This is a genomic window from Xanthomonas hyacinthi, assembly GCF_009769165.1.
Classification (GTDB): Bacteria; Pseudomonadota; Gammaproteobacteria; order Xanthomonadales; family Xanthomonadaceae; genus Xanthomonas_A; species Xanthomonas_A hyacinthi.
This window is the reverse complement of the sequence record NZ_CP043476.1, coordinates 3,288,243-3,398,059: the sequence shown is the minus strand read 5'-3', so window position 1 is coordinate 3,398,059 and position 109,817 is coordinate 3,288,243. Positions and strand designations below refer to the sequence as shown.

The 109,817-nt window shown below is 67.3% G+C and carries 103 protein-coding genes, 11 tRNA genes, 1 other RNA gene, 10 pseudogenes and 1 other annotated feature (2 of these 126 cut by a window edge); of the genes and pseudogenes, 40 read left to right on the top strand and 85 right to left on the bottom strand.

From position 1 onward, the window contains the following. Positions 1-137: the 5' portion of a DUF1003 domain-containing protein gene (locus FZ025_RS15050; protein WP_046978170.1), read on the bottom strand. Its footprint begins 466 nt before the window's first position; 137 of the gene's 603 nt are visible here — the first part of the coding sequence; the start codon lies at positions 135-137; the stop codon falls past the left edge of the window. 31 nt (positions 138-168) lie between these two features. Beyond that, on the bottom strand, positions 169-1,056 hold the full coding sequence (prpB, locus tag FZ025_RS15045; RefSeq protein WP_046978171.1) for a methylisocitrate lyase: 888 nt from the start codon (positions 1,054-1,056) through the stop codon (positions 169-171). Positions 1,057-1,175: 119 nt separating this feature from the next. Here prpB and FZ025_RS15040 point away from each other — a divergent pair, with 119 nt between their 5' ends. The 5 genes from FZ025_RS15040 to FZ025_RS15020 all read left to right on the top strand — a co-directional run bounded on the left by FZ025_RS15040 (position 1,176) and on the right by FZ025_RS15020 (position 8,481). After that, on the top strand, positions 1,176-2,411 hold the full coding sequence (locus FZ025_RS15040; protein WP_046978172.1) for a citrate synthase family protein: 1,236 nt from the start codon (positions 1,176-1,178) through the stop codon (positions 2,409-2,411). A gap of 173 nt (positions 2,412-2,584) precedes the next feature. Next, positions 2,585-3,193: a transcriptional repressor LexA gene (gene lexA / locus FZ025_RS15035; protein ID WP_046978183.1), complete on the top strand. Its 609-nt coding sequence runs from the start codon at positions 2,585-2,587 to the stop codon at positions 3,191-3,193. Further along, positions 3,193-3,828: a translesion DNA synthesis-associated protein ImuA gene (gene imuA, locus FZ025_RS15030; protein ID WP_046978173.1), complete on the top strand. Its 636-nt coding sequence runs from the start codon at positions 3,193-3,195 to the stop codon at positions 3,826-3,828. The genes lexA and imuA overlap by 1 nt, the downstream gene beginning before the upstream one ends. A gap of 10 nt (positions 3,829-3,838) precedes the next feature. Next, positions 3,839-5,290 carry a Y-family DNA polymerase gene (locus tag FZ025_RS15025; protein ID WP_046978174.1) on the top strand — a complete coding sequence of 484 codons (1,452 nt, stop codon included), beginning with the start codon at positions 3,839-3,841 and terminating at the stop codon, positions 5,288-5,290. Next, positions 5,287-8,481, top strand: a complete 3,195-nt coding sequence (locus tag FZ025_RS15020) for an error-prone DNA polymerase (RefSeq protein WP_046978175.1) — start codon at positions 5,287-5,289, stop codon at positions 8,479-8,481. The genes FZ025_RS15025 and FZ025_RS15020 overlap by 4 nt, the downstream gene beginning before the upstream one ends. A 51-nt stretch (positions 8,482-8,532) precedes the next feature. Here the strand turns inward: FZ025_RS15020 and FZ025_RS22445 are convergent, their stop codons facing one another. From FZ025_RS22445 to FZ025_RS15005, 3 genes are all read right to left on the bottom strand, one after another. Next, positions 8,533-9,165: a hypothetical protein gene (locus FZ025_RS22445; RefSeq protein ID WP_244292383.1), complete on the bottom strand. Its 633-nt coding sequence runs from the start codon at positions 9,163-9,165 to the stop codon at positions 8,533-8,535. Between the two features lie 205 nt (positions 9,166-9,370). After that, entirely contained in the window at positions 9,371-9,982 is a 612-nt protein-coding gene (locus FZ025_RS15010) for a hypothetical protein (RefSeq protein ID WP_244292382.1), read from the bottom strand. Positions 9,983-10,082: 100 nt separating this feature from the next. Further along, positions 10,083-10,532: a nuclear transport factor 2 family protein gene (locus FZ025_RS15005; protein ID WP_046978177.1), complete on the bottom strand. Its 450-nt coding sequence runs from the start codon at positions 10,530-10,532 to the stop codon at positions 10,083-10,085. 122 nt (positions 10,533-10,654) lie between these two features. Here FZ025_RS15005 and FZ025_RS15000 point away from each other — a divergent pair, with 122 nt between their 5' ends. After that, entirely contained in the window at positions 10,655-11,377 is a 723-nt protein-coding gene (locus FZ025_RS15000; RefSeq protein ID WP_046978178.1) for an ArsR/SmtB family transcription factor, read from the top strand. Here the strand turns inward: FZ025_RS15000 and FZ025_RS14995 are convergent. Continuing rightward, positions 11,374-12,136, bottom strand: a pseudogene (locus FZ025_RS14995) (DNA-formamidopyrimidine glycosylase family protein). The gene FZ025_RS15000 and the pseudogene FZ025_RS14995 overlap by 4 nt on opposite strands. A 152-nt stretch (positions 12,137-12,288) precedes the next feature. Between FZ025_RS14995 and FZ025_RS14990 the strand changes: the two are divergent. Beyond that, positions 12,289-12,540, top strand: a complete 252-nt coding sequence (locus FZ025_RS14990; RefSeq protein ID WP_003468816.1) for a type II toxin-antitoxin system Phd/YefM family antitoxin — start codon at positions 12,289-12,291, stop codon at positions 12,538-12,540. Next, positions 12,537-12,794, top strand: a complete 258-nt coding sequence (locus tag FZ025_RS14985; protein WP_046978179.1) for a Txe/YoeB family addiction module toxin — start codon at positions 12,537-12,539, stop codon at positions 12,792-12,794. The genes FZ025_RS14990 and FZ025_RS14985 overlap by 4 nt, the downstream gene beginning before the upstream one ends. A 28-nt stretch (positions 12,795-12,822) precedes the next feature. Here the strand turns inward: FZ025_RS14985 and FZ025_RS14980 are convergent, their stop codons facing one another. From FZ025_RS14980 to FZ025_RS14915, 14 genes are all read right to left on the bottom strand, one after another. Continuing rightward, entirely contained in the window at positions 12,823-13,368 is a 546-nt protein-coding gene (locus FZ025_RS14980; RefSeq protein ID WP_046978180.1) for a hypothetical protein, read from the bottom strand. An 85-nt stretch (positions 13,369-13,453) separates the two neighbouring features. After that, positions 13,454-13,528 (bottom strand) — tRNA-Val (locus FZ025_RS14975). Between the two features lie 76 nt (positions 13,529-13,604). Beyond that, positions 13,605-13,958: a PilZ domain-containing protein gene (locus tag FZ025_RS14970; protein ID WP_046978181.1), complete on the bottom strand. Its 354-nt coding sequence runs from the start codon at positions 13,956-13,958 to the stop codon at positions 13,605-13,607. Beyond that, entirely contained in the window at positions 13,955-14,932 is a 978-nt protein-coding gene (locus tag FZ025_RS14965) for a DNA polymerase III subunit delta' (protein ID WP_104558745.1), read from the bottom strand. The genes FZ025_RS14970 and FZ025_RS14965 overlap by 4 nt, the downstream gene beginning before the upstream one ends. Then, positions 14,929-15,597 (bottom strand): dTMP kinase, encoded by a 669-nt coding sequence (gene tmk / locus FZ025_RS14960; RefSeq protein ID WP_046981401.1) that lies wholly within the window; start codon positions 15,595-15,597, stop codon positions 14,929-14,931. Before tmk ends, FZ025_RS14965 begins: the two co-directional genes overlap by 4 nt. Further along, positions 15,594-16,655 (bottom strand): endolytic transglycosylase MltG, encoded by a 1,062-nt coding sequence (gene mltG / locus FZ025_RS14955; RefSeq protein ID WP_046981403.1) that lies wholly within the window; start codon positions 16,653-16,655, stop codon positions 15,594-15,596. Before mltG ends, tmk begins: the two co-directional genes overlap by 4 nt. A 75-nt stretch (positions 16,656-16,730) precedes the next feature. Then, positions 16,731-18,080 carry an aminodeoxychorismate synthase component I gene (locus FZ025_RS14950; protein ID WP_046981400.1) on the bottom strand — a complete coding sequence of 450 codons (1,350 nt, stop codon included), beginning with the start codon at positions 18,078-18,080 and terminating at the stop codon, positions 16,731-16,733. Between the two features lie 226 nt (positions 18,081-18,306). Beyond that, entirely contained in the window at positions 18,307-19,542 is a 1,236-nt protein-coding gene (gene fabF, locus FZ025_RS14945; RefSeq protein WP_046981399.1) for a beta-ketoacyl-ACP synthase II, read from the bottom strand. A gap of 129 nt (positions 19,543-19,671) precedes the next feature. Continuing rightward, positions 19,672-19,911 (bottom strand): acyl carrier protein, encoded by a 240-nt coding sequence (gene acpP / locus FZ025_RS14940; RefSeq protein ID WP_046981398.1) that lies wholly within the window; start codon positions 19,909-19,911, stop codon positions 19,672-19,674. Between the two features lie 153 nt (positions 19,912-20,064). Further along, positions 20,065-20,808 carry a 3-oxoacyl-ACP reductase FabG gene (gene fabG / locus FZ025_RS14935; protein WP_046981397.1) on the bottom strand — a complete coding sequence of 248 codons (744 nt, stop codon included), beginning with the start codon at positions 20,806-20,808 and terminating at the stop codon, positions 20,065-20,067. An 89-nt stretch (positions 20,809-20,897) separates the two neighbouring features. Next, complete coding sequence (gene fabD / locus FZ025_RS14930) at positions 20,898-21,842, bottom strand: ACP S-malonyltransferase (RefSeq protein ID WP_046981396.1); 945 nt, start codon at positions 21,840-21,842, stop codon at positions 20,898-20,900. A 336-nt stretch (positions 21,843-22,178) separates the two neighbouring features. After that, complete coding sequence (locus FZ025_RS14925; protein ID WP_046981395.1) at positions 22,179-23,162, bottom strand: beta-ketoacyl-ACP synthase III; 984 nt, start codon at positions 23,160-23,162, stop codon at positions 22,179-22,181. Between the two features lie 96 nt (positions 23,163-23,258). Further along, on the bottom strand, positions 23,259-23,453 hold the full coding sequence (gene rpmF, locus FZ025_RS14920) for a 50S ribosomal protein L32 (protein ID WP_009608206.1): 195 nt from the start codon (positions 23,451-23,453) through the stop codon (positions 23,259-23,261). A gap of 103 nt (positions 23,454-23,556) precedes the next feature. After that, the gene (locus FZ025_RS14915) at positions 23,557-24,066 is read right to left on the bottom strand and encodes a YceD family protein (protein ID WP_104558744.1); all 510 of its coding nucleotides are present in this window, start codon (positions 24,064-24,066) and stop codon (positions 23,557-23,559) included. 126 nt (positions 24,067-24,192) lie between these two features. Here FZ025_RS14915 and FZ025_RS14910 point away from each other — a divergent pair, with 126 nt between their 5' ends. Next, positions 24,193-24,765, top strand: a complete 573-nt coding sequence (locus FZ025_RS14910; RefSeq protein WP_104558743.1) for a Maf family nucleotide pyrophosphatase — start codon at positions 24,193-24,195, stop codon at positions 24,763-24,765. Between the two features lie 7 nt (positions 24,766-24,772). Here FZ025_RS14910 and FZ025_RS14905 read toward each other — a convergent pair whose 3' ends face one another. The 3 genes from FZ025_RS14905 to FZ025_RS14895 are packed head-to-tail and all read right to left on the bottom strand — an operon-like array spanning position 24,773 to position 29,520. Next, a complete protein-coding gene (locus tag FZ025_RS14905; protein ID WP_104558742.1) occupies positions 24,773-26,629 on the bottom strand; it encodes a glycosyltransferase 87 family protein in 1,857 nt (618 codons plus the stop codon). Beyond that, positions 26,626-27,621 (bottom strand): glycosyltransferase family 2 protein, encoded by a 996-nt coding sequence (locus FZ025_RS14900; RefSeq protein ID WP_104558750.1) that lies wholly within the window; start codon positions 27,619-27,621, stop codon positions 26,626-26,628. The genes FZ025_RS14905 and FZ025_RS14900 overlap by 4 nt, the downstream gene beginning before the upstream one ends. A 51-nt stretch (positions 27,622-27,672) precedes the next feature. After that, positions 27,673-29,520, bottom strand: coding sequence for an ArnT family glycosyltransferase (locus tag FZ025_RS14895; RefSeq protein ID WP_104558741.1), 1,848 nt, complete (start codon positions 29,518-29,520; stop codon positions 27,673-27,675). Positions 29,521-29,557: 37 nt separating this feature from the next. Here FZ025_RS14895 and FZ025_RS14890 point away from each other — a divergent pair, with 37 nt between their 5' ends. Genes FZ025_RS14890 through FZ025_RS14875 form a run of 4 tightly spaced genes read left to right on the top strand, consistent with a single transcriptional unit; the run spans position 29,558 to position 33,939 of the window. Next, entirely contained in the window at positions 29,558-30,511 is a 954-nt protein-coding gene (locus tag FZ025_RS14890) for an AAA family ATPase (RefSeq protein ID WP_104558740.1), read from the top strand. A 5-nt stretch (positions 30,512-30,516) separates the two neighbouring features. Beyond that, positions 30,517-31,473, top strand: coding sequence for a DUF58 domain-containing protein (locus tag FZ025_RS14885; RefSeq protein WP_104558739.1), 957 nt, complete (start codon positions 30,517-30,519; stop codon positions 31,471-31,473). Further along, a complete protein-coding gene (locus FZ025_RS14880) occupies positions 31,466-33,415 on the top strand; it encodes a transglutaminase TgpA family protein (protein ID WP_104558738.1) in 1,950 nt (649 codons plus the stop codon). Before FZ025_RS14885 ends, FZ025_RS14880 begins: the two co-directional genes overlap by 8 nt. Next, complete coding sequence (locus tag FZ025_RS14875; protein WP_104558737.1) at positions 33,412-33,939, top strand: Slp family lipoprotein; 528 nt, start codon at positions 33,412-33,414, stop codon at positions 33,937-33,939. The genes FZ025_RS14880 and FZ025_RS14875 overlap by 4 nt, the downstream gene beginning before the upstream one ends. A gap of 116 nt (positions 33,940-34,055) precedes the next feature. Here FZ025_RS14875 and FZ025_RS14870 read toward each other — a convergent pair whose 3' ends face one another. From FZ025_RS14870 to dnaX, 4 genes are all read right to left on the bottom strand, one after another. Continuing rightward, positions 34,056-34,403 (bottom strand): histidine triad nucleotide-binding protein, encoded by a 348-nt coding sequence (locus FZ025_RS14870; protein ID WP_046981588.1) that lies wholly within the window; start codon positions 34,401-34,403, stop codon positions 34,056-34,058. 72 nt (positions 34,404-34,475) lie between these two features. Then, positions 34,476-35,087 carry a recombination mediator RecR gene (gene recR, locus FZ025_RS14865; protein ID WP_046981589.1) on the bottom strand — a complete coding sequence of 204 codons (612 nt, stop codon included), beginning with the start codon at positions 35,085-35,087 and terminating at the stop codon, positions 34,476-34,478. Positions 35,088-35,184: 97 nt separating this feature from the next. After that, positions 35,185-35,505 carry a YbaB/EbfC family nucleoid-associated protein gene (locus FZ025_RS14860; RefSeq protein WP_003479775.1) on the bottom strand — a complete coding sequence of 107 codons (321 nt, stop codon included), beginning with the start codon at positions 35,503-35,505 and terminating at the stop codon, positions 35,185-35,187. Positions 35,506-35,511: 6 nt separating this feature from the next. Then, positions 35,512-37,386: a DNA polymerase III subunit gamma/tau gene (dnaX, locus tag FZ025_RS14855; RefSeq protein ID WP_104558736.1), complete on the bottom strand. Its 1,875-nt coding sequence runs from the start codon at positions 37,384-37,386 to the stop codon at positions 35,512-35,514. A 239-nt stretch (positions 37,387-37,625) separates the two neighbouring features. Here dnaX and FZ025_RS14850 point away from each other — a divergent pair. Together FZ025_RS14850 and FZ025_RS14845 are read left to right on the top strand one after the other, a co-directional pair. Next, positions 37,626-37,718 (top strand) — tRNA-Ser (locus tag FZ025_RS14850). 86 nt (positions 37,719-37,804) lie between these two features. Next, positions 37,805-39,339 (top strand): annotated as a pseudogene (locus tag FZ025_RS14845) (DUF6538 domain-containing protein). 152 nt (positions 39,340-39,491) lie between these two features. On the opposite strand, the gene FZ025_RS14840 reads toward FZ025_RS14845, so the two are convergent. The 3 genes from FZ025_RS14840 to FZ025_RS14830 form a co-directional block, all read right to left on the bottom strand. Continuing rightward, positions 39,492-39,851 (bottom strand): helix-turn-helix domain-containing protein, encoded by a 360-nt coding sequence (locus FZ025_RS14840; RefSeq protein ID WP_046980208.1) that lies wholly within the window; start codon positions 39,849-39,851, stop codon positions 39,492-39,494. A gap of 1 nt (position 39,852) precedes the next feature. Beyond that, positions 39,853-40,155, bottom strand: coding sequence for a type II toxin-antitoxin system HigB family toxin (locus FZ025_RS14835; RefSeq protein WP_046980209.1), 303 nt, complete (start codon positions 40,153-40,155; stop codon positions 39,853-39,855). A gap of 569 nt (positions 40,156-40,724) precedes the next feature. Continuing rightward, on the bottom strand, positions 40,725-41,405 hold the full coding sequence (locus tag FZ025_RS14830) for a hypothetical protein (RefSeq protein WP_053057298.1): 681 nt from the start codon (positions 41,403-41,405) through the stop codon (positions 40,725-40,727). 187 nt (positions 41,406-41,592) lie between these two features. Between FZ025_RS14830 and FZ025_RS14825 the strand changes: the two genes are divergently transcribed. Then, entirely contained in the window at positions 41,593-42,711 is a 1,119-nt protein-coding gene (locus tag FZ025_RS14825) for an ISL3 family transposase (protein ID WP_104558735.1), read from the top strand. Positions 42,712-42,866: 155 nt separating this feature from the next. Here FZ025_RS14825 and FZ025_RS14820 read toward each other — a convergent pair whose 3' ends face one another. Next, positions 42,867-43,235 carry a hypothetical protein gene (locus FZ025_RS14820; RefSeq protein ID WP_158185577.1) on the bottom strand — a complete coding sequence of 123 codons (369 nt, stop codon included), beginning with the start codon at positions 43,233-43,235 and terminating at the stop codon, positions 42,867-42,869. Positions 43,236-43,375: 140 nt separating this feature from the next. On the opposite strand from FZ025_RS14820, the pseudogene FZ025_RS22440 reads away from it, so the two are divergent. Then, positions 43,376-43,615: pseudogene (locus FZ025_RS22440) on the top strand (nuclear transport factor 2 family protein); the annotation flags it as partial. Beyond that, positions 43,612-43,764, top strand: a complete 153-nt coding sequence (locus FZ025_RS14810) for a hypothetical protein (RefSeq protein ID WP_158185576.1) — start codon at positions 43,612-43,614, stop codon at positions 43,762-43,764. The pseudogene FZ025_RS22440 and the gene FZ025_RS14810, both read left to right, overlap by 4 nt. A gap of 16 nt (positions 43,765-43,780) precedes the next feature. Here FZ025_RS14810 and FZ025_RS14805 read toward each other — a convergent pair whose 3' ends face one another. From FZ025_RS14805 to FZ025_RS14780, 6 genes are read right to left on the bottom strand one after another with little or no spacing between them, the layout of a single operon-like run. Continuing rightward, positions 43,781-44,824 (bottom strand): acyltransferase family protein, encoded by a 1,044-nt coding sequence (locus FZ025_RS14805; RefSeq protein WP_046980210.1) that lies wholly within the window; start codon positions 44,822-44,824, stop codon positions 43,781-43,783. 14 nt (positions 44,825-44,838) lie between these two features. Next, positions 44,839-46,140, bottom strand: a complete 1,302-nt coding sequence (locus tag FZ025_RS14800; RefSeq protein ID WP_046980211.1) for an NAD(P)H-dependent oxidoreductase — start codon at positions 46,138-46,140, stop codon at positions 44,839-44,841. After that, on the bottom strand, positions 46,137-46,721 hold the full coding sequence (rfbC, locus tag FZ025_RS14795; RefSeq protein ID WP_046980212.1) for a dTDP-4-dehydrorhamnose 3,5-epimerase: 585 nt from the start codon (positions 46,719-46,721) through the stop codon (positions 46,137-46,139). Before rfbC ends, FZ025_RS14800 begins: the two co-directional genes overlap by 4 nt. Then, a complete protein-coding gene (locus FZ025_RS14790) occupies positions 46,718-47,764 on the bottom strand; it encodes an NAD-dependent epimerase/dehydratase family protein (protein ID WP_046980213.1) in 1,047 nt (348 codons plus the stop codon). Before FZ025_RS14790 ends, rfbC begins: the two co-directional genes overlap by 4 nt. 1 nt (position 47,765) lies before the next feature. Next, positions 47,766-48,539: a glucose-1-phosphate cytidylyltransferase gene (rfbF, locus tag FZ025_RS14785; protein ID WP_046980223.1), complete on the bottom strand. Its 774-nt coding sequence runs from the start codon at positions 48,537-48,539 to the stop codon at positions 47,766-47,768. Then, entirely contained in the window at positions 48,536-49,768 is a 1,233-nt protein-coding gene (locus FZ025_RS14780) for a CgeB family protein (protein ID WP_244292381.1), read from the bottom strand. Before FZ025_RS14780 ends, rfbF begins: the two co-directional genes overlap by 4 nt. A 207-nt stretch (positions 49,769-49,975) precedes the next feature. On the opposite strand from FZ025_RS14780, the gene FZ025_RS14775 reads away from it, so the two are divergent. Both FZ025_RS14775 and ffs read left to right on the top strand, forming a co-directional pair. Next, positions 49,976-51,076 carry an NAD(P)/FAD-dependent oxidoreductase gene (locus FZ025_RS14775; protein WP_046980214.1) on the top strand — a complete coding sequence of 367 codons (1,101 nt, stop codon included), beginning with the start codon at positions 49,976-49,978 and terminating at the stop codon, positions 51,074-51,076. Positions 51,077-51,475: 399 nt separating this feature from the next. Then, an RNA gene (gene ffs / locus FZ025_RS14770) (signal recognition particle sRNA small type) lies at positions 51,476-51,572 on the top strand. 98 nt (positions 51,573-51,670) lie between these two features. Here ffs and FZ025_RS14765 read toward each other — a convergent pair. From FZ025_RS14765 to FZ025_RS14735, 7 genes are read right to left on the bottom strand one after another with little or no spacing between them, the layout of a single operon-like run. Then, positions 51,671-52,099, bottom strand: a complete 429-nt coding sequence (locus FZ025_RS14765) for a molybdenum cofactor biosynthesis protein MoaE (protein ID WP_046980215.1) — start codon at positions 52,097-52,099, stop codon at positions 51,671-51,673. Between the two features lie 3 nt (positions 52,100-52,102). Beyond that, positions 52,103-52,348, bottom strand: a complete 246-nt coding sequence (locus FZ025_RS14760; RefSeq protein WP_046980216.1) for a MoaD/ThiS family protein — start codon at positions 52,346-52,348, stop codon at positions 52,103-52,105. Then, on the bottom strand, positions 52,345-52,860 hold the full coding sequence (gene moaC / locus FZ025_RS14755) for a cyclic pyranopterin monophosphate synthase MoaC (RefSeq protein ID WP_046980217.1): 516 nt from the start codon (positions 52,858-52,860) through the stop codon (positions 52,345-52,347). The genes FZ025_RS14760 and moaC overlap by 4 nt, the downstream gene beginning before the upstream one ends. Before the next feature lie 31 nt (positions 52,861-52,891). Then, positions 52,892-53,269 carry a nuclear transport factor 2 family protein gene (locus tag FZ025_RS14750; RefSeq protein WP_046980224.1) on the bottom strand — a complete coding sequence of 126 codons (378 nt, stop codon included), beginning with the start codon at positions 53,267-53,269 and terminating at the stop codon, positions 52,892-52,894. Between the two features lie 5 nt (positions 53,270-53,274). After that, complete coding sequence (gene moaA, locus FZ025_RS14745; protein WP_104558733.1) at positions 53,275-54,315, bottom strand: GTP 3',8-cyclase MoaA; 1,041 nt, start codon at positions 54,313-54,315, stop codon at positions 53,275-53,277. After that, positions 54,312-55,067 (bottom strand): MBL fold metallo-hydrolase, encoded by a 756-nt coding sequence (locus FZ025_RS14740; protein WP_104558732.1) that lies wholly within the window; start codon positions 55,065-55,067, stop codon positions 54,312-54,314. Before FZ025_RS14740 ends, moaA begins: the two co-directional genes overlap by 4 nt. Further along, positions 55,067-55,816, bottom strand: a complete 750-nt coding sequence (locus tag FZ025_RS14735; protein WP_104558731.1) for a 3-deoxy-D-manno-octulosonic acid kinase — start codon at positions 55,814-55,816, stop codon at positions 55,067-55,069. Before FZ025_RS14735 ends, FZ025_RS14740 begins: the two co-directional genes overlap by 1 nt. A gap of 20 nt (positions 55,817-55,836) precedes the next feature. On the opposite strand from FZ025_RS14735, the gene FZ025_RS14730 reads away from it, so the two are divergent. Further along, positions 55,837-56,886 carry a glycosyltransferase family 9 protein gene (locus tag FZ025_RS14730; protein WP_104558730.1) on the top strand — a complete coding sequence of 350 codons (1,050 nt, stop codon included), beginning with the start codon at positions 55,837-55,839 and terminating at the stop codon, positions 56,884-56,886. A gap of 197 nt (positions 56,887-57,083) precedes the next feature. Then, the gene (locus FZ025_RS14725; protein WP_046981980.1) at positions 57,084-57,341 is read left to right on the top strand and encodes a DUF2798 domain-containing protein; all 258 of its coding nucleotides are present in this window, start codon (positions 57,084-57,086) and stop codon (positions 57,339-57,341) included. An 82-nt stretch (positions 57,342-57,423) separates the two neighbouring features. Here the strand turns inward: FZ025_RS14725 and FZ025_RS14720 are convergent, their stop codons facing one another. The 4 genes from FZ025_RS14720 to FZ025_RS14705 all read right to left on the bottom strand — a co-directional run bounded on the left by FZ025_RS14720 (position 57,424) and on the right by FZ025_RS14705 (position 60,677). Next, positions 57,424-57,828 (bottom strand): DUF6165 family protein, encoded by a 405-nt coding sequence (locus FZ025_RS14720; protein ID WP_104558729.1) that lies wholly within the window; start codon positions 57,826-57,828, stop codon positions 57,424-57,426. A gap of 459 nt (positions 57,829-58,287) precedes the next feature. Next, a complete protein-coding gene (locus tag FZ025_RS14715) occupies positions 58,288-58,893 on the bottom strand; it encodes an ester cyclase (protein ID WP_208803670.1) in 606 nt (201 codons plus the stop codon). 48 nt (positions 58,894-58,941) lie between these two features. Next, positions 58,942-59,652 carry an SDR family oxidoreductase gene (locus FZ025_RS14710; RefSeq protein ID WP_104558728.1) on the bottom strand — a complete coding sequence of 237 codons (711 nt, stop codon included), beginning with the start codon at positions 59,650-59,652 and terminating at the stop codon, positions 58,942-58,944. 23 nt (positions 59,653-59,675) lie between these two features. Further along, positions 59,676-60,677, bottom strand: a complete 1,002-nt coding sequence (locus FZ025_RS14705; RefSeq protein ID WP_104558727.1) for a polysaccharide deacetylase family protein — start codon at positions 60,675-60,677, stop codon at positions 59,676-59,678. 79 nt (positions 60,678-60,756) lie between these two features. Between FZ025_RS14705 and FZ025_RS14700 the strand changes: the two genes are divergently transcribed. Continuing rightward, positions 60,757-61,662, top strand: a complete 906-nt coding sequence (locus tag FZ025_RS14700) for a LysR family transcriptional regulator (RefSeq protein WP_104558726.1) — start codon at positions 60,757-60,759, stop codon at positions 61,660-61,662. Positions 61,663-61,745: 83 nt separating this feature from the next. On the opposite strand, the gene FZ025_RS14695 is transcribed toward FZ025_RS14700, so the two are convergent. After that, positions 61,746-61,836, bottom strand: a tRNA-Ser gene (locus FZ025_RS14695). 207 nt (positions 61,837-62,043) lie between these two features. On the opposite strand from FZ025_RS14695, the gene FZ025_RS14690 reads away from it, so the two are divergent. Continuing rightward, on the top strand, positions 62,044-62,748 hold the full coding sequence (locus FZ025_RS14690; protein WP_104558725.1) for a PP2C family protein-serine/threonine phosphatase: 705 nt from the start codon (positions 62,044-62,046) through the stop codon (positions 62,746-62,748). A 140-nt stretch (positions 62,749-62,888) separates the two neighbouring features. Here the strand turns inward: FZ025_RS14690 and dnaQ are convergent, their stop codons facing one another. The 3 genes from dnaQ to FZ025_RS14675 are packed head-to-tail and all read right to left on the bottom strand — an operon-like array spanning position 62,889 to position 64,790. Further along, the gene (gene dnaQ, locus FZ025_RS14685; protein WP_104558724.1) at positions 62,889-63,626 is read right to left on the bottom strand and encodes a DNA polymerase III subunit epsilon; all 738 of its coding nucleotides are present in this window, start codon (positions 63,624-63,626) and stop codon (positions 62,889-62,891) included. A gap of 32 nt (positions 63,627-63,658) precedes the next feature. Beyond that, positions 63,659-64,117 carry a ribonuclease HI gene (gene rnhA / locus FZ025_RS14680; protein ID WP_053841401.1) on the bottom strand — a complete coding sequence of 153 codons (459 nt, stop codon included), beginning with the start codon at positions 64,115-64,117 and terminating at the stop codon, positions 63,659-63,661. A gap of 13 nt (positions 64,118-64,130) precedes the next feature. Then, positions 64,131-64,790, bottom strand: a complete 660-nt coding sequence (locus FZ025_RS14675; protein WP_208803668.1) for a methyltransferase domain-containing protein — start codon at positions 64,788-64,790, stop codon at positions 64,131-64,133. Between the two features lie 12 nt (positions 64,791-64,802). Between FZ025_RS14675 and gloB the strand changes: the two genes are divergently transcribed. Then, positions 64,803-65,570: a hydroxyacylglutathione hydrolase gene (gene gloB, locus FZ025_RS14670; protein ID WP_104558723.1), complete on the top strand. Its 768-nt coding sequence runs from the start codon at positions 64,803-64,805 to the stop codon at positions 65,568-65,570. Then, positions 65,567-66,790 (top strand): lytic transglycosylase domain-containing protein, encoded by a 1,224-nt coding sequence (locus FZ025_RS14665; RefSeq protein ID WP_104558722.1) that lies wholly within the window; start codon positions 65,567-65,569, stop codon positions 66,788-66,790. Before gloB ends, FZ025_RS14665 begins: the two co-directional genes overlap by 4 nt. Positions 66,791-67,452: 662 nt before the next feature. Here the strand turns inward: FZ025_RS14665 and FZ025_RS14660 are convergent. Beyond that, a complete protein-coding gene (locus tag FZ025_RS14660; RefSeq protein ID WP_046980509.1) occupies positions 67,453-69,444 on the bottom strand; it encodes a peptidylprolyl isomerase in 1,992 nt (663 codons plus the stop codon). Between the two features lie 607 nt (positions 69,445-70,051). Continuing rightward, positions 70,052-70,711, bottom strand: a complete 660-nt coding sequence (locus FZ025_RS14655; protein WP_046980508.1) for a hypothetical protein — start codon at positions 70,709-70,711, stop codon at positions 70,052-70,054. Between the two features lie 89 nt (positions 70,712-70,800). Between FZ025_RS14655 and FZ025_RS14650 the strand changes: the two are divergent. After that, a pseudogene (locus FZ025_RS14650) lies at positions 70,801-71,881 on the top strand (IS3 family transposase); the annotation flags it as partial. Then, positions 71,079-71,195, top strand: a sequence feature (AL1L pseudoknot). It overlaps the preceding pseudogene by 117 nt. Positions 71,882-71,912: 31 nt before the next feature. Here the strand turns inward: FZ025_RS14650 and FZ025_RS14645 are convergent. Beyond that, positions 71,913-73,467, bottom strand: a pseudogene (locus FZ025_RS14645) (IS3 family transposase). Between the two features lie 68 nt (positions 73,468-73,535). Between FZ025_RS14645 and FZ025_RS14640 the strand changes: the two are divergent. The 3 genes and pseudogenes from FZ025_RS14640 to FZ025_RS14630 form a co-directional block, all read left to right on the top strand. After that, positions 73,536-73,706: pseudogene (locus tag FZ025_RS14640) on the top strand (IS3 family transposase); the annotation flags it as partial. 176 nt (positions 73,707-73,882) lie between these two features. Beyond that, positions 73,883-74,233 (top strand): helix-turn-helix domain-containing protein, encoded by a 351-nt coding sequence (locus tag FZ025_RS14635; protein ID WP_046980991.1) that lies wholly within the window; start codon positions 73,883-73,885, stop codon positions 74,231-74,233. 399 nt (positions 74,234-74,632) lie between these two features. Continuing rightward, a protein-coding gene (locus FZ025_RS14630) for an IS3 family transposase (RefSeq protein WP_208803666.1) occupies positions 74,633-75,780 on the top strand; the annotation gives its coding sequence in 2 pieces (ribosomal slippage) (positions 74,633-74,909 and positions 74,909-75,780; 1,149 coding nt in all). A gap of 260 nt (positions 75,781-76,040) precedes the next feature. Here the strand turns inward: FZ025_RS14630 and FZ025_RS14625 are convergent. The 4 genes from FZ025_RS14625 to FZ025_RS14610 form a co-directional block, all read right to left on the bottom strand. Continuing rightward, positions 76,041-76,352 (bottom strand): hypothetical protein, encoded by a 312-nt coding sequence (locus tag FZ025_RS14625; protein WP_146093647.1) that lies wholly within the window; start codon positions 76,350-76,352, stop codon positions 76,041-76,043. Between the two features lie 112 nt (positions 76,353-76,464). Then, positions 76,465-76,938, bottom strand: coding sequence for a hypothetical protein (locus FZ025_RS14620; protein ID WP_146093648.1), 474 nt, complete (start codon positions 76,936-76,938; stop codon positions 76,465-76,467). A 7-nt stretch (positions 76,939-76,945) separates the two neighbouring features. After that, positions 76,946-77,668 (bottom strand): RHS repeat-associated core domain-containing protein, encoded by a 723-nt coding sequence (locus FZ025_RS14615; RefSeq protein ID WP_104559042.1) that lies wholly within the window; start codon positions 77,666-77,668, stop codon positions 76,946-76,948. Next, a complete protein-coding gene (locus FZ025_RS14610; protein ID WP_158185575.1) occupies positions 77,665-78,609 on the bottom strand; it encodes a transglutaminase family protein in 945 nt (314 codons plus the stop codon). Before FZ025_RS14610 ends, FZ025_RS14615 begins: the two co-directional genes overlap by 4 nt. 936 nt (positions 78,610-79,545) lie before the next feature. Between FZ025_RS14610 and FZ025_RS14605 the strand changes: the two genes are divergently transcribed. Further along, positions 79,546-79,839, top strand: coding sequence for a hypothetical protein (locus FZ025_RS14605; protein ID WP_146093649.1), 294 nt, complete (start codon positions 79,546-79,548; stop codon positions 79,837-79,839). A 32-nt stretch (positions 79,840-79,871) separates the two neighbouring features. Here the strand turns inward: FZ025_RS14605 and mobQ are convergent, their stop codons facing one another. After that, complete coding sequence (gene mobQ, locus FZ025_RS14600) at positions 79,872-81,746, bottom strand: MobQ family relaxase (protein ID WP_158185574.1); 1,875 nt, start codon at positions 81,744-81,746, stop codon at positions 79,872-79,874. A 218-nt stretch (positions 81,747-81,964) separates the two neighbouring features. On the opposite strand from mobQ, the gene FZ025_RS14595 reads away from it, so the two are divergent. After that, on the top strand, positions 81,965-82,321 hold the full coding sequence (locus FZ025_RS14595) for a conjugal transfer protein TraD (RefSeq protein ID WP_046979830.1): 357 nt from the start codon (positions 81,965-81,967) through the stop codon (positions 82,319-82,321). 7 nt (positions 82,322-82,328) lie between these two features. Here the strand turns inward: FZ025_RS14595 and FZ025_RS14590 are convergent, their stop codons facing one another. The 3 genes and pseudogenes from FZ025_RS14590 to FZ025_RS14580 form a co-directional block, all read right to left on the bottom strand. Then, positions 82,329-84,236: an ATP-dependent nuclease gene (locus FZ025_RS14590; protein ID WP_046979829.1), complete on the bottom strand. Its 1,908-nt coding sequence runs from the start codon at positions 84,234-84,236 to the stop codon at positions 82,329-82,331. A gap of 56 nt (positions 84,237-84,292) precedes the next feature. Beyond that, positions 84,293-85,396, bottom strand: a complete 1,104-nt coding sequence (locus tag FZ025_RS14585) for a site-specific integrase (RefSeq protein ID WP_053057274.1) — start codon at positions 85,394-85,396, stop codon at positions 84,293-84,295. Positions 85,397-85,447: 51 nt separating this feature from the next. Then, positions 85,448-85,732: pseudogene (locus tag FZ025_RS14580) on the bottom strand (IS3 family transposase); the annotation flags it as partial. On the opposite strand from FZ025_RS14580, the gene FZ025_RS14575 reads away from it, so the two are divergent. Then, positions 85,685-86,701 carry an IS30 family transposase gene (locus tag FZ025_RS14575; protein ID WP_158185509.1) on the top strand — a complete coding sequence of 339 codons (1,017 nt, stop codon included), beginning with the start codon at positions 85,685-85,687 and terminating at the stop codon, positions 86,699-86,701. The pseudogene FZ025_RS14580 and the gene FZ025_RS14575 sit on opposite strands and share 48 nt — an antisense overlap. Here the strand turns inward: FZ025_RS14575 and FZ025_RS14570 are convergent. Continuing rightward, a pseudogene (locus FZ025_RS14570) lies at positions 86,702-87,406 on the bottom strand (IS3 family transposase); the annotation flags it as partial. On the opposite strand from FZ025_RS14570, the pseudogene FZ025_RS14565 reads away from it, so the two are divergent. Further along, a pseudogene (locus tag FZ025_RS14565) lies at positions 87,396-88,249 on the top strand (IS5 family transposase). The pseudogenes FZ025_RS14570 and FZ025_RS14565 sit on opposite strands and share 11 nt — an antisense overlap. A gap of 10 nt (positions 88,250-88,259) precedes the next feature. On the opposite strand, the pseudogene FZ025_RS14560 reads toward FZ025_RS14565, so the two are convergent. From FZ025_RS14560 to FZ025_RS14495, 14 genes and pseudogenes are all read right to left on the bottom strand, one after another. Beyond that, a pseudogene (locus FZ025_RS14560) lies at positions 88,260-88,505 on the bottom strand (transposase); the annotation flags it as partial. Positions 88,506-88,532: 27 nt separating this feature from the next. Continuing rightward, positions 88,533-88,964: a DUF6538 domain-containing protein gene (locus FZ025_RS14555; protein WP_046980990.1), complete on the bottom strand. Its 432-nt coding sequence runs from the start codon at positions 88,962-88,964 to the stop codon at positions 88,533-88,535. A 125-nt stretch (positions 88,965-89,089) separates the two neighbouring features. Further along, positions 89,090-89,166, bottom strand: a tRNA-Asp gene (locus FZ025_RS14550). A 27-nt stretch (positions 89,167-89,193) separates the two neighbouring features. Further along, a tRNA-Val gene (locus tag FZ025_RS14545) sits at positions 89,194-89,268 on the bottom strand. Positions 89,269-89,279: 11 nt separating this feature from the next. Beyond that, positions 89,280-89,552 carry an HU family DNA-binding protein gene (locus FZ025_RS14540; protein WP_009607753.1) on the bottom strand — a complete coding sequence of 91 codons (273 nt, stop codon included), beginning with the start codon at positions 89,550-89,552 and terminating at the stop codon, positions 89,280-89,282. Between the two features lie 227 nt (positions 89,553-89,779). Continuing rightward, positions 89,780-92,254, bottom strand: a complete 2,475-nt coding sequence (gene lon / locus FZ025_RS14535; protein ID WP_046980989.1) for an endopeptidase La — start codon at positions 92,252-92,254, stop codon at positions 89,780-89,782. A gap of 176 nt (positions 92,255-92,430) precedes the next feature. Continuing rightward, positions 92,431-93,717, bottom strand: a complete 1,287-nt coding sequence (gene clpX / locus FZ025_RS14530) for an ATP-dependent Clp protease ATP-binding subunit ClpX (RefSeq protein WP_003468538.1) — start codon at positions 93,715-93,717, stop codon at positions 92,431-92,433. 128 nt (positions 93,718-93,845) lie between these two features. Beyond that, the gene (gene clpP, locus FZ025_RS14525; protein ID WP_046980988.1) at positions 93,846-94,472 is read right to left on the bottom strand and encodes an ATP-dependent Clp endopeptidase proteolytic subunit ClpP; all 627 of its coding nucleotides are present in this window, start codon (positions 94,470-94,472) and stop codon (positions 93,846-93,848) included. A 140-nt stretch (positions 94,473-94,612) separates the two neighbouring features. After that, entirely contained in the window at positions 94,613-95,908 is a 1,296-nt protein-coding gene (gene tig / locus FZ025_RS14520; RefSeq protein ID WP_046980987.1) for a trigger factor, read from the bottom strand. Between the two features lie 212 nt (positions 95,909-96,120). Continuing rightward, positions 96,121-96,205, bottom strand: a tRNA-Leu gene (locus FZ025_RS14515). Positions 96,206-96,901: 696 nt separating this feature from the next. Next, positions 96,902-96,977 (bottom strand) — tRNA-Lys (locus FZ025_RS14510). A 76-nt stretch (positions 96,978-97,053) separates the two neighbouring features. Then, a tRNA-His gene (locus tag FZ025_RS14505) sits at positions 97,054-97,130 on the bottom strand. 36 nt (positions 97,131-97,166) lie between these two features. Then, positions 97,167-97,243, bottom strand: a tRNA-Arg gene (locus FZ025_RS14500). Between the two features lie 44 nt (positions 97,244-97,287). Beyond that, positions 97,288-97,364 (bottom strand) — tRNA-Pro (locus FZ025_RS14495). A 154-nt stretch (positions 97,365-97,518) separates the two neighbouring features. On the opposite strand from FZ025_RS14495, the gene FZ025_RS14490 reads away from it, so the two are divergent. Next, positions 97,519-98,295, top strand: a complete 777-nt coding sequence (locus FZ025_RS14490; protein WP_341873195.1) for a Bax inhibitor-1/YccA family protein — start codon at positions 97,519-97,521, stop codon at positions 98,293-98,295. A gap of 178 nt (positions 98,296-98,473) precedes the next feature. On the opposite strand, the gene FZ025_RS14485 is transcribed toward FZ025_RS14490, so the two are convergent. From FZ025_RS14485 to sufT, 3 genes are all read right to left on the bottom strand, one after another. Continuing rightward, positions 98,474-100,228 carry a S8 family peptidase gene (locus tag FZ025_RS14485; RefSeq protein ID WP_046978253.1) on the bottom strand — a complete coding sequence of 585 codons (1,755 nt, stop codon included), beginning with the start codon at positions 100,226-100,228 and terminating at the stop codon, positions 98,474-98,476. A gap of 499 nt (positions 100,229-100,727) precedes the next feature. Continuing rightward, positions 100,728-101,795, bottom strand: a complete 1,068-nt coding sequence (locus FZ025_RS14480) for a branched-chain amino acid aminotransferase (RefSeq protein WP_386269851.1) — start codon at positions 101,793-101,795, stop codon at positions 100,728-100,730. 134 nt (positions 101,796-101,929) lie between these two features. Then, a complete protein-coding gene (sufT, locus tag FZ025_RS14475; RefSeq protein ID WP_046978251.1) occupies positions 101,930-102,481 on the bottom strand; it encodes a putative Fe-S cluster assembly protein SufT in 552 nt (183 codons plus the stop codon). Between the two features lie 106 nt (positions 102,482-102,587). Here sufT and FZ025_RS14470 point away from each other — a divergent pair, with 106 nt between their 5' ends. Further along, on the top strand, positions 102,588-103,007 hold the full coding sequence (locus FZ025_RS14470; protein WP_046978250.1) for a hypothetical protein: 420 nt from the start codon (positions 102,588-102,590) through the stop codon (positions 103,005-103,007). A 132-nt stretch (positions 103,008-103,139) separates the two neighbouring features. On the opposite strand, the gene FZ025_RS14465 is transcribed toward FZ025_RS14470, so the two are convergent. Further along, positions 103,140-104,588, bottom strand: coding sequence for an NAD(P)(+) transhydrogenase (Re/Si-specific) subunit beta (locus FZ025_RS14465; protein ID WP_046978249.1), 1,449 nt, complete (start codon positions 104,586-104,588; stop codon positions 103,140-103,142). 125 nt (positions 104,589-104,713) lie between these two features. Beyond that, positions 104,714-105,028 carry an NAD(P) transhydrogenase subunit alpha part 2 gene (locus tag FZ025_RS14460; protein ID WP_046978248.1) on the bottom strand — a complete coding sequence of 105 codons (315 nt, stop codon included), beginning with the start codon at positions 105,026-105,028 and terminating at the stop codon, positions 104,714-104,716. A 355-nt stretch (positions 105,029-105,383) separates the two neighbouring features. Here FZ025_RS14460 and FZ025_RS14455 point away from each other — a divergent pair, with 355 nt between their 5' ends. The 3 genes from FZ025_RS14455 to FZ025_RS14445 are packed head-to-tail and all read left to right on the top strand — an operon-like array spanning position 105,384 to position 106,860. Beyond that, the gene (locus FZ025_RS14455; RefSeq protein WP_104558264.1) at positions 105,384-105,965 is read left to right on the top strand and encodes an RNA polymerase sigma factor; all 582 of its coding nucleotides are present in this window, start codon (positions 105,384-105,386) and stop codon (positions 105,963-105,965) included. Next, the gene (locus FZ025_RS14450) at positions 105,962-106,384 is read left to right on the top strand and encodes a hypothetical protein (RefSeq protein WP_053057405.1); all 423 of its coding nucleotides are present in this window, start codon (positions 105,962-105,964) and stop codon (positions 106,382-106,384) included. Before FZ025_RS14455 ends, FZ025_RS14450 begins: the two co-directional genes overlap by 4 nt. A 5-nt stretch (positions 106,385-106,389) precedes the next feature. Continuing rightward, entirely contained in the window at positions 106,390-106,860 is a 471-nt protein-coding gene (locus FZ025_RS14445; protein WP_104558281.1) for a DUF3106 domain-containing protein, read from the top strand. 473 nt (positions 106,861-107,333) lie between these two features. Here the strand turns inward: FZ025_RS14445 and FZ025_RS14440 are convergent. Continuing rightward, positions 107,334-107,407, bottom strand: a tRNA-Gly gene (locus FZ025_RS14440). A gap of 281 nt (positions 107,408-107,688) precedes the next feature. Next, a complete protein-coding gene (locus FZ025_RS14435) occupies positions 107,689-109,509 on the bottom strand; it encodes an autotransporter domain-containing esterase (protein ID WP_046981655.1) in 1,821 nt (606 codons plus the stop codon). Between the two features lie 155 nt (positions 109,510-109,664). Here FZ025_RS14435 and thiS point away from each other — a divergent pair, with 155 nt between their 5' ends. After that, positions 109,665-109,817: the 5' portion of a sulfur carrier protein ThiS gene (gene thiS / locus FZ025_RS14430; RefSeq protein WP_046981659.1), read on the top strand. 48 nt of this gene lie beyond the right edge of the window; the window shows 153 of its 201 coding nt (coding positions 1-153); it begins with the start codon at positions 109,665-109,667; its stop codon lies off the right edge, out of view.

The following is a 109,817-nucleotide window of genomic DNA, read 5'->3' as shown; positions in this document are numbered from 1 at the left end:
CGCTTGGCGATGAAGCGCTCCACCACCTGGCGCTCGGCGTCCGGCAGTTTCTCCAGTTCGGTCTGCAGCAACTGCCGCGCGGTCTGGCGGCGGTCGATGCGGCCGCGTGGCGGCGTGGTGCCGGCATGGGTGTTCATGGACGTGCTCGGGCAAGGGGACCGGCGTGGATCATGCGCCCTTGCCGGCGAACAGAGCGTCCAGGCGCTGTTCGAAGGCGTGGTAGCCGATGCGTTCGTACAGCTCCTCGCGGGTCTGCATCGTGTCCACCACGTTCTGCTGGTGGCCGTCGCGGCGGATCGCGGTGTACACCGCCTCGGCGGCCTTGTTGGCGGCGCGGAACGCCGACAGCGGGAACAGCTGGATCGCCACCCCGGCCTGGGCCAGCTCGTCGCGGGTGAACAGCGGGGTCTTGCCGAATTCGGTGATGTTGGCCAGCACCGGCACCTTCACCGCATCGACGAAGCGGCGGTAGGTGTCCAGGTCGTAGGCGGCCTCGGCGAAGATGCCGTCGGCGCCGGCCTCCACGCAGGCGATGGCGCGCGCGATCGCCGCATCCACGCCGTCCACCTGGATCGCGTCGGTGCGCGCGATCAGGAAGAAGTCGGCATCGGTCCTGGCATCGGCGGCGGCCTTGACCCGGTCGACCATCTCGCCCTGGCTGACGATCTCCTTGCCAGGCCGGTGGCCGCAGCGCTTGGCGCCGACCTGGTCCTCGATATGGCAGGCGGCCGCGCCGGCCTTGATCAGCGCCTTGATGGTGCGCTCGATGTTGAACGCGCTCGGGCCGAAGCCGGTGTCGATGTCCACCAGCAGCGGCAGGTCGCAAACATCGGTGATGCGGCGCACGTCGATCAGCACGTCGTCCAGGGTGTTGATGCCCAGGTCCGGCAGGCCCAGCGACCCGGCGGCGACGCCGCCGCCGGACAGGTAGACCGCCCGGTAGCCGGCGCGTTGCGCCAGCAGCGCATGGTTGGCGTTGATCGCGCCGATCACCTGCAGCGGCGATTCGGCGGCCAACGCGGCGCGGAAACGGGCGCCAGCGGAAGCCTGCGACATGACGAACTCCTGAGCGAGGGCGGCGGCCTGCACGGCCGTTCCGCGATGGCCGCCAATCTGGCACCATCGCCCCAGCCGATCAATCTTGATTCAATGAATCAACCTATCAGCGGATCCCCATGTCCCCCGAAGCCGACCGCAACCTGATCTCCGCCGCCGAGGCCTGCGCCCTGCTCGGCATCAGCAGCGCCACGCTGTACGCCTACGTGAGCCGCGGCCTGCTCGGTTCGCGCGCCGGCGCCGACCACCGCAGCCGCGCCTATCTGCGCACGGAGGTGGAGCGGCTGGCCCAGCGCAAGCGCGTCGGCCGCGGGGCCGCACGCGGGGCCGCGCAGAGCCTGGACCGCGGCCTGCCGGTGCTGGAGACGCGCATCTCGCTGATCCGGCCCGACGGCCCCTACTACCGCGGGCGCTCGGCGGTGGCCTTGGTGCGCGAGGGTGCCGGCCTGGAGGACATCGCGCGGCTACTGTGGGACTGCCAGGACGAGGATCCGTTCGCCAGCGCGGCGACGGCGCCCTGGTCGCCGCGCGTGGCCCCGCTGGCCGGCGACACTACGCTGCCGCCGCTGGAGCGCGCCATGGCCTGCATCCCGCTGCTGGCCCTGGAGCTGCGCCAGCCGCTCAACGCCGCGCCGACGGTGCGCCGCGAGATCGCCGCCACCTTGCTGCGGCAGAACGCCGCGCTGCTGGTCGGCGCCCAGCCGGACACCCGGCCGGTGCATCGCCTGATCGCCGACCGCTGGCGCCCGGGCGATGCCGACGTCGCCGAGCTGGTGCGCGCCACCCTGGTGCTGTGCGCCGATCACGAACTCAACGTCTCCGCCTTCGCCGCGCGCGTGGTCGCCTCCACCGGCGCGCCGCTGCACGCCACCGTCAGCGCCGGCCTGGCCGCGCTGTCCGGCCCGCGCCATGGCGGCGCCACCGCCCGCGCCCACGCGCTGCTGCGCGACGCCCAGGACGCCGCCGACCCGGCGGCCTTCATCGCCGAACGCTGGCAGCGCGGCGACGACCTGCCCGGCTTCCACCACGCGCTGTACCCGGACGGCGACCCGCGCGCCGCCGAGGTCCTGCGCCTGCTGCGCGAACGCTGCGGCCACCACCCGCAGATGCGGCATGTGGAAACGGTGCTCGCCGCGGCGCAGGACTGCAGCGGCCAGGCGCCCAACATCGACGGCATGCTCGCGGCGATCTGCCTCATCCACGACCTGCCCGCCGCCCACGCCCTGGTCCTGTTCGCCGCCGCCCGGCTGTCCGGCTGGCTGGCGCATGCGCTGGAACAGCAGGCACTGGGCAAGCTGATCCGCCCACGCGCGCGCTATGCCGGGGTGATGCCCGATGGTTCGGCGCCGGGCTGAGCACGGCAGCTTGCGCGGCAGGCGCCGCATCGGAGGCGGCGGCGTCCGAGTCCGCATGCCCTGCGGCGGCAACCCGCAGCGCAGCGCTCCCTTCGCGCGGCGGGGAAAGGGCTGACCGGATTCAGTGAACCGCGCGTCGCCAAATTGTCTGCGACGGTGTACAAATGTACACCATGGAATCCCTCTCGCCACAGCGCGCCGCCATCCTCGCCTACGTCCACGACTGCGCCGAGCAGGCCGGACGGCCGCCGAGCCTGGCCGAGATCGCCGCGCGCTTCGGCTTCGCCTCGCGCAATGCCGCGCGCAAGCACGTGCAGGCGCTGGTCGAGGCCGGGCTGCTCGAGCATGTGCCGCAGCAGGCGCGCAGCCTGCGACCGGTGCAGGCGCAGCGGCGCAGCGGGCTGCTGCGGCTGCCGGTGCTGGGCCGGGTCGCCGCCGGCGCGCCGATCGGCGCCGATATCGGCCTGGACCAGCAACTGCGGCTGGACCGCGCGCTGTTCGCGCTGCGTCCGGACTACCTGCTGCGCGTGCAGGGCGATTCGATGATCGACGACGGCATCCTCGACGGCGATCTGGTCGGGGTACGCCGCGCCGCCGATGCGCGCGACGGGCAGATCGTGGTGGCGCGGCTGGACGGCGAGATCACCATCAAGCGCTACCGGCACGACGGCGCACGCATCCAGCTGCTGCCGCGCAATCCGGCCTACGCGCCGATCGTGGTGCAGGCGGGGCAGGACTTCGCCATCGAAGGGCATTACTGCGGCCTGATCCGGCAAGGCTGATGGCTGCCGTCGTCGCCCTCGATCGCCTGCTCGCCGAACGCCGGGTCTGGCGCGGCCAGCCGACCGCGCTGCCGCCCAGCACGCAGCCCACCGGCCATGCCGCGCTCGACGCCGCGCTGCCGGCGCGAGGCTGGCCGGAAATGGCGCTGACCGAACTGCTGCATGCCGCCGACGGCATCGGCGAACTGCAGCTGCTGTGGCCGACGCTGGCGCGGCTGTCGCAGGGCGGCGGCCGGATCGTGCTGGTCGATCCGCCCTATCTGCCCTACCCCGGCGCCTGGCAACAGGCCGGCGTGGCGCTGCCGCAGTTGCAGATCGTGCGTGCCGGTGCCGACGCGGCCTGGGCCGCCGAACAAGGCCTGCGGTCGGGCAGCTGCGCGGCGGTGCTGTGCTGGCCGGCGCAGGCCAACGACAAGACCCTGCGCCGGCTGCAGGTGGCGGCCGAGACCGGGCGCGCGCTGGGCTTCGCCTATCGGCCGCTGAAGGCCGCGGCCAATCCGTCGCCGGCCGCGCTGCGCATCGCCATCGATGCCGCACCGGCGCAGTTACGCGTGCTCAAGTGCCGCGGCGGCATGCCGCCGGCGCGCGCCATCGCGCTGTCCGCGCTGGCCGCGCCAGCGTCGGCATCGGCTTGAGGGCGCACGCATGCGCTGGGCCTGCATCCTGCTGCCGCAACTGGCGCTCGACACGGTGCTGCGGCGCTGGCCGACGCCGGACGCACCGCTGGTCCTGCTCGCCGGCCCGCCGCAGCGGCGCACGCTGAAGGCGGTCAACGCCGCCGCACGCACACGCGGCCTGCAGCCCGGGCAATCGCTGGCCACCGCGCAGGCGCTGTGCGAGCGCTTCGCCACCGCTCTGCACGATGCCGAGGAAAGCCGCCGCTACCAGCAGTTCCTGGCGGCCTGGGCCTACCGTTTCAGCTCGCTGGTCAGCACCGATTATCCCGGCGCGCTGCTGCTGGAGATCGAGGCCAGCCTGGGCCTGTTCGGGCCATGGCCGCGCTTCGAGGCGCGCCTGCGCGAGGAGCTGACCGCGCTGGGTTTCCGCCACCGCATCGTGGTCGCGCCGCATCCGCTGGCCGCGCGCGTGCTGGCCAATGCGCACGACGGCATCGCCCTGCTCGACAACGCCGCGCTGCACGGCGCGCTGGACCAATTGCCGATCGCCCGCGCCGGGCTGGAACCGGGCCTGGCCGACGCCTTCGCAAGGATGGGCCTGCGTCGACTGCAGCAGTTGTTCGCACTGCCGCGCACTGCACTGGCGCGGCGCTACCCACCCACGCTGCTGCAGCATCTGGATGCCTTGCGCGGGCAGGCGCCGCTGCCGCTGCAGTACTACCTGCCGCCGGACCGTTTCGATGCGCGGCTGGAACTGGGTTACGCAGTGGAATCCAGCCAGGCCCTGCTGTTCCCGCTGCGCCGCCTGACCGCCGATCTGGCCGCGTTCCTGGCCGGGCGCGACGGCGGCGTGCAGCGCTTCCAACTGCACCTGGAACACGAAGGCCTGGCCGACAGCGTGGTACCGGTCGGCCTGCTCGCCGCCGAACGCGAAGCGGCGATGCTGTTCGAACTGGCCCGCGGCCGCCTGCAGCAGGCCAGCGTGCCGGCACCGGTACAGGCGCTGCGCCTGCGCGCCGACGAACTGCCGCCGTTCGTGCCCGCCGCGCGCGAACTGTTCGACGACCGCGCGCAGCAGGCGCTGCCCTGGGAACAGTTGCGCGAACGCCTGCGCGCGCGCCTCGGCGACGACGCGGTGCACGGCCTGCGCGCGCATGCCGACCACCGTCCCGAACAGGCGTGGCGCGCCGAATCCGGCAAGCCCGCGCAGGCAGGCAAGACCAACAAATCGACCGCGCCCCACGTGGCCGCGTCCACCGCGCTGCCGCGCCCCGGCTGGCTGCTGACCCGCCCGATCCCGCTGCGCGAACGCAACCCCGAGCGCCTGGCCGGCCCGGAACGCATCGAAAGCGGCTGGTGGGACGACGGCGACGTGCGCCGCGACTACTACATCGTGCGCACCCGCCAGGGTCAGCGCGCCTGGGTGTTCGCGCCGACCGATGCGCCGGACGCACTGATGCTGCACGGCTGGTTCGCATGAGCCATGCCCCGCCACGCGCGCGGCTGCGCGCCGTACCGCCAGCAGCCGCGCAACCTGCAGCGGCGCACGCCGCCGCGTCCACCTCCGCGCGCACGGCATCGCCCGACTACGCCGAACTGCACTGCCTGTCGAACTTCAGCTTCCAGCGCGGCGCCTCGCATGCGCGCGAACTGCTCGAACGCGCCGCGCGGCACGGCTACCGCGCGCTGGCGATCACCGACGAATGCACCCTGGCCGGCATCGTGCGCGCCTGGCAGGCGGCCAGGGATACCGGTCTGGCACTGATCGTCGGCAGCGAACTGCAGATCGAACACGGCCCCAAACTGGTGCTGCTGGCCGAGAATCTGCACGGCTACCAGCGGCTGTGCCGGCTGATCACCCTGGCCCGCCGTCGCGCCGACAAGGGTACGTACCGCGCCCTGCGCGAGGACTTCGACCACGATCTCGACGGCCTGCTGTGCCTGTGGCTGCCGCGCGACGACGATGGCGGCGACGCAAACGACGGCGCCTGGCTGCAAGCGCGTTTCCTGCAGCGCCTATGGCTGGCAGTGGAACTGCTGCGCGGCCCCGACGACGACGCCTTGCTGCATGCACGCCTGCAACTGGCGCAGCGCCTGCGCCTGCCCGCCGTGGCCTGCGGCGACGTGCACATGCACGCACGCGGCCGCCGCGCACTGCAGGACACGCTGACCGCGATCCGCCAGCGCCTGCCGCTGAGCGAGGCCGGCGCGCACCTGTTCGCCAACGGCGAGCGCCACCTGCGTTCGCGGGCCACCCTGGCCACGCTGTATCCGCATGCTCTACTGGCCGAGTCGGTGCGCATCGCGCAACGCTGCACGTTCGACCTCGGCCAACTTCGCTACCAATACCCGCACGAACTGGTGCCGCCAGGGCAGACCCCCACGCAATGGCTGCGCACGCTCACCGAACGCGGCGTCATCGAGCGTTGGGGCGAAGCCGGCGCACCCGAAAAAGCGCGGCGCCTGATCGAACACGAACTCGGCGTGATCGAACGCCTGCAGTACGAATCCTATTTCCTCACCGTCTACGACCTGGTGCGCTTCGCCAGGTCGCGCCAGATCCTGTGCCAGGGCCGCGGCTCGGCGGCGAACTCGGCGGTCTGCTACGCATTGGGCATCACCGCGATCGACCCGGACCGCATCGGCATGCTGTTCGAGCGCTTCATTTCCGAGAAGCGCAACGAAAAGCCCGACATCGACATCGATTTCGAGCACGACCGCCGCGAGGAAGTGATCCAGTACATCTTCAGCCACTACGGCCGCGAGCGCGCCGCGCTGACCACCGTGGCGATCCAGTACCACGGCCGCAGCGCGGTGCGCGACGTGGCGCGCGCGCTCGGCCTGCCCGGCGACAGCATCGACGCCTTGGCCTCCACGTTGGGCCAGTGGGACGACGAAATCCCGCCGCACGAACGCCTGCGCGAACGCGGCTTCGATCCGAACACTGCGCTGATGCGCCGGCTGTTGGCGCTGAGCGCCGAGCTGATCGGCTTCCCGCGGCACCTGTCGCAGCACCCCGGCGGCTTCGTGATCTGCGAACATCCGCTGCACACGCTGGTGCCGGTGGAGAACGCGGCGATGGCCGAGCGCACCGTGATCCAGTGGGACAAGGACGACCTGGAACTGGTTGGGCTGATGAAGGTCGACGTGCTCGCGCTGGGCATGCTCAGCGCGCTGCGGCGCACGCTGGATCTGCTGCGTGCGCACCGCGGCCAGGACTACAGCCTGGCGACCATTCCCGCCGAAGACCCGGACACCTACGCGATGATCCAGCGCGCCGACACCATCGGCGTGTTCCAGATCGAATCGCGCGCGCAGATGGCGATGCTGCCGCGACTGAAACCCGCCGAGTTCTACGACCTGGTGATCCAGGTGGCGATCGTGCGCCCCGGCCCGATCCAGGGCGGCATGGTGCATCCCTACCTGCGCCGCCGCAGCGGCGAGGAACAACCCGACGACTTGCCGGAGAAATTGAAGGAGGTGTTCGAGCGCACGCTCGGCGTCCCGCTGTTCCAGGAACAGGTGATGCAGCTGGCGATCGTCGCTGCCGACTACGAACCCGGCGAAGCCGACCAGCTGCGCCGCTCGATGGCCGCCTGGAAGCGCCACGGCGGGCTGGAGCCGCACCGCGAAAAACTGACCAAAGGCATGCTGAAAAACGGCTACAGCGCCGAGTTCGCCGCGCGCATCTTCGAGCAGATCAAAGGCTTCGGCAGCTATGGCTTCCCCGAGAGCCACGCCGCCAGCTTCGCCCTGCTCACCTACGCCAGCTGCTGGCTCAAGCGCCACGAACCTGCGGCATTCACCTGCGCGTTGATCAACAGCTGGCCGATGGGCTTCTACAGCCCCGACCAGTTGCTGCAGGACGCGCGCCGCCACGGCCTGCAGGTGCGCCCGGCCGATGTGCGCTACAGCGACTGGGACTGCGGCCTGGAAACCTACAGCGCCGATCCGACGGTGCAGCCGGCGCTCCGCCTGGGCCTGCGCCTGGTCCGCGGCCTGGCCGCAGACGCCGCGCTGCGCCTGCAACAGGCGCGTGCGCAGGCGCCGTTCCGCGACCTCGCCGACCTGTGCCAGCGCGCCGAACTCGACGACAAGGCGCGCGCCAGCCTGGCCGATGCCGGCGCACTGAAACCGCTGGCCGGGCACCGCCACCGCGCACGCTGGGCGATAGCCGGCGTCGAAGCGCAACGGCCCTTGTTCGAAACGCTCGAGGCCACGCCGGAACGCCAGGTGGCGCTGCCGCTGCCCAGCCTCGGCGAAGACATCCGCGCCGACTACGCGACCATCGGCACCACCCTGGGCAAGCACCCGCTGACCCTGCTGCGCCGGCAACTGCGCGCGCGTCGCTATCGCCACTCCGGCGAACTGCGCGCCCTGCCGCATGCCAGCGCGGTCGCCATCGCCGGCCTGGTGACCATGCGCCAGCGCCCGCAGAGCGCCAGCGGCGTCACCTTCCTCACCCTCGAAGACGAACACGGCCTGGTCAACGTCGTGGTCTGGCGGCGCCTGGCCGACCGCCAGCGCCAGGCCCTGATCGAATCCAGACTGCTGGCGGTGCGCGGCCGCCTGGAAACCGCCGACGGCGTGCGCCACCTGATCGCCGGCCATCTCGAAGACCTGACTCCCATGCTGCTGGGGCTGGACATTCGCAGCCGCGATTTCCACTGAGCCGGCGAGCACAACGCTGCATGCCTTGCGCAGCGAACAGATAGGCCGCCCCTATTGCGATGGCGCATCCCCTGCACGGCCGCACGCCTGCATCGCCCGTCGCACCGCATCGGCTTCGCCCAAATGCTCGCGATAGATGGTGGCGGCCAGCTCGCGCCTGGCCTTGCTCGACCCGATCGAACCATAGCTGGCGATATCCGACAGCGGCCCGCCCAACTGGCGATACCTGGCCACCAGCCTGGCCGTGGCGGCCATGCTGTCGCACTCCGCCGGTGCCGCTTGCCCCGGCGTGCACACCATCAGCAAACACGCAACACTCAGCACCGCAAACACGTTGTTCATAGCTGCTCCCAAGCGGAAACGAAGACCGCCATCCGCTCGTTGCGGACAGCGCCGATGGAAGATAGCCACGACAAACGCCGCCGCCAGTCGTGTTGCGACGAAACCCGGCGGCGGCGGATCGAACAATCGGATCGGCGGAGCGAAGTGCGACAGCAACGTCGCCGCGCGCCATGCATGGCGCAAGCACGGATGCTGCGCATGTCGGAGAGTGCGCCCAGTCACCGATGTTCGGGGTGCGGCCGGGTTGGCTGGTCGGCGCAATTCGATGGCAGAAGAGCCGCTGGCGGTACGCGACGGACTGCAAATCGCCGAAGGCATGCGCTCCCGATCGTCGGCATGCATGGCGCAAACACGCCGGCCAGAAGACCTGGCCCTGCCACTGCAAAACGCGACTGCGCGCAACCGGGATTTCAAGCGAGCAAACGCCCGCCTGGGCGTCGTCTTCGATCAAGGCGTGCGACGCGTCGAACACACGGCCGTGGTCGAGTCTTACCGAGCATGGCGCGCACATCGGCGGCCATGCCCTTCGGTCGAACGATGTGGACAGTCAGTCTTTAGGAGCGGCCAGGCGCGCGTACTGGTCGTGGCCGATCCAACCGGTGAACGAACCGTTCTTGGCATTGATGAATTCGACCTGCGCCCAGCCATCCTTGAACGCCAACACACCCACCACATCGTCCTTGACGACATAGGGTCCCTTGGGCGTCTTGGCGCCCGGAGTTTTCTGCAGATACGCCTTGTCGGCGGACACCGTCACCAGGCCGATCCATTTTTTGCTGGCGGTCTGGGTCAGGTCCAGGCCAGTGGCGATTTCCGGTATCAGCACACTGAGGCAACCGGGATGCTGACGGCCCTGCTTCACGGTCAGCGTCACGCCATCGGACGAAGCCGCCACCGTGCCGGGATAGGCATCGTCCGACCACGTGGCGACCGCGACCGGGGCAGCCCCCTCGGCCTTGCCCTGCAGGTAGAACGCACAACGGCGGCTCACGCCCTCGCCCATCTCTTCCGAGTAGAAGCCTTCGACCCGATGCTCGGGCGTCACCGCGAGCATCAGCCCTTCGTACTTGCCCGAATGCAGCGCAGCAGCGCCGGCGAGCGCAGGCGCTACGGGGCAAAGCGAGAACAAACCAACAACCAGAAACCGGGTGATCCTCATCGTGTCTTTTCCTTAAGGTGCTTCGCTACCGCCATCATAGCCGCTGCAGTTGCGCCCCATGGCCACGCCATCCTTTCTTCATGGCCTCGATCGATCCCGGCTACGGCGACCTGCCCAGCGCGGCCAGCAGCGTCTGCACGCCTTTCCAGCCCCAATACACCCGATGGCAGGCAATCAGGCCGCGCGCATCCAGGTCCATGACTTCCACCAGATCGACCTGATCGCCGTCCGGCGTTTCTCGCGGATATTCCCAGATCACCTGGCGATGGGACGCATGACAACGATCGGTGCGATACCAGCGGCCGAGACCGTTTTCGGGCTGTGCGAAAGACGCGGCGAAGAATGCCCTGATCGCCTCGCGTCCCTGCAGCCTGCCATCTTGCCGCTCTGCGGAAACCACGTAGGCCAACGGCGTTTCCAGCATCGCGTCTTGCGCATACAGTGCCATCAGCGCGTCCAGATCCCGTTCGACCACGCTGCGATGCCATTGCTCGAAGATGCGACGGGCATCGCCCTCCGACCCGCTCGACTGCGCTTCGATTTCGCTCATGCAAGACACTCCGCTGTAGTGCATCGCAGTCTAGGAACATCGATGCGCTGTCGATTCGATGCGTATCGAAGCGTTCCGGCAAGGCGCGGTCTATGATGCCGTGCCCGCCAGGAGCGCACACGATGCCGGTCGAACAGCCCAAGCTTGCAGCGACCGCGTTCCTGATCGCCGATCCCGCCCGCGCCGCCATGTTGATGGCGCTGATCGACGGGCGTGCACTGCCTGCCGGGGAACTGGCCTTCGCCGGCGGCGTCACCCCGCAAACGGCGAGTTCGCATCTCGCGAAACTGCTGGATGGCGGACTGGTCGCGGTCGAAGTCCAAGGCCGCCATCGCTACTACCGGCTCGCCGGTTCCCACGTCGCGTTCGCCCTCGAGAACCTGGCGACCCTCGCCGCGCCCACCGCACCGCGATGCCGGAAAGCGGGACGCAAGCAGCAATCGCTGACCTTGGCCAGATGCTGCTACGACCATCTGGCGGGGTGGCTGGGCGTGGCGGTGACCGAAGCGCTGGAGCGGCGCACGCTGATCTCCAGGCAAGGCGACAAGCAATACGTGGTGTCCACCGAAGGAGCTGCCTGGTTCGCGCGGATGGGCCTGGACGTTTCGCGCCTCGCCCCGACCAGGCTCGGCATTGCGCGACAGTGCCTGGATTGGACCGAACGCAAGCACCATCTCGCCGGGCCACTCGGCGTCGAATTGCTTGCACTGCTTTGCGCCAAACACTGGTTGCGCCGCAACGACGGCTCGCGCTCCATCCACATCACGGATATCGGCTGGGCCGGCCTGCAAACCGAACTTGGAATCCGCCGGCTTGCCGGGGACGAACTCGCGCTGGATCCCTAAGACGCTTCAGCGAGTGAAGCCTCCAGCGCATAGCGGCGCTGGCAGTGCTCGCAGAAGAACGCGCGCCGCTGTGCCTTGCCGAGCTGCTTGCGATAGGTCAGCAGATGCCCGTCGCGCGGACAAGTGGTCTTGGTATGCACCTGGTAGTGCTTCTTCAGCACGAAGGCCTTCTTCCAGTGGTAGAAATCGAAGCTGTACTCGCGCGCCTGCGTCACCAGTTCGGCCAGCTTGCGCGGCGGCAACGCCCCGACCTCGCTCTCCGGATGTACGCGGATGCGATGCAAGACCTCGTTCTTGATGATGTTGCCGACCCCGGCGAACACGTCCTGGTCCAGCAACGCATCGGCAGCCAGCGTGCGCGGCCGCAACCGCAACTTGCGCCGCGCCTGCGCCGCGTCCCAGTCCGGGTTCATCACGTCCGCGCGCCAGTCGTAGGCATCGTCCAGCGCGCCCTCGATGAACTTGACCGAACACGCGTAGAAGTTCAGCTCCTCGCCCTTGGCGAACCCCAGGCTCAACCGCGGCGGCGCCTCCTTGCGCATTGATCCGATAGCTGCCGAACAGCAGGAAATGGATGCGCACGCTGAACCCGTCGAACTCGATCAGGAAGTGCTTGCCCCAGCTGCGCAGCGACAAAATCTTGCGGTTGCGGATCCGTTCCAGGTCTTGCTTGCTGTTGCCGGACACCCGCAACACCTTGCGCCCCGCGAACGCGGCCGCCTCTTCTTTCAGGATGACGATCGAAGGACCTTCGGGCATGGCTGCAGTATCTGGAATGGCCGTGAGCCGATCGTGAGCCGAACGATCCACCTATGGACATGCCGCTTATGTCGGCTGTTATGCAGACCAGGAAGCCCAAATTGACACGCCCCAATCCACATGTACAATTATTTGTACAACTGGAGCCCAGCATGGACACCATCACCTATAGCGCTGCACGCGCCGCCCTTGCGGACACCATGGAGCGGGTCGTCAACAACCACGAGCCGGTGATCATCACCCGCAGCCGCGAGCAATCCGTGGTCATGCTGTCGCTGGAGGACTACAAGGCGATGGAGGAAACCGCCTACCTGCTGCGCAGCCCGAAGAGCGCGCAGCGCCTGCTGGAATCCATCGCCCAGCTCGAGGCCGGTCGCGGCAAGGCACGGGACCTGGCCGAGTGACGCTTCAGTTCTCGGACAATGCCTGGGAGGACTACCTCTACTGGCAGCAGACCGACAAGAAGATGCTCAAGCGCGTCAACGACCTGATCAAAGCCATTCAACGCGATCCCTTCCAAGGCGTCGGCAAGCCAGAACCGCTGCGCCATGCCTTGGCCGGCTATTGGTCGCGGCGCATCAACGACGAACATCGCATCGTCTACAAGGTCGAGGCTGGCATCCTGCTGATCGCGCAGGTGCGCTACCACTATGTTTAGCCTTCTGGCGCGCTCGCCGCAGGCCTTACTAAAATTCGTCGTCAAGGGTCAGCAGGAATTCTTCGGACGGAATGGGCTGCCCCTCGTACAAAGCACACAGCTCTTCGTCAACAGCATGATTTAGGCGATATATCTGGTAGTCACACAGATGCGCAAGCGAAATGAAGAAGCCACCGCCAACGTAGTAGCCCTCAATCTTCAGTGACAGACCGTTGGCCGCTGCCGCCAGCGCCCCAGGTGGCATAGCCCCAGGAGGAAGGACCCACATCTTCCTCACTTTGTCATCATTGTGAGCGATAACCTCGTGCCTCGCCTTGATAGCATCGTTGTGGACCTGAGACATCCACGGATGTTCGAACTTCCGCCATTCTTTGGGGAGAGAACCGAAGCTTTTGTTATCCACGAACGGTTTCGCGTAGGCAACAACCGAGGAGGAAAACAGATGGAAGTACAGGGGATGATCGGGGCCTTGGACATATTCCGTCATGGCCACGCAGGCACGACGGCTAGCTGCGAAATCTGAGCGGGCAAGCGCAAGCTTGTAGAGCTTTAGCTTCCGCTGTCTACGCGACATTGGTTTCCTTTCAGCCACACTGCCCCCCCCTGCAGATACGAAAAAACCGGCTCAAGGCCGGTTTTGTCGCAACACGCTGATTGTATGGTGGGCGGTGCAGGGTTCGAACCTGCGACCCTTGCCGTGTGAAGGCAATGCTCTACCGCTGAGCTAACCGCCCGTGTCGCGAGCCGCACATTATAGGGCCGCTGCGGCTGGCGTCAACGGTCCCCGCAGATGCCGTGCCGGCACGGCCGCTACATGGTCTGGGTCGGCTTGTCGGCGTTGAGCGTACCGGCCAGCTGGGTCTCGATCTTGTTACGGATGGTCTCGCCTTCGCTGTTGTCCGGCAGTTGCACGCCGATGCCGGCGCTGCGGTTGCCCTGGGCGCCCATCGGGGTCACCCAGATCACCTTGCCGGCCACCGGCAGGCGCTCGCTGGAATCGGGCAGGGTCAGCAGCAGGAACACTTCGTCGCCCAGGAAATAGCGCTTGGGCGTGGGCACGAAGATGCCGCCGTTCTTCACGAACGGCATGTACGCGTTGTACAGCGCCGCCTTGTCCTTCACCGCCAGCGACAGGATGCCCTGACGTCCGCTCATCGCACTCATCGTTGTCCCCCTCTCCGGACCGGACGATCGCCATCGCGCCAGGCCAACAACAGTTCCGCGATGGCCAGGTCGCCACGGACGGTGGTGCGCAGCAGGTCGCGGGTGCGATTGGCTGCGTCGAACCAGGTGGCCAGCTTGTGCAATCGCGCCGGGTCGGTCAAGCCGGCCTGCGAAGCCTGCGCCAGCGCCAGGTCGGCGGCATGGGCCAGGCGCTGCTCGGCGAAGCCATCGGCGCTCCATCGCTGCGCCGCTTCGAGCGTACCCAGCTTGCCTGCGGCGACCTGCTCCAGGTCGGCGGCCACCTGCCGGCGCAGCTTCAGGCCGTCCTCGCGCAGCCACTGCGCGGCCAGGCCGGGATGGCCGCGCGCGGCGGCCAGCGCTTCGCGCGCGGTCTTTTCCGGGAAATCCTGCGCCAGCAGCCAGGTGATCGCCTCGTCGGCCGGCGGCAGCTTGAACTCCAGGCGCTGGCAGCGGCTGCGGATCGTCGCCGGCAGCCGCGCCGGCTGCGCGCTGATCAGCCACAGGTAGCGGCCGGGCTGCGGCTCCTCCAGGGTCTTGAGCAGGGCGTTGCAGGCGGCGCGGTTGATCGCGTCGGCCGGGTCCACCACCACCACCTGGGCGATGCCGTACTGCGGGGTCAGCGACAGCTTCTGCGAGATCTCGCGCACCTGTTCGATGACGATCTCGGTGCGCAGCTTGTCGCCGGTGCGGTTGGGAATGAACGAGATCAGCTGCAGGTCGGGATGGGTGCCGGCGGCGATCAGCTGCGCGCTGCGCAGGTTCGCGGCCGGTTCGCCCTGGCCAAGCACGTGCGCGGCCAGCTTCAGCGCCACCGCGCGCTTGCCCAGGCCGTCCGGGCCGCAGATCAGCAGGCCATGGCCGAGCCGGCCGGCGTCGAGCGCGGCCACGGTCTGCGCGTAGGCGCGCTGCTGCCAGGGCGCGAAAGGCAGCGTGTCGGTCGAAGCAGGGCTCATGGCGCTTGCTCCTGCTGCAGCCACGCCGCCAGCGCCGCGGCCACGTCGCGCGCCACCGCCTGCGGCGGCTGGCTGGCGTCGATGGTGCGGAAGCGCTGCGGGTCCTGCGCGGCGCGCTGGCGGAAGCCGGCACGCACGCGCTGGAAGAAATCGTCCTGTTCGCTCTCGATCCGGTCCGGCCACAGGTCGCGGCCACTGGTGCGGGCGCGGCCGATGCGCACGTCCAGGTCCAGCAGCAGGGTCAGGCCCGGCTGCAGGCCGACCGCGCGCCGCTCCAGGTCGGCGATCCAGGCGCGGTCCAGGCCGCGGCCCTCGCCCTGGTAGGCGTAGCTGGAGTCGGTGAAGCGGTCGCTGACCACGTAGGCGCCGCGCTGCAGCGCCGGGCGGATCACCTCGCGCACGTGCTGGGCGCGCGCGGCGAACACCAGCAGCAGTTCGGTCTCGGCGGCCAGCGGCTCGGCCGGCTGCAGCGCCGGCGCGTTGTTGAGCAGCAGCTCGCGGATGCGTTCGGCCAGCGGCGTGCCGCCGGGTTCGCGGGTCAGCAGCACCTCGTGGCCCTGCGCTTGCAGCGCATCGCGGAGCGCGTTGATCGCGGTGGTCTTGCCGGCGCCCTCGCCGCCTTCCAGGCTGACGAAGCGGTGGTGGCGCAGCACGGCCTCGCTCATGGCGTCACCGCCGTGCCGCTGCGCGCCTGGCGCAGGCGCTGCAGGTAGCGCGCCACCGCCGCAGCGTGCTCGGCATAGCTGGCGGAAAACGCGTGCGCGCCGCTGCCGTCGCCGACCGCGACGAAATACAGGCTGTCGCCGGGCGCCGGATCGGTCGCCGCGCGCAGCGCGTCGCGGCCGGGCATGGCGATCGGGGTCGGCGGCAGGCCGCTGCGGGTGTAGGTGTTGTACGGCGTATCGGTTTCCAGGTCGCGCTTGCGGATGTTGCCGTCGTAGGCGCTGCCGATGCCGTAGATCACGGCCGGATCGGTCTGCAGCTTCATGCCCTGCTGCAGGCGGCGCACGAACACGCCGGCGATCTGCGGGCGCTCGGCGGCCAGGCCGGTTTCCTTCTCCACGATCGAGGCCAGGGTCAAGGCCTGCTCCGGCGATTGCAGCGGCAGCTTGGCGGCGCGCGCGCCCCAGGCCTCGGCCAGCGCCTTGTCCAGCGCCGCGCGGGCGCGCTGCAGCACGTCCAGGTCGCTGTCGCCGCGCTGGTACAGATAGGTTTCCGGCAGGAAGCGGCCTTCCGGGTGCTGCCCGGGCTGGCCGAGCCTGGCCATCAGTTCGCTGTCGCCGAGTTCGGTGGCGACGTGGCGCAGCGGCGTAGCCGCATTCAGCGCCGAGCGCAGCTGGCGGATGTTCCAGCCCTCGACGATGGTGAAGCGGTAGTGGATCACCTGGCCCTTGCGCATGCGCAGCAGCAGCTCGCGCGGGCTCAGCGCCGGCTGCAGCGCGTATTCGCCGACCTTGAGCTTGCCGGCGGCGTCGAGCTGGCGCGCCAGCAGTTGCCACTGCAGACTGCTGCCTTGTTCGACCCCGGCCGCGCGCAGCTTGCGCAGCACGCCGTTGAACGAATCGCCGTGCGCCACCTCCACGCTGGACTGCGCCGCCTGCAGCGGCTGGTCGGCGAAGGCGCGATAGCCCTGCCACCACCACGCGCCGGCCGCGGCGACCAGCAGCGCAAACACCAGCAATGTCGCCAGCAGGGTCAGACACCCGCGTTTAGCCCAAGCCACGGCCACCTCGAAGCGAATTCAGCGGGGTGCAGGATACCGCGCACCCGGCAGCGGCCGGTATCGCGACGGTGCCGCTCACGGTTCCAGCGCGCGCAACAGGCCGCGCGCCTTGGCCCGGGTCTCGTCGAGTTCGCGCTCGGGCTGCGAGTCGACCACGATGCCGGCGCCGGTGCGGAAATGCGCCTGCGCGCCGTCCACTTCGGCGGTGCGGATCAGGATGTTCAGGTCCATGTCGCCGTCGCGGTTGAGCCAGCCGAACGCGCCGGTGTAGGCGCCGCGCGGGGTCTGCTCCAGCTCGGCGATGATCTGCATGCAGCGCACCTTGGGGCAGCCGGTGATGGTGCCGCCGGGGAAGGTGGCGCGGATCACTTCGCCGGGGCTGACCCCGGCGCGCAACCGCCCGCGCACGTTGCTGACGATGTGGTGCACGTGGGCGTAGCTCTCCACCGTCATCAGTTCGTCGACCTCGACGCTGCCCGGCGCGCAGACCCGGCCCAGGTCGTTGCGCTCCAGGTCGATCAGCATCACGTGCTCGGCGCGCTCCTTCGGGTGCCCGACCAGTTCGCGGATGCGCGCGGCCTCGTCGTCGCCGGGCGTACGCGGGCGGGTGCCGGCGATCGGCCGGGTCTCGACCACGTCGCCGCGCACCGACACCAGCCGTTCCGGCGAGGAACTGACCACGGCGCGGCCATGGCTGGCGAACAGGCCGGCGAACGGCGCCGGATTGGCGCGGCGCAGCTGCGCGTACAGCGCAGCCGGATCCAGCGCGGCGGCGAAACGCGCCGACCAGCGCCGCGACAGGTTGACCTGGAACGCGTCGCCGGCGCGCAGGTAGTCGAGGATGCGGCGCACGCCGTCGACGAAGCGCTGCGGCGGGTCTTCGGCGATCGCCAGCGGCGCGGTCCAGGCCGGCAGCGCGGCGGCAGCGGGCACTGCCTGCAGGTCGGCGAGCAGCGTGTCCAGCAGCGCGGCATGCGCGGTTTCCGCCAGCGCCACGCACTCGCCGCTGGCGTGGTCGCGCAGCAGCGCGGCCGGGCAGCGCAGCGCCAGCGCGACCGGCGCCGGCGCCTGCGCCTGTGGCAACTGCAGCACCGGCTCGACCTGCGCCGCCAGCTCGTAGTCCAGCAGCAGCGCCCAGCCGCCGCGGAACGGCCAGCGCGGCTCATCGCGCGCGCAGCGTTCGGCTTGCCATTGCGCGTCCAGCGCGGCCAGGAAATCGCCCGCGAGCGCAGCGCCGTGCAGGTCGCGGGTCACGCCGTCGCGCTCCAGGCGCAGGCCCTCGCCGCCGGCGATCAGCAGCAGGTCCCAGCGGCCCTGCGCGGTGCCCGACGCGGCCGATTCCAGCAGCAGCGGATAGCGTTGCGGCGCCAGGCGGTGCAGCGCCAGCAGATCGGTGTCGGCTGGCAGGGGAACGGTACGCAGCATCAGGAATCCGGCGGGAGGATGGGAGGTGATGCGACGCCGCATGCGAACGGCGGCGCAACGGCGGAAGCGTCAGCTCCGCCGTGCGGGCACCTTTCCCGCATCAGAAAAAAGCAAACCGAGAAACAACAGATCGCAATTCAAACAAGCGGCTAGGCTCTACGAGTCCCGAGTCCCGAGTCCCGAGTCCCGAGTCCCGACCGGGTCCCCGGTCCCCGGTCCCGCAACCTCAAAGCCGCCTGAACACCAAGGTCCCGTTGGTTCCGCCGAAGCCGAACCCGTTCGACATCGCCACCTCGATCTTTTTCTCGCGCGCCACGTTCGGCACGTAGTCCAGGTCGCAGCCTTCGCCCGGCTGTTCCAGGTTGATCGTCGGCGGGATGATGCCGGTGTGCAGCGCCATCACAGAGAAGATCGCCTCGGCGCCGCCGGCCGCGCCGAGCAGGTGCCCGGTCATCGACTTGGTCGAGCTGACCATGGTCTTGTAGGCATGGTCGCCGAGCGCGCGCTTCATCGCCAGGGTCTCGGCCAGGTCGCCCAGCGGCGTGGAGGTGCCGTGCGCGTTGAGGTAGTCGATCTGCTCGGGATTGAGCCTGGCGTCCTTGATCGCGGCCAGCATGCTGCGCGCGGCGCCTTCGCCGTCCTCGCTCGGGGCGGTCATGTGGAACGCGTCGGAGCTGGCGCCGAAGCCGACCAGCTCGGCATAGATCCGCGCGCCGCGCGCCTTGGCGTGTGCGTATTCCTCCAGCACCAGCACGCCGGCGCCGTCGCCGAGCACGAAGCCATCGCGGCCCTTGTCCCACGGCCGCGAGGCGGCGGCCGGGTCGTCGTTGCGGGTGGACATCGCCTTCATCGCGCAGAAGCCGCCGACCGAGGTCGGCGAGGAGCCGCGCTCGGCGCCGCCGGCCAGCATCACGTCGGCATCGCCGTGCTGGATCATGCGCAGCGCGGTGCCGATCGAATGGTTGGAGGTGGCGCAGGCCGAGACCGCCGAGAAGGTCGGGCCCTTCAGGCCCTTGATCAGGCTCACCTGCCCCGGCAGCATGTTGATGATGGTGCTGGGAACGTAGAACGGCGAGATCTTGCGCGCGCCGCCCTCGTGGAATTTGATGGTCTGCTCCTCGATGCCAAGCAGGCCGCCGATGCCCGAGCCGAGGATCGCGCCGATGCGGTCGGCATTGCGCTCGTCGATGACCAGGCCCGAATCGTCCAGCGCCATGAACGAGGCGCCGACGCCGTAGTGGATGAACGAATCCATCTTCCTGGCGTCCTTGGCGGACACGTACTTGGTCGGATCGAAATCCTTGATCTCGCCGGCGATCCTGGTGGTGAACTGCGACGCATCGATCTGGGTGATCGGGCCGATGCCGGAACGCCCGTTGACGATTCCTTCCCAACTGCTGGCCAGGTCATTGCCCAACGGCGATACCAGGCCCATGCCGGTTACGACGACGCGACGGCTCATTGCGAAATCTCCTCACCGCGATGCGCGCGGCTTTGACGCTGTAAAAACACAGGGCCGCATGCGCGGCCCCATGGGATTGTCACGCGGACCGGGGCCACGCAGGCGCCGATCGCGATCGAGAACGGAGCATCAGCTCTTGACGTGCGCCTTGACGTAGTCGATGGCCTGCTGCACCGAGGTGATCTTCTCGGCTTCTTCGTCCGGAATCTCGCACTCGAACTCTTCTTCCAGCGCCATCACCAGCTCGACGGTGTCCAGCGAGTCGGCACCGAGGTCATCGACGAACGATGCGCTGTTGGTGACTTCTTCTTCCTTGACGCCGAGTTGTTCGACGACGATTTTCTTGACGCGTTCTTCGATGGTGCTCATTGGGATATCGCTCCAGATGGAGTAGTGGTGGTTCGAAACGCCATCGGGCTGCGATGGCCGCGTTGGATAGTGTAGTGGAAACCGCCCGGCGCTTGCATCGCTGCACAAACGCCTGCCGATCAGCCACTTAGGCGCAGTCCTTGCGCCGCAGGCTTACGCCATGTACATCCCGCCGTTCACATGCAGGGTCTCTCCGGTGATGTAGCCGGCGCCGGGGCCGACCAGGAACGCCACCGCGTTGGCGATGTCGGCCGGCTGCCCGAGCTGGCCGAGCGCGATCTGCTCCAGCAGCGCGCTGCGCTGCGCCTCGGGCAGGGCCTTGGTCATGTCGGTGTCGATGAAGCCCGGCGCGACCACGTTGACGGTGATGCCGCGCGAGCCGATTTCCCTGGCCATCGACTTGGAGAAGGCGATGATCCCGGCCTTGGCCGCGGCGTAGTTGGCCTGGCCCGGATTGCCGGTCACCCCGACCACCGAGGCGATGTTGACGATGCGACCCTTGCGCGCCTTCATCATGCCGCGCAGCACCGCCTTGGAGGTGCGGAACACGCTGGTCAGGTTGGTATCGATGATCGCCTGCCAGTCCTCTTCCTTCATCCGCATCAGCAGGTTGTCGCGGGTGATGCCGGCGTTGTTGACCAGGATCGAGACCGCGCCGAATTCCTTGCCGATCGCCTCGATCAGCGCGTCCACCGCGGCGGCGTCGGTGACGTCCAGCGCGCGGCCGTGGCCACCGTTGGCGGCCAGCCGTTCGCCGATCGCCTGCGCGCCGGAGGCGGAGGTCGCGGTGCCGATGACGGTGGCGCCCTGCGCGGCCAGCGTGTCGGCGATGGCCGCGCCAATGCCGCGGCTGGCGCCGGTGACCAGGGCGACGTCGCCCTGCAATGGCTTGCTCATCTGCTGTTCCTTGGGGGACGGACGGCGCGCGAGGCGCCGGGAGGAAAGGAGGCCGCCGCGGGCGTACCCGCCAGCGCGCGGCAGCGGGATCAGGCGGCCCAGGTCTCGAGCGCGGTGGCGAAGTCGGCCGGGGTGGCCAGCGCGCGCCCGTCCAGCGACTTGTCGATGCGCTTGATCAGCCCGGTCAGCACCTTGCCGGGTCCGCATTCGGCCACGCGGGTGGCGCCGCGCGCGGCCAGCGCCTGCACGCAGCCGCTCCAGCGCACCGGCAGGTACAGCTGCTCGACCAGCGCCTGGCGGATCGCATCGACGCCGTCGTGCACCTGCGCATCCACGTTCTGCACCACCGGCAGCTGCGGCGCGTGCCAGGCCAGGCCGCGCATCGCCTCGGCCAGGCGGTTGGCCGCCTCGCGCATCAGCGGCGTGTGCGAGGGCACGCTGACCGCCAGCTTCACCGTCTTGCGCACGCCGCGCTCGGCCAGCAGCGCCAGCGCGCGCTCGACCGCCGCCGCATCGCCGCCGATCACCACCTGGCCGGGCGAGTTGTAGTTGGCCGGGACCACCACCTGGCTGCCGGCGGCCTGCGCGCAGACCTCCTCGACCAGCGCGTCCTCGGCGCCGATCACCGCGGCCATCGCGCCGACCCCGGCCGGGGCCGCGTCCTGCATCAGCTGGCCGCGCAGCCGCACCAGGTGCGCGCCGTCGTGCAGCGACAGCGCGCCGGCCGCGACCAGCGCGCTGTACTCGCCCAGGCTGTGCCCGGCCAGCAGCGCCGGACGCGCGCCGCCCTGGGCCAGCCACAGCCGCCACAGCGCCACGCTCGCCGCCAGCAGCGCCGGCTGGGTGTATTCGGTGCGGTTGAGCATTTCCTCGGGGCCGCCCTGGGTCAGCGCCCACAGGTCGACGCCGGCGCCGTCGGAGGCCTCGACGAAGCTGTCGCGCAGTTGCGGGTGCAGCTCGGACAGTTCGGCCAGCATGCCCAGCGATTGCGAACCCTGGCCGGGGAAAACGAAGGCGAGTGTGGAATCGGTCACGCGGATGCACCTGCAAAAATCGAGCGGCGATGATACGGGCGAAACCGGCCGTGCGTCTGTACCCGGGCGTATTGTGCGGCGCCGGGCGACGGCGGCCACGGCAAGCGCCGCAACCGCTCCAGGCCGCCGCCGCAGGCCACGGCAGCGCTGCGCGCAACCGCGCGGCGACCTCCCTCGCGCAGCCGGTTCGCGCGCGGCGCAACGCCACGGCCATCCCCTCGGTCGCGCCTGCGGGCACGTGCGTAACAACGTTCTGCGATTTGCAGCGGCGCGCGAGGCGTCCGCCCCGCCGCAGGCCATGGCGCGCGTGGCACCATGCCGCGGGAACGCCCGGACTCAGTAGCGCAGCAGCGCCGAGCCCCAGGTGAAACCGCCGCCGAAGGCTTCCAGCAGCAGCAGCTGGCCGCGCTGCACGCGGCCGGACCGCACCGCCACGTCCAGCGCCATCGGCACCGAGGCGGAGGAGGTGTTGCCGTGCATGTCCACCGTCACCACCACCTGCTCCATCGACAGCTCCAGGCGCTTGGCGGTGGCTTCGATGATGCGCAGGTTGGCCTGGTGCGGGATCAGCCAGTCCAGGTCGCGCTTGTTCAGGCCGTTGGCGTCCAGGGTCTCGTCAACCACCGCGTCCAGCGCCTTGACCGCGTACTTGAACACCTCGCTGCCCTTCATCCGGATGCCGCCGGCGGAGGCGTCGCCGGTGCCGTCGGCAAGCCCGGTGGAGATGCCGACCGGATTCCACAGCAGTTCCTTCTTGCTGCCGTCGGCATGCAGATGGGTGCTGAGGATGCCGGTGTCCGCGTCGGTGCGCAGGACCACCGCGCCGGCGCCGTCGCCGAACAGCACGCAGGTGGTGCGCTCGGTCCAGTCGACGATGCGGCTGAGGGTTTCGGTGCCGATCACCAGCACGGTCTTGGCGTCGCCGCAGCGGATGAACTTGTCGGCCACGCTGAGCGCGTAGACGAAGCCCGAGCAGGCGGCGTTGACGTCCAGCGCGGCGCAACCGACCGCACCCAGCCGTGCCTGGATCAGGCAGGCGGTGGACGGGAAGATCAGGTCCGGGGTGGTGGTGCCGACGACGATCATGTCCAGCGCAGCGGCATCGACGCCGGCCGCCTCGATCGCCTTCAACGCGGCTTCGTAGCCCAGGTCGCCGGCGGTCTGGCCCGGCGCGGCGATGTGCCGCTCGCGGATGCCGGTGCGGCTGCGGATCCATTCGTCGCTGGTCTCGACCATGTGCGACAGATCGTCGTTGGTCAACACTTTTTCAGGCAAATAGCTGCCGGTGCCCGCGATCCTGGAATAGATCCGCTTGCTCATGCTGGTTCCTGTTGCCTGTTACGCAGGCCGCCCGCGCGGGCGCGGCCTGTGAAGATGGGTGACTCCGTCCGCCGCGGCGCGATGGACGGGCACGGATCAATCTTCTTCGACCTGCGAGGTCTTGGTCGCGATCACCTTCTTGCCGCGGTAGTAGCCGTCGGCGGTGATGTGGTGGCGCAGGTGGATCTCGCCGCTGGTCGGATCGGTCGACAGTTGCTTGGCGCTGAGGGCGTCGTGCGAACGGCGCTGGCCGCGGCGGGACGGGGTGACACGGGATTTCTGCACAGCCATGGGATTGCTCCAAACTCGGTTCGTTTACATCTGTCGTCATTACGTCGCGCAGGACGCGCGCGTCCGGCAACAAGCTTCAGGCAGCGGGCCGGCGGGCCGACCGCTACTGTTTCTTCAGCGCCGCCAACACCGCGAACGGGTTGGCTTTGCTCACCTCTTCCTCGGTCGCCGGCCAGTCCTGTTCGACCGCCTCGCTTCCGGGCGCCACCGGCACCAGCGGGACCGCCAGCACCAACTCGTCCTCGACCAGATCGGCGGGCCGCAGCAAGCCGTCGTCCGGCACCAGCAAGGCCTCGTACTCCGGCGGCAGCGCGGCCTCTTCGGCCTCGCTGCGGATCAGTCCCAACCGCTGCACGCTCGACACCGGCAGCAGGAAGCGCTGCAGGCTGCGCTGACAGATCAGCGGCAGCGCGGTTTCGAGCGTCAGTTCGACGTAGGACACTTGCAGTACAGCGTCGCGGCCGAATTCCAGCGTGTAGCGGCATTCGCCTTCGGTATCGGCCAGGCTGCCTTGCAGCCGGGACATCGCCGAGAGCGGCAGGCGGTCTTCGAAGACCCTGCGCGCTGCGACCATCCGCCAGGCATCCAACAGTTCGGGCACGTTCGCGGACATAAGCCGCAGAATGTTAAGGACTGCCGGGGGCGCTGTCAAACCGTCCTGTCGTCCCGCTTGCCCGGCCGTGCGCAGCGCCGCAGACTGCCGGCCCCGGCGCCCGCGCCGCCCTGCCCGACCTTGCCGATGCCGCGCCTGATCCTGGCCTCCACCTCCGTCCACCGCCGCGAACTGCTGCAGCGCCTGCGCCTGCCCTTCGACAGCGTGCCCCCGCAGGTCGAGGAAACGCCGCTGCCCGGCGAAGCGCCACCGGCGCTGGCGCAGCGCCTGGCGCGGGCCAAGGCCGCCGCGGTGGCGGCCGGCGCCGCCGATGCCTGGGTGATCGGTTCGGACCAGGTCGCCGAACTCGATGGCCAGCCGCTGGGCAAACCCGGCCATGCCGCCGCCGCGCAGGCGCAACTGGCGGCGATGTCCCGGCGCAGCGTGCGCTTCCATACCGCGGTATGCCTGCTGCGCGGCGAACGCGCGCTGCAGCTGTGCGACCTGACCGAAGTGCGCTTCCGCGTGCTGCAGGCCGAGGAGATCGCCCGCTACGTCGCCGCCGAGCAGCCCTTGGACTGCGCCGGCAGCTTCAAGTGCGAAGGCCTGGGCATCAGCCTGTTCAGCGCGATCCACAGCCAGGACCCGACCGCGCTGGTCGGGCTGCCGCTGATCGGCCTGGCCGGACTGCTGCGCGAAGCCGGCTACGTGCTGCCCTGAGGGCGTGTTAACGCCGGCTCACCCGACACCACTGGTACGGATAGCGTGCCTGCCCGAGCCAGGACTCGTAGACCGCGCAGGTGTCCGGCTGCAGCGCCAGGCCGTAGCGCGCCAGTTGCTGGTCGGCCAGCGCCAGCGCCTCGCGGTCGCCGGCGGCGATGTCGATGGCGCGTTCCGGCAATAGCGTCCACCGGCAGCGGCCATCGCGCTCGGTCACTGCCGCACGCACCGGCCGGTGCGCCAGGCGCCGCATCAACCGGCAGTCCGGCCCGCGGTCCAGGCCCAGGCGTGCGGCCAGCGCATTGAGCCGGCGCAGCCGCTCGACGTTGCGGTCCACCGTCGCCGGCAGCAGCGCATAACCCTGGCCGCGCTCGGCCAGCAGCGCCCGCACGCGTTCGGCATAGGCCGGCGATTCGGGGAAATTGGACGCCACCGACGCATACGCCGCCTGCGCCGGCAGGAACGGGATGCGCCACGACTGCGGCACGTCGCCGACCAGCAGCACCAGGCTGCGCGCCGGCTGCGGCAGCGGCGGCGCCTGCACCCGGAACGCCGTGCGCGCCCAGCGCTCGTGGCCCCAGTCGCCCCAGCCGTGCACGGCGACCAGCGCGCAGGCGATCAGCGTCCAGCGCGCCGCCGGCGCCGCGATCCGCGCCGGCAACAGCCGCCGCAGCCCGACCCACAGCAGCAGCGGCGCCAGCAGTTCCGGCACCACCAGATAGCGCTGGATGCTGAAGGCCGCCTGCCAGGCCAGGAACGCAACCACGAAGAACACCAGCAATGCGCGCCATACCGGCGCGGCCACGTCGCTGGCCGCCGCTGGCCGCCGGCGCCGGCGCAGCGCGGCCAGCAGCAGCGACGCCAAGCCCAGCAGATACAGCAGCGGCCACACAATCTGCCGCAGGGCGACCTCGCTGACCCGGTTCGGCGCGATCGAGAACTGCAGCGGCCAGCTCAGCCATTGCAGCCAGCCTTGCGGCAGCCAGCGCGTATCGCTGAGCGCGACCGGCTGCGCCAGCGGCGCCAGGAAATGGCTGTTGAACTGCGGGAACAGCGGGTTGCCGAAGGTCTTCCACACGCCCAGCAGCCACGGCCCGGCCAGGACCGCGAAGCCGAGCACGGTCAACACGGTCAGCACCGCGGCGCCGCCGACGCGCTGCCGCGCGCGGCCGCCGGCGACCAGCGCCGCCACCCCCAGGGCCAGCGCGAACGGCGCGTTGGTCAGCTTGCAGGCCAGCGCCAGGCCCAGCAACGCACCGGCCAGCGCCCACCACGCCACCGCCACGCCCTGCCCGGCCGCCTGCTGCCGGCGCTGCGCGTGCAACGCGGCCAGCAGCGCGCCCAGCACCGGCAGCGCGCTGCTGTTGTCGGCCATGCTGCTGGCGAATTCGGACAGGAACGCGGCGCTGCACATGCCGGCCAAGGCCAGCCACGGCGCCAGCCGCGCGCGGTCCAGGCGCGCGTCCAGCACTTGCCAGACGATGCCGGCCAGCAGCAGGAACGCCAGCGCGTGCAGCGCGCCCATCGCCAATCCCGCCAGCGGCGCTGGCAGGCCGGTCATCAATGCGTAGTGCAGTACGTCCAGCAACGGATTGAAGTAGCTCTGCAGCTGCGCCGGCGCCAGGTCCATGCCGAGGCGGCCATGCAACGCGGCATAGCCGTTGTATAGGTGGTAGTTGCGCAGATCCCAGTTGGCGTCCTGGCCCAGCAGCAGCGACAGCACGCCGCCGAGCAGCGCGACCGCGATGCCGGCGGCGATCACGTTGCCGCGGTCGTGGAAGGCGAAGCGGCGATCCAGTGCGCGCAGCAGGCGCTGGCGACGGTTCGGGCGCGGCGCTGTCGGCGTGTCGATGGCCGCACTCATGCGTCGTCGCCAGAGGATGCGGCATGCGCCGTCGGCGAGCGCAACGGCAGCGCCGGGATCGCCAGATAGGCCAGGCGCTTGGCCTCGACCCGGCCACGGGTGACCGTGTCCAGGATCAGCCCGCAGGCCAGCAGCAGGAAGCCGAGCAGCACCAGCGCCGAGCACAGGATCGCGGTCGGGAAGCGCGGCACCAGGCCGGTGTGCGCATAGGTGAGCACCAACGGCACCGCCAGCCCCAGCGCCAGCAGCAAGCAGGCGCCGAAGCCCAGCGAGAAGAACAGCAACGGCCGCTCGGCCTTGAACAGGCGCAGGATGGTCAGCAGGATCCGCGTGCCGTCGTGCCAGGTGCGCAGCTTGCTTTGCGAGCCTTGCGGCCGCGCACCGTAGGCCGTGGCCACTTCCGCCACCGGCATGCGCAACTGCAGCGCGTGCACCGCCAGTTCGGTCTCGGTCTCGAAGCCGGCGGCATGCGCGGGAAACGACTTCACATAGCGGCGCGAGAACACCCGGTAGCCGGACAGCATGTCGTCGAAACTGCGTCCGAACAGGAAGCTCACGCAGCGGGTCAGCAGCACGTTGCCGAAACGGTGACCGGCGCGGTAGGCGGCGGCCTCGTCGCTGCGCCGCGCGCCGACCACCATGTCCAGTCCGTCGCGCAGCAGGCGCTCGATCAGCGCCGGCGCCATCGCCGCGTCGTAGGTCGCGTCGCCATCGACCAGCACGTACACGTCGGCATCGACATCGGCGAACAGGCGCCGCACCACGTTGCCCTTGCCCTGCAGCGCCACCTCGCGCACCTGCGCGCCGGCCGCGCGTGCGCGCTCGATGGTGGCGTCGCTGGAGTTGTTGTCGAACACGTGGATGCTCGCCGTCGGCAGCTGCGCGGCGAACGCGGCGACCACCTGGCCGATCGTGGCCGCTTCGTTGTGGCAGGGAACCAGCACCGCGATCCGCGGCATGGCCGCCTCGTGGGCGGAAAAAAGACTCGGCATGGGCGGCGTGCGGTCCTGCGCGGCGGGCGTGGAAAGGCGCGCCATGCTATCTCAGCGGCGGCGCAGTTCGATCGGCTGTTCCCACCAATCCTCGACGCTGCCGTCGCGGCCATGCAGACGCAAGCCGAGCCAATGCGTGCCCGGCGCCAAGCCGCTGGCATCGAGTTCGGCGCGGAAGCCGACGTTGGGATGGCCCGGATCGGTGGAGATCTTCCAGAACGCGGTGACGTCGTAGGCCTCGCCATAGCGCGCCTGCGCGGCGACCTTGCCGTCGAGCAGCACCTCGACCCGGGCGATGCCCACGCCGTCCTTGAATGCCCAGCCGGACACCTCGAAATGGCGCGCCACCTTGTCGCCCACCTCCGGCGCATTGAACCAGGCCATCGCCGGCGTCGTGCATGGCCCAGGCAGGCGCTGCGCCGGCAATGCGAACAGCAGGAAGCGCTGGCTGCCATGATCGCTGGACACCACCTTCGGCGGCGGCAACGGACCGACCAGGTCGCAGACCGCGTGATAGCGCTGCAGCAGCAGCCGGTATTTCATGTCGCTGGGCGACAGCACCAGCAGCCGCGGCCCGTCGCGCCGGCCGTCGCTGAGCAGGCCCCACTGGCGCAGCTGCGCGCTGCGCCCGTGCTTGTCGTTCAACGCATGCGGCAGCACTTGTATCTCCGCATCGCCCAGTTCGAAACCGAGCTCGGCGCCGACCTTGAAATTGTCGGCCAGCAGCTGCGTGCCCGGCGGCATCGCCGCCAGTTCGCGGCGCACCGCCGACGCCAGCGGCTGCCAGCCGGCGAAGTTGCGCGGGTAATACTTGTCGCCGGCGGCATGCTCGCGCACCGACGGCACCGACACCGCCAGGTAATAGCCGAACGCGCCGACCAAGCCGATCCCGGTCAGCAGCCAGGTCGCGCGGCGCAGCGGTTTCGGCCAGCCGTGCAGGATCACCGGCGCGGCGATCAGCAAGGCCAGGTAACCCGGCAGCGGCCAATGGAAACTGATGCGCTCGGCATCGGTGAAGAAGCCGAGCAGGAAGATGCCCAGCGTGGACACGCCACCGAGCAGGCCGAAGTAGCGCCACTGCACGCGCGCGCCGCCGCCGCCGCCGCCGCGGGTGGCCACCAGCGCCACCTTCCACATCGCCACCGCCAGCAGCGGCGTGACCAGCAGGCCCTGGATCAGCACGAAGGCGATGCCGCTGGGCTGGAAGCTCCACGGATGCCGGTCGATCAACTGGAACTTGACCCCGGCCTCGCCGTTGTCGGCGTTCCAGGCCAGCAGCGGCAGCCAGGCGACGATGCCCATCGCCAGCGCCACCCACACCTGCGGATCGCGCAGCATGCGCCGGCCCTGCGGGATCAGCAGCAGCGCGATCGCGCCGACCCCGATCGCCCCGGCGAAACGGTAATGACTCAGCGCGCCCAGGGTCAGGCCCAGCGCCAGTTCCACCGCGCTCATCGCATCGACCTGGCGCAGCAGCCGCGCGCTGGCGTCCATGCACAGGATCGTGGCCAGCGCCATCGGCACGTCCGGCAAGGCCAGAATGCCGAGCGTGCCCGACAGCGGCATCAGCAAGGTCAGGCTGCCGGCACGCCAGCCGGCCACCGCGCCGAACCAGCGCGTGGCGATGCGCGCGATCAGCCACGGCATCAGCGCCGACACCAGCAGGAACGGCGCGCGCAGCGCCAGCAGATGATCGCCGCCGAGCGCCACGCCCAGCCGCGCCAGCCAGGCGGTCAGCCCGGGCAGATCCGAATAGGCGGCGGCCAGGTGCTGGCCTTCCTGCCAATAGAACGCCTCGTCGACGAACAACGGCAGGCGCGCGGCCGCCAGCAGCTTGGCTGCGGTGACCAGCATCCACAGCACCATGAAGGTGGTGCGTGCACGTTGTTCGCCTTGCATTGCCCTTAGACTCCCCTAAACCCGTTGCGAGAATGCGATGCCTACTCCGCCCCGCTTGCCGGAAATGCTAACCGATACGCTGCGCGAGGCGCTCGCGCAGGCCCAGCAACAGGTCAATGCGCTGGTGTTGGGCAAGCCGCAGCAGGTGCGCATGGCCTTTGTCGCGTTGCTGTCCGGCGGGCATCTGCTGATCGAGGATCTGCCCGGACTGGGCAAGACCACGCTGGCGCATGCGCTGGCCGCAAGCCTGGGCCTGAGCTTCCAGCGCGTGCAGTTCACCTCCGACCTGCTGCCGGCCGACGTGCTCGGCGTGTCGGTGTACGACGCGCAATCGCGCCAGTTCCAGTTCCATCCCGGACCGGTATTCGCGCACGTGCTGCTCGCCGACGAGATCAACCGCGCGCCGCCGCGCACGCAGAGCGCGCTGCTGGAAGCGATGGCCGAACAGCAGGTGACGCTGGACGGCACCACGCATCCGCTGCCGGCGCCGTTCTTCGTCATCGCCACGCAGAATCCGGTGGACCTGTCGGGCACCTTCCCGCTGCCCGATTCGCAGCTGGACCGCTTCCTGCTTAGGCTGGCATTGGGCTATCCCAGCGCCGAATCCGAACGCGCGCTGCTCAGCGGCAGCGACCGCCGCGACCTGATCGCGCAGGCGCGGCCGCTGCTCAGCGACACCGACATGGCCACGCTGCGGCACAGCGTGGAACAGATCCACGCCAGCGACGCGCTGGTCGGCTACGTGCAGGCGCTGCTCGCGCGCAGCCGCCAGCATCCCGGCGTGCGCGTGGGCCTGTCGCCGCGCGCCGGCATCGCACTGCTGCGCGCGGCCAAGGCGCACGCGCTGCTGCTCGGCCGCGCGCATGCGCTGCCCGAGGACGTGCAGGCGCTGTTCGTGGCGGTGGCCGAACACCGGCTGGTGGCCGAACAGGAATCGGCCTCCGGACAATCGCTGGCCAAGGCGATCCTGCACAGCGTGGCGGTGGACTGAGGCCGATGCGGGCACGGCTGCGCGAGTGGCGGCAGGGGCTGGCACGGCTGGCGCGGCCGCGCGATCCCGAAACGCTGCCGGTACGGCTGGACCGGCGCCGGATCTACATCCTGCCCACGCCGTTCGGCGGCTTCATCGCGCTGCTGCTCGGCGCGATGCTGCTCGGCGCGCTGAACTACAACAACAACCCCGCGTTGCTGCTGGCGATGCTGCTCGGCGCGGCCGCCATCGCCAGCGCGATCATGGCCCACCTGCAGCTGTCGGGGCTGCACCTGCAGGCGCTGTCGGCCGAGCCGGTGGCGGCCGGCACGCCGCTGCGGCTACGCCTGGCGCTGGCCGCCGACGATACCCGGCCCCGGCGCGGCCTGCGCGTGGCGCATGCCGGCCGCCACACCTACCTGGACCTGTACGGCGACGGCGGCAACGAAGCCGACCTGGAGCTACCCACCGAACGCCGCGGCTGGCTCGACCTGCAGCGCATCCGCATCTCCACCACCCAGCCACTGGGCCTGCTGCGCGCCTGGGCCTGGTTCTGGCCGGACACGCCGCTGCTGGTCTACCCGCAGCCGGAACGCGATGGGCCACCGCTGCCACACGGCGACGGCACCCCGACCCAGACCCGCCTGCACGCGCTCGGCGAAGAGCTGCAGCAGTTGCGCCCGTACCGCGCCGGCGATGCGCCGCGCGCGATCTCCTGGAAGCACTCGGCGCGCCGCGACACGCTGCTGCTGCGCGAATACGAACGCCCGATCGGCGTGGACGTGGTGCTGGACTGGCGCACGCTGCCGACGCTGCCCTACGAGCGCTGCATCGCGCGGCTGGCACGCTGGGTCGACGAGGCCGAGCGCGACGGCCGCCGCTATCGCCTGCTGCTGCCGGGACAGCCGCCGCTGGGCCCGGCCCGCGGCCCGCACCACCGGCATCTGTGCCTGCGCGCGCTGGCGCTGCTGCCGCATGGCTGAGCCGCGCTCGCCCGCGCTGCGCGACAGCAGCCGCCACTGGGCGCTGGGTGCCGGCCTGCTGGCGCTGCTGCCGCTGCTGCTGCAGTTGCCTGGCGCGCTGGCGCTGCTGTTCGCGGCGACCGCACTGCTGATCGGCGCCAGCTCGGCATGGCGACCGCTGCCGGCCGCGCTGCGCCTGCTGCTGGTGGCGGCGATGCTGGCGGCGATCTACTGGCAGGTCGGCATGCGCTTCGGCCGCGACACCGGCTGCGCCATGCTCGCGGCGATGCTGGCGATCAAGCCGTCGGAACTGAAGACGCTGCGCGACGCGCGCAGCCTGCTCGGCTTCGCCCTGTTCGCGCCGTTCGCCGCGTTCCTGCTGGACCAGGGTCCGGCGACGATGCTGCTGGGGCTGGCCGCGGTGATCGCCGCGCTGCTGTGCATGCAGCGCCTGGCCGACCAGGAAGGGCACAGCGCCGACCCTCCGCTGCGCGGCCAGCTGCGCGGCGTCGGCCGGCTGTTGGTGCTGGGCCTGCCGCTGGCGCTGGCCGCGTTCTGGCTGTTTCCGCGGCTGGGCTCGCCGCTGTGGGGCGTGCCGGAACGTGCGCTGGCGCGGCCCGGCCTGGCAGACACGATGAGCCCCGGGCAATGGCTGGACCTGATGGCCGACGACACCCCGGCGCTGCGCGTGCAGTTCTTCGGCCGCGTGCCCGCACCGGCACAGCGCTACTGGCGCGGGCCGGTGCTGTGGGATTTCGACGGCAGCACCTGGCGTGCGCAACGCGGCAACGCATACCTGCCGGCGCCGGCGGTGCAGCCCGGTGCGGTCACGTGGGACTACGAGATCGAGGTCGAGCCGACCGACCGCCGCCAGCTGGTCGCGCTGGACCTGCCGCTGCAGGCGCCGGAGGGCACCCGCATCTCCGCCGACTACGTCCTGCACACCGAGCGCCCCCTGGGCGCGCTGACCCGCTGGCGCCTGCGCTCGGCGCCGCCGCTGCGCTTCGAAACCGCACTGCCGCCCGCACAGCGCCAGCGCGCGCTGGCGCTGCCGCCCGGCTACAACCCGCGCACCCTGGCGCTGGCTCGGCAATGGCGGCAACAGGCCGGCGCCGACGACGCCGCGATCGTGGCGCGCGCGCTGCAATGGATCCGCCGCGACTTCGCCTACACGCTGGAGACCCCACTGCCCGGCCGCGACGGCGTCGACGAATTCCTGTTCCAGCAGAAGGCCGGCTTCTGCCAGCACTTCAGCTCGGCCTTCGTGGTGCTGATGCGCGGCGCGGGGATTCCCGCGCGCGTGGTCACCGGCTATGCCGGCGGCACCCGCAATCCGTTCGGCGACTACTGGGTGGTGCGGCGCATGGACGCCCACGCCTGGGCCGAGGTATGGCTGCCGCAACGCGGCTGGGTGCGCGTGGACCCGACCGCCGCGGTCGCCCCGGAACGCATCTACGACACCCTGGAAGACCGCCTCGGCCGCGACGCCGGCGCACAGGGCGGCGGCGGCGACTGGCAACTGCGCGACGTCGGCGACTGGCTGCGCCGCGGCTGGAACGACCTGGTGCTGTCCTTCGACGCCAACCGCCAGCAGCGGCTGCTGAGCGATCTGGGCATCGCCAAGCTGGAGCCGGCGCAACTGGTCGCCTTGTTCGCCGGCTTCGCCGCGCTGCTGCTGGGCTGGATGGCCTGGTTACTGGCGCGCGGCGAACGCGAGCGCGACCCGCTGCTGCGCGCCTGGCGGCGGCTGGGCCGGCGCTACGCCCGGCTCGGCCTGGGCCGCGAGGCGCACGAACCGGCGCTGCTGTGGGCGTCGCGTGTGCAGCAGGTGATGGAGGCAAACGCGTTGCTTTCGCTCAGCCAGCGTTTCGCCGATTCGCGCTACGCTGGCGCTGATTCGGACAGGGCTTCATTGTTGCGCGACCTGCGCAGGCACCGTCCGCACACCGGAGCATCTCGATGAAGATCCGATTGCTGTTCCCCGTCCTGGCCGTTCTCGCCCTGGGCGCCTGCGCGACCGCGCCCAAGCCGCTGCAAGGCCAGTTCGCCACCGTCACCCCGCGCGACTCGGTCGCCGGCCAGCAGGTCGGCACCTCGGTGCGTTGGGGCGGCAAGATCATCCAGACCAAACCCGGCCAGGGCCAGACCTGCTTCCAGATGCTGTCGCGGCCGTTGAGCGCCAGCGGCCGCCCGGACAGCGACTCGGCCGACGCCAGCGACGGCCGCTTCCTCGCCTGCCGCGCCGGCTTCTACGACCCGGCGGTGTTCGAACCCGGCCGCGAGGTGACCTTCATCGGCCACGTCTCCGGCTACGAGAGCACCCGCATCGGCGAATACGACTACCGCCTGCCGAAGATCGACGCCGACGTGGTCTACCTGTGGCCGGTGGTGCGCCAGGTCGAAGTGGTGCCCGCCTACCCCTACGGTCCGTACGGCCCGTGGGATCCGTGGGGCCCTCGCTGGGGCTGGGGCCGCGGCTGGTGGTAAGCCGGCTGGCAAGCGTTGTGCCATGATGGAGAAGAAAACGCCGCTGAAAAGCGGCGTTTTCCATTTGACCGGTAGCGCCGCGGAAAATCGTCCGCATGCGCCGGCCAGCGGCGGACTCAGGGCGTGCCGAAGCGGCCCAGCGGCGCACCGGCCAGCAGGTGCAGGTGCAGATGGAACACGGTCTGCCCGGCATGCTCGCGGCAGTTCATCACCACCCGGTAGCCGTCCTCGGCCAGGCCCTGTTCGCGCGCATAGGCGGCCGCGGCCAGCACCAGCCTGCCGACCAGCGTCGCCTGGTCCGGCGCCAGGTCGTCGAGGGTGGGAATCTCCACCTGCTTGGGAATGAACAGCACGTGCACCGGCGCCTGCGGCGCGATGTCCTTGAAGCCGAGCACGTCGTCGTCCTCGTAAACGATGCTGGCGGGAATTTCGCGGCGGATGATCTTGCCGAAGATGGTGTCCATGGGCCGGGTCGCAAAGCGGAAAGGGGCAGTCGTTATAGCCCAATTCGGCAGCGTGCAGGCACTGCCGCGCCGCTACTCGCCTGCGCCGCCGCGCGGGACCTCGTTGCGGCTGCCGAACGCATGCGACAGCGTGCCGCGATCCACGTACTCCAGCTCCCCGCCCAGCGGCAGGCCCTGCGCCAGCCGGCTCGGGCGCACCCCGTGGCGGCGCGCCAGCTGCGCCAGATAGTGCGCGGTGGCCTCGCCCTCGACGGTGGAATTGGTGGCGATGATCAACTCGGCGATCTCGCCCTGTGCCAGCCGCGTCCCGAGCCGATCCAGGCCGAGTTCGCGCGGCCCGACCCCGTCCAGCGGCGATAGCCGCCCCTGCAGGATGAAATACAGCCCGCGGTAGCCGGTGGCGTGCTCGATCGCCAGGCGATCGGCCGGCGATTCGACCGCGCACAGTTGCTGGCGGTCGCGGCTGGCGCTGGCGCAGATCGCGCAGAGTTCGGTCTCGCTGAAATCGCGGCATTGCGCGCAGTGGCCGACCTTCTCCACCGCCTCGGCCAGCACGTTCGCCAAGCGCAGCCCACCTTCGCGCTCGCGCTCGAGCACGTGGTAGGCCATCCGCTGCGCGGTCTTCTGGCCTACCCCCGGCAACACGCGAAAGGCGTCGATCAGTTGTTCGAGCAGGGAAGACATGAATTCGGGATTCGGACGTCGGGATTCGGGATTGGGAAGCAGTGGCTTCGCGCTTGCCTTTGCGAATCCCCAATCCCGATTCCCGAATCCCGACCTCTCAGAACGGCAACTTCATCCCCGGCGGAATCGGCATGCCGGCCGTGGCCGCGCCCATCCGCGACTTGGATTCGGCATCGATCTTGTTGGACGCATCGTTGAAGGCGGCGGCGATCAGATCCTCGGCCATCTCCTGGTCGGAGAGGATGCTCGGATCGATCCGCACCTTGCGGCATTCCTTGGCGCCGGTCAGGGTCACGCTGACCATGCCGCCGCCGGCGCTGCCGGTGACTTCCAGCTGGGCCAGTTCTTCCTGGGCGCGCTGCAGGTTTTCCTGCATCTTCTGCGCCTGCTGCATCAATTGGGCGATGTTCCCACGCATGCTTGATTACTCTTGGTAAGGGCGGATGGAATCGGGGACGACCCGCGCGCCTTGCTGCTGGATCAGCGCTTGCACCGCCGGGTCGTGCAGGAACGCGGTTTCGGCCGCGCTCTGGCGCTCGCCGCGTTGCCGGTGCGAGCGCTCGTGCAGGGTCTCGGCATCGACCGCGATGCCGCTTTCGATCACGATCTTCGGCCGGCTGCCCAGCGCGTCGGCCAGCGCCGCGGCCAGTTCGCCGAGCGAGCGCTCGGACTGCAGGTATTCGAAGCCCGGCGACAGCGACAGCCGCAGCACGCCGTCGGCGTGGCTGACGAAGGCCGCGTTGGCGGCGAGCTGCCGCGACGGCCCGGTCAGGCCGCAATCGGCGACCAGTTCCAGCCAGTCCTCGGCCGCATGCAGCACGCGCGGCGCGGCGTGTTCAGGAGGCGTGCGCTCAGCGGCGGCCAGCGGCGGCACCATCGCCATTTCCGGCTCGGGCGAGGGTGCGGATGCTGACGCGGCCGGCGCCGTGTTCGCCAATGGCGGTGGTGCCTGCGCAGGTGCCGGCGCCGCGGTTTCCCACGGCGGGTCGAGCACGGCGGGCGCCGCGACCGGTGCGGGCGCCGGTGTCGGCTTCGCTGCGACCGCAGCCGCTGTCGGCGCTGGTGCCATCATCGGTGCGGCGGGCGCGGGCATCGCGGCGACGGACGGCGCGGCGACGCTGGCCGCAGCGGCGGCAGGGGCCGCGGCCACGGGCGCCGCAGGCGCGCGGCCTTCCGTCGTCGTACCCGACCCGGACGCGGCCGGCAACGGCGCGGCGCCTGCCGGGCGGAACGCCAGCATGCGCAGCACCGCCATCTCGAAGCCGGCGCGCGGACTCGGCGCCAGGTACAGGTCGCGGCGGCCGTTCAAGGCCATCTGGTACCACAGCTGCACGATTTCCGGACGCAGGCGCTCGGCGAACGGCGCCGGGTCCAGGCCGTCGAGGCCGGCCACCACCGCGCCCGGCACCAGCTGCCGCACCTGGATCCGGTGCAGCGCCTCGGCCAGCGCTTCCAGCACCCCGCCCCAGTCCGGCGAGAACTCGGCCAGCGCGGCGACCACCTGCAGCAAGCGCTGCCCGTCGCCATCGGCCAGCGCCTCGAGCATGGCCCCGACCTGGGTGCGATCGACCGTGCCCAGCATCGCCCGCACCACGTCGTCGCGCAGCGCGCCGCCGGCGTAGGCGATGGCCTGGTCGAGCAGCGACAGGCCGTCGCGCAGGCTGCCGTCGGCGGCCTTGGCCAGCTGCACGATCGCCGAGGCATCCACCTCGATCTGCTCGGCGGCCAGGATCCTGGTCATCTGCCCCTGGATCTGCTCCTCGTCCAGGCGCTTGAGGTTGAACTGCAGGCAGCGCGACAGCACCGTCACCGGCAGCTTCTGCGGGTCGGTGGTGGCGAGCAGGAACTTGACGTGCTCCGGCGGCTCTTCCAGCGTCTTCAGCAGCGCATTGAACGCCGCCTTGGACAGCATGTGCACCTCGTCGATCAGGTACACCTTGTACTTGCCGCGCGAGGGCATGTACTGCGCGTTCTCGATCACCTCGCGCACGTCGTCCACGCCGGTATTGGACGCGGCGTCGATCTCCAGCAGGTCGATGTAGCGGCCGGCGTCGATGTCCAGGCACGCCGGGCACTGCCCGCACGGATCGGCGCTGGTGCCCTGCTCGCAGTTCAGCGACTTGGCGAAGATCCGCGCGATGGTGGTCTTGCCGACGCCGCGGGTGCCGGTGAACAGGAACGCATGGTGCACGCGCCCGCTGTCCAGCGCATTGCTGAGCGCGCGGACCACGTGCTCCTGCCCCACCAGCTCGGCAAACCGCTTGGGGCGCCACTTGCGGGCGAGAACGAGATAGGACATCAGGCAACCGTCTTCATCTGAACCGCCATTGTGCCACGCCGCGCCACGTCGATCGTTCAGCGGCAGCGGCGGCCGGCCCGTCGCCACGGGCCGGACGGCGCCGGCCCGGCGCTTTTCCGCAATCGGCAACGGGCCCGTGGCGGCCAGTCCCCGCCGGCGCAGACCGCTCGCCTTGTTAACGGCGCCCGCGACGGCTAGAATCCCGCCCCTGCCGTCGGCTACCTCGCGCCGGCAGGCCCGGAGAGGTGTCCGAGTGGTTGAAGGAGCACGCCTGGAAAGTGTGTAAGCGTCTAAACCGCGCTTCGGGGGTTCGAATCCCCCTCTCTCCGCCAGATTACGCAAACCCCTGAGAAATCAGGGGTTTTTTGTTAGCGTAAAAACTGGCTGCAGCTGCGCAAGGCGGGATACACGACTCCTAATGCGCATTCCTCATCATCTCGTTCGAGCCCCCTCTGGACTCTGGTCGTATCGCCAGCGTGTTCCGGTTGATTTGCAGCCCCTCCTGGGTCGCCAGACCTTCAAGCGCACCCTGCACACTTACGACATGCGATATGCGATATGCGGGAGGCAAGGTTGCGCGCGCTGATTCTGGCCGCCCGCTATGCTCAAGCCTTCACTGTGTTGAGGGAACGACGCATGCAAACCCGGGACGACGACTTGGACGCGCTCCTCGCGCGCCTGACCGGCACCGAACGTCCGCAGGAGCTCACGCTGAACCGGACGCGTTCGGCAGACGGGTCGATCACCGAGCAATGGCAGATCGACACCCCAGAGGACGTCACGCTCTACCAGCAAATCATGGATCTCACTGCGCCCCAGCCCAGCGCGCTGGGGGAGCTGATTCGTCAGCAGGTCCCTCCCCTCCCTACGCCAAGGCGGACGACCAAGCCCGCCATCGAATCGATCACGCTGGGCAAGGCCCGCGACGCCTGGCTGACCAGCCTCAAGGGCAGCACCCTGCCCAAGACCTGGACCATCAAGCGGACCGCTGTCGAATTGCTGACCAGTTTCTTGGGCGAGAAGACCAAGCTGCACACGGTCACCCGCTCGGACCTGGCGCGCTGGTATCAGGACATGCGGGAAAAAGGCGCTTCAACGCCGACGCTCACGAACAAGCAGAGCTACATCGGCGGCAAGGGCGGGCTTTTCGAATGGGCCCAAGCCTCCGGCCACTACCCCCGTGGCGACAACCCCGCTTCCGGGCACGTGAGCTACTCCACCCGCGAGAAGCGGACCCGGCGGAAGTTCGGCTTCAAGGCCTACGACGCCCACCAGGTCCAAGCTCTGTTTGCGCCGGCCGCCTTCGAGGCCCTGCCCCTGGCTGCACGGTGGGCCTCCCTCATTGGTCTGTATACCGGCGCCCGTGCTTCTGAGGTAGGCCAACTGCTGACCTCCGACGTGGTCGAGGACGGCGGCATCCCCTGCATCCAGATTTCGGACGAAGGCGAGCATCAAAAGGTGAAGACCGAAGTTAGCCTTCGGACCGTGCCGGTCCACCCCGACCTGCTCACCCCGGGCTTCCTGGCCTGGGTCGAGCGAGCGCGAGCCGAAGGCCAGGACCGCTTGTTCCCGGCGGCCAAAGCGGACGCCAAGAACGGCCAGGGCAACTGGATCTCCAAGGCCTTTAGCCGACACCTGGCCGAGGTGGGCAAGAACTGGCCCAAGGCCAAGCGCGGCTTCCACTCGTTGCGCAAAACCCTGATCCAAGAGTTGCAGGGCGCGGGCGTGGTTTCGGAGTTGCGGGCTCAGCTCGTCGGCCATGAGCTGGACGATGAGCACCACGTCACTTACAGCCGGGCCTTCACCGCCAAGGAGAAGCTCGATGGCCTGGGGGGCGTGTCACCTGGGCTCTCGGTGCTGGCCTACGGCCTCGGTCTCACCGCACTCCTCCCCTTGCTCAAAGAACCACCCCCGAGCAAGAAACCATCCAAGCCAAGGAAGCAACCCGCATGAGCGCCGCAGGACTCTCGCACGATGCGCTCGTCGCCGTGCTGGTGGATTGCGACAACGTCCTTACCTGTATCGTGGAGGGACGCTTGGCAGATTGTCACTTCGTTCGGCGCCAATAGTCGTAAAGAAAACCCCGCCGAAGCGGGGTTCAAGGATTAGGCGCCAATCAAACTTTCTGCGGGGATGCCAAGGTTCTTGCGAAGGTTACGGATCATCTCAATGGACAAGCCGCGCTTCCCGTTAAGCACCTCATACACACGGTTTGGCTTGCCAATCGATGCGGTAAGATCTTTCGGCTCAAGTCCAGCCTGCTCCATCCTGAACTTGATTGCCTGGATCGGATCCGGCGCGTCTATGGGGAACTGCTTGGCCTCATACGCCTCGATGAGCGTGGCCATCACGTCCAAGTATTCACCTTCCGGGCTATCGGGCGCGGGGTCAGCCTCCACAAGCTTGGAGATCGACTTCAGTGCAGCCTTGTAATCAGTGGGGGTGCGGATGGGGGAGATGTTCATGTCAGTCAACCTCTATGGTTGCGGCGTCTATCTGATTGTATTCGGCATGCGTGCCGATAAACTTCACGTAAACAATGCCGCCTTGGTAAGCCACCGCCACGATCAGACGGTAGTCATTGCCCTTGATGTTGAACACCACTCGGTTATTAGCAACGAAGCTTGCATTTCGATAGGCGTTCTTGATGTCCTGCGGCGACTTCCAAGTGGCCGCCTTCGCCTCGTCATACCACGCCTTCAAGGGTTGTTCGGCCGGCGGGTTCGCCTCCCAGTAGTCCCTGAGTGTGGCAATGGCGATGACTCTCATGTCGCAATCATAGTCCCATTTTGGGACTTGTCAAGCAAGCAGCTTGGGGGATGCGCCTTTCTGGCATCGCCGAATATTGGCACACCTTATTGCTTAGCTAAAATTCATATTTGTGAAACACCGCTCAGTGACCACTCTTGCACATTTTTGAATACGCGCTTTGATACGGGCACCCCCATCCGTCCAAGGCTACTTATGCCCGCAGAAACCCAACTCCACATTGCCAATTGCCTGCTTGCCCACCTGATACAACACCACCCAACCCGAGGCCTCCCCGAGCGCCTGGATGACATCCGGCACTGGTTGGACATGGTCGCCGAGCAGATGCGAGGCGGGCAAAGCGAAGGATCCACAAGCCGGCCACCTACCCTTCGCCCGGCATCCAGGTTCGACGCGCCGTGGTTGATCGCACCCTCCTTCCACCGAACTTCCAGGACGTGCGCCAGTGGCGTGCCGCGCGTGCCAGGAAGGATGCCCCGCTTCCCCCGGGCCCTGGCCGCAGGAAACCAACCCTCCACTGAGATCGCCAACCCTCTCGAAGAAGCCCCGCAATGCGGGGCTTTCTTGCGTCAGGACCTCGGCCGACGGGGCCTGGGTGCCAGCACTGGGCTCGGTGATGGCCGCAGCGCGGGCAACGGAAGCGCATTCGCCTCAGTCGGATCGCCGTAGCGAGCCGAGGCCTGCTTGCTCCACTGCTCGAGCTGTTCGCTGGCTGTGTTGACCTCGGCCTCGCACGCCACTTCTGCTTCCTTCGAGGCCGCCGCCCGCGCACCTCGCAGTTCCACGATGCGCTTGCGCAGGGCGGCCAGGCGCACGGCTCGCCGCCGCGTCCACTCCTCGGGGGCTCCCGCATCCCCGCTGTTCGGGTGGGCAGCATCGAACTGTTCCCACGATTGCTCCGCTAGGTGGAAGAGCCGCTCCGCTCGGCCCACCGCGGCGACCCGCTGCGCGAACCGGGTCAACCGGCGTTTCAACCGCTCCAGGCCCTGGACCAAGCCGGTGAGGTCGCGGCGGAGGCCCGCGCTTTCCCCATGCGCTGCCCAGGTCGTCAGCTGCTGGAGCAGCCGCTTCGTCGCGGCCAGGGCGAGCTCCGAACGGAGGGCAAGGATTTCGGCCAGGTCGCGCGTCGCATCGGCCAAGAGTTGCGCGATGGACGGCGGTGGGGCCTTCTCCGTCTCGCTGCTTTGGCCTTTGCCGAGCACGCTGGACGGCCGGACTCCGCTCAGCCCATAGATTTCCAGCCCCGGCACCGGCGTCAGTGGGGTCTTCGTTGCTAGCGATCGACGCCGACGCTCCCGCTGCGCCTGCGCTTGGCTGTGCCCACCGGGCACGGGTACCGCTCGCCTTCCCGGGCTTCGTGGCGGCAGCCACGCTCAAGGGCGTGTTTGGCGATCCGAAGGCCCGGATCGTGATCTTGCGGCGCCGAAAAAAACGGCGGTGTGCTCGAACTGTGGCCATCGCTGCCGCAGCCGCTACGACCAACGCCTGTGCCGTGCCCGCGACCTGCGTGTGGCTGGCTGGATCCTGCACGTGGAGTTCGAGCGCTGGCGGGTCAAGTGCCCCGGGTGCGGCGGCGTGCACGTAGAGCGGCTGGACTGGCTGGCGAAGAATTCGCGCTACACCGGGCGCTTCGCCCTGCAGGTAGGCAATCTGTGCCGGAGCATGACCAACAAGGCGGTGGCCGAATTGGAGCGCCTGCACGACAGTACGGTCAAGGACTTGTCCAAGCTGTACATGGCCGAGCAGGTGCGCCGGGCCGGGATGCCGGCGCCCCGCGCCATCGGCATCGACGAAATCGCGATCCACAAGGGCCACGACTACCGGGTGGTGGTCAGCGACCTGGAGCGGGGCCGACCGATCTGGTTCGGCGGCAGCGGTCGCACCGAGGCCGACATCGATCAGTTCTTCGCCGAACCCGGGCCGAACAAGAGCGCCCGGATCGAACTGGCGGCGATGGACATGTGGCGCCCGTTCCGGACCTCGGTGAACAAGAACGCGCCCAATGCCGCCATCGTGTTCGACAAGTTCCACATCATGCGTCACCTGTCCGACGCGCTCGACCAGGTTAGGCGAGACGAGTACAAGCGCCTGCAGGGTCAGGACCGCAGCTACATCAAGGGCCAGCGCTACACCCTGCTGTCCAACCGCGAGAACCTCAGCCTGGACGGCCGCCAAGCGCTCAGGAAGCTGCTGGCGGCCAACAAGCGGCTGAACACCGCGTATCTGCTGAAGGAATCGTTCGGCCAGTTGTGGAGCTACCGCACCGAGCGCGGCGCCCGGGCGTTCTTCGAGCGTTGGAAGCAGAGCCTGCGCTGGCAACGACTGGCGCCGTACCAGACGTTCGTGCGGATGATCGAGCGGCACTGGGAGGGCATTGCCTCGTACTGTCATCCAGACCACAAGGTCAGCCTCGGCCTGGTAGAAGGACTGAACAACAAGATCCGGGTCATCCAGCGCAGCGCCTATGGCTACCGCGATGAGGAGTATCTCAAGCTCAAGATCATCGCCAGCTTCCTGCCGCCACTACCCGAAAACGCCCGACTTCACCCACAATGATCCGCGAAGACCTTCAATTGGACGTGAAGATCTTGCAACAGTACCAGAGATTAAATTTGTTCATAACACAGTAGAACTAGGAAAATACAAGTACTCTCAGTCACGCGAACCTTCAGAAAACTCTGTTCGAGCCGAACACGGTTTACCCAAGCGGGTTAGCTACCATCATTTTGGCTACAGAAGCGAATAGCTCCCAGCGGCCTCGCCAGCGTGTTGGAGAGGTTCACGAGAGCCTCGCCCTTGCCGCGCACGAATTGGTTGTCGGCGGCGCGGGCCTTCCGCTCGGCGAGGATAGCGCCTTGTAGCTTCCCTTCACGTCGCGGAACTGTTCGCCCCGCAGGCGTTCGGCCAACGCGACGACGGAGAACGAACGGCGATTCAGCGGCATACGGTCGACGACGGTCGCCACCGCCCGAAGAAATGGCGAGGGCGGCGGCGCTTTCCAGTTCCACCGGAGCTGCGCCGGTAAGCTGCTGCTGGTAGCTCGCGCGCTTCGCTTCGCCCAACGCGACGCGCCCGAGCATCTATGCCGGGGACTGGCGTACGGTCGCCGTCTGCATCCATGCTCGGCGATCGCGACGCGCGCAGGAGTTTCGCGTGCTTGGCCGGCGGGGTGCCGAAGATGCGCGAATAGTCGCGGCTGAACTGGGAAGGGCTGTCGTCGCCGTTCGTCAGCCGCTTGCGCACGCCGGTGCGTCCGCTGTCGGCCGACGGCGATCACGTCATCATCCACTGGGAAGGCGAAGCCGTCGCCGGTGACGGCCGCCCCTACCGCAACCGCTATGTCTGAATCCTCCACATGGCCGGCGGCAAGGCCGTCGAGGTCAACGCGTTCCTCGATCACGCCCCTCATGACGACGTGCTCCGCCGCATTCCGGCGCCCGCGGGCGGAGGCGAACGATGAGCGGCGAACCGAATGCGGCACGCCGGCGGGCGAGGCTTGCCGCAGCGGCTCTGCTCGCGGCCACCGTGGCCGCGCAGGCGATCGAGCCGAGCAGGGACCTGACCTGGCGCAAACGCCGGCGGATCGAGCGCAATGCAGCGGCGCGCTGACCGGTGTCGACCCGCGCTAGCGGCGAACCGCCACGGCCAGCCGTTCCAGCGCATGCCGCGCCAGCGACAGCGCGCGACGCTCGACCAGGTCGTGATAGGCCAGGCCTGCGGCTGCCACTGCGATCAACCCGATGGCGAGGTTGACCAGATACAGCGCCAGCGGCCCAAGCTGCGCGGTGGCACGCGAGCTGAGCGAGAGCAGCGGCATATGGATCAGGTAGATGGCGTAGGACGCGTCGCCGAGCGCTACCAGCCAGCGCGGCACCCGCAGCCGGCCCTGCCACTCCATCTGCACCAGGCCCGCCATCGCGCACGCGGCGGCCAGGCCGAACCACGGCGACTGCTGGCGCTGCAGCCCCAGCGCCGCGAACACGCTCAGCGCCGCCAGCGCGCATAACGCGCACAGCCAGGGCGGGCATCGCCGCGCCTGCGCTGCGGTTGCCGCCGCCATGCCGAACACGAACTCGAGGTTGATCGGGTTCAGCAGCAGCGAGCGGACGGACAGGTCCAGCGGCCGCTCGAACGGCGCGCCGAACAGCGCGTTCGCCGCGACCGCCAGCGCCCACGCCGACCCCAGCAGCAGTGGCCGCCCGAAGCGGTAGAACACCCACGCCAGCAGGTAGAAGGCGAGTTCGAACGCCAGCGTCCACGCCACGCCCAGCGCCGCCTGTCCGCCGATCGGCAGCAGCGACAGCGTCGCCGGCCACGACCAATCGTAGCCGGGCCCATCGTCCGGATGCAGCGTATACAGCGCCGCCAGCCCCAGCCCCACCGGCCAATACGGGACGTAGATGCGGGTCAGGCGGCTTTCGGCATAGCGCCAGCTCCAGCCGGGCCGTGCGGCGCGGTCGGCATTGACGTAGTGGATGATGAAACCGGAAAGGACGAAGAAGAAGTCCACGCCCAGGTAGCCGAACGCGAGCATTTCGGTCAACGCATCGGGCATCGGCCCGATGAAGTGCTCGGTCGGCAGCAGCGAATGGCTCAGCGCGACCGCCAATGCCGCCAGCGCGCGTCCGCCCTGCAGCACTCCCAGGGTCGGACGCGGCGCGTTCGCCATGCTGTCTCAATCCTTCATGCCGCGACCGGCCGACCACGTCCGAACGCGGCGTACTGCTCTTCCCGCAGCGCATCGAGCAAACGTCCCGGTGGCAGGCGCACGTCGGCGTATGCGAGCGCCTCGTCCTTGCCGACGTCGCGCAGCAGGGTGCAGCCTTCGGCCACACCCATCGGCAGCAGCCGCGCCTCGGCGACCACGTCCGCCGTCTCGCATTGCCCATAGCTCATGTAGCCGCCAAGGCCATCGATGACCTCGCCCTGCTTCAGATCGCGCTTGGCGGTGGCCACGACTTCCACCCGCGGGCCGGCCAGGGCCTGCAACACCGGGTCGCGCAGCAACGCCACCCGCGCCACCGACAGCGGCACTTCGAAGTGGCACAGGTGGTAGGGCGTGTAGAAGCTGTACAGCGGCCCTTCGCCGAGCTTGTACAGGTTGAGGTAGTGCCGCTGTTTGGGATCCTCGTGGCTGGCCAGGACGAACACGCCCGGGCCCGGCGCGGCGCCGACCACGTAGTCGACCGCGCCGCCCACCGCCTTCAGTTCCTGTGCATCGAACCGCTCCACCAGCCGGTCCACGTGCTCGCGGTGGTCCAGCCCGCGCATGCCGCGCTGCAGGATCGACATGCCGGTCGCGTTGGCGACGATCGCCTGCTCGAAGCTGATCTTGGTGCCGTCGGCGAAGCTGGTGACCATGTGCGGGTCCTGGCCCCACTTGGCCGCGAACGCCGCCTGCGTGGTCGGCGTGCGATAGGGATCCTGCAGGCCCTTGATGTTGCCGCACAGCAGCGGCGTCAGGCCGATCGAGCGCACGAAGCGGTACAGATTCATCTGCACGCCGGGCTGGTCGCCGTCGCAGCCGCTGAAGATCACCCCGGCGGCGTCGGCCTTGCGCTTGAGCAACGGCCCGACGGTGGCATCGAGTTCGGCGTTCATGCTGACCACGTCGCGTCCGTTCTCGATCGCGCCGAGCGTCAACGCCGCGCCGTATTCCACTGCGCCGGTCGCGTCGACCAGGCAGTCCAGCAGCGCGCATGCGTACAGCAGGGCCGGATCGTCGGTCACCGCCGGCTCGCCCGCGCGGATGCAGCGCTCCAGCGCCGCGGCCGAATCCACCTGGCGCGATTCCAGCCCGGCTTCGCGCAGCGCACGCTGCGCCTTGTCCACGTTGCGGTTGCACACCGCGACCACGCGCATGCCCGGCACGGAATTGGCGATCTGATTGATCAGGCCGCGGGCCATGAAGCCGGCGCCATACAGGCCCACGCGCAGTGGCTGGCGATGCGCGGCGCGTTCCTGCAGCAGGCGGTCGATCTTCATGCCGCCGCCCGGCCCGCGCCGATGCCGCGCAATTGCGCAACGCCATGAAAGGCGGGATCGAAGTCCGGCCAGCCCGCATCCTTGGCCGAGACGGTCTCGGGCGCGATCGGCCACTGGATGCCGATGGCCGGGTCGTCCCAGCGCAGGCCGCGCTCGCAGGCCGGGTCGTAGAAGGCGCTGGACAGATACAGCGCTTCGCTTGCGGCCTTCAAGGTGATGAAGCCGTGGGCGAAACCCTCCGGCACGTAAAGCGCCAGGCCGTTCTCGGGAGTGAGTTCCAGCCCGTACCATTGCCTGTACGTATCCGAGTCCGGGCGCAGGTCCACGATCACGTCCCAGAACGCGCCGCGGATGCAGCGCACCGTCTTGGCCTCGGCCGATGGCGGCAGCTGGTAGTGCAGGCCGCGCAGCGTGCCGGCGTCGGCGCTGCTGGAATTGTTCATCTGCACGAAGCGCTGCTGCAGCCCGGCATCGCGCATCTCCCGCTCGCAGAACAGCCGCGAGAACCAGCCGCGCTCGTCGCCGCGGCGCTCCGGCTCGATCACTGCGGCGCCGCGCAGCGGCGTGGAATGGAAGATCATGCGGCGATCCTCAGTTGGTCGGTGAGCGCGTTCGAGTCCACCAGCGCCTGCAGCACCCGCAGCCTGACCAGGCGCGAACTGCGGAAATCCGGATCGTCGAAGCCCAGCCGGGCGAGCAGTGCGTAGATCTCGGCGATCGCCGCGCCCAGCGACTCGGCCGGCTGATGCGCGGGCGCCAGCCGCTCGTAGAACGAAAAATCGACCCGATACGAGCGCGCATCCAGCGGCGCCTGATCGGCGATGCGCACCTCCACGCCCGGGATGGCCGCGCCGACCGCCTCGGCCAGATCGCGGATGCGCACGTTCCAGCCGGCCGAACCGGCATTCACCGCCAGGTAGCGCCCGCCGCGCTCCGGCTCGCGCGACAGCGCCCACTCGATCGCGCGCGCCATGTCGCGGACATGGATCAACGGGCGCCACGGGGTGCCGTCGGAAAGCACGTCGACCCGCCCATGGACCAGCGCGCTGGCGACGAAATCGTTGAGCACCAGATCCAGGCGCAGCCGCGGCGAGGCGCCGCACGCGGTGGCGAAGCGCAGACAGGTCACCACCATGTCGGTGTGCAGGCCGGCCAGCGCGCGTTCGGTGTCGATCTTGGAGCGCGCGTAGGCGGTCAGCGGCGCCAGCGCGCTGTGCTCGTCGCGCGGCGTGCCGTCGGCGGCGGCGCCGTATACGCTGCAGCTGGAGGCGAACACGAAATGGCGCACACCCGCCTCCGACGCGGCGCGCGCGAGCTGCACGCTGGCGCGGTGGTTGATCGCGTCGGTGACCTGCTCGAAGCGGTTGCCCATCGCATCGTTGGAGATCGCCGCCAGGTGCACCACCGCATCGAATCCACGCAGCTGCTCGGCGGTCAGGTCGCGCACGTCGCCGAACCACTGCTGGTCCAGCAGCACCTCCGGCAACCGCAGCGGCTCGGTCAGGCAATGCGCGAACCAGCCGCGGTCCACGCCGACCAGCTGCGCCTGCGGGTAGCGCCGGCGCAGTTGCGCCACCACGAGCGGGCCCACGTAGCCCATGTTGCCGGTAATCAGGATTCGCATGTCACTCCCATACGCGCCACGGCGCGCGTTCAGTCGCCCAAAGTTCTTCGAGGTAGTTGCGGTCACGCAGCGTGTCCATCGGCTGCCAGAACCCGTCGTGGCGGTACACGCTCAACTGCCCGGCCTCGACCAGCCGCTCCAGCGGCGTGCTTTCCCACGGCGTGGTGTCGTCGTCGATCGTACCGATCACCCGCGGATGCAGCACGAAGAAGCCGCCGTTGATCAATCCGTCGCCGTCCACCGCCTTCTCGCGGAAGCCGGTCACCTGCGCGCCCTCCACGCGCAGCGCGCCGAAGCGCCCGGGCGGCTGCACGGCGGTGACGGTGGCCAGCCGGCCTTCGCGCGCATGCAGGCGGATGCAGGCGCCGATGTCGACGTCGGCCACGCCGTCGCCATAGGTCATGCAGAACGCGTCCTCCCCTTGCAGATGCGCGCGCACCTGGCGCAGGCGCCCGCCGGTCATGCTCTTGGCGCCGGTGTCGATCAGGGTCACCCGCCACGGCTCGGCGCGCATGTTGTGCAGTGCGATCGTGTTGTTGGACAGGTCGCAGGTGACGTCCGATTCCATATAGTGGTAGTTGAGGAAGAAGCGCTTGATCACGTCGCCGCGATAGCCCAGGCAGACGATGAAATCGGTGATGCCATGGTGGGCATAGATCTTCATGATGTGCCACAGGATCGGTTTGCCGCCGATCTCCACCATCGGCTTGGGGCGCACCGAGGTTTCTTCCGAGATACGCGTGCCGAGTCCACCGGCCAGGATCACCGCCTTCATTTGTCCGTTTCCCCGTTCGTTGCCGGCGCAGGCCGGCGGGTGCATTTCAAGCGATCAGTCCCATCGCTTCGGTTTCCGGCTGCAGCGCCTGCTCGGCGATCCGCGCCAGCCCGCCGAGCGTGTCCAGCCGCTCGTGCAAGCGGTCGGTGGAGCGCATGCCCACGGTGTCGAGGATCGTGGCCCAGCGATGCGCCCAGTCGTGTCGGCGCAGGGTCTGGGACATGCCCGTGAGCCTGGCGCGCTCCAGACGCCGGTACTGGGTGGCAAGCTCGCCGACGAACTCGCCGACCCGGTCGCATCCGGCCGGCAGCTCGAACACCGCGTCCTGCCAGTCGAAGCACTCGTCGAATTCCGCGCACTGCTGCCGCGAACCCAGCACCAGCGCGCCCCCCCGCCGCACCTTCGAAGTAACGCGTGGCCAGCGCGCGCTTGCGCACGCCCTTGAAGTGCCCGCTCCTGTCCACGTCGAAGTCGAACGCCAGGAAGAATTCGGTGCGCTTGATCATCGCTGCGGACTGCAGGCGGTGCGCCGGCCAGTCCAGCACCGCGCCGCCCTTGACCGCATCGTGCACGTAGAAGAACTCCGGATGCTGCGCGGCGTGCTGCAGCAACTTGTCATGCACCGACGCCGAGCGCCGGCCGAGGCTGAGCACGTCGATGCAGCGTTCCGGCGGCCGCGGCAGCGGCGTGGCCAGCAGCGTGTCGCACGCACTGGGAAGAAAGCTCACCGGGGTGCGGATCAGTTCGCGCATCGGCTCCACGCAACTGGCGTTGAGCAGGAACACATGGTCGAAGTCGTTCAGCACCTTGAGCTGGCTACGCTGCGAAGCCAGCAGTTCGGGCCAGGTCTCCAGCAGGTAGGCGACGGCGCAGTGCGAACGCCGGCGCCAGTTGTGCAATGCGCTCAGCGTTCCCAGCTCGGCGGGGAACTGGCACATGTAGAAGAACAGGTCGTGGTCGCGCTCGATCGGCGACGGCGCCGCATTCGCCAGCGGGGCGCCGCCGAGGCACGTCCATGCCGCGCTGGACAGGCGATGGAGCAGTTCCTTGTGCAGATAGCGCAGGGTCGGATGCACGCCCCTGCCCGTCGTATGCGCCAGCGCGGCAGGCACGCGGATATCGGTGTCTTCGAGCTGCCGAATCACGTTGAGAAACGCAAACGCCTGACCGTTGAACGCTTCAGGCCAAGCCTCGTAGTTCGAGGCCGTCACCACCGACCGCGTCGTCATCCGCTGTGTCCTCGGCGCACGACCTCCGGACTGCGCCGCACCGGCCGCAGGTGGGTAGAGGTCGCCTCCCCTTGAGTGTGTATAGGCTGGAGTTCCCCTGGGACCTCCAATACCGCGCACTGCGTCTGAAAATATCCCGTCGAATACGTTAACATCACGTGAAAGTGAGACATTCATGCAAGATTTGCAGGCAAGTAGCGGAGCGCGATGAAAATTGACTACACCATCGTGGGCGCAGGCGTCGTGGGCCTGGCCATTGCCCGGCAATTGGCGCTGGCCGGACGGGAGGTGTGCGTGCTGGAAAGCGAGGCGGCGATCGGAACCGGCACCAGCTCGCGCAGCAGCGAAGTCGTCCACGCCGGCATCTATTCCCCGCGCGGTTCTCTGAAGGCCGCGCTATGCGTGCGCGGCAGGATGCTGCTGTACGACTACTGCGCGCGCAACGCCGTCGCCCACCGCAAGTGCGGCAAGTTGATCGTGGCCGACGCCGCCCAGACCGACGCGCTGCGCGCGCTATGGCAACAGGCGCTGAGCAACGGCGTGGACGGCCTGCAATGGCTGCCGCAGGAGCGAGCGCGGCAGATCGAGCCCGAGCTGCGCTGCGCCGCCGCCCTGCATTCGCCGGAGACCGGCATCGTGGACAGCCACGCCCTGATGCAATCGCTGTGGCGCGATGCCGAGGCGGCCGGCGCCATGCTCGCATTGCGCGCCAGCGTCGACGAGGTGCGGGTGCTGAGCAACGGCTTCCAGGTCGACTACCTGCACGCAGGCGAGCGAACCCGCTTCCGCACGCACGCGCTGGTCAACGCCGCCGGGCATGGCGCGGTGCCGCTCGCGCAGCGGATCCGTGGCCTGGACCCCGCGCACGTGCCCGGCGCGTTCCTGGCCAAGGGCAACTACTACGCACTGCGCGGGTCGGTGCCGTTCCAGCGCCTGGTCTATCCGCTGCCCAGCCCGGGCGGACTCGGCGTGCACCTGACCCTGGATCTGGCCGGCAATGCCCGCTTTGGTCCGGACGTCGAGTGGATCCAGGCGCCGGATTACCGCGCCGCGCCTGCCACCCCTGCGCTGTACACGGAAATCAGGCGCTACTGGCCTGCGCTGGCAGACGGCGCACTGAGTCCGGCCTATTGCGGCATCCGGCCCAAGATCGCTGGCCCGGGCCAACGCCCCGCCGATTTCCGCATCGATGGCGCCCGCGTACATGGCCTGGCCGGACTGGTCAACCTGTTCGGCATCGAATCGCCCGGGCTCACGTCCTGCCTGGCGATCGCCGAACACGCGGTTGCGGAACTCGCGCGCGGTTAGCCCCGGTCGACAGCAGGCATGGCGGTTCCTGCCTGCGGCCATGAGCGAACCTGCGAACCTGCGCAAGCGATGCCGTCGCACCTGGCGCAATGGCTGCGAGGAACACCGGCAACCCGTGGGCCATCACTGCGGCAGCAAAGTCGCTGCCATTGCGACGGCATCGCTGCGCCGATGTGCTTGCCGGCACTAGCGGCCCACTGCGGCGACCGTCTACAATGCGCGGACACCAGCAGGCCAGATGCCTGGTGCGTGTAGGAAGCGCCGGCCGATCCGATGGCTGTGCGCGCTCCACCGGATCCTTGCGATTCCCTCGCAGACATCTTCCGCAACCAGCGGCGGATTCGATTCGAAGGGAAGGCCGCGCTGTTCGGCGCGGTGTGTTTCGTCTCTATGGTGGCCCCGTCGGCCCCTCGCGACGCTAGGTCGAAAACTCCGCCAGGGCCGGAAGGCAGCAACGGTATCGATCGACGCGGGCGCCGAGGTCAGCCGGCGGGGTCGCCACCCTACTCTTCAAAGCACGGCCGCATGGGCAGGATCGGCAGCCGTGGCTGCTCGGCGCGCTACGCGCTTGCGATGGTTCGCCCGGCCGCGCTGCTACGCCTGCGGATGCAGCCAGCCGGCGTCGCCTTCGCGATAGCGCTCATGTTTCCAGATCGGCACCCGCGCCTTGACCTGGTCGATCACGTAGCGGCAGGCGCCGAAGGCGGCGTCGCGGTGCGCCGCGACCACGCCGACCCACACCGCCAGCTCGCCGATCGCCAGCTCGCCGATGCGGTGCACGCAGCGCAGGTCGAGGATGTCGAAGCGAACCATCGCCTCGTCGGCGATGCGCCGGCCTTCGGCCTCGGCCAGCGCAGCGTAGGCGTCGTAGCACAGGCCGTCGACCGCGCGGCCGTCGTTGTGGTCGCGCACCCAGCCTTCGAAACTGGCGTAGGCGCCGGCCTGCGCATGCGCCAGCGGCGCGCGCAGCGCGGCGATGTCCAGGGCGCTGTCGGCGAGATGGAAACGGTGGATGAGGGACATCGATCAGCCTCCCGAGACCGGCGGAATGAACACCACTTCGCTGCCTTCGCGCAGCGCGTCGTCCCAATGCGCGAAGGCGCCGTCCACGGCCACGCGCAGGCGCTGCGACGGCCAGCGCAGGCCATGCCGCGCATCGAGTTCGGCGTACAGCGCGCGCAGGTCGGCCGCGGCGGTGCGCACCTGTTCGTGCTCGATGCCCGCCGCCTCGCGCAGGCTGGCGAAATACAGCACGCGCACCTGCACGCTCATGCCGCGCTCCCGACGTCGCGCTTGCCGCCGCGCTTGCGCAGCAGCCGCAGCGGGCCGATCGTCATCGCGTGGGTCAGCGCCTTGCACATGTCGTAGACGGTCAACGCGGCGATGCTGGCGCCGGTCAGCGCCTCCATCTCCACGCCGGTGCGGTGCACGCTGCGCACCGTGCATTCGATGCGCAGCACCTGTGGCGAGGCCCAGTCGATCGCGAAGCGGCAGCCGTCGATCGGCAGCGGATGGCAGAACGGGATCAGCTCGTGGGTGCGCTTGACCGCCATGGTGCCGGCGATCACCGCGGTGTCGACGATGCCGCCCTTGGCGCTGCGCAGCGCGTCGGCGCGCAATTGCGCGGCCACCGCGGCGGGAAAGCGCACCCGCGACTCGGCCACGGCGACGCGCGCAGTGACCGCCTTGGACGACACGTCGACCATCGTCGGCAGGCCCTGCGGATCCAGGTGGGTCAGCGCCTTGGTCGCCGCGCGGGCGGCCTTGGCCGGTGTCTTGTTCATAGGCTGCGCTGCCGCTCCCACGGCACCATGCTCAGGCATTGCCGGACATCGGCGTGCCTTGGTGGAACAGCATGCGCCATTCGCCATCGCGGCAGCGCCACTGCGAACTGCGCAGCGCATGCCGCGGCGGCGCGCCGGCGCCATCGCGGCGCTCGCTGCGATAGCGCAGCTGCGCCAGATCCGGCGCCAGCAGGCATGCCTGCAAATCGAACGCGCGATAGCGGACCGCGCCGGCCGCGGCCGGCAATTCCCGCAGCAGCGCCTGCTTGTCGATGCATCGCCCGGACGCGCCGAATTCGACGAATGCCTCGTCGAGCAGCGCCGACAAGCGCGCGACCGATGCACGCGTCGCCGGCTCCAGCAACTCCAGCTCCAGCGCGAACAAGCGATTGTTCAGCGATTCGTCCATGCCGCTCATCCGCCGATCAGGAACATCTCGACGTGCTTGCCGCGCGCCGCGCGCGCATCGCCGCGCAGTTCGCTGTAGCGATCGCCGCGCTGGCCCCACAGCGCCTGCACGCGCTTGGCCAGCGCATCCTCGCCGCCGGCCAGCGCCGGCTTCAGATCGGTGCCGGCGGCGGCGAACAGGCAGGTGTAGAGCTGGCCGTCGGCCGAGACCCGGGCGCGATGGCAGTCGCCGCAGAACGGCGCGCTGACCGAGCTGACGAAGCCGATCTCGCCGCCGCCGTCGACGAAGGCATGCCGCGCCGCCACTTCGCCGGCGTAATGCGGATCCAGCGCGCGCAGCGGCCAGCGCGCGGCGATGCGCTCGCGCAGTTCGGCCGAGGGCACCACGCGCTCGCGGCGCCAGGCGTTGCAGGTGCCCACATCCATGTACTCGATGAAGCGCAGCACGTGGCCGCTGCCGCGGAAATGCGCCAGCAGCGGCAGCACCTGGTCGTCGTTGATGCCGCGCTGGACCACGCAATTGATCTTCACTGGTCCCAACCCGGCCGCGCTGGCCGCGTCGATCCCCGCCAGCACCTGCGCCACCTCGCCGCGGCCGCCGGACATGCGCCGGAAGCTCGCCGCGTCGATCGCGTCCAGGCTCACCGTGACCCGGCGCAATCCGGCCTCGCGCAAGGCCTGCGCGTGCCGCGCCAGCAGCGAGCCGTTGGTGGTCATGGCCAGGTCGTCGAGGCCGGGGATGCGTGCCAGCCGCCGCACCAGTTCGGGCAGGCCGCGGCGCAGCAGCGGCTCGCCGCCGGTCAGGCGCAGCTTGCTGACGCCGTTGCGCACGAAGCCGCGCACCAGCGTCTCGATCTGCTCGAACGACAGCCGCGAGGCCGCATCGAAGCCGTAATCGTCGGGCACCTTGTCGGCCGGCATGCAGTAGCCGCAGCGGAAATTGCAGGCCTCGATCACCGACAGGCGCAGGTCGCGCAACGGCCGCCCCACCCGATCCAGCGGCGCGATCGGCGCCATCGGCAGCGGCGGGCGCAAGACGGCACTCATGGCGCCGGCACCTGCGGCGCGCGCGGCGCATCCAGTGCCACGCACTCGCCCGGCCGCGCGACGCGGTGGCCGCGCGCGCGCAGGGCCTCGGCATCCTCGGCGCTGGCGTAGTGGTACAGCATCATGCGTTGCAGCAGCTCGGCGGGATATTCCCGTTCCAGGTCGTCCACCCCAGTATGCGACGGATTGCCGTGAAGGCCGCAGTCATGCGCGACCAGCTCGCCGTCGCCGGCATAACGGCTCAGCATTTCCGGGATCGGCCGGGTATCGCCGCTCCACACCAGCGCGCCCTGCAGGCGCAGCCCGTAGGCGGTTTCCGGCCAGTGGTGGCGCACCGGGAACACCTCCAGCCGCACCCCCTCGTGCCAGAACGCATCGCCCACCGCGATCAGCTGGAACGCGTCCCAGAAATTGGCACCGCCCTCAGCCAGCACGTTCGGGTAGTCGGCGATGCGCCGGTGCAGCAGCGGCAGCACCGGCGCCGGCACGTACAGCCGCAGCTTGCCGCGCCGCGCCGAAAAATAGGCGTCCACGAACAGCCGCTCGAGGCCGGCCACGTGGTCCAGGTGCACATGGGTCACGAACAGCGCCTGCGGCATCGCCCGGTAATGCGCCTGGTAGGCGCTCAGGCCCTCGCCGCCGCAATCGATGCTCAACCAGGGCGCGCCATCGCGCTCGATGGTGGCCATCGGCGAACCCAGTTCCACCGCCGACGCGTTGCCGACGCCCTGGAAGCGCAGCGCCCAGGCCATCAGTAGCCCCGGTTCCAGGCCAGGTCGTAGGCGCGGCGCAGGCGCGCGTAGTCCTTGTTGACCTCGTCCACGCTGCGCGCGCCGCGCAGCTTCAGCAGCGAGCGGTGCAGGCGCTTGAGGTTGCGCTCGCGCCAGCGCGTGGCCGGGATGCGCAGCACGCCGCGGTCGAAATCGATCAGCCAGCCGCGGCCGTTGCCGTCGAACAGGATGTTGTGCGCGTTGAGATCGGCGTGATCCAGCCCGGCGCGATGGAAGCGCGCGACCAGCCGTCCGGTCTCCTCCCACGGCGCGCCGCGGCCGGCGGCATGCGCGCGATCGGCCAGCGAACGCACCCCTTCCAGCCGCTCCATCAGGATCGCGGCGCGGTAGCGCAGCCCCTGCCGCAGGTAGCAGGCGGCCAACGGCCGCGGCACCGGCAGCTTGCGCGCGAGCAGCGCGCGCATCAGCCGGAACTCGGCGAAGCTGCGGGTGCGGTCGGCGCCGGACCACAGGTAGCGATCGCGGCTGAGCTTGGCGACCAGGCCGCCGCGCCGGTACTGGCGCAGCACGCAGGCCCCGAACGGGGCATCGACGAACCAGGCGCCGCCGCGGCCGCCCTCGTCCACCGGACGCGCGCGTTCGGCCCAGTACGCCGCGGAGAACAGCGCCGGCTCGGCTTGCCGCAGTCGTTGGCGGTCGAACAGAATGGCGCCATAGCCGCGGCCCTCGCGGTACGGCGTCAGCGCTTCGGTGGCGTCGAATGCAACCATTCAGCGAGTCTAACAACACCATGGCAGCAACGCTCCCTTCGCTGTGCCTGTTGCGCCTGTCGGCGCTGGGGGACGTGACCCATGTGGTGCCGCTGGTGCGCACCCTGCAGCGCGCCTGGCCCGCGGCGGCGGCGCTGCACTGGATCATCGACAAGGCCGGGCACAAGTTGCTCGACGGCCTGCCCGGGGTGGTCTTCCACGACTACGACAAGCGCAGCGGCGTGGCCGGCATGCGCGCGCTGCGCCGCGAACTGCCGCCGCAGGGCTTCGATGCGCTGCTGCAGATGCAGGTGGCGCTGCGCGCCAACGTGCTGTCCGCGTTCGTCCGCGCGCGCCGCCGCATCGGCTACGATCGCAGCCGCTCCAAGGACCTGCACGGCCTGTTCGTCAACGAACGCATCCCCGACCGCCCCGGCATCCACGTGCTCGACGCGATCGGCAGCTTCTGCGAACCGCTGGGCCTGCGCCAGAGCGAGGTGCGCTGGGACCTGCCGATTCCCGACGACGCGCACGCCTGGGCGCAGGCGCAATGGCCCGAGGACGGCCGCCCGGCGCTGCTGATCTCGCCCTGTTCCAGCCACGTACGCCGCAACTGGTACGCCGACCGCTACGCCGCGGTCGCCGACCACGCCGCCGCGCAGGGTTGGCGGGTGGTGCTGTGCGGCGGGCGCAGCGAGCTGGAGCGCAGCACGGCCGACGCCATCGTCGCAGCGATGCGCGCGCCGGTGCTGGACCTGGTCGGCCGCGACACGCTCAAGCAACTGCCGGCGCTGCTGCAGCGCGCCGCGCTGGTGATGACCCCCGACTCGGGCCCGATGCACATCGCCAATGCCGTGGGCAGCAAGGTGCTGGGCTTGCACGCGGCGAGCAATCCGCGCCGCAGCGGCCCGTATTCGGACATCTGCTACTGCGTGGACAAGTACGACGCGGCGGCGCGCAAGTTCCTCGGCAAGCCGGCCGAACAACTGAAATGGGGCAGCAAGATCGAGTTCGACGCGGTGATGGCGCTGATCGGCGTGGACGACGCGATCGCCGCGTTCGAGCGCTACCGCGCCGACCAGGGCATCTAAGCCGGCTGGTGCGCGGACCGATCGCGGCCTTACCATGATCGTGCGTGTCCGCCACCGGCTCGGTCTGCGGACGCCGCCGTAAGCGTTTACGTCAAGCAACGCGCCAACCGCGCCGGATTCGTCCGGGGCCGTTTCCCACCAGCGCCCCGGCGCGTGCGGGTGGCGCCTTTGCTCGACCGGCTTACGGAGTCCGCAGCATGTCTCGTTCCCCTCGGTTTTCCCCACGCAAGCTGCATTCCCGCCATGCCGGCTGGGTGATGCCGCTGTTGTTGTCGATCCTGATGACCTGCGTGGTCTCGATGATCAGTACGCTGCGCACGGTCGGCCTGGCGCCGGGCGTGTACTCGCTCTGGCTGGGCGCCTGGGCGTTGTCGTGGCTGATCGCCTTCCCCACCCTGCTGCTGGCCTTGCCGCTGGTACGCCGGCTGACCGGAATCCTGGTCGCCCGCGCCTGACCCACCCATCCTCTGGCCTGCATGGACCGCGCCGGGAGGCGACGACGCCTCCCGGATGCTTCGTTCAGCCGGATGCTTCCCCTCAGGACGCCGCGCCGCGGTAGTCCTGGTAGGACTTCTCTTCGACGTAGCTGGAGCCCAGCGCCAGGTTGATCTCCTTCTTGATCCGCGCGCGCTCGTCGTTCTCGTAGTACACGCTGCGCGCGAGCTTGATGAACTCCTCGTCGAAGGCCTGCGCCTTCTCCTTGATCCGGATCTCGTCCTCGATCGCCCACAGGCGCTCGTTGACCGCCTTCAGCTCCAGCCGCAGGCGGGCGACGTCGCCGCTGGCGGCCGGATGCGCCATCCAGGTCTTTTCCAGCGCCGACAGCTCCGCACGCACGTTGGCCAGCTTGGCCGCATCGCCGATGCGCTCGGACTTGATCTGCAGGATGGCGATCTTGTCGAGCAGTTCGCCAAAGGACACGGGGACGAGGATTTCGGACATGGGCACACCCAGGCAAGAGTTGAAAGGAAGTGTAGCGAGCAGGCCTTAAAGCCATGTCGGCGCGGCGTGGCCGCGGCCGTCAAATAACAAAAGGCCCCTGACGGGGCCTTCTGCGCAACCGGCATTACTGCTACCGCAAAACTGGCGGGAAGGGGGATTTACCCGGTGCATCCTGCACCTCGCCCTGCGGGCGGCTGCGCCGTGCGCATCGGCATCGTGCCGATGCGTCGAACCCGCGGGGGCTTCTCACCCCCTCCTGCTGCGATCGCGCCTGCGCTCGGCTGAAACGTTGTTGCTGCGACAAAATCTGGCGGGCCACGCCCGACGATGATGGGCACCATGTCTACGCTATAACGCTCCAATGCCGCATTTGGCCGACCGTGACATCATCGCCGTCAGGAATGGACCGCTGCACGCGCAACGCGATGCCCACATTCGAAAACGCTGCCATCGCGCCAGTCACCGGACGACGGTCGCGACGCCCATTTGCGAGAGCAGCGTCAGATTGTCCTCGATGTGCCAGTTGTCCGTAATCCGCCCGTCGGTCACCTTGAGCAGATCGGTTGCGATGAAGTCGATCGCCTGCCCCTGGCCCTTCACTGTGCCGAAGCTGCCGGTGAAATGACCTTTGAACTCCATATGAACCGTAACAAAATCGCCCGTGACGATCATTTTCTTCACCTCGACGCGGAGATCGGGGACCGCTGAGCGGAAGTTCTTCGAGGCGAACGCCGGGCCTTCCGGCCCTTGGGGACGGCCCGGCGGCAGCGCGCGGTCGGTGAAGGTCGACGCGATCGCTGCCTTGAGGGCGGCTTCGTCGCCGGTGTCCCAGAACTGATAGAAGGCTTTCGCTGCCTTCACCGTCGCCTGGTTTTGTGCGCTCGAGACGGTCCCTCCGATGGTGAGATCGTCGATCTTCACCTCTGCGGCATCGACCGGCGCAGAGAGCAGGGTTGCGAGTATGGCGGCCACAATTGGAAATTCAAGCATGACATTTTCTCTTTCCGGGTGGGTGGCGGCGGCGTCCCCGCGAAACATCAGTTCGTCGAGGATGGCGGTCGGCACGTTGGTGAAGCGGTGATGTTTCCCGAGTTCGGGTAAGTACCGCTCGTCTCAGGCGATAGTGGCGCCGCCGTCGACTGTGACCGTGGTGCCGGTGGCGAAGGGATTGGTCGCGACGAACAGGATCGCCTGCGCGATATCCTCGGGCTGGCCGACGCGACGCGCGGGCAGCCGCTCGGCCGTGCGGGCGAACATGGCTTCGCGCTCGGCCTTGTCCATGCAGCCCCAGAGCGGCGTATCGATCAGGCCGGGCGACACCGTGTTGACCCGGACCGGGGCCCGTTCCAGTGCCAGGCCGCGCCCAAGGGCTTCCAGAGCCGCATTGATCGCGCCCTGCAGCACCGAACTCGCACTCGGCCGCCGCGAGAGAAATCCCGAGACGAAGGTGATCGAGCCGCCATCCGCGATTCTGGCAGCCCGCGCGACGCGATAGCCGCCCCAGAACTTGCTTTCCATGGAGGCCCTGGCGTCGTCGAGCGACAGAACACCAACCGGACCACTCCGGGTCGTCGCCGCGGCGATCACCACGTGATCGAACGGCCGCGCCGCGCCGAAGAAGGCTTCGATGGCAGGGTTGTCGAGAATGTCGAGTGCGACGGGCTCGACCGCAGCCCGGGCAGCGAGTGCTTCGAGCTTGGGACCGAGGCGGCCAGCGGCGAAGACCGAAGCACCGGCCGAGGCAAAAGCTTCGGCCGTCGCGGCGCCGATCCCGCCGGCCGCGCCGATGACAAGGACGCGTTTGTCTTTCAGCGAGAGAGTCATGGTCTATTCCTTTTCGTTCGGGATCAGGCGGCTGAGCCGGGCAAGCCGCTGACGGTCGGCGCGCCACGGTCGTAGATGGGAGTGATCGCTCGGTGCTTGGCCGCCCATGTCGCGATCTCGTCCTTGCGGGCGAACCACACGCCGGGCTTCGATCGGGCATAGGCCAGGAAGCGGTCGAGCACGCGCACCCGGTTGGCATGACCGGAGATGCGGTCGTGCAGCGACACGACCATCATCCGCCGCCGGTGCGCGCCTTCCTCATAGAGCTGATCGAATTCATCCTTCAGCGCCTGTTCGTAGGCCGCAGGATTGTAGTTCTCGAACGGGAAGGAGACGATGTCGTTCATATGGAAGGTATAGGGTACGGTGACGAAGTCCCCGCCCTTGAGCCTGACGATGAACGGTTCGTCCATGCTTGGCTCATCGATGTGGTATTTGAAGCCAAGCGACTGCAGGATATCGAGCGTGCGCGGCGAGTTGCGCATCCAATATGCGTTCCATCCGACCGGCTGCTGACCGGTGATCTTCTGGATCTTCTCGACGCTGTCGGCGATGAAGCGCCGCTCGGCGTCCGGGTCGAGAAAATAGCTGTTTTCCCAGGTCCTGCCGTGGGCCGCGGCCTCATGGCCGCGCCGGACGATTTCCCGCGCCAGGTCGGGTGCCTTCTCAACTGCCTGGCCGATCATGAAGCAGGACAGCTTGACCCGATGCTTGTCCATCAGGTCGAGGATCCGCGGCACGCCCTCGTAGACGCCGTACTGGAAGAATGCGTTGGTCGGCAGGTCCGGCAGTCCCTTCTCGATGGGATCGGGGATGACACCGCCCGCACCGGAGATCGGCTGACCGCCGGCCTCGAGCATGAGCGAGAAGCTGACGGCAAGGCGTGCATTGTCGGGCCAGAAGGATCCAGCGGCCATGGTGATTTCCTTTGCATTCGCGGGGACGGCAATGGCGGACGCGGCGATGGCGGCAAGGCCGCTGCCGAGAAACGTTCGACGGGTGATGGAGATGGCTGCATTGGTCATGGGCCAAATATAGACTATCGCACCATAAATGATAATATATCGAATAGACGATTGTTTATCGCTTCTGGGTTGATAGTTGATGCTGGACGACCTCAACGAATTGAAGACGCTTCGCGCGATCCTGGCGGAAGGCAGCCTGTCGGCCGCGGCGCGGCGGCTTGGGGTCACGCTGGCCGTGGTCAGCAAGCGGCTCGCGACACTCGAAAGCCGCGTGGGCGTTCGGCTGATCCAGCGCACCACGCGATCACTGAGCGCGACGGACGAAGGCGCGCGGCTGCTGGCCGATGTCGTGCAGGCTCTCGAAACCCTGGAAGGGGCGGAAGGTCGTTTAGCTGGCGGTCGCAACGAACCGGCCGGAACCTTGCGCATCAGTGCGCCGATCGCCTTCGGCCGGCGCTTCGTGGCCCCGGCCCTTGGACGACTTGCGGCGCGCTACCCTGGCCTTGCCGTCGCGCTGGAACTTGACGACCGGGTGGTCGATCTCGTCGGCGAGGGCCTGGATGTCGCGATCCGCATCGGCGCTCTCGCCGACAGTTCGGCCATGATGCGAAAACTCGCCGACAACCGGCGCATTCTGGTTGCGGCGCCCGCTTATCTCGATCGCGCCGGCCGGCCGGCCACGCCGGGGGATGCGAAGGCGCACGCCTTCCTGCGCTATGGCGCAGCCATCGAACCCTGGCGCCTGCACGGGCCTGGCGGCGCCACCGCACACCTTGCAGCCCACGCGCGGCTGCGCGTCGATGATGGCGATGTCGTACATGGCTGGGCGCGGGACGGCCTTGGCATCATGCTGAAATCGGAAATTGATGTCGCGGAGGACCTTGCAACAGGCCGGCTCGAACGCGTGCTGCTCGATTGGGACGGCGGCGAAGCGCCGATCGTCGCCCTCTATCCAAGCGCCCTCCATTTGCCGCTCAAGACTCGCGTCCTGCTCGACGAACTTGCTACTCACATCGATGCCACGATCCACGCGGATCGGCGCTAATCGATAGCTGGCGAGGGGGCATGGCGTGAAAATGGCGGCGATCCACGCTAAGCCGTTCTGAGACCTGACCACCTCGGCAAAGGTGGCGGGAAGGGGGGGATTCGAACCCCCGAGGCGCTATAAACGCCTGCCTGATTTCGAGTCAGGTACATTCAACCGCTCTGCCACCTTCCCGGGTGGTCCCCGGCGAAGCGGGGGCGTGCATCATACGGTTCCCGCTGCGCGCGGACAAGCGCCGCGTCGCCCGGCAGCACGGCGCCCGCGCCCGTACCGCCATGAACTGCGCCTGCGTTCTGGCATAGGCAACGATTGCCTGATGTCCGCTTGGCCGCGATGATGCCGTTTGAATGACAGGACGCCGGGGCCGGCCACGGGCACGCAATGATCGAATTCGGACACCTCACCCACGTCGGCCTGCGCCGCGAACTCAACGAGGACACCTATTACGGCGACAACGAGCTCGGCCTGTGGCTGGTCGCCGACGGCATGGGCGGCCACGCCTGCGGCGAAGTGGCCAGCGCCCTGGCGCGCGAGGCCATCGTCCGCGAGGTGCGCGGCGGCACGCCGCTGGCGCAGGCGATCCGCATCGCTGACGAAGAGATCATCCGCGCCTCGCGCCGGCGCAACGACAGCTTGCCGATGGGCACCACCGTGGTCGCCGCGCGCGTGCAGGGCAACCGCTTCGAAGTAGCCTGGGTCGGCGACAGCCGCGCCTACCTGTGGCGCGACGGCAAGCTGGCCCAGCTCAGCCAGGACCACAGCTACGTGCAGGAACTGATCGCGCAGGGCGCGCTGACCGCCGAGCAGGCGCGTGCGCACCCGCACCGCAACGTGGTCACCCAGGCGCTGGGCGTCACCGATCCGCTGCACCTCAACGTGGCCACGATGACCGGCGAACTGCGCCCGGGCATGCAACTGCTGCTGTGCAGCGACGGGCTGACCGAGGAAGTGGACGACCCCGGCATCGCCGCCACGCTCGGCCACGACGACTGCAGTGCGCAGGAATGCGTGGATACGCTGGTGGCGGCCGCGCTGGACGGCGGCGGTTCGGACAACATCACCGCGATCCTGGTGCGCTGCCACTGAGCTGGCGCCGGCGCAGACCATGCCGGCGGCGGCAGGCGCAGTGTGCGGCTGGCCTCGAAAAGCTGCGCGCCGTGCTGACCCTGCCGGGACAAATCTAAACGCAGCGCCAGCGAACGACGCTTCCCAGCGCCGCCGCCCGCTCAGCCAGCCACGGCCTCGGCCAGCACCGGCTCGGCCTCGTCCCACAGCGCACGCCCGGCCTTCTTGCGCAGCTTTTCCAGCCGCGCCTGGTGCGCGTCCAGCTCCGACGCGGTCGCCAGCACCCGCGGCCGCGGCAGCAGCGTCGCCATGTCGAACGCGGTGCGCTGGCCGTCGGCGCGGCCGCCGCGCTCGTCGGCCAGGGCGAAGCCGATCTCCTCCTGGCCCGAGGTCAGCGCGATATACACGTCGCTGAGGATCTGCGCATCGAGCAGCGCGCCGTGCAGCTGCCGGTGCGAATTGTCCACGCCCAGCCGCTTGCACAGCGCATCCAGCGAATTGCGCTGGCCGGGGAAGCGCTCGCGCGCCAGCAGCAGCGTATCGATGACCGTGGCGCGGTCGAGGATGCGCCCGAAGGACGCGCCCAGCCGCGACAGTTCGTAGTCGAGGAAGCCCAGGTCGAACGAGGCGTTGTGGATGATCAGTTCGGCGCCGTCGATGAACGCCAGGAACGCGTCCACCACCTCGTGGAACTCCGGCTTGTCGGCGAGGAACTCCAGGGTCAGGCCGGTGACTTCCTGCGCGCCCGGTTCGAAGTCGCAGTCCGGGCGCAGGTAGCGGTGGAAGTTGCGCCCGCTGGGGCGGCGCTCGAGCAGTTCCACCGCGCCGATTTCGACGACGCGGTTGCCCTTCTTCCATTCCAGGCCGGTGGTTTCGGTATCGAGGATGATCTGGCGCATGCGGCTCGCTGCTGGGGAAGTCGTGGGAAGGATCAGGACGCGACCGCGGCGCCGCCGGCGCGCACCCGCAGCGCCTGGTTGCGCGCCAGCACGTCCACCCGCTCGTTGTCCGGATCGCCGCTGTGGCCCTTGACCCAGCGCCAATCGATCGTGTGCCGCTGCGCGGCGGCATGCAGCCGCTCCCACAGGTCGCGATTCTTGACCGGGTCGCCGCCGGCGGTCTTCCACTGCCGCCGCACCCAGCCCGGCATCCATTCGGTGATGCCCTGGCGCACGTATTGCGAATCGGTATGCAGCACGATCTGGCACGGCTCGCTGAGCGTCTCCAGCGCCATGATCGCCGCCATCAGCTCCATGCGGTTGTTGGTGGTGTGCGCCTCGGCGCCGGCGACTTCGCGCTCCAGGCCCTTGTAGCGCAGCAGCGCGGCCCAGCCGCCGGGGCCGGGATTGCCGAGGCAGGCGCCGTCGGTATGGATATCAACAGTCTTCATGTACGTCCAGGAATCAAATGGAGGCGGTCGAACCGCGCCAGCGTACCGGCGCGCGCAACGGAATGGGACCGATGCCGGCGGCGCTGCGTTTTTCCGCCTGCAGCAGGCACACCGCGCGCAGCGGCGCGCCGGAGGTCGCCGAGCCGACGCCGCCGCGGGTCGGCCAGACCGGCCCCAGGTAGCGCAGCGGGTCGGTGCACGGCAGCCCGGCCCGCTCCAGCAGGCCGCGCCAGCTGCCCGGCGGCCGCGCCACCAGGCCCTGCCGGCGCCAGCGCAGCCGGTACGGGCTCACCGCGTTGAGCGCGAACAGCCACAGCCGCCCGCCCGGCAGCAGCACCCGCTCGCATTCTTCCAGCAGCGCCGCGGCGTCGGCGCCGAGCACGTGCTGCAGCACGATCGCATTGACGCTTTCCGAGGGCAGCGGCAGCGGCAGCCGGCACACCAGGTCGCCGGCATAGCCGCGCGCGGTGCGGTGCAGGCGCACGCCGCGCCCGGGCAGCTCGCGCGCCAGCGGCGCGAACGGCACCGGCGCCAGCCACAACCAGGGCTGCGCAGGGCGTCCGAGCAAGGCGTCCAGGATCAACGGCTGCTCGGCCTGGAGCAGCTGTTGCGCCACCGCCGTATCAAACCAGGATGAGACGGCGGCTTGACGGGGGAACGGGGTGGCAGGCATGGTGCCAATTCTATGCGACTGATCGCCCTGCCCGCATTCCAGGATAATTACATCTGGGCGATCGCCGCCGCGGATGGCCACGCCTTGCTGGTCGACCCCGGCCAGGCCGAGCCGGTGTTCGAGGCCGCGGCGCAGGGATTGCAACCGGCAGCAGTGCTGCTGACCCATCATCACGACGACCACATCGGCGGCGTGGCCGCCCTGCGCGCGCGTTGGCCGGACCTGCCGGTGTATGCCCCGGCGGACGAGCCGCGGATCCCGTTCGCCAGCCAGCGCGTCGGCGACGGCGACCGCGTCCAGGTGCTGCAATGGGAGTTTCGGACCCTTGCCGTGCCCGGGCATACCCGCTCGCATGTGGCCTATGTCGGCCACGGCCATCTGTTCAGCGGCGATACGCTGTTCAGCCTGGGCTGTGGACGCATGTTCGAAGGTACGCCCTCCCAGATGTTGGGTTCGCTGCAACGGCTGGCCGCCCTCCCGGGCGCCACGCTGGTGTGTTGCGGACACGAATACACCCTGGCCAATGCGGCATTCGCCGTCACGGTCGATCCCACCAACGCTGCCCTGCGGCAGCGCCATCAGGAAGTCCAGGCCATGCGTCATGCTGCCCGTCCCACCGTTCCCGTCAGCCTCGCCAGCGAAGTGGCGACCAATCCGTTCCTGCGCACCGCCTCGGCGGCGATCCAGCAGGCGGTCGGCGCCCGGCTCGGCCGCGGCGCCCGCGACGAAGTGGAAGTATTCGCCGAATTAAGGCGCTGGAAAGACGATTTCCGCGCATGAGGTCGCTGTTCTTGACGGCGGCGCTGACGCTGGTGCTCGCGTCGGCAGCCCCCTCCGCGAGCGCGGCAGCACCCGTCGGTGTGGCGCTGGAGCAGACCGTCGCCGGCCTGAATGTGTTGCCGATGGACGCCGCGGCGCTGCCGCCGGCGACCACCCGTAACGGCCACACCATCCTCGCCAGCTTCCGCGACGGCCTGGCCGACGCGCAATGCGATGGCGGCGCCACCGATGCGCGCTGGAAGCAGCAGTTCGCGCGTGCACCGGCGCGGCTGGCCAACGAGGACGAGGACGTGCTGCCGCTGTTCGGCTACGTGGTGGACGAATTGCGCGCCGCCGACCTGCCGACCGAATTCGCGCTGATCCCGTTCGTGGAAAGCGGCTACCGCCCCGCCGCACGCAACAGCGGCGGTCCGGCCGGACTGTGGCAGTTCATCGCCGATACCGCCCGCAACCACGACGTGCCGGTCGAAGGCCGCTACGACGGGCGCCTGTCCGCAGTGGATTCCACCCGCGCCGCGGTGCGTTACCTGAAGACCTTGCACGGCATGTTCGGCGGCGACTGGCGCCTGGCGATCATGGCCTACAACGCCGGCGAATACCGCGTGCTGCAGTCGATGCGCCGCGCCGGCATGAACGCGCAGAACGCGCAGCCGGACAAGTTGCCGGGGCTGTCGCCGATCACCTATGCCTACGTCGAGAAGCTGCACGCGCTGGCCTGCGTGCTGGAGCAGGCGCAGACCCGCAACGAATGGATGGCCTCGCTGGACCGCGAGGTGCCGATCCTGCAGGCACGCACCCTGCCCGCCGGCATGGCGCTGGACGACTGGGCGCGGCAGCAGGCGCTGCAGGGCACCCAGGTCGCGCGGCTGAATCCGGCGCTGGGCAGCGCGCGCAACCGCAAACGCGCGCTGCCGGTACTGGCGCCGGTCGGCAACGGCAGCAGCAGCGCTACGGCCGCCGCCGATGCCATGGCGGCGGCGACGCAACCGCAGGTCGAGGCGCCGGCAACGCGCGCCGTCGCCAGCATCGCCGAGGCCACCCCGCCACGCATCCGCTCGCGCAGTCCTTCGGCGCGCCGCACCCACACGGTCCGCGATGGCGACACCGCCTGGACCATCGCCAAGCGCTACGGCATCACCGTGCAGACGCTGCTGACGAAGAACGGCCTGTCCGCGCGCAGCGTGCTGCGCCCGGGCATGGTGCTGAGCTACGAGGACTAGGCGCGGGGGAGCCGGCGACACCGCAAGAGCGGCAACCGGCAGCGCTGCCGACGTCGGCCAACGCAAGATGCCACTTGTGGGACTTCAGTCGCGACGGGCCTTACCGATAAGGCCCGTCGCGACTGAAGTCGCTCCCACAGCATGGCGAACAGCTGAGAAAGCTAGAGAAGAGGTCTCAAGCGCTCCCGCCTTGGCATCGCTGCAGCCCAAGGCATGCGTGGCCGCGTCATTGCATCGCGACTGACATCGCCCAGCGCATGGCGAACAGCCGCGAGAAAAAAGCGCTTAGGCCGCAAGCGCCCCCGCATTGGCGCGTAGCGAACGCCCCAGCAGGTATTGCCCAGCACTTCGCTGCGCCGATGGACGCCGCATTGCCAGGGATCATCCCAACTGACGCTGATGCTGCCGGGCGCAGGCGGGACCGCCCTGCGCGTGCGCTATGCGCGCGCACCGACGACTGCGCGCACCGGCGCCATGCGTAGTACATGCGCACCTTTCTTGCGCCGCCCTTGTAGCCCTGCCGCCGCGACCGCGTCGCCGCACGATCGCGCAGCACACCGCCGCACATCCGAATGCCGCAAGTGCCAGGAGTGCAGAATCCAGAAACGAACAAGCCCGGCAGGGCCGGGCTTGTTCACATCACGCATCTGCGCAAACAGCGATTACAGATCCGCTTCCTGCACGCTGACCTTGTAGCGCTTGCGCATCGCGTCGACGTAGGCCTTCGCCGCGGCGGCGCCTTCGATCTGGCCCAGCTGCTGCTTCAGCGTGGCCTGCTGCTCGGCCGGCACCTTGCTCAGGTCGCCCGGGTTCACCTTGTTGAGCACGAACAGCGCATAGCGCTTGGCCCCGCCCGGCACACCGTTCGCCGACAGCTCGACCTTGCCCACCGACGGCTTGCCCGCGGCCGGCAGCGGCGCGCTGAAGATCGCGCGATTGGCTTCCGGGCTCGGCATCGGCACGGTGCGCGGCAGCCCCGGCATCGGGTTGATCTGCAGCTTCTCCGGGCCGGCCAGCGCCTGCAGCGTCTCGCCCTTGCGCAGCTTCTCCAGCAACGCATCGGCCTTCGCCGCGGCGGCCTTCGCGGTGCGATCGGCATGCACCGCGGCCACCACCTGTTCGCGCACCTTGGCCAGCGGCTGGGTCTGCTCGGGCAGGTGCTGGGTGACGCGGATGAGCACGGTGTGGTTCGGACCCAGGGTGATCGGGTCGCTGACCGTGCCGTCCTGCACCAGCGTGTCGGAGAACGCCGCACGCAGCACCGCCGGCTGCGCGGCGACGCCGCTGGCATCGGCGCGCGAGAACGGCCCCAGCGTCTGCACCGGCAGGCCGACCTCCTTGGCCGCCGCGGTCAGCGCGGTCGGGTTCTTCAGCACCAGGTCCACCAGCCTGCCGCTCAGATCGCTGAAGACCTTCTCGTTGTCGGCCTGCGACTGTTCGCTGGCGAGCTGGTCGCGCACCTGCTCGAAGCGCTTGCCCTGGCCGCCCTTGATTTCGCGCAGCTGGATCACGTGGTAGCCGAACTCGCTCTTCACCGGGCCGACGATGTCGCCGGCCTTCATCGCGAACAGCGCGTCCTCGAACGGCTTGACCATCACGCCCTTCTCGACCCAACCCAGGTCGCCGCCGGCGTTCTTGGAACCCGGGTCCTCGGAATTGGCGCGCGCCAGCGCGGCGAAATCGGCGCCGGGCTGCTTGGCCTCGGCCGCCAGCTTGGCGGCCTTGGCCTCGGCCGCCTTTTGCGACGCGGGATCCTTGCCGGCGCTGATCAGGATGTGCGAGGCCAGGCGCTGGTCGGGCTCGACGAAGCGCGCCTTCTCGTCCTCGTAGCGCTTGCGCAGCGCCGCCTCGTCGGCCGGCTTGGCCGGCGGCAGCTTGGTCGCGTCCAGTTCGACGTATTCGATCGACACCCGCTCCGGCTGCTTGAAGTCGGCCTGATGCGCGTCGTACCACTGCTGCACCTGCGCGTCGCTGACCGGGGTGGTATCGGCCGGCTGTTCCGGCAACAGCGCAAGGTCCACGTCGCGGGTCTCGCCGAGCATCTTCAGCAGGCGCTCGGTTTCCTGCTTGGTCGCGAAGGCCGACTCCATCAGCGCCGACGGGATCAACGACTGCTGCAGGCCGTCGCGCACCAATTGGTCGAACATCGCCGGCGTCCGCGGTGGCGTGCCCGAGGCCAACGCCAGGCGGTAGCGTTCCGGGTCGAACTTGCCGTCGTTCTGGAACGCCGGAATGGTGGCGATGTAGTCGCGCACCGCGGCATCGCCGACCACCACGTGCACCTGCTCGGCGGCCAGCTTCACCACCTGCTCGTCGATCAACTGATCGAGCACCTTGCGCTTGTTGTCCGCGCTCTCGAACTCGCGCGGATCGAAGTCCTCGCCCTGCTGCTCGCGGGCCTGCTGCCGCGCTTCCTCGAAGCGCGCACGGAACTGCTCGGTGCTCACCTCGTGGTGCCGCCACAGGAACGACATCGGCCACCACGACGGCGCCGACGACCACCACGACGGCGGCGCCTGCACCTTGGCGACGTTGTTGGCACCGACGCCACCGAGGTAGCTGCTGTCGATGACGAACAGGAACGGAATCATCAACAGGCCGATGATCGCGGTGGCGATCCAGCCCGAGGTCTTTTCGCGAAGTTTCTGCAGCATTGGTTGGGAACCGAGGCCTGTTGGCGAGCCGCGCAGTTTAACCCGCTTCACGCCCTGCGGCGGAATGGCGTGCCCGCAGGGGCGTCGCCGACGCGGCTGCCGCAGCGAAGCCTGCGGCGTGCACCGCGATCGCGAGCGGGGACTTGCGGAAAAAAGAACCCCCCCGATCGCTCGGGGGGTTTCGCGTACAAAACTGGCGGAGTGGACGGGACACGCATCCATTTGACCAACCAGCTACGCAGACAAGGCTTACGGCGTTTGGCTCACCCGGCGAAATGGACCAAGGGAGTTGACCAAGTGCCAATGGTAGAGGGCAAGTGGCCGGATAAGGAACAGTAGGGGAAAAGCCGTGATGCGGACCGCGCAGGGAGGGAGTTGGGCCTAGCCGTCCCTCTTGCGGACTTGCTGGCCGAGAGTAAAAAAGAGGCAGCGCCCCTAGGACAACGACCTAACATGCCCCGAATCGACCCGCCCAAGCCTCCAGGTTGCCCACTTGCCGATGCCGTGACACGCCAGTTGGACCGGCCCTTGGCTGACCGACGACTAGAAACGCGACACCCGCAACCTAGAGCCGCCAACCAAGGGGAGCGATGGGCGCGGGGCCGCGTCAGGCCCTCCCCGCCCCCGTCGTCGCATTTAGCGGGGTTTGTTCTGGCAGCAGGAAGCGGTTGACCCGGGACGCGCCCCACAAGTAGACCGGGAAGTAAGTGAACAGGGCTCCGAAACCCAGGGAGACCACCGTGACGGCGAAGAATCCCATGGACATGAAGGGGAATGCTTTGTGAATGGCCCCGAGCCCCCACGCGTTGCGGGTGCCCCGCTCGCACCGCAGCGCGACTGCACACCTGCCAACCTTGAGTAGCTCCAGCTGCCTGGGTGTTCCCGGTGACACACCCGGATGCCGCCAGAAGTCCAGCAGCGCATCGGGCACTACCACCGTGCCGACGTGTTCCCCTCCTATGCTGACCCGCCCTGCGATTTCGCAACCCCGGCCCCCGTCTGGAGCGCCCACGCTGGAAACCACTCCGGAGAATCGTCCGCCTTTGGATTTGCCCAGCCAGACCCAAAGTGCACCGCCGAGGACTGGTAACAGAACGTAGGCCATGCCGCTGCCAAACAGGAGCCACAAGAACACACCGATGGCTTGCACCCACCCCGGCGGCTGATTTGTCGCCCCCCAGCCCTGGTAAATGGATTGATTGAACAACCAGCCCACTACAACTACAGAGGCTAACGTAACCGCGAAGCCAACAAGGAAGCGTTTCATGTTCACGCCCCTTCCCAACTGACCAAAGCCCAATCACCGTGAACCGCCCCGGGAATTCCGGAGGCTCCATTTCTTGAGAAGATGGAGCCATGAGCAGAGCAAGCAAGTTCTCCCCGGAAATCCGGGAACGTTCGGTGAAGATGGTCCTGGAGCACCAATGCGAGTACGAATCGCAATGGGCGGCGATGGTGTCGGTGTCGGCCAAGGTGGGCTGCACGGCCGAGACGCTACGGGGTTGGGTGAGGCAGCACGAGCGCGACGTTGGCAAGCGCGAGGGGATGACGACGTCCGAGAAGGAGCGCATCAAGGCACTTGAGCGCGAGGTTCGCGAGCTGCGCCAGGTCAACGAGATCCTGCGCAAGGCGTCGGCGTATTTTGCGCAGGCGGAGCTCGACCGCCCCTTCAAGCGATGAAGCAGTTCATCGATGAGCATCGAGTCGTCCACGGGGTCGAGCCGATCTGCAGGGTGCTGCCGATCTCCCCGTCGACCTACCACGCGCACGCGGCCAGGCTGGCCGATCCCGCGTTGCGCTGCGCGCGCGCGAAGACCGATGAGGCGTTGATGCCGGAAGTCCAGCGCGTGTGGGACGACAACTTCAAGGTCTACGGTGTGCGCAAGGTCTGGCGGCAGATGCGACGCGAGCAGTTCGACGTGGCGCGATGCACCGTACAGCGGCTGATGAAGCGGCAGGGTTTGCGGGGCGTCATTCGAGGCAAGACCGTGCGAACGACGGTGAGCGACCCGAAAGCGCCGTGTCCGCTCGATCATGTGAATCGGCAATTCAAGGCCGATCGGCCGAACGCGCTGTGGGTCAGCGACTTCACCTACGTCTCGACGTGGCAAGGATGGGTTTACGTCGCCTTCGTCATCGACGTCTTCGCCCGTCGCATCGTGGGCTGGAAGGCGTCGTCCTCGATGCAGACGGACTTCGTGCTCGACGCGCTCGAACAGGCGCTCTACGCGAGGAAGCCGGTCGGCCCGGATCGCCTGATTCACCACAGCGACCGAGGCGTTCAGTACGTGTCGATCCGCTACACGGAGCGGCTCGCTGAGGCCGGCCTGGAGCCCTCGGTAGGCAGCGTGGGGGACTCCTATGAGCGCGAAGCCTGCCCTCGGGGCACAACGCGCTGGCCGAGACCATCAACGGCCTCTACAAGGCCGAGGTCATCCCGGTGCATGTCAAGATAGTTGTCGCCTGATTCATGCGGCTTCTTGAGTTTCAGTGGCTGCCGCGACGGCGGCCTCCTTCTCCGGATTCAACGCGACGGCAGTGATGCGCTCCCAGTTCCGGGTTCGACCGCTCCAGCGTGCCGGGTTGGCCTGACGTGCTTGCTGGTACAGCCCATGACGGGCCTGGAGGATGGCCAGGTCCTGTCCGGCGTGCCGCTGCTCGGGGCTGACATAGCCGATGCTGCTGTGGCGATGCTCGACGTTGTACCAACGTACGAAGTTCGCTGCCCATTGGCGCGCGCCGTCGAGGTCGGCAAAGCCGGTGGCCGGGAACTCGGGGCGGTACTTGGCGGTGCGGAACAGCGATTCGACGAAGGCATTGTCGTCGCTCACGCGCGGGCGCGAGTACGACGGCTTGATGCCCAGCCAGTACAGCATCGCCAGCACGGTGGTGGCCTTGAACGAGGCGCCGTTGTCGCCGTGTAAGACCGGGCGGTGTGCGGGATCCTGAAGCACGATGTTCTCGGCCAGCGCCGTGCGCCTGACCAGGTGCGTGGCATGTTCTGCCCCATCGCTGTCGTGCACCTCCCAACCGATGATCTTGCGGCTGTACAGATCCATGATCAGGAACAGGTGGAACCAGCGACCTGCCACCTCGGCCGGCAAGTAGGTCATGTCCCAGCACCAGACCTGGCCCGGCGCCGTGGCGATATGCGTGCTCGGCGCCCGGCTGGGGCGCGGGGCGCGAGCACGGCCGCGGCGGGCGTTCTGGCCGTATTCGCGCAGGATGCGGGCAAAGCTCGATTCGCTGGCGATGTCGCGGCCTTCGTCGGCCAGCATCGGCACGATGCGCGCCGATGGCATGTCGGCAAAACGCGGTTCGTTGGCGACGTTCAGCACTTGAGCACGCTCGTCCTCGGTCAACGCATGCGCTGGGCGCTTTCGTACCGCGTGTGGACGTCGATCGCCAGTGACCAGACTGTCATTGGACCTCCATCGTTGCAGGCTGCGGACATCGATGCCGGCAATGCGACAGGCCTGTCCCAGCCGGGCACCATCACGGGGGGCTTGTTCGATGTCGGCCACCAGGCTTTGACGATCTTCCAGAACGATCATTCGTCCTCGCCTTTGCTGAAGATCGTCTCGAGTTTTTTGACAGCACCAGCAACGCGGCCGTCTCGGCCAGCGCCTTGTCCTTGCGCCGCAACTCGCGCTCAAGCTCCCGGATACGACGCCGGTCCTGTTTGTCCTGTCGAGTATCGGCTCCAATCTCGCCAGGCTCGGCCAAGCTGCGCTGGGCCGCCTCGCGCCACCGCGTCAGCTCTTGCGGGTACACCCCGTTGCTGCGGCACCATGCACCACGCGAAGCCTCGTCCAGGCTGGCCGTCGTCAACACCGCATCGAACCGCGCCGCCGACGTCCACAGCCGCTCACGTTGCGGTTCGGCCAGCGACTGGCTCAGCCAACGCTCCAGCGTCGCTTCGGAGACGCCACTCTCCCGCGACACATCGCTTACCGCCGCGCTCTCCGGCGGCAGCAAACGCGCCACCGCCCTGTTCTTGAACTGTTGTCCGTATCGTGCCACTTCAACCTCTCGTCATCGCCCCTTGGCTTCGGATCCTATCGGGGCGACAACTATTCTGACGTAGGGGGATCCATCGCAGGTCGTCCTGGCGAACGCGCGAGGAGGTCGAGTGGGCCACGCTCACCTGGGTCGACTGGTTCAACAACCGCCGATTGCTGGAGCCGATTGGGAATATCCCGCCGACCGAGGCGGAGGCCAACTACTATTCGCACTCCCCTGAGTCCGTCATGTCGGCGTGACTCAAACCACGGGGCCTCCGGGAAACCCGGGGCGGTTCACAATGCTCCTATCGCCAGACGTAGCTTCATCATCAACCCCCTGTTTCAGAGCGCTGTTGCTCTATCTGCCAATATGGCAGATGATGCTTGCTCAAGGAACAGGCAGACTTCAACGGTTTAATCGCCGTTGATCCTTGATGCCCGCTTCCTTACCTACCGCCACAGTCTTTGGTCGCCGCTTGCGAGCGGCCCGGAAAGCGGCGGGCATCAGCCAAGTAGACTTGGGGACGGCGCTCAACGTGGATGAACCAAGTCAGGCCTCATCCCGCATTTCAAAATATGAGCTTGGTCAGCGCGAGCCCGACCAAGCTACGGTCAAAGCACTTGCTGAAGCCCTCAACGTCCCAGAGGCGTATTTCTATAGCGCCTCTGACTTGCTCGCTGAAGCAATCCTGCTCATTGCACGCCTACCTATCAGCCAGCAAAAACTCGTCGTGGAAAAGCTAAAGACGTTCGTAAGTAGCTTGGGAAACAAGGGCGAGAAATAGAGAACGCATCGCAATCTTGATGCTGCGCTTTCTTTGTTTTTTCAGCGCGTTTGCACACCGTCCTTTAAGAAAAGCCCATCCCGACTACTTCGCGCAGAGGTAAGGGCTTACTTTGTAAGCTAGCTGCTTGTGCGCGTCCTGAGCGATGGCCTGCACGTCCCCAAAGGCATCGTAGGCAATGAAACCTTGCAGCTGGTTGCCGGGCCCTATGCGGTGCTTCCCACAGCCCCCAGGACAGTATCCGAAGTTCTCTTCACGGGCGGCCACGCTCTTACCGTGCGTTGCAAGTGTGGCACCGCCACCCATATGCAACTGGCCAACAACACTTGGCTGTCCTGGTCTAATTCTCGTGGACACCTCGATAGGGGATGATCATCTCCAACGAGGACTTTGAACGACATGACGCCCCGTACCCGTAGCCGTAGAACTTTCGACACCGCCTTCAAGCTACAGGTGGTGCAGATGATCCAAGACCAAGGCCTGAGTGTGGGCCAGGTGTGCCGCGACCTGGACCTGGTCGATAGCGCGGTGCGCCGGTGGTTGTCCCAGTCCGAGGCCGAGCAGGCTGGCCAGCCGGGACAAGGCAGGCCGCTGACCCCCGAGCAGCAACGCATCCGCCAACTGGAGCGTGAGAACCAGCGGCTAGGCGAGGATGTGTCGATCCTAAAAAAAGCATCGGCCTTCTTCGCCCGGGAACTGAAGTGATCCAGCAGATGATCCATCAGTGGCAGGAGAAGGCCGACACCACCCGGTTGTGCCGGCTTGTGGGCGTGAGCCGTTCTGGGGTGTATGCCGCTCGGCGGCGGTCAGCGCCGAGGGCCTGCGCCCTCACGGCGCCCTTGCAATCGGCCTTCCAGGCTAGCGGCGGCAACTACGGCAGCCGCCGGCTGTGCGCCGCCCTGAAGGCCCAGGGCCTGCCCGCCGGTCGCTATCGGGTCCGCCGCCTGATGAAGCAGCAGGGGCTGAAGGCGCGCTGGAAGCGCAAGTTCGTCCATACCACCGACAGCCGGCACGAGATGCCGGTAGCCGACAACCTTCTGGATCGGCGCTTCAACCCGGAAGCCCCCGACCAGGCCTGGGTGGCCGACATCACCTACATCCGCACCGAGCGCGGCTGGCTGTACCTGGCCGCGGTGCTGGACCTGTACTCACGCAAGGTGGTCGGCTGGGCGATGGCCCCGAACATGCCTGCCGAGCTGGTCTGCACCGCCTTGCAGATGGCCATCGCCCTGCGCCAGCCCAAGCCGGGGCTGATCGTGCATACCGACCGTGGAAGCCAATACGCCAGCCAGGCCCACCGCGACCTACTGGCACGCCACGGTCTGCTCGCCAGCATGAGCCGCCGGGGCAACTGCTGGGACAACGCGGTGATGGAGCGGTTCTTCCTGAACCTGAAAATGGAGCGGGTCTGGCAGCGCCGCTACGCCAACCCCGCCGAGGCCGTTGCCGACATCGCCCATTACATCGTCGCCTTCTACAACACCCACCGGCTGCACTCCACCCTCGGCTATCGATCGCCTGCCGACTACGAGAAAGCCACCACCTGAAATCCCCTATCTCCGTGTCCACCAAAACTTGACCACGACAGGCCATTGCTCGCGAGATAGGCAAAGGGCCTTACTTCCGCTTACCTCCAATACAAGCTCAAAGCGCTGCTCTGCGGGGTTGTCATGCATCTGCAAAGCGAAATCAGCAGGCCCTGCCCATTGAATCTTCGTTGCGCATGCGGCTGAACCTGCAATCGCGGTCAGTAGCAAAAGCCTGAGGACCATATTCCGAATCGCGCGCCTTTTTCTAACCGTAAGTATCACTTGGCTGGCGTTGGCCATTCCTTCCCATTAGCACGCATCGATTCGACATAGATGCCGATGCCGCCGTCGCACATGCCAAACGCGAGTTTCCTTTCTTTTTCGGCATACCAAAACATAACACCATCGTCCATAGCCATTTCAGGTTGCTGGAAAGCACGACCAACAACTCTTACTTTCTTTTCTTTCCAGTTCTTAGCATCGATATAAAAGCTATCGGGCAGCGCAAGTTTTGCGCATTTATCCCCAGCCTTGAGAATCGCTGCCCACGCTGGCTCACCTTGGTGCAGCGCTAAACGGCCTTCGACCATGCATGTTTTGCCAGGCTTACAAGAGATGGGCGACGACGTTGGAGCTTCATGAGCACAACCTACCAAGCCAAGCAATGACAAAAAAAATGCTATGAATGCAAACTGCGTCAAACTACTTACTCTTACCAGAGAAATACGCCGGATAGCGCCTCTTCAAATCATCCTCATCCAAGATGATAGCTGTTGACAAGGGACAGGCTCCAAGGTCGATGCGGCCATCTAGGTAGTCATCAATGAACTTACCCTTGACAGAAATCGTCTTCCCGTTGAAAGCATCACGATGGTTGTAAAGCACATCTGGATTCGCAATGGTCAGGCAATACTTCAAGTAATTATTCGGGTCGAAGGTGTCATCTGTATCCCATCGCCGGTCAAACTCCGCTTTGAGCTTATCGGATTCATATAAAGAATGCCCCCCGGGCGCCAAGGTCACAAATCCCTTAACTAGAACCTCATGTCCGTCGTAGTTCTCTGGATGAGCGTTCAATGTGCTTGGACTGACTACGTTTTCCGAAGGGGGTGCAGAATGCGCGCACCCCATTACAGCAAACGTAAATAGAGCAAGGATTGATGCGAAGCTCTTCATATAAATCCTATGGGATATGGAACAACTTCTGTTCGTTGTTCAGATTTCTTTGCATCTGGCTTTCTTGGCCATTATTGAGAGCACCCTGCGGGTAAGAGAACTGAAGCTGACCATTGTTAATCTCATGCCAGCCAACCTGTCCTTGTGAAACCGTCGCCGTGGGGATGCCTGCCTTCAACGACTGCGTATCACCATAACCACCATTGAGTTTTGGAGCATCAACCATCCCATTCGATTTATTGGCTCCGCCATCGATGTGACCATGAATCACACCCATCGCGCCTTTTGGAATAGCAGCTGAGGCGGTGTTGCCGCCAGACTTACTCCCTGTTTGAACGCCAGCGGCCGGCTGAGCTACCGGCTTCCCACTGGCATCAGGGACGAAAAATCCAAGGCTCTCTTTGGAGCCAGACTGGACGGTAAACTGAGGAACCGCAGCGTTGCCAGCAGCCTTCAAGTCCGGGCTAGCCAGTGCGGTGCTCCCATTGGATTTCGCCGCATTGAAGGTATCTGATGTCATCGTGCACGAGTTATTGGCACACGACACCGCTCGCCCATCTGGGTCAGTGAACTTGTAAGGATTGTTATTGCCGTAGTGATAGCGGTTGAAGTCCTGTCCATTGTTTGCATTGGCCTGGACAGGGTCAACCGAAACAAACCTAGCTGAAGCATCGGCCGCGACAACAAAAAGCCCGAAGGTCACCATCAAGTGCAATGCATTCCTGTTCATCGCTGTCTCGCCTTTTCCCGTTGAATGGATTGTAGATAGTTCTGTTCTTTGGCTTCGGACGGCTGCACCCACCCCATTTGCTCGGCTTTGGCGAACCATGCCAGGTTCTCGCGGCTCAATGTCTGAAAGTCCGCCAGCTTGTCTTTGGGAATGTCCGCCGGGCGTGGATACTTGCTGGCATACCGCGCCTGCAACAATAAATAGTTGGCATTGGCTTTTTGAATCATCGCTACTGTGTCCTTGCCGTTCGCAGCCAGCGCCATATCGGCCACCGCTAGCAGTGCTTCGCCGTTCTTCTGCGCCGCAAAGTGCTCCATCAGTGTGCTGGCCATCGCGCCCACTTCTTCACGCGGTGAAAGCGGACGCAGATAGATTTCATTCTGGGTGGCGGATGGGGTAATGCCCGTCTCGCGCTCATAGCTGCTGTCGAACTTGTAACCACCTGCGGTTGCTTCGACGTTGACCCACATATCTTGGTCATCGACGAACTTCACCAGGAGGTGTTCGGGTGCAGTCGCCAGCACGGTATGCAAGCCAAGACGCTGGCCCAAGATAGCCACCAAAATAGGCATCGAGACACAGTTGCCCTTACGCGACGTTAAATAGGTAGATAGCAGCTTGTTTCTGCGATTTCTGCCCATGGGGTCGGACAGGTCGTAAGAGAACGGGCGGTTACCGTTCCATGCGCCGGGCTGGTAGAGCGTGGACAGCAACACATCCATTCGGCCGCGCTTGCTGGCCATCGTCGGCGTGCGTGCTTTTGTTGCCGCCACCAACGCATCGACTTCGCGCAATACCGCGCGGGAGTCAATCGTGGGGTCAATGAGCCGGTCGATGACCAGCTTGGCCTGGGCCAAATCGATGCGCTGCTCTGGAAGAGAAAACTGCGCTTGAAGCTGGGCCAGTGTCTGAGCTTTACCGGCGGCAGCGAAACAAGGCATGCACAGCACAACCAGGCACAAGCCCAGTATTGTGGCAAAGCTCGCCCTGCTTATCCCCATATCCGCCCCGTCCCTGATAAGCGCGACGATAGCGCCAATCTACAAGGCGCGCCAGCAGCGGATTTTTGTGATGAAAATCACGCGCTGGCTAACAAACAAATATGGACTGCCGCCCCGCTCTATGATGATGTTTCGCGCGCGTCCGGTTTCCAACTACGGAAGGGCAAGGGCAAGGGCAACAGCTAGGGTCACAAAACAAAGCTATAGGTTTTCCACAGTAGCCCCCGGCCTTTCCGCTTCCGCTGTCGCTCCGGTTCCCTCCGCGACGACGGAAGCGGAAAGGCTCCCCAACCCCGCGAGCAAGCCGCAGTGGGGGACCTTTGCACCTCCGTCGCCAACCCCAGCCAAAGGCTGGGGGACGTCATCGGGGCGGTGATGCCTTGTTCTACACCGCTACGGCAGGTTCACGCGAACAATCGCGCCGGGTTGGAGGTCCTGCCACCAAGCTCGCGCCTGGCGTCTCTCTCCTGGGCTTTACCCGTGCCCGGCATGTCCTCCGGGAACTGTTCAACTCCTAGCCCTTCGCTTGGCATGCGGGACCGAGACTGCTCATACAAACCAGGCCGGGTTGAGCGCTCCTGGTGAGTCAGCGACGTGTGCACATGCCTGCCGGTTGCATGCCGCGTGCGCGCATGCGTTTAAGACCATCCTCCGCGTCCTGCGTTGGACCCTGGGGGCTCTCACCCCAGGCACGACTATTCGAACGGGTCACCGTGGAAGCCGGCACCAGGTCGATGGTCCAGGGAGCGGGAAAGTGTGAGGGAGTTGCCAAATCCAGGGGCTTTGATAGCCTCTTTTCAGGGGCCGCCGCCTGGGTTCGCAGCTGCTATCTGCTTAACCCGCTCCCGAGGGGTCAAAACTCGGGAGCCGCTTTGAATGAAACTAGAGACCCCCGGCCCGCTGTCAAGTGAGCCGGGGATTTCTTTTTTCTTGAAACGACTAAAAAAGCGCTTTCTATGGGCGCTTTTTCTGTGGATGGTGGCCGCTGCGTTGCTTATTCTTCTTCGCTCCTTTGCGCCGCTCCGCTTGCCGTGCCCGTTCTTTCGCCGCCGCCTTGCGTTTGGCTTTAAGCAAGCTCAATCCATGTGGGTCGAAACCAGCTGCGGCCAAGAGCTTGTTTGCAGCGATAGTTGCCGCGCGACGGGTGGGATTATCCATGCCCGTTTTTAACGCGTGAGCCGCAACGTGCAAGAGGGCGTCGCTTACATCTTGGGCGGACGCAGTGCGTTAGGCGGCGGCACGTGCGTGGGTGGCAACGCTGTCCAAGGTGTCCGTGTAGCCGCTGGCGCTGCTTCTGGCTGCGGCTGTGGGGTTGGCTTGCTGGTAACGTCGGCAACGGCTTGACTGCGCTTCCATGACGCCATGAAGTTCACACGATAGCTGGAAGGGTCCCGGGCCTGCCACGCATCCACCAACGCCTCTTGCCTATGCTGAAAATCATCCCGGGCATTCGCGTGGGCCATATCTGCACCATCACGCCGTGCCCTTGTTTTTGTCATGCGCTCCCTGGCGCGCTGTTCTTTCTCCCGCAGCTCGCGCAGGCGTTGGGGCTCTCTGCGCGTTAGCTTGGAAAGAAGCCGCGCCTTGGGGTCGTTCTCAAACTCTCGCACGGCACCGGCCAGCCGCTGGGAGCGCCTTAGCCTGCTGTCCTTGGCTTCTTGGTGCTTGGCGCTGGCGCGCTGGTGCTGGCGCTCACGAATACGCACCACGCGCCCCGCCGTCACCAGGTCGCGCGCTTGGGCCTTAATCCACAAGTCCCCTTGCCTCTGCGCAAAGGCCAGGGCCGAGCGAATAAGCTGGGCCACATAGTCATCCAAGCCATTTAACCAACGCTCCGATGCACATGCGTGCTTCTCGCTCTCGCGGTCACCATTGCCAGTGACGCGCGTGCGAACACTGCCGCCCACCTTCGGCGGTCGGATGGTGCGCACCTTCGGCGCGCCAGAGCTTGGAGCCTTCGGCCTGGGCGCTGCCGCCACTGGCGGCGCGCTGGGTGCCGTTACTGGATGAGGGGCTTCGGCTCGAAGCTGCTGCACCTGACCACTGGGACTGTGATGTCTCGGTTCATCGCTCCGCAATAGACGACCAACTCCGATTGATTCGGGGGCTCTCCCTCCGCCACCGGAAAGGCCAAGGTTAGGCAGGTCGAGTGAACGCACTGCAAGCAACGGCTTTGAGCCATCGTGGTGTTTTCTGACTCGGACAGCATCGCGGCTAGCTCTGTCGATAGTGGGGGCGCGTGGTCGCTGTCCATGGGGTCTCCTAGGCGGTTGTGGGGGTTGGGGTGTGGTGTCGTGGGAAGGGGTCATCAGGCGGGCTTCTGCCCGTGCTTTGTCCTCAACCTCTTTCCAGGCTTTTTGTCTTTCGACGTTTTCAGCGCGCACGGTGACGTTGTGGGCGGCGCGGGCTTTGCTGCCACCTTCGTGGATGGTGGGCACGCGGTCCAGGACCTGGGCGGCTGCCATGTCGCTGCGCTGGGCGGCGTCGTGGGCCTGCTCGGCAAGGGTGCGGTGGTCGATGCGGACGCCGTGCCCGGCCTTCGTCAGGGCGGCGTTGGCATGGCTGGCCCACTGCTCCCGCCAGGTCTCCAATAGGGCTTTATCGTTCCAGGCGCGTTCTTTGTTGCCGAAGCCGTCACCATCGGGCGAAAGCGTGCGCATGGTCAACAACACATGGGCGTGCGGGTTGTGGCTGTCGAGGTGGTGAAAAGCCACATCGGCAACCATGCCCTGGGCCACGAACTGCGAGCGCACGAACGCGCGGGCCAGCTCTTTCATCTCGTCGCGGGTCAGTTCCACCGGGAGGGAAAACTCTACCTCCCTGCACACCTGGGCGTCCTTGCGCTTCTCCGCTTCTTCCACGCGGTTCCACAGTTCGGAACGGTCGGAACACCACGCAGGCGCGTTAGCAGGTGTAAGGATTTCCGCGCCGTAGATGCCTTGCTTTCGTGTGTAGTCAAAGCGCAAGCCCGTGGTGCGGTCCACCAGGTCAACGCCAGCACGATAGGCAGCCGAACCCGTCGCGCTGCGACCCTGCGAGCGTCCGATTATTTTGGCGTTGAAATGATAGTTGGCCATGCGAACGGGGATTCTTTTTTGCTCTTGCCTTGGTTGTTGCTTCTGCCCCCGGCAGGGCGCACACATTCCGCAGGAATGTATAGGTGCGCACTTGCTGACGCTCGTGAACTGGTTCGGCATCGCTTCGCGCTGCCTCTCTTTCATTGAACCTCACCACCCGCGCTTGTCAAATCCGCAACCTTCAATAGCCTGGAGTAAAGCCCAGAAGAAATCGCCAAATGACTAAACTTGAAGAACGCATCGATAGCACCGCCGCTCGCCTCGCTCAGCTAAAAAATCAGCAACGACTAAAAGACCAAGCACAGGCCGCGCGGGAGAAAAAAGCCAAACGCCGCGCTCAGGCGAAGACGCTTGCTCAGCTTTCAAGGCAAGAAGACGCGCACCGGAAAATCGTCTTGGGTGGCCTAGTTATCGCCAGCGATGCCGATGGCTGGGACCCGGCCGAAATCGTGGGCGCCCTGCTGTTTATGGCCGAGCGAATGTCAGGCCAGCCCGGTTTGCTAGAACAGTGCAGAAGGAAAGGGATGCAGCACCTAGCTGCACGCGAAGCAATGAGGGAGAAGTCTCGCAGCTAACGGATGACTACCATGCACCTGCGACGACCGTCTCACAGACCCTATCCAGCGTCTCACTGCGTCCGCCTGCTTCGTGGGCTCGCTTCAAGCGGTATTGGATATAAGACGAGTTCTTAAGAAGATTCTTCGCCTGTCCACAATCGTTGCGCGACAGCTCCTCGATGCGAGCCAGTGCTTCTCCGCCGAGCGAAGCGGAAAGCTCTGCGGTCACATGGTCAGAGAGCTCGTTGGGCCACTGTATATATCCGTCGCCCCATACCGTCTCCTCGGGAAATGGAACAACCGCAGGAGAACCCAGCGCACGCAATAGTGCGAGGTTGTCCTTCTTGTGAGCCCCCTTCTTGTTGTCCTCGACTTGGCTGTCGCCGTCGAAAATGACAAGCACCGGAATGCCCAAGCCCTTAGCTATGAGTAGTGGACGCAAGAAGCTGGATTTTCCGCTGACAGGTATGAGATGAAGACCTTTGCGTCTGAAATCATCAAGGCGACCAGTTAGGACCAGCCACGTCATGATGTTCGCAACGTCCTCTGTGCCTTCGACCAGGACAAGCTTGCGCGCAAAGAACATTTCGTTGAGCTGGGCGCGCAAACACTCACCCAACTGCGCTTCTACTGCACTTGCACGTAGAGCAACCTCCTGAACGGACGCCGCATAGAGCCCAGCGAACCGGGCGAAGGTAAGTGAGGCAACCTCTGAAGCCTGCGCATCGCTTCGCCTAACCATCCTTACGCTTTCGAAGTTCTCCGCACTTACGAAATAAGGGCTATGGGTTGTCAACAGAATCTGGGCCCCGCCATCGGCAAGCTTCTTGAGCAATGCCGCAAGATGTCGCGCTTGGGGAGGATGCTGGTATAGCTCAGGCTCTTCACATCCCAGAATCAGGGTGGGCTGTGCCTCGTCTTCGTCCACAGCGATTTCTTGCAGGAGAGCAAGCAGATACGCTCTCTGGAATCCATGCCCAAACCGCGCAAAGTCACCCGAGAATCCACTCTCCGCCCCGAAGGCTCGCGCTGACGGTTCTTTCACGCTGACGTTTGCGGTGTCCCACGCGAGTGTAACCGAGGCGTCAGGGTGCGACCAATCGGTCAAACGCTTGGTTATGGCCTGCGCGACCTTATCTAGGGCGCCTTGGCTATCGTTCAATAGTGCCGAGATGCTGTTTCTGGCAACTAGTTCAATCTGCTCGACGTCCCGTCGGAAGTTGAGTTTGGCTCGCACTGTCCGCGCGAGAAGTGCACCCAGCGCGGTGTCTCTCCCTTCTACCTGCTCGTCGGCGGCGTTTTTCACCGCCGGCACGTAAACCCATTGGATGAAAGGACGAAGCTTTGAGCTTCCGCTAAACCCGTAAAACTCATCACCGCTTGGAAGCGGCGTCTGCAACTCGGGCCTACCCGCCTCATAGGTTCTCAAGGCATCTGCACGAGCGTCCGAACTCTTAGCATCCGGTAGCTCGAAGTCCGCCCGAAGCCCTTCGTAGATTATTTGCAGCTCCTTGGCTGACGCGCGATTTCCCTGCGCTTCGAAAAATGGCACGAACTGGGCCATACCCATACGGGAGCCGTGCTGCTTGACTTTCGCCATGCCAGTTGCAGCGTCATAAGTCGCAGTTGCCGTGACGATTAGCTCACCGTTCCGGACGTAATCCGCGAGCTTTTCTCTCGCCTGTTGCGGCAGGTCGCGAAAGGTGAGTTCGATTTCGACGGGCTTGGAGGTGTCCTTCTTGTGGAAGTCCTGCGCAGACAGCTTCTGCACGTCTGTTGCATTCGCCTTCTCCTGGAAAAAGACGTTCAAAGCGCAAAGCACAGTGGATTTTCCTGCGCCGTTCATTCCTACGAAGCAGGAGTAATCGTCAAGCTCGATAGACTGGTCTTCGAAGGCCCGAAAGTTCTTAATCCGAATGCTCTTTATGCGCATGCTGCCCCCGATGCCCTTGCGTCTAGAATCTACGGATTCCCTCGTGCGGATTCGGTCTATTCGACGTCCGACTCAATCTCTTGTTCGAGAATCCTTCTCAATCCAGGCAAGTCTAGACGGAAATCCAGCGCTGGATGACACGCCGCAGCCAAGGCTTTCGGGGTGAACGCTTCGCCGTAACTGTCCGCATGGGCGCCGCGATTGCTCTGTTCGTGCCCGGTGTATTCGTGGCGAACCTCCTCCCTAACTCCGGCCCGCTGCATCGCGATGATGGCCGTGTCTCGGAAAGAGTGCAGGCCCACCCGCGACTCGCCGCGCGCCACGATTTTCAGACGCTCGGCCAGGAGGCGAGAAAAGGCGCGCTGGCCGGCGTTGGCCGGCCCGTTCTGCGCATCAAACGTCAGCGTGGGGAACAGTTTCGTTTTTTTCTGGGCGCGCAATCGTTCAACCATCTCCAGAAAACCAAGCGCTATCAAGTCTGGATGGATGGGCACCACGCGCTCGCTCGCATCGGTCTTTAGCGACTTGTCATCGCCCACCAACGTTAGGCCGAGGAGTGGCACGCCCTCCTCTATCCTCACATCTGCCAGCTCCAGGCGGGCAAGCTCGTTGGACCTGGCGCCCGTGTAGAGCGACATCAGCGCCAGCCACCTAGCCGACGTGCTGCGCATGGACCCCAGCGCTTCGGGGGTGAAAATCGCACTCACCTCCTCCTGGGTGAAGGGGCGCCAGCCGTGGCTCTTGGCGCGCTCCTTCTTGAACTTCTTGGGCACCGTAATGTGCCCGGTCGCTGGGTTGTCGCCTTTCGCGTAGTGGCCGGCGCGCATGGCCCATTTGAAAAACAGGATGAGCCAGGTGAACTTGTTGCCGACGGTCCCTAGCGACAGCTGTTTGGTGACTACCCCGCCCTTAGCCTTGTCGAAGGCTTCCCAACGCTTGGCCAGCAGCGCGCTGCACCACTCGCCGCAGTCGGTGCGCTCTATGTCCCGCAAACGGGTCTTGGGGGTCCGCGTCTCTCCTGGCTCGGGCTGGGAGGTGATGAAATCCCGAAACTCCTCCACCGCGGTCATGCGCGTCCTGCACGCCTTCTTGTCCTTGGCAACCCCGAGGTTGTATTTGACCCATTTCGCAATCGCCTCCTCAAGCGTGAGGCTCGGCAACGGCTTTGGGGTGTCGTGGTCAAGTTTTGGTGGACACGGAGATAGGGGATTTCAGGTGGTGGCTTTCTCGTAGTCGGCAGGCGATCGATAGCCGAGGATGGAGTGCAGCCGGTGGGTGTTGTAGAAGGCGACGATGTAATGGGTGATGTCGGCAACAGCCTCGGCGGGGTTGGCGTAGCGGCGCTGCCAGACCCGCTCCATTTTCAGGTTCAGGAAGAACCGCTCCATCACCGCGTTGGGCAGACTCAACTTCCAAGTGCAACACCTCACAGAGCGTAGGGTGTTGCGATGGGAAGACAGTACAGTCATCTGAGTAGTGAGGAACGCGCGGTGCTTCAGGTCGAACGCGATCGGGGAACGAGTCTTCGTGGGATCGGTCGCCGCCTGGGGCGTAGCGCATCGACGCTGAGCCGCGAGATCCGGCGTCTGGACAGCGGCGTGTACTCGGCGCATGCGGCAGCCCTGGTGTATCGATCGCGGCGATCGCGCAGCGTACGAGCACGCAGGCTGATCGCGGGCGCGGTGCTGTTCGAGTTCGTCCACGACCGTCTTGTGTTCGATCGCTGGTCGCCGCAGCAGATCGCGGCCACACTGCGGGACATGCATCCAGACGACGCCAGCCAGCGGGTCAGTCACGAGACGATCTACGCGGCCATCTACGCGCATCCGCGCGGCGGCCTGAAGCAGGCCCTGGTCGATGCATTGCGCCAGAGCAAGCCCACGCGAGGCCGCAGGCGCACCACAGCAGCGGCGCGCACCTGGGTACCGGAGGAGCTGCGCATCGTGCATCGGCCCGAAGCGGTGGAACAGCGCCTGCTGCCGGGGCATTGGGAGGGCGACCTGATCAAGGGCGCGTTCAACCGGTCCTGCGTGGGCACGCTGGTCGAGCGCAAGACACGCTTCGTGGTGCTGTGCAGGATGGATGGCTGCACCGCGGACGCCGCGCTGGAAGGCTTCACTCGCCAGATGAAGAAGCTGCCGGCCTTCCTGCGCGAGAGCCTGACCTACGACCGCGGAACGGAACTGACCTGTTACGAGGAGCTGATGCGACGGTTGAACATCGACGTGTGGTTCGCCGATCCGTATGCGCCGTGGCAGCGGGGCAGCAACGAGAACACCAATGGCCTGCTGCGCCAGTTCCTGCCCAAGGGCGTGGACTTGTCGCAAGCGAGCCAGGAGTACCTCAATCACGTCGCCAAGCTGATGAATGGGCGTCCTCGCCAGACATTAGGCTGGGCCACGCCGGCAGCGGCCATGGAGAAGGAAATCCTCGCCTTCAAATCACGTGTTGCACTTGATTCTTGAGACCGCCTTGTCCCAGCAATTGCCCCGGCGGCTCATGCTGGCGAGCAGACCGTGGCGTGCCAGTAGGTCGCGGTGGGCCTGGCTGGCGTATTGGCTTCCACGGTCGGTATGCACGATCAGCCCCGGCTTGGGCTGGCGCAGGGCGATGGCCATCTGCAAGGCGGTGCAGACCAGCTCGGCAGGCATGTTCGGGGCCATCGCCCAGCCGACCACCTTGCGTGAGTACAGGTCCAGCACCGCGGCCAGGTACAGCCAGCCGCGCTCGGTGCGGATGTAGGTGATGTCGGCCACCCAGGCCTGGTCGGGGGCTTCCGGGTTGAAGCGCCGATCCAGAAGGTTGTCGGCTACCGGCATCTCGTGCCGGCTGTCGGTGGTATGGACGAACTTGCGCTTCCAGCGCGCCTTCAGCCCCTGCTGCTTCATCAGGCGGCGGACCCGATAGCGACCGGCGGGCAGGCCCTGGGCCTTCAGGGCGGCGCACAGCCGGCGGCTGCCGTAGTTGCCGCCGCTAGCCTGGAAGGCCGATTGCAAGGGCGCCGTGAGGGCGCAGGCCCTCGGCGCTGACCGCCGCCGAGCGGCATACACCCCAGAACGGCTCACGCCCACAAGCCGGCACAACCGGGTGGTGTCGGCCTTCTCCTGCCACTGATGGATCATCTGCTGGATCACTTCAGTTCCCGGGCGAAGAAGGCCGATGCTTTTTTTAGGATCGACACATCCTCGCCTAGGGATTGTCATCAATTGTTCGGATAGGCGATGCTTGTTGCCCCTTTCTTTCCTGCACACCCCTGCAATGGCACGCCGCTACGCCCTGCGAGACGATCAGTGGGATCGCATCCGTGACCTGCTCCCCGGCCGAGCCGGCCATGTGGGTGTGACCGCCAAGGACAACCGGCTGTTTGTCGAAGCCGTGCTCTACCGCTACCGAGCCGGCATCCCCTGGCGGGATCTGCCTGAGCGCTTCGGCGACTTCCGCGTGATCCACCTGCGGCATAGCCGCTGGAGCCGGTCCGGCGTCTGGCAACGCGTGTTCCACGCCCTGTCAGAGGAGGCGGACAATGAGTACGCGATGATCGACAGCACCATCGTCCGGGCGCATCAGCACAGCGCCGGGGCAAAAGGGGGGCGCCGCAGGCCATCGGACGCAGCCGAGGCGGGCTAAGCAGCAAGATCCACGCCGTGGTCGATGCACTGGGCAATCCGGTGGCGTTTCATCTGACCGCAGGCCAGGCGTCGGATCTGGAAGGTGCAGATGCGTTGCTGTCGCAACTGTCGGTCGGCGCCCTGCTCGCTGACCGCGCCTACGATGCCAGGGCACGTGTCATCGAGCCGATGCAGCGGCAGGGGACGCAGATTGTCATCCCCTCCCATCCAACGCGCAAAGTGCAGCGCGACTACGACCGGGTGCTGTACAAGGATCGACACCTGATCGAGAACTTCTTTGCCAAACTCAAGCAGTACCGGGCCATTGCCACCCGATACGACAAGACCGCCGGCAACTTCCTCGGCGCGATTTACTGGATCGCCTCTGTCATCCTGCTTAATTGATGACACGCCCTAGCCGCTGGTTCTCACGCTCCAGTTGGCGGATGCGTTGCTGCTCGGGGGTCAGCGGCCTGCCTTGTCCCGGCTGGCCAGCCTGCTCGGCCTCGGACTGGGACAACCACCGGCGCACCGCGCTATCGACCAGGTCCAGGTCGCGGCACACCTGGCCCACACTCAGGCCTTGGTCTTGGATCATCTGCACCACCTGTAGCTTGAAGGCGGTGTCGAAAGTTCTACGGCTACGGCTACGGGGCGTCATGTCGTTCAAAGTCCTCGTTGGAGATGATCATCCCCTATCGAGGTGTCCACGAGAATTAGACCAGGACAGGGCCACTGGCAATGCGACTTGGGCGGTGTGCCCCTGCATCGCTTTCACGAAAGCTGTAAGCGCTTCGGCGTCTCCGGGCGTGCCGTCGGTCTTATAGATGCCGCGCCTTACGTCGGCGGTGAACTCCCGAACCGGTTCGCCCTTCTGGCGCGGTGCACTTGTCGGCTCGTGGAGGGCGTCCCGCAATCCGGGCACCGTGAGTTTTTTCAGCCAGTCCGCCATTGCCTCGCCCCGTCGCGCTGCTGCAAAGAGGTCAGCATATCGGGCTCCCCATGCGTAAGCATAGGCGCGGGCCTGGTCAGGGTCGCGGGTGTGCAGGCTCCGCTTGATGATGCGCAGGCCAAAGGTGGCGTGCAGGTCTGCCGGGACGACCAGGCGGAAGTGCCACATGCCGGAGGGGTGGCGCAGGAGATGATGGGGTAGGCGCATAGGGTTGGATTGACCAACCGAATTGACCAAGCGACCCGAACCCTGAAAAGACAAAACCCCCTATTTCTAGGGGGTCTGCTTATAAGTGGCGGAGTGGACGGGACTCGAACCCGCGACCTCCGGCGTGACAGGCCAGCATTCTAACCAACTGAACTACCACTCCGCTTTTGGAACTTGCCGCTCGGTGCTTTGGTGGGTGCTGAGGGTTTCGAACCCCCGACCCTCTCCGTGTAAAGGAGACGCTCTACCGCTGAGCTAAGCACCCTAGCGAGTCGATTAGTTTACGGCATCCTTCAGCGCTTTGCCAGCCTTGAAGGTCGGATTCTTCGACGCGGCGATCTTGATCGAGTCGCCGGTCTTCGGGTTGCGGCCGGTACGCTCGGCACGGTCGCGCACCTGGAAGGTGCCGAAGCCCACGAGGGTCACGCTGTCGCCCTTCTTGAGCGCCTTGGTGACTTCGGACACGAAGGCGTCGACGGCGCGACCGGCTTCGGCCTTGGAGATATCCGCAGCGGCGGCGATAGCGTCGTTCAGTTCGGCTTTATTCATTTCTTGATGACTCCATGTGCGGCAGAAAACCGCGGAATTGAGGATCGGGTGTCGGCTTGGCCTGCCTCGTCTGGGACGAGGCCCCGATTGATTTTTCACTACCAAGCACGCCCGTTCGCGGTGCTCGCAAGTCGTGCATTTATACCAGCGGCCTCCCACCCACGCAAGCCGAAAAGCCAGCAACGGCGCGGGTTTGGGCCATTTGGGCGGGCGCGGTTCAGCGCCCTTCAGTGCTTGACGCGCGCGCTCGAGGATGCTTTCGGCTTGGGCTTGCGGCGTACCGGCGCCGCGTCGCCAGCGGCCACCGCCTTCGGCTTCAACGGCGTCTCCAGCGCCAGGTCGAGCACTTCGTCGATCCACTTGACCGGCACGATCTTCAGATCGCGGGTGACGTTGTCCGCGATGTCGGCCAGATCCTTGCGGTTTTCCTCCGGGATGATCACCGTGTGGATGCCGCCGCGCAGCGCCGCCAGCAGCTTCTCCTTGAGTCCGCCGATGGCCGAGACGCGGCCGCGCAAGGTGATTTCGCCGGTCATCGCCACATCGGCCTTGACCGGCACCTTGGTCAGCATCGACACCAGCGAGGTCACCATCGCGATGCCGGCGCTGGGGCCGTCCTTCGGCGTGGCACCGTCGGGCACGTGCAGATGCACGTCGTGCTTCTGCAGGAAGTCGACCTCGATGCCGAGCCGCTCGGCGCGCGAACGCACCACCGACAGCGCCGCCGAGGCCGACTCCTTCATCACGTCGCCGAGCTGGCCGGTCAGGATCACCGCGCCCTTGCCCGGGACCAGGGTCGATTCGATCTGCAGCAGGTCGCCGCCGACCTCGGTCCAGGCCAGGCCGGTAACCAGGCCGACCTCGTTCTGCTCCTCGGCGCGGCCGAAATCGAAGCGGCGCACGCCCAGGTACTTGTCCAGATTCCTGGAGCCGACGCTGACCCGCACCTTGTCCTTGCGCGCCGCCGCGCCCTTCTTCGCCGGCGCCTTCTTGGCGAGCGCCGGCTGCGGCCCGGCCAACGCGATTTCCTTGACCACCTTGCGGCAGATCTTGGCGACTTCGCGCTCGAGGTTGCGCACGCCGGACTCGCGCGTGTAGTAGCGCACGATGTCGCGGATCGCGTCGGCGGCGATCTCCAGCTCGTCGCCCTTCAGGCCGTTGGCCTTCAGCTGCTTGGGCACCAGGTAGCGCATGGCGATGGCCAGCTTCTCGTCCTCGGTGTAGCCGGGGATGCGGATCACCTCCATGCGGTCGAGCAGCGGGCCGGGGATGTTCAGCGAGTTGGAGGTCGCCACGAACATCACTTCGGACAGGTCCAGGTCCACTTCCAGGTAGTGGTCGTTGAATGCGTTGTTCTGCTCCGGATCTAGCACTTCCAGCAGCGCCGAGGACGGATCGCCGCGGAAGTCCATCGACATCTTGTCGATCTCGTCGAGCACGAACAGCGGGTTCTTGCTGCTGACCTTGTTGAGGTTCTGCACGATGCGGCCCGGCATCGAACCGACGTAGGTGCGCCGATGCCCGCGGATCTCCGCCTCGTCGCGCACGCCGCCCAGCGACATGCGCACGAACTTGCGGTTGGTCGCCTTGGCGATGGACTGGCCGAGCGAGGTCTTGCCGACGCCGGGCGGGCCGACCAGGCACAGGATCGGGCCCTTCATCTGCTTCACCCGCGACTGCACCGCCAGATATTCCAGGATGCGGTCCTTGACCTTCTCCAGGCCGTAGTGATCGGCGTCCAGCGTTTCCTGCGCGACCTTCAGGTCCTTGCGCACCTTGCTGCGCTTGTTCCACGGCACGCCCAGCAGCCAGTCGAGATAGTTGCGCACGACCGCGGCCTCGGCCGACATCGGCGACATCTGCTTGAGCTTGTTGAGCTCGGCCTTGGCCTTGGTTTCCACCGGCTTGGGCATGCCCGCCTCGGCGATCTTGCGCGCCAGTTCCTCCAGCTCGCCGGGCGCGTCGTCCAGATCGCCCAGCTCCTTCTGGATCGCCTTCATCTGCTCGTTGAGGTAGTACTCGCGCTGGCTCTTCTCCATCTGCGACTTGACCCGGCCGCGGATGCGCTTCTCCAGCTGTTGCACGTCGATCTCGCCATCGACCAGGCCGACCAGCATCTCCAGCCGCTCGCCCACTTCCAGGGTTTCCAGCAGGCGCTGCTTGTCGGCCAGGCGCACGCCGATGTGCGCGGCGATGGTGTCGGCCAGGCGCCCGGGTTCGTCGATGCCCGACAGCGTCTGCAGCAGCTCCGGCGGCAGCTTGCGATTGGTCTTGACGTACTGCTCGAACAGCGACATCAGCGAACGCGCGATCGCCTCGACTTCGCGCTCCTCGCGCGACCCGGCCGCATCGATCTCGCTGCCTTCGCCCTGCAGCGCGCCGTCGCGCTCGACCACCTTGTCGACGCTGACCCGCGACAGCCCCTCAACCAGCACCTTGATGGTGCCGTCGGGCAGCTTCAGCAATTGCAGCACCTGCGCCAGGGTACCGACGTTGTACAGGTCGGCGGCCAGCGGGTCGTCGGTCTCGGCGGATTTCTGCGCGACCAGCAGGATGCGCTTGTCGGCCTCCATCGCGTGCTCGAGCGCGCGCATCGACTTGTCGCGGCCGACGAACAGCGGGATGACCATGTGCGGGAAGACCACGACGTCGCGCAACGGCAGGACCGGAAGATCGAGGACTTCGGATTGGGACTGGGCCATGAGGGTTCCGATGTGGGAGGCGAGAATGCGGAAAAGGCGGGCATAAAAATGCCGATGGCCCCGTTATGGGGCCATCGGCTGGACGATGCAAGGGGAGCGGAAAAGCCCCTTTTCTTTCAAGCGTTTAGCCAATCGCGAAGGCCACCGCAGGACAGCGCCGCGGCTTCACCCGACACTCACTCGGCGGAGGCCACCTTCGGCGCCGGCGGCGGGGTCTGGTAGATCAGGTACGGCTCGGACTTGTGCTCGATCACCGACTCGTCCACCACCACCTTGCTGACGTTTTCCTGCGACGGCAGCTCGTACATCGTATCCAGCAGCACCGACTCGACGATGGTGCGCAGGCCGCGCGCGCCGGTCTTGCGCTTGAGCGCCTTCTTGGCGATGGCCAACAGCGCGTCGGGCCGGAATTCCAGCTCCACGCCTTCCATCTCGAACAGCTTCTTGAACTGCTTGGTGATCGCGTTCTTCGGCTCGGTCAGGATCCGGATCAGCGCCGGCTCGTCCAGTTCCTCGAGCGTGGCGACCACCGGCAGGCGGCCGACGAACTCGGGGATCAGACCGAACTTGATCAGGTCTTCCGGCTCCACTTCCGCCAGGATCTTGCCGACTTCGCGCTTGCGCTCGGAACTCTTCACCTTGGCGCCGAAGCCGATGCCGCCGACGTCGTTGGAGCGCTGCTGGATCACCTTGTCCAGGCCGGCGAACGCGCCGCCGCAGATGAACAGGATGTTCTTGGTGTCCACCTGCAGGAATTCCTGCTGCGGATGCTTGCGTCCGCCCTGCGGCGGCACCGAGGCGACCGTGCCTTCGATCAGCTTCAGCAGCGCCTGCTGCACGCCTTCGCCGGACACGTCGCGGGTGATCGACGGGTTCTCGCTCTTGCGCGAGATCTTGTCGATCTCGTCGATGTAGACGATGCCCTGCTGCGCCTTGTCGACGTCGTAGTCACACTTCTGCAGCAGCTTCTGGATGATGTTCTCCACGTCCTCGCCGACGTAGCCGGCCTCGGTCAGCGTGGTCGCATCGGCGATCGTGAACGGCACGTTGAGCAGGCGCGCCAGCGTTTCGGCCAGCAGCGTCTTGCCCGAACCGGTCGGACCGACCAACAGGATGTTGGATTTGGCCAGCTCGACTTCGTCGTTCTTCTGGCGGCTCTCGATGCGCTTGTAGTGGTTGTACACGGCCACGGCGAGCGTGCGCTTGGCGCGCAGCTGCCCGATCACGTACTGGTCCAGCACCTCGAGGATTTCCTTGGGCTTGGGCAGGCTGCTGCGTGCGGACTGCGCCTTCTCCTCGAGCTCCTCGCGGATGATGTCGTTGCACAGCTCGACGCATTCGTCGCAGATGAACACGCTCGGCCCGGCGATCAGCTTACGGACCTCGTGTTGACTCTTGCCGCAGAACGAGCAGTACAGAATCTTGTTGCTGTCGCCGGAACGGCCTTGCCGGTCTTCGCTCATTGCTTCGCTTACCCAGTTACCCCACCCGATGAACGGGGGTTCGATTTCGAGAATAACACAGGGCCGGGAGGACGCTAGCCCGGCCCCGACCCTGCGGAATACGCTGCGTTTTGCAGTACATGCAAGCCTTATGCCGGCTGAATCGACTCTTCCGGACGGCGCTCCAGCACCTGGTCGACCAGCCCGTAGGTCTGCGCGTCGAAGGCGCTCTTGAAGTTGTCGCGCTCGGTATCGCGGGCGATGGTTTCCAGCGACTGGCCGGTGTGCTTGGCCAGGATTTCGTTCAGCCGCGAGCGCAGAGTCAGGATCTCGCGCGCGTGGATGTCGATGTCGGTGGCCTGGCCCTGGAAGCCGCCCAGCGGCTGGTGGATCATCACCCGCGAGTTCGGCAGCGCATAGCGCTTGCCGGCCGCGCCCGAGGCCAGCAGCAGCGCGCCCATCGAGGCGGCCTGGCCGACGCAGATGGTGCTCACGTCCGGCTTGATGTACTGCATCGTGTCGTAGATGGCCATGCCGGCGGTGACCACGCCGCCCGGCGAGTTGATGTAGATGCTGATGTCCTTTTCCGGGTTGTCCGCTTCCAGGAACAGCATCTGCGCCACGATCACGTTGGCCATGTGGTCGTCGATCGGACCGACCAGGAAGATCAGCCGCTCCTTCAGCAGGCGCGAATAGATGTCGTAGGCACGCTCGCCGCGGCTGGTCTGCTCGACCACCATCGGAACCAGATTCAAGGCCTTGGTCACATTGTCCACGCGGGAACTCCTGCTTTGTGTATTCCCTGCACGGGGATGTGCAGGGCTTCGCATCTTGTCTCGCCCCCGCGGTTGCGGCGGGGACTCCAGCATTTCGTCTTCAACCCGCATGCAATATGCGGGCCGTCGCGAACGTCGCATTACTGCCGGATCGCTTCCTGGAACGTCATCGCCTGCTCGGTGTGCTGGGCGCGCTCAGCGATCCAGTCGATCACCTGCTCTTCCATCACTCGGCTCTGCAGTCCACCCATCAATTGGGGATCGTTGCGGTACATCTCAATGACCTGTTCCGGCTCTTCGTAGGTCGAGGCGATCAGGCGCAGCGTCTCCGAGACCCGCTTGGGGTCCAGGCGCAGCTCGTGGCGACGGGCGACCTCGCCGACCAGCAGGCCGACCAGCACGCGCTTGCGCGCCGCGTCGACGAAGCCCTGGTGGGCATCGTCCGGCACCTGGCCCGGGTCGCGGCCGGAGCGGCGCAGCTGCTCCACCTGCTGCGCCAGCATCGAGCGCGCCTCGTTCTCGACCAGCCGCGGCGGCATTTCCACCGACGCGTAGGCGGCGATCAGCTGCTCGCCGACCTCGCGCCGCAGCCGGTTCATCAGCGCGCCCTTGAGCTCGCGCTCCAGGTTGATGCGGATGTCCTTGCGGAACTGCTCGGCATCGCCGCTCTTCACGCCGAAGCTCTTGATGAATTCCTTGTCCACCTCCGGCAACACCGGGGCGGCGACTTCGACCGCCTTCACGTGCACCTGGACCTGCTTGCCGGCGAACTGCGGCACGCGCCAGTCGGCCGGAAAATCGACCGTCAGCGTCTTTTCCTCGTCCTTGGACAGGCCGACCAGGCCCTGCTCGATCGCCGGAAACATGGCGCCCGAACCGATCACGCTGCTGCCCTTCTCCACGCCCTCGGCGGGCAGGCGCTCGTCGCCGGCCTGCGACCAGGTTTCCAGGGTCACCAGGTCGCCGTCCTGCGCCGCACGCCCGGCGGACTGCCAGGTGCGGCGCTGCAGGCGCAGGTTCTCGATCATCTGCTCGATGTCGGCCTCGGTGACCTCGGCGGTGTGGCGGATCACTTCCAGCTTGGCCACGTCGATGTCGCCGAACTCCGGCACCACTTCGAAGGTCGCCACGAACTGCAGCTCGTTGTCGTCGGCGCGGTCGATGCGCGGATTGCCGGCCAGGCGCAGCGCGTGCTCGCGCACCGCCGAGTCGAAGCTCTCGCGCAGCAGGCCGTCCAGCGCCTCGGCGCGGATCTGCGGCCCGAAGCGCTGCTCGATCACCTTCGGCGGAATCTTGCCGGGACGGAAGCCCTTGATCCGCGCGGTGCGCGCGACTTCGCGCAGGCGCCCGCCGATCTGGGTCTCCAGGCGCTCCTCCGGCAGGGTGAAGGTCAGACGCCGTTCCAAGGTACCGGTGGTTTCGATCGAAGCTTGCATGTGGACTCCTGCCACCGGGAGCCCACGGCTCTCGGCACGATGTAGAAAGACGGGTTGACGCGGGCACGGGACGGCCGCCGCAGCCGGATAGTTTCGCCTATTCCCGCGGCGCCTGCCAGCGCACCCGGTCGGCCGGCGCTGGCGCTGGCCCGGCGCAGCGGGGTGCGGACGGGAGCCATGGGGTGCGGCGGGCCGCGCAAGCGGCGCCGGGATGGTGCGAAAGAGGGGACTCGAACCCCTACGCCTTGCGGCACTGGTACCTAAAACCAGGGCGTCTACCAATTCCGCCACTTTCGCGCTGCGGCGCCTGAGCGCGCGCCTGCGCATTGTTGCAGGCCTGCCGGCAAAGAAAAAGGCGCCCGACGCAGCGGATGCCGCCCGGCCCGGTCGGCCGCCGGAGATGCGGGACCTGCACGCGACAAGCGGGAACAGACCCGGATTTATCTTGAATCAACCACTTAAGGCACGAACCCTCACGAGAAGACGCCCTGTAGAGCGGCTTCTGTGCGGCCTGCAATCGGAGCCGTTACCGGCGAAACGGTTTCGGCGGGGCATCGGCGCCCAGCTCATGCCCGACGGCCAGGGCGAGGAACGCCGACCGGTTCATCCGGCGACTGGCAGCGGCTGCATCGATCTTTCCGACCCACCAGACACAATCTTGCACACCCCTACACAAGTTCCGAACTCATAAACCCCCGGCCATCGCCCTACGTGCGGTGACGGGGCTTCTCGAAATGCCGCCCGCGCGGAGCGCGCGCACTGTCGGCAGGCCGCCAGCTGGCGCCGCGCGGCGTAACCTGACTGCCCGTCAGGCGCTACGCCACGCCGCGTTGCGACCCGAGGCGACGCTGGAGGCGACGCTGGCGATCGCGGCGGCGCAGGACTGAGCGACTCGCCCGCATTTGGATTTGCACGCCGTGGCCAGCATGCCCTCGCGCCTGCTCGGCACATACAAAAACAGCCGCTTGGCTTGCGCCAAGTGGCTGTTCGATTTGGTGGGCCGTCAAGGATTCGAACCTTGGACCTATTGATTAAGAGTCAACTGCTCTACCAACTGAGCTAACGGCCCTGAAACTGAGTCGCACACTTTATGTGCTTTTTTGCTTCGTTGCAACACCCCGCGAAGCAGCGGGTCACGCGATCAATGGGGTGGCTGAGGGGACTCGAACCCCCGACATCTGGAATCACAATCCAGTACTCTAACCAGCTGAGCTACAGCCACCATTGAACTCTTGCAACACCCTGCCCGGCACCGGTGTGGCGCGCCCGACAGGAATCGAACCTGTAACCGCCGGCTTAGAAGGCCGGTGCTCTATCCGGTTGAGCTACGGGCGCCCGGGCCGGATTGTCGCATTCCTCTCCGCCGTTGGACATCGAATTGGTCGGGGTAGAGGGATTCGAACCCCCGACATCCTGCTCCCAAAGCAGGCGCGCTACCAGACTGCGCTATACCCCGGCGGAACATCCCTCGTGGCCGAGGCCGGAAAGGTCGGCTATTGTGGGAACCTCGCGGCCAAGTGTCAACCGCACGCGTCGTCACCGGCGCCTGCGCTATCCTCGCCACTTGCGGCCGATACCGGCCAATCGTCTTTTTTACAGGGAGAAACAGCATGATCCGCAGCGGCAACCCCGCCTTGAAGGAATCCACCTTCCTCGACCTCGGCAGCGGCGCAGTGGTCTCGCGCGACGGCGAGTCGATGACCCTGAACGGCACCATCCACAAGACCGGCGCGCTATTGCTGCTGACCGTGCTGACGGCGGTGTTCGCGTGGAGCCAGTCGATCTCGGTCGATGGCGCCGGCAACGAAGTGATCGCGCCGGGCATCATCGGCTACGTGCTGGGCGGCGCCATCGGCGGCTTCGTGCTGGCCATGATCACCACCTTCAAGAAGACCTGGGCGCCGATCACCGCACCGCTGTATGCGCTGGTGGAAGGTTTCTTCCTGGGTTCGATCTCGGCGCTGTACGAACACCGCTTCAACGGCATCGTGCTGCAGGCGGTGCTGCTGACCTTCGGCACCCTGTTCGCGCTGCTGTTCGCCTACCGCAGCGGGCTGATCAAGGCCACCGAGAACTTCAAGCTGGGCGTGGTGGCCGCCACCGGCGGCATCGCGCTGGTGTACCTGGCAACCATCGTGCTGGGCTTGTTCAATATCCAGATCCCCTACATCCACGCCTCCGGCACGGTCGGCATCGTGTTCAGCCTGTTCGTGGTGGTGGTGGCAGCGTTGAACCTGGTGCTGGACTTCGACTTCATCGAAACCGGCGTGGAACAGGGCGCACCCAAGTACATGGAGTGGTACGGCGCGTTCGGGCTGATGGTCACCCTGGTGTGGCTGTACATCGAGTTCCTGCGGCTGCTGTCGAAATTGCAGTCGCGGAACTGAGCGGGACTCGGGAAGTCTCGCAGTCCCGGTCCTGGCCGGCAGCAAAAAAAGCCCCGCGCGGCTAGGCGCGGGGCTGCAGACGTTCCGGCATCCAGGGCGTCCTGCCCTGCTGCCGATCCGTTCGGGGTCGACGCTTGCGCGGCGGCGCCGTCCAGGCGCGCGCCGCGCAGCGGACGGATCAGTAGTCCGCGGTCAGGGTGACGCCCGAGAACGTGCTGTACGCCTTGAGCCGCACGTAGTACGTGCCGGCGCTGGGCGAGCTGAAGGTGCAGGTTTCGCTGTTGCCGTTGAGGTAGGGACGGCAGCCGTAGCTGCTGTCGGTCGGCGCGCTGCCCAGACGCACGTACAAATCCGCATCGCCGCTGCCGCCGGAGATGGTCACGGTCAGCGAGCTGACCCCGGACGGCACCGTCACCGTGTAGTTCAACTCCGAGCCGGTGCTGGCGCCCAGCCCGGTGACCGGCACGCCGTCCTGCAGCGTGTTGCCGGTGGGAGGCGGGGTGCCACCCAGCGCGGCGGTCACCGCCGCGTTGGCGTCGAGTAGGCCGGCGCCGCAGCCCTGCGAGCAGGAGAAGCTGGCCGCGCTGCTCTTGATGGTGCTTTCCACCTGCGCCGGCGTCAGCGGCGTCGGCGCGACCGACTGCATCAGTGCGACCACGCCGGCCACGTGCGGCGTCGCCATCGAGGTGCCGTTGTAGGACGCGTAGCTCGCATTGCCCGGGGTGGTGGTGCCGTCGTTGAGCGTGGACAGGATGCTCGACCCCGGCGCGGAAATGTCGATGCCGCTGCCGTAGTTCGAGTAGCTGGCCTTGGCGCGCGAGGAGGTGGTGGCCGCCACCGCGATCACGTTGGCGCAGTTGGCCGGCACCGAACCGGAGACGTTGGCGGCGCTGTTGCCGGCCGCCACCACCACGGTGGTGCCGCGGTTGACCGCGCCGTTGATCGCGTTCTGATAGGTGGTCGAGCAAGTGCCGCTGCCGCCCAGCGACATGTTGATCACTTCCGCCGGGGTGGTGTTGGCCGGCACGCCGCTGACGGTGCCGCCGGAAGCCCAGGCGATCGCGTCGGCGATGTCGGAGGTGTAGCCGCCGCACTTGCCGAGCACGCGCACCGGCAGGATCTTGGCATTGAATGCGGTACCGGCGACGCCGGTGCTGTTGTTGGTCACCGCGGCGATGGTGCCGGCGACATGCGTGCCGTGCCAGCTGGAATTGGACGCCGACGAACCGGAATAGCACTCGTCGGCCGCCGCCCAGTCGCCTTCGTCGGCCGGATTGCTGTCGCGGCCGTTGCCGTCGCGCGCGCGGTCCGCATCGCTGACGAAATCATAGCCCTGCAGGATGTTGGCGTTGAGGTCCGGATGGCTGGTGATGCCGGTATCGATCACCGCCACGACCACGCCGGTGCCGGTGGCCTGATCCCACGCTGGACGCACGTTGATGCCTGCCGTGGTGGTGCCGAAGGCCCACTGGCTGGACAGGCTGGAATCGTTCGGGGTCAGCGCGATGGTCATGCGCTGGTCGACTTCGACGTATTCGACGTTCGGGTCGGCGGCCAGCCGGCGCATCAACGTCTCGGCTTCGGCATGGTCCAGCGCCCGGTCGGCCTTGATCACTTCCGGGCCGACCGCCAGGCGGCGCAGGCTGGTCAGGCCCAGCGCGCGGCCGTTCTTGGCCGGCATCGCCGCGGCGACCGATTGCAGCGTCGCGCGCAGCGTCGGCGAAGTGGCGGCGGACGCACTTGCGATGCCGACGGGCGCGGCATCGCGGGTCTTGACGATGAAGCGTTGCACGGTCGGCTCGGCGGACAGGCCGGAGAGGTTGACGTCGCCGGCGAACGCCGGCGTCGCCAGCAACAGCGAAGTCAATGCGGACGCTCCAAGCACGAGCAGCCAAGGACGCTGACGCGAACCACGTTGCGAAATTTCGGACATTCGGAACTTCCTTTTCGTTGATTGCCACCTGACGGCGATTTTTCGCACTGCGGATTGCCTAAACAGGCACTGAATCCAGATGCAGCACGATCCCAGACCGGCTCCTTGTTGCCAGCCGTTCATCCGACGCTATCTCAATACAGCCGGGTATGGACGAGGCATTTATCGTCCAAAATCCATAAGCGTGACGGCCATCAACATAAAGGATCGTATCTCTTTCGCTTTTCGCGACAAGACGACGCCGAAATTGACACGCAGAGACAGTCTCGGGACATTTTCTTGCAGCGCGGCGCGATCGCGCGCGACAGGTGCCATCGGCCTCTGTCAACCATGGGATGCCTTGGGATGCCTTGGGATACCGACAGAGCGGCCTGACGCGCCTGGCGGCGGCAGCGCCCGGATCATGGCGAGTGGACGAAGGAAAGTTCGACGCTGGGCGCGGTCTGCGCCACGCCCAGCTCGGCGCCCGCCAGTGCCGGCGGGCGAAGAACGCCAGGACTCAGCCCAGGCGCAGCAACCAGCCGTGGCAATCGGCCACGCGGCCGTACTGGATGTCGGTCAGTTCCTGGCGCAGCGACAGGGTCACCGGGCCAGCCGGCGCGGCCAGGTCGCCGACCGCGAAATCCTTGCCCTTCAGCTGGCCGATCGGGGTCACCACCGCGGCGGTGCCGCAGGCGAAGATCTCGGCGATCGCGCCGGAAGCCACGCCGTCGCGCCATTCGTCGATGCTCACCTGGCGCTCGACCACGTTCATGCCGCGATCGCGCGCCAATTGCAGGATGCTGTCGCGGGTGATGCCCTCCAGGATGCTGCCGGACAGCGCCGGGGTGACCAGGCTGCCGTCGCGCATCACCAGGAACACGTTCATCCCGCCCAGCTCTTCCAGATACTTGCCTTCGACCGGGTCCAGGAACAGCACCTGCGAGCAGCCCTGCGCCTGCGCCTGCTGCTGCGGCAGCAAGGAGGCGGCGTAATTGCCGCCGCACTTGGCCGCGCCGGTGCCGCCCTTGGCAGCGCGCGCATAGTCGGTGGACAGCCAGATCGCCACCGGCGCCACGCCCTTGGCGAAGTAGGCGCCGGCCGGGCTGGCGATGACGTAGTAGCCGGCCTTCTGCGCCGCGCGCACCCCCAGGAACGCCTCGTTGGCGATCATGAAGGGACGGAAGTACAGGCTGGTTTCCGGCGCCGACGGCACCCAGGTGGCATCGACCGCGATCAGCTGGCGCAGCGATTCGACGAACAGCTCCACCGGCAGCTCCGGCAGCGCCAGGCGCTGCGCCGAACGCTGCAGGCGCTTGCCGTTGGCCTCCGGACGGAAGGTCCAGATCGAGCCGTCGGCATGGCGGTAGGCCTTGATGCCCTCGAAGATCTCCTGGCCGTAGTGCAGCACCGAGGCGGCCGGATCCAGCGCCAGCGGGCCGTAGGCGCGCACCTGGGCATCGTGCCAGCCCTGCTCGCGGTCCCACTCGATGGCGACCATGTGGTCGGTGAAATAGTTGCCGAAGCCCGGCGCGGCGAGGATCTGCACGCGCTGCTCGGCGCTGCGCGCGGTGGTGGACGGGATCAGGCGGAACTGCGAAGACGGCTCGGTAGCGGACACCGGGGTTTCCTGTGGTAGTCGAGGGACGGCCGTGCCGCTGCGTCATCCGGACGCAGCGGCGGCGCCTGCTCCCGGCCCCGGCTCGGCGCGTTGCGCGCGGGTCAGAGCATGCCGGTTTCCAGGCGCGCGGCCTCGGACATCATATGCCGGCCCCACGGCGGATCGAACACCAGCTCGACATCGGCCTCGGCGATGGTCGGGATCAGCTCCAGCTTGCTGCGCACGTCGTCGACCAGGATCTCGCCCATGCCGCAGCCCGGCGCGGTCAAGGTCATTTTCACCTCGACCGTGCGCTGGCCGTCCTCGCGCGGCTGCACGCCGACTTCGTAGACCAGGCCCAGATCGACGATGTTGAACGGGATCTCCGGATCGAAGCAGGTGCGCAGCTGTTGCCAGATCAGCGCCTCGACCTGCTCGTCGCTGGCGCCGTCGGGCAGGTCCAGGCCCGGCGGCGGCTCCTTGCCGATCGCGTCGCCGTCCTTGCCGGCGATGCGGAACAGGTTGCCTTCCACGAATACCGTGTAGCTGCCGCCCAGCGCCTGGGTGATATAGCCGTAGCTGCCGGCCGGCAGGGTCACCGCGTCGCCCTGCGGCACCATCACCGCCGCGCAATCGCGTTCGAATTGGACAGGTTCGCTGCTGCGTGAGTACATGGGGGCGATATGGGGGCAGGCCCCGCCGGTGCAAGTCGTGCAGTTTATCCGAGTGCGCGGGCAACGCGGCGAAGGGTATCCTGTGCGGATTCTCCGGGAACATCGCATGCCGCCCTCCTCCACGCCGGCCAGGACCTCGCACTGGCTATGGCCCTTGCTGCTGTGCCTGGGCGGCTTCACCGCCCTGATCGCCTGGATGCTGGTCGCCCTGAGCCTGGGCCGCCAGTCCGGCTGGATGGCAGTGCTGGTGGCGCTGGAGATCGCGTGGATGCTGCGCCTGGGCACGCTGCCGCGCGGCAGGCTGCGCATCGCCGTGGCGGTGCTCGCCACCGCGCTGGTCATCGCCGCCGCCAACTGGGGCATCGCCGCCGCGCACGTGGGCGCGGGACTGGGCCTGGATCCGTGGGATTCGTCGCTGAAGCTGGGCGCGCGCTACGCGTGGACGCTGACCGTATTGGCCAACCGCCCCGGCGACGCGCTGTGGCTGTGCATCGGCCTGGTCGTGGCGTATTTCAGCGCGCGCTGATGGCGGTGGCCGCGGCTGCAACCGCTGCTACAGGCCTCCCTGAAACACTTGGTAGAAGCGGCTGCAGCCGCGACTGCCGGCCACGACCGATGCGCGGCCCAGGCACCCGCCCGCGCCTGTTGCCGGCGACGCTCAATGCCCGCCGTCGAGCGCCTTCAGTTCGCTGACCAGCGCGCCGGCCGCCTCGGCGCCGTCGCCGTACAGCATGCGCGTGTTGTCGGCGTAGAACAGCGCGTTCTCGATCCCGGCGAAGCCGGTGCCCTTGCCGCGCTTGATCACCACGACGTTCCTGGAATTGACCACGTCCAGGATCGGCATGCCGTAGATCGGGCTGGCCGGATCGGTCTTGGCGACCGGGTTGACCACGTCGTTGGCGCCGATCACCAGCGACACGTCGGTGCTGGGGAACTCGGGATTGACGTCGTCCATGTCGGCGATCAGGTCGTAGGGCACGCCGGCCTCGGCCAGCAGCACGTTCATGTGCCCGGGCATGCGCCCGGCCACCGGGTGGATCGCGAACTTGACCTTGACCCCGCGCTCGATCAGCCGCTGCGCCAGTTCCCAGATCTTGTGCTGCGCCTGCGCCACCGCCATGCCGTAGCCGGGCACGATCACCACGCGCTCGGCGTAGGCCATCATCGCCGCCACGTCGCCGGCCTCGATCGGCTTTTGCGCGCCGCTGATCTCCTGCGCCTGGCCGCCGCCGCCGAAATTGGAGAACAGCACGCCGCTGATCGGCCGGTTCATCGCCTTGGCCATCAGCCGGGTCAGCAGGATGCCGGCCGCGCCGACCATCATGCCGGCGATGATCAGCGCCTCGTTGCCCAGCACATAGCCCTCGAACGCCACCGCCAGGCCGGTGAAGGCGTTGTACAGCGAGATCACCACCGGCATGTCGGCGCCGCCGATCGGCAGCGTCATCAGCACGCCCAGCGCCAGCGCGACCGCGAAGAAGGCCACGATCGCCACCGGGCTGAGGCCGATCGCGGCCCAGGCGCCCAGGCCCAGCATCGCCACGAACACCAGCAGGTTGAACGCCTGCTGGCCGGGGAAGGTGACGCGCTTGTCCAGCCGCCCGTCGAGCTTGGCCCAGGCGATGACCGAGCCGGACAGCGAGATCGCGCCGATCGCCGAGCCGACGATGGCCAGCGCCAGCGTGGTCGCGTCGGGCTGGCGCGCGGCCAGCGCGGCGATCGCGCTCTCGCTCCAGTGCGAGGTGTCGCGGTGCGCCAGGAACGAGAAGCGCAGCAGCTCCACCGCGCCGATCGCCGCCGCCGAGCCGCCGCCCATGCCGTTGTACAGCGCGACCATCTGCGGCATGTCGGTGATGGCGACCTTCTTGGCCGAGATCCAGGCCGCGCCGGTACCGATCGCGATCGCCAGCAGGATCAGGGTCAGGTTGTGCAGGCCGGGCAGCAGGAACGTCGCCGCGGTCGCCAGCAACATACCGAACCCGGCCCAATGGATGCCGCTGCGCGCGGTCTTGGGCGAGGCCATGCGCTGCAGGCCGAGCAGGAACAGGGTGGCAGCGACCAGGTAGCTGGCCTTCACCAGCCAGGACAGTGCTTCGGCAGTGCTCATGCGCGCTCCAACAAGGAAGGACACCTGCCCGGACGGCAGCACCTAGGAGAGAAAGCCCGCCGCGAAGCTGGGCAGCGGGACCAGCATTGCCGCAGGCACCAGCGCAATGGCCAGGCGCCGCGCATTCAATCGCCCCCCTTGTTGGCCTTGTTCGCCGGCGCCTTGCTGGACTTGAACATCTCCAGCATGCGCTCGGTGACCACATAGCCGCCAGCGGCGTTGCCGGCGCCGAGCAGGACGGCGAAGAAGCCCACCGCCTTTTCAAGCGTGGTATCGGCGTGGCCGAGCACCACCATCGCGCCGATCAGCACGATGCCGTGGATGAAGTTGGAACCGGACATCAGCGGGGTGTGCAGGATCACCGGCACCCGCGAGATGATCACATGCCCGGCGATGGCCGCCAGCATGAAGATGTACAAGGCCACGAAACCGTCGCTCATTACTCGCTTCTCCCGGGCGCCGCGCCCAACCGCCGCAATCATAACCGCGTACTGAATCGGCGGGCGATGGCTGTAGCGCACGTCATCCATTCCCGAGTAGGCCGCGTTGGGTCCGGCAGGCCGTCAACTGGTGGCGCGTGGCGCAGCGCTGACGGGTGGTCGGGTCAAGCCGCACGGCGCCGGCTGACGGGCTGCCAGACCCAACCCGTCGGGCCGCTCCTGCGCGCGCGGCCTGCTCGGGGATGGATGACACGCCCTAGGTCGGCGGCAACCGGCGGCAACCGACCCGATGGCCGGTCAACCCCTGCGGCGGCGGCGCGTTATCTACGGTATCCCCGCGCCAGGAAGCTAAGCTGTGCTGGTGAGTACGCCCGCCCTCGCCCCCCCATCGACCGACATCGACAGCGACGACGCTGTGCGTCCGCTGCCGGTGTCGCTGGACGCGTTCCTGGCCGAAATCGGCCCACGCGCGTTCCGCTTCGCCGAGGCCGGCCTGCGCCAGCGCGAGGATGCGCTGGATGCGGTGCAGGACGCGATGATCAAGCTGCTCGCCTACCGCGAGCGGCCGGCACAGGAATGGACCCCGCTGTTCTGGAGCATCCTGCGCCGGCGCATCATCGACCTGCAGCGCCGCCGCGGCTTCCGCCTGCGCTTCTGGGCGCCGGCCCGCGAACGCAGCGAGGACAGCCAGCCGGACTGGGCCGACGAAGGTCCCAGTCCGGCGCAGCGCCACGAGCAGCGGCAGACGCATGCGCGGCTGGTCACGGCATTGCGCACCCTGCCGGCGCGGCAGCGCGAAGCCTTCACCCTGCGCGTGCTCGAAGAGCTGGACGTGGCCACCGCCGCACGCGCGATGGGCTGCTCCGAAGGCTCGGTCAAGACCCACCTGTCGCGCGCCCGCGAAGCGTTGCAGAAACATCTGGAGGACCTCCGGTGAAACCCGACACCACACATTCGGCCGCGTTCGACGCGCAGATGCGCCGCCTGCACCAGGCCTCGCTGCGGGCGCTGCCGGCGCAGACCCTGGCGCGACTGCGCGGCGCCCGCCACGACGCCAGCCACAGCCGCGCGCAGGCCGCTCCGGCGCGACGCCGGGGCTGGCTGCTGGCGGCGGCACCGGCGCTGCTCGGCGCTGCATTCGGCATGCACCTGTTGCTGCGCCCGGCGCTGCCCGTCGCCATCCCGGCGGCGAGCGTCGCCGGCGCTCCCGCGGCGACGGCGGTGTCGGCAGCGTCGGCGGTATCGGCGAGCGTCGCCCAGCAAGGCGACGGCGACGACGCCGCGGCCGGGCTGCTCGAAGAAAACCCCGACCTGTACCTGTGGCTGGGTTCCGATAACTCGCTGGCGATGGAATGAACACGATGAACCGCCTGATCCGCATCTCGCTGACGCTGGCCCTGCTGGCCGGTGCCGCTCCGCTGGCGGCGTTCGCCGCGCCGCCGCCGCCGGATGCCGACGCCGATGCGGGCCCGCCGCTGCCGGACTGGGAGCACCTGAGCGCGCAGCAGCGCGAGTTGCTGATCGCGCCGATACGGCAACGCTGGAACGATGCACAGCAACAGCGACGCAGGATGTTCGAACATGCGCAGCGCTGGCAGACGATGACTCCCGAGCAGCGCGAACGCGCGCGCAAGGGCGCACGCCGCTACGAAGACATGCGTCCGCAACAGCGTGAAGAGGCGCGCGTGCTGTTCGAGCGCATGCGCGCATTGCCGCCGGAGCAGCGCAAGGCGCTGCGCGATCGCTGGGAAGCGATGACCCCGCCGCAGCGCGACGCCTGGATCAAGGCCAACGCTGGCCCGGACACCCGGCCAGCGCCGGATTCCAGGTGAGCGTCCTGCAAGCGCGTCGAGGCGGCCACAGCGTTTTTCGGAGCCGTTTACAGGCTGTCGCCGCGACTGAGCGCTGATCTCGGGCATCGATCGCGACAAGGCCGCCGATCGAATCCGTCGCGACAGATACCAGGGCTACATCGCGCCATCGCCCGGGTCGAAAATGCGGGAGCAGCTCGACTCAGAGGCGGTGGATTCGCGCACGAAGCGCAAGGCTGTCCTCGTTGAAAAACACCTCGGCCGGGGTATCGCCTGGGGGAGGATAGAAGGCGCGAACGAGAAAACGTGAGCCGACTCGCCCCTGCAAGTCAGCAGGAACCAGGAAGCGCACGTAGCGGCCTGAGCGCCTGATCAGCAAGTGGGGCTTTGGCAAACGGTACCTCAAACGATACCTCGGGAGGTCGTTCGAGGTCGTCTTCAGCCTTGGAAGATAGTCAGCGCAATCAATGAGTTAGCGCTGAAATTCCCACAACTGGAGCGGGCGATGGGAATCGAACCCACGTCAGTAGCTTGGGAAGCTACAGCTCTACCATTGAGCTACGCCCGCGTCGCCGGTGCAGTCTATGCGGTGGGTCGGCGGTTGCGCAAGAAATCGGCGCGACCGAGCTGCAGCGATGGGGGGCCGGCGCTTGAGCGATCGCGCTGCCAGTAGCTGCCAGTACTTGCATCTGGGATTTTTGTGGGAGGGGCTTCCAGCCCCGACGCCTTATCAATAATGCGTCGGGGCTGGAAGCCCCTCCCACAAAGGGCCGTTTCGGCGGCGCCCGTTCCTGAAGTCCAGCATGCCCGGCGCATGGCCGGGCATGCTGGACAACAGCGATACCGCGCTCAGAAGCTGCCGCCGAAGTTCACGAACAGCGAGGTGTCGTGCGCGCGGCTCTGGCCGCTGCTGGCGGCGATGCCGACATTGCTTTCCAGGCCCCACAGCCTGGTCCGCGCGCCCAGCACCACCGAGGCGTAGTTGCGGTCGATGGCCAGGCCCGGCACCGCGTAGGCGCCCAGCTCGGGCATGGTCTGCAGCCACGCGGTGGCCTGCTCGCCCTTCTTGAACTCGTGGTCGTAGGTCGCCTGCAGGTACGGCTTCACCGCGCCGGCGTCGAGGCTGGCCTTCCAGCCGACGCGGCCGACCAGCGACTCGACGTCCTGGTCGTAGTAGCCCAGCGCGCTGGAGTTGGGGTTGCTCTCGGTGTAGCCGTCGAGCTTGACCTTCTGCCAGATCGCCGCCGCCACCGGGCCGTGCTTGAACGCGCCCTGGCCGAATTCGTAGCCGCCCTGCAGCGCCGCGGTCAGGTTGCTGCCGTCCGGCGACCCGTTGTGCTCGATGGTGGCCGGGCCGAGGTTGACCTTGCGCTTGACGTCGTAGCTCAGCCAGCTGTAACTGACCTGGGCGTTGACCCAGGCGTGTTCGCCGTACCAGCCGGCGAAGCCGCCCAGGGTGCTGTCGTCCTGGGTGTAGTCGCCGCCGCGGTTGCCGAAGTCGGCATCCACGCGGCCGAAGCCGCCGAAGCCGCCGAACACCCACTCGCCGCGCGACCAGTCCACGCCGAACAGGCCGGCCGGGGCCAGGCCATCGTACAGGTCGCCGTGCGCGTAGCGCTGCATGTCGCCGCGCAGGTTGCCCCACCAGCGCAGGCCGTCCGCTTCCGCGCGGCCGTCGACGTGCCAGGCGACCTGGTCGGCGCGCGCGCGGCCGGTGACCTCGGCCGAGTGGCTCAGCACCTGCTGCAGACGCGGGCCTTCCAGGATCGACAGCGCGTACTGGGCCAGGATCTCGTGGGTGCGGCCGGTCGGATGGATGCCGTCGGCGAACACGTAGCTGTCGGCCGCATCGGCGCTGACGTAGCTGGTCGGGTTGCAGGTCAGCGACTGCGCGGTGATCTGCGGCTGGCAGGCGGTGCCGGTGGAGTTGCTGAAACCGTAGGTGGACGGGCTGGCGATCACTTCCTGCAGCAGGTGGAAGGTATCCACCGGGATCACCTGCAGCCCGGCGCTCTTCAGCCCGGCGAACAGCGCGCTGTTGTAGCTGCTGGCCAGCGCGGTGCCCTGCGCCATCGCCGTGGCGCCGCCGGCGCGGAAGCGCGGGGTGAGGCCGACGTCGGGAATGGCGGCGACCAGGACATAGCGCGCGCCGGCGCCCCGCAGGCTGGCGACGATGCCCACCTCCGAGGTCACCGCGCTGCCGATGGTGCTCTGCGCCGGTGCGCCGTCCGCCACCGCGAGCAGGTCGTTGGCGCCGCCCCACACGCTGTACAGCGCGTTCGGGTCGGCCTTGCCGCCGTTGGCGGCCAGATAGTTGCTGGCCTGCGTGGCCAGCGACGGCGCCACGCCCAGCGCGCTGGGATTGGCCACGCCGACGCGGGCGTTGCCGGCAGCGTAGTCGTCGCCGATCTGGCCATTGCCGTTGGCGTGGCCGTTGGTGCCGTAGTAGTCGGCGATGTACTGCGCCCAGACCCAGTCCGGATTGGTCGTGAACTGGCCGGTCACCGCCTGCGCCGAGGCCGGCAGCAGCGGCCGGTAGTAGCCGGCGTCGGTCAGGCTGTCGCCGAAGAACACGGTGCGGCTGTAGGTCTGCTGCGCGAACGCGGGTGCGGCGGCGAGCACGATCGCGGCAGCCAGCAGCGAACGGAGTGGACGGATGGACGAAGTCATGGATGCCCTCCCAGGCGATAATGACGGTGACGCAGGGAGCGGCCAGAACATACGCAGCCGCATGGCAGGCATGATTTCACCTCTGCCCCTCACGCTCACGTTGCACTGCCGCAATACATCGCGCGCGCGGCGGCATGCATTGCACAATGGATGCCATGAACATCGAATTGAACGGCCAGGTCCGCCCCTTGCAGCCCCACACCACCGTCGCCGCCCTGCTGCTCGAGGAAGGGCTGGCGCAGCGCCGGGTCGCGGTCGAGGTCAACGGCACGATCGTGCCGCGCGGCGCGCATGCCGCGCACGCGCTG

Excerpts from the sequence above, each read along its gene's own strand:
- prpB (WP_046978171.1), bottom strand. The coding sequence starts at position 1,056 with ATGTCGCAGGCTTCCGCTGGCGCCCGTTTCCGCGCCGCGTTGGCCGCC.
- FZ025_RS15040 (WP_046978172.1), top strand. The coding sequence starts at position 1,176 with ATGTCCCCCGAAGCCGACCGCAACCTGATCTCCGCCGCCGAGGCCTGC.
- lexA (WP_046978183.1), top strand. The coding sequence starts at position 2,585 with ATGGAATCCCTCTCGCCACAGCGCGCCGCCATCCTCGCCTACGTCCAC.
- imuA (WP_046978173.1), top strand. The coding sequence starts at position 3,193 with ATGGCTGCCGTCGTCGCCCTCGATCGCCTGCTCGCCGAACGCCGGGTC.
- FZ025_RS15025 (WP_046978174.1), top strand. The coding sequence starts at position 3,839 with ATGCGCTGGGCCTGCATCCTGCTGCCGCAACTGGCGCTCGACACGGTG.
- FZ025_RS15020 (WP_046978175.1), top strand. The coding sequence starts at position 5,287 with ATGAGCCATGCCCCGCCACGCGCGCGGCTGCGCGCCGTACCGCCAGCA.
- FZ025_RS22445 (WP_244292383.1), bottom strand. The coding sequence starts at position 9,165 with ATGCATGCCGACGATCGGGAGCGCATGCCTTCGGCGATTTGCAGTCCG.
- FZ025_RS15010 (WP_244292382.1), bottom strand. The coding sequence starts at position 9,982 with ATGAGGATCACCCGGTTTCTGGTTGTTGGTTTGTTCTCGCTTTGCCCC.
- FZ025_RS15005 (WP_046978177.1), bottom strand. The coding sequence starts at position 10,532 with ATGAGCGAAATCGAAGCGCAGTCGAGCGGGTCGGAGGGCGATGCCCGT.
- FZ025_RS15000 (WP_046978178.1), top strand. The coding sequence starts at position 10,655 with ATGCCGGTCGAACAGCCCAAGCTTGCAGCGACCGCGTTCCTGATCGCC.
- FZ025_RS14990 (WP_003468816.1), top strand. The coding sequence starts at position 12,289 with ATGGACACCATCACCTATAGCGCTGCACGCGCCGCCCTTGCGGACACC.
- FZ025_RS14980 (WP_046978180.1), bottom strand. The coding sequence starts at position 13,368 with ATGTCGCGTAGACAGCGGAAGCTAAAGCTCTACAAGCTTGCGCTTGCC.
- FZ025_RS14970 (WP_046978181.1), bottom strand. The coding sequence starts at position 13,958 with ATGAGTGCGATGAGCGGACGTCAGGGCATCCTGTCGCTGGCGGTGAAG.
- FZ025_RS14965 (WP_104558745.1), bottom strand. The coding sequence starts at position 14,932 with ATGAGCCCTGCTTCGACCGACACGCTGCCTTTCGCGCCCTGGCAGCAG.
- tmk (WP_046981401.1), bottom strand. The coding sequence starts at position 15,597 with ATGAGCGAGGCCGTGCTGCGCCACCACCGCTTCGTCAGCCTGGAAGGC.
- FZ025_RS14950 (WP_046981400.1), bottom strand. The coding sequence starts at position 18,080 with ATGCTGCGTACCGTTCCCCTGCCAGCCGACACCGATCTGCTGGCGCTG.
- fabF (WP_046981399.1), bottom strand. The coding sequence starts at position 19,542 with ATGAGCCGTCGCGTCGTCGTAACCGGCATGGGCCTGGTATCGCCGTTG.
- acpP (WP_046981398.1), bottom strand. The coding sequence starts at position 19,911 with ATGAGCACCATCGAAGAACGCGTCAAGAAAATCGTCGTCGAACAACTC.
- fabG (WP_046981397.1), bottom strand. The coding sequence starts at position 20,808 with ATGAGCAAGCCATTGCAGGGCGACGTCGCCCTGGTCACCGGCGCCAGC.
- FZ025_RS14925 (WP_046981395.1), bottom strand. The coding sequence starts at position 23,162 with ATGAGCAAGCGGATCTATTCCAGGATCGCGGGCACCGGCAGCTATTTG.
- rpmF (WP_009608206.1), bottom strand. The coding sequence starts at position 23,453 with ATGGCTGTGCAGAAATCCCGTGTCACCCCGTCCCGCCGCGGCCAGCGC.
- FZ025_RS14915 (WP_104558744.1), bottom strand. The coding sequence starts at position 24,066 with ATGTCCGCGAACGTGCCCGAACTGTTGGATGCCTGGCGGATGGTCGCA.
- FZ025_RS14910 (WP_104558743.1), top strand. The coding sequence starts at position 24,193 with ATGCCGCGCCTGATCCTGGCCTCCACCTCCGTCCACCGCCGCGAACTG.
- FZ025_RS14905 (WP_104558742.1), bottom strand. The coding sequence starts at position 26,629 with ATGAGTGCGGCCATCGACACGCCGACAGCGCCGCGCCCGAACCGTCGC.
- FZ025_RS14900 (WP_104558750.1), bottom strand. The coding sequence starts at position 27,621 with ATGCCGAGTCTTTTTTCCGCCCACGAGGCGGCCATGCCGCGGATCGCG.
- FZ025_RS14895 (WP_104558741.1), bottom strand. The coding sequence starts at position 29,520 with ATGCAAGGCGAACAACGTGCACGCACCACCTTCATGGTGCTGTGGATG.
- FZ025_RS14890 (WP_104558740.1), top strand. The coding sequence starts at position 29,558 with ATGCCTACTCCGCCCCGCTTGCCGGAAATGCTAACCGATACGCTGCGC.
- FZ025_RS14885 (WP_104558739.1), top strand. The coding sequence starts at position 30,517 with ATGCGGGCACGGCTGCGCGAGTGGCGGCAGGGGCTGGCACGGCTGGCG.
- FZ025_RS14880 (WP_104558738.1), top strand. The coding sequence starts at position 31,466 with ATGGCTGAGCCGCGCTCGCCCGCGCTGCGCGACAGCAGCCGCCACTGG.
- FZ025_RS14875 (WP_104558737.1), top strand. The coding sequence starts at position 33,412 with ATGAAGATCCGATTGCTGTTCCCCGTCCTGGCCGTTCTCGCCCTGGGC.
- FZ025_RS14870 (WP_046981588.1), bottom strand. The coding sequence starts at position 34,403 with ATGGACACCATCTTCGGCAAGATCATCCGCCGCGAAATTCCCGCCAGC.
- recR (WP_046981589.1), bottom strand. The coding sequence starts at position 35,087 with ATGTCTTCCCTGCTCGAACAACTGATCGACGCCTTTCGCGTGTTGCCG.
- FZ025_RS14860 (WP_003479775.1), bottom strand. The coding sequence starts at position 35,505 with ATGCGTGGGAACATCGCCCAATTGATGCAGCAGGCGCAGAAGATGCAG.
- dnaX (WP_104558736.1), bottom strand. The coding sequence starts at position 37,386 with ATGTCCTATCTCGTTCTCGCCCGCAAGTGGCGCCCCAAGCGGTTTGCC.
- FZ025_RS14840 (WP_046980208.1), bottom strand. The coding sequence starts at position 39,851 with ATGAACATCTCCCCCATCCGCACCCCCACTGATTACAAGGCTGCACTG.
- FZ025_RS14835 (WP_046980209.1), bottom strand. The coding sequence starts at position 40,155 with ATGAGAGTCATCGCCATTGCCACACTCAGGGACTACTGGGAGGCGAAC.
- FZ025_RS14820 (WP_158185577.1), bottom strand. The coding sequence starts at position 43,235 with ATGCTCGGGCGCGTCGCGTTGGGCGAAGCGAAGCGCGCGAGCTACCAG.
- FZ025_RS14810 (WP_158185576.1), top strand. The coding sequence starts at position 43,612 with ATGAGCGGCGAACCGAATGCGGCACGCCGGCGGGCGAGGCTTGCCGCA.
- FZ025_RS14805 (WP_046980210.1), bottom strand. The coding sequence starts at position 44,824 with ATGGCGAACGCGCCGCGTCCGACCCTGGGAGTGCTGCAGGGCGGACGC.
- FZ025_RS14800 (WP_046980211.1), bottom strand. The coding sequence starts at position 46,140 with ATGAAGATCGACCGCCTGCTGCAGGAACGCGCCGCGCATCGCCAGCCA.
- rfbC (WP_046980212.1), bottom strand. The coding sequence starts at position 46,721 with ATGATCTTCCATTCCACGCCGCTGCGCGGCGCCGCAGTGATCGAGCCG.
- FZ025_RS14790 (WP_046980213.1), bottom strand. The coding sequence starts at position 47,764 with ATGCGAATCCTGATTACCGGCAACATGGGCTACGTGGGCCCGCTCGTG.
- rfbF (WP_046980223.1), bottom strand. The coding sequence starts at position 48,539 with ATGAAGGCGGTGATCCTGGCCGGTGGACTCGGCACGCGTATCTCGGAA.
- FZ025_RS14780 (WP_244292381.1), bottom strand. The coding sequence starts at position 49,768 with ATGACGACGCGGTCGGTGGTGACGGCCTCGAACTACGAGGCTTGGCCT.
- FZ025_RS14775 (WP_046980214.1), top strand. The coding sequence starts at position 49,976 with ATGAAAATTGACTACACCATCGTGGGCGCAGGCGTCGTGGGCCTGGCC.
- FZ025_RS14765 (WP_046980215.1), bottom strand. The coding sequence starts at position 52,099 with ATGTCCCTCATCCACCGTTTCCATCTCGCCGACAGCGCCCTGGACATC.
- FZ025_RS14760 (WP_046980216.1), bottom strand. The coding sequence starts at position 52,348 with ATGAGCGTGCAGGTGCGCGTGCTGTATTTCGCCAGCCTGCGCGAGGCG.
- moaC (WP_046980217.1), bottom strand. The coding sequence starts at position 52,860 with ATGAACAAGACACCGGCCAAGGCCGCCCGCGCGGCGACCAAGGCGCTG.
- FZ025_RS14750 (WP_046980224.1), bottom strand. The coding sequence starts at position 53,269 with ATGGACGAATCGCTGAACAATCGCTTGTTCGCGCTGGAGCTGGAGTTG.
- moaA (WP_104558733.1), bottom strand. The coding sequence starts at position 54,315 with ATGAGTGCCGTCTTGCGCCCGCCGCTGCCGATGGCGCCGATCGCGCCG.
- FZ025_RS14740 (WP_104558732.1), bottom strand. The coding sequence starts at position 55,067 with ATGGCCTGGGCGCTGCGCTTCCAGGGCGTCGGCAACGCGTCGGCGGTG.
- FZ025_RS14735 (WP_104558731.1), bottom strand. The coding sequence starts at position 55,816 with ATGGTTGCATTCGACGCCACCGAAGCGCTGACGCCGTACCGCGAGGGC.
- FZ025_RS14730 (WP_104558730.1), top strand. The coding sequence starts at position 55,837 with ATGGCAGCAACGCTCCCTTCGCTGTGCCTGTTGCGCCTGTCGGCGCTG.
- FZ025_RS14725 (WP_046981980.1), top strand. The coding sequence starts at position 57,084 with ATGTCTCGTTCCCCTCGGTTTTCCCCACGCAAGCTGCATTCCCGCCAT.
- FZ025_RS14720 (WP_104558729.1), bottom strand. The coding sequence starts at position 57,828 with ATGTCCGAAATCCTCGTCCCCGTGTCCTTTGGCGAACTGCTCGACAAG.
- FZ025_RS14710 (WP_104558728.1), bottom strand. The coding sequence starts at position 59,652 with ATGACTCTCTCGCTGAAAGACAAACGCGTCCTTGTCATCGGCGCGGCC.
- FZ025_RS14705 (WP_104558727.1), bottom strand. The coding sequence starts at position 60,677 with ATGACCAATGCAGCCATCTCCATCACCCGTCGAACGTTTCTCGGCAGC.
- FZ025_RS14700 (WP_104558726.1), top strand. The coding sequence starts at position 60,757 with ATGCTGGACGACCTCAACGAATTGAAGACGCTTCGCGCGATCCTGGCG.
- FZ025_RS14690 (WP_104558725.1), top strand. The coding sequence starts at position 62,044 with ATGATCGAATTCGGACACCTCACCCACGTCGGCCTGCGCCGCGAACTC.
- dnaQ (WP_104558724.1), bottom strand. The coding sequence starts at position 63,626 with ATGCGCCAGATCATCCTCGATACCGAAACCACCGGCCTGGAATGGAAG.
- rnhA (WP_053841401.1), bottom strand. The coding sequence starts at position 64,117 with ATGAAGACTGTTGATATCCATACCGACGGCGCCTGCCTCGGCAATCCC.
- FZ025_RS14675 (WP_208803668.1), bottom strand. The coding sequence starts at position 64,790 with ATGCCTGCCACCCCGTTCCCCCGTCAAGCCGCCGTCTCATCCTGGTTT.
- gloB (WP_104558723.1), top strand. The coding sequence starts at position 64,803 with ATGCGACTGATCGCCCTGCCCGCATTCCAGGATAATTACATCTGGGCG.
- FZ025_RS14665 (WP_104558722.1), top strand. The coding sequence starts at position 65,567 with ATGAGGTCGCTGTTCTTGACGGCGGCGCTGACGCTGGTGCTCGCGTCG.
- FZ025_RS14660 (WP_046980509.1), bottom strand. The coding sequence starts at position 69,444 with ATGCTGCAGAAACTTCGCGAAAAGACCTCGGGCTGGATCGCCACCGCG.
- FZ025_RS14655 (WP_046980508.1), bottom strand. The coding sequence starts at position 70,711 with ATGAAACGCTTCCTTGTTGGCTTCGCGGTTACGTTAGCCTCTGTAGTT.
- FZ025_RS14635 (WP_046980991.1), top strand. The coding sequence starts at position 73,883 with ATGCCCGCTTCCTTACCTACCGCCACAGTCTTTGGTCGCCGCTTGCGA.
- FZ025_RS14625 (WP_146093647.1), bottom strand. The coding sequence starts at position 76,352 with ATGGTCGAAGGCCGTTTAGCGCTGCACCAAGGTGAGCCAGCGTGGGCA.
- FZ025_RS14620 (WP_146093648.1), bottom strand. The coding sequence starts at position 76,938 with ATGAAGAGCTTCGCATCAATCCTTGCTCTATTTACGTTTGCTGTAATG.
- FZ025_RS14615 (WP_104559042.1), bottom strand. The coding sequence starts at position 77,668 with ATGAACAGGAATGCATTGCACTTGATGGTGACCTTCGGGCTTTTTGTT.
- FZ025_RS14610 (WP_158185575.1), bottom strand. The coding sequence starts at position 78,609 with ATGCCTTGTTTCGCTGCCGCCGGTAAAGCTCAGACACTGGCCCAGCTT.
- FZ025_RS14605 (WP_146093649.1), top strand. The coding sequence starts at position 79,546 with ATGAAACTAGAGACCCCCGGCCCGCTGTCAAGTGAGCCGGGGATTTCT.
- mobQ (WP_158185574.1), bottom strand. The coding sequence starts at position 81,746 with ATGGCCAACTATCATTTCAACGCCAAAATAATCGGACGCTCGCAGGGT.
- FZ025_RS14595 (WP_046979830.1), top strand. The coding sequence starts at position 81,965 with ATGACTAAACTTGAAGAACGCATCGATAGCACCGCCGCTCGCCTCGCT.
- FZ025_RS14590 (WP_046979829.1), bottom strand. The coding sequence starts at position 84,236 with ATGCGCATAAAGAGCATTCGGATTAAGAACTTTCGGGCCTTCGAAGAC.
- FZ025_RS14575 (WP_158185509.1), top strand. The coding sequence starts at position 85,685 with ATGGGAAGACAGTACAGTCATCTGAGTAGTGAGGAACGCGCGGTGCTT.
- FZ025_RS14555 (WP_046980990.1), bottom strand. The coding sequence starts at position 88,964 with ATGTGGCACTTCCGCCTGGTCGTCCCGGCAGACCTGCACGCCACCTTT.
- FZ025_RS14540 (WP_009607753.1), bottom strand. The coding sequence starts at position 89,552 with ATGAATAAAGCCGAACTGAACGACGCTATCGCCGCCGCTGCGGATATC.
- lon (WP_046980989.1), bottom strand. The coding sequence starts at position 92,254 with ATGGCCCAGTCCCAATCCGAAGTCCTCGATCTTCCGGTCCTGCCGTTG.
- clpX (WP_003468538.1), bottom strand. The coding sequence starts at position 93,717 with ATGAGCGAAGACCGGCAAGGCCGTTCCGGCGACAGCAACAAGATTCTG.
- tig (WP_046980987.1), bottom strand. The coding sequence starts at position 95,908 with ATGCAAGCTTCGATCGAAACCACCGGTACCTTGGAACGGCGTCTGACC.
- FZ025_RS14490 (WP_341873195.1), top strand. The coding sequence starts at position 97,519 with ATGATCCGCAGCGGCAACCCCGCCTTGAAGGAATCCACCTTCCTCGAC.
- FZ025_RS14485 (WP_046978253.1), bottom strand. The coding sequence starts at position 100,228 with ATGTCCGAAATTTCGCAACGTGGTTCGCGTCAGCGTCCTTGGCTGCTC.
- sufT (WP_046978251.1), bottom strand. The coding sequence starts at position 102,481 with ATGTACTCACGCAGCAGCGAACCTGTCCAATTCGAACGCGATTGCGCG.
- FZ025_RS14470 (WP_046978250.1), top strand. The coding sequence starts at position 102,588 with ATGCCGCCCTCCTCCACGCCGGCCAGGACCTCGCACTGGCTATGGCCC.
- FZ025_RS14465 (WP_046978249.1), bottom strand. The coding sequence starts at position 104,588 with ATGAGCACTGCCGAAGCACTGTCCTGGCTGGTGAAGGCCAGCTACCTG.
- FZ025_RS14460 (WP_046978248.1), bottom strand. The coding sequence starts at position 105,028 with ATGAGCGACGGTTTCGTGGCCTTGTACATCTTCATGCTGGCGGCCATC.
- FZ025_RS14445 (WP_104558281.1), top strand. The coding sequence starts at position 106,390 with ATGAACCGCCTGATCCGCATCTCGCTGACGCTGGCCCTGCTGGCCGGT.
- FZ025_RS14435 (WP_046981655.1), bottom strand. The coding sequence starts at position 109,509 with ATGACTTCGTCCATCCGTCCACTCCGTTCGCTGCTGGCTGCCGCGATC.